This is a genomic window from Kiloniella laminariae (genome assembly GCF_027214005.1).
In the GTDB taxonomy this organism is placed as follows: Bacteria; Pseudomonadota; Alphaproteobacteria; order Kiloniellales; family Kiloniellaceae; genus Kiloniella; species Kiloniella laminariae_A.
The window spans coordinates 230,687-344,825 of sequence record NZ_JAPWGY010000002.1 but is presented as its reverse complement, the minus strand read 5'-3'; the positions used below and the strand labels follow the sequence as shown (position 1 = coordinate 344,825).

Below are 114,139 nucleotides of genomic sequence, written 5' to 3'. Positions count from 1 at the left end.
TTCACGTGAATCGTCTTCATCAAGATCTCGGGTGTAACTCGAGTTGAGGCTCCAGTATTCTGTCAACTGGCTGTTTATTCCAACCTTCACTTCTTCCCTATCTATGGTTTCATCGTTGATATTGTCATCTTTCAGGAAGACATAATCAAGATTGAGGTTGAATGCCTTCGGCCCGACTGTAACCTCGATCTCGTTTCGATTTACACTGAAGTCATCCGGATCAACTCTGAAACGGTAGAGGGCATCAAAATTATCTATAGTATATATGCCAACATGACCGACAATATCGGACAGGGGATCCCGAAGACCAGAGTTCTCTTCATAGAGAGCACTTTTTCCATTGAAACGGTAACTCTGCCCCAGGAGGAAATCAGCCTGATTACCTGAGATCGTGCTGGCTGTCCACTTGAAACCATAGCTGACGCGACTACCGGAATCGACGCGGTCTGTCCCCGCAAAGCGGTTGAGTGAAAAGAGTGATGTATCGTCGAACTCGAATTCCTGGCTGTCGTCGTTCGGTATTTCCCCCGGGTTGGATCCGTTTGGTGCAAGGATACCCTGTACAATTGGCTCAACTGTCTGGGTAAAGTTACCCCGGTAACTTGCGAAAGGGTAACGCCATTCCAAGGCTAATTGGGGGAATGCTCGTCCGGTTACCCCACTGTAATTGTTGTCACCAGGACGAACTTCAGGGCCGTCCTGGTTTACGTCATTTACCCAGTATCCATCTGTCTGGATTTGTCCGGTAAGTTTATACTGGTCTCCCCATGAGCCTGTGTATGGGAGGTCCCACCCACCAATCATAGAGAGCCGACGACTATCACGTCCTTCAGAACGCCCCAAAGCTTGCAGATTTGAGTCCAGTCGATAGGTTCCGCCACGTATACCTGGTTGGCTGACAAAGTTATATTCTGCCCGGGGGAGAACAAAAGGGTTCTCGGAATCATCTACATTACTCCTTAAACTCTGAAAGGTGTAACTGTCTATTTTTGCATAATTCCGACCTCTGAACCCTTCAACAAAAGCACTGGTTTCCAATTCAGAATCTGTGTTGAAACCGTAGACACGTCCATAGGTATCATCTGTTGCACGTTCGAGGTTGTATCCCCATCTCCAGGTTTTATCTAGATCGAAGCGTCCTTCGCTGATGATTTGTCCCCGAAATTCATCGCTGTGGACAGTATCGTTACTCCCTCGGCGGTCGGCAACCGTTGCACTTGCCTCAATAGACAAGTCGCCAGTGTTGAATTTTCGTTCATATTCCCCGGCAAGAACAATACCTTGTTTTGTCGTAGCGATAGGGGCAAAAAGAAATTCAGAAGATTCATCTATCGCCCAGTAATAAGGAATTTGCAGGGTATTGCCGAGTTGGGTAGAACTTCCATAACTTGGAAGAAGAAAACCACTCCGTCGCTTTACCGTTGGATCTGGGTGGGCGAGGTACGGGGTGTAGATGATCGGCACTCCGAATATTTCCATCCAGGCGTGATCGTATTTTATCGTTTGTGAAGTCTTGTTGTGCGTAATTTTCTTGGCTTTTAGTTGCCAGATAGGTGCGCGATCAGGATTGTCTTTGCATAGTTCACAAGGACTAAAAACGCCGTTAGTGAAAACCGAAATATTTCCACCGGTAAGTTGTCCACTACTTGCCGCAAGCCTGCTGCGATCAGTAAGAAGGACTCTGATGTCGCGGATGAAGCCTTCTTTCAGGTCCTCAGTGAGTTCGACGTGTTCTGCAAAAACAATGTCGCCGCTCGGCTCCAATAGACTGATGTTGCCTGTAGCAGTTACAACATTATTGTTTATGTTATAAGAAATTGTATCGGCAAGAACGGTTCTCTGCCCTTGTGATATTTCTACATTTCCTGCTGCTGTGACTATGCCTAAACCTTCGTCATAAATGACTTCATCTGCGCTGATTAGCGCAGGAACATTTTGTTCAATGGCATCTGTGGCCTGTGCATGCACAAGCTTGGCGCCTATTACACACGCAGAAAATGACAGTGACAGGGCGATCGCCGAAACACTGTTTTTCATAGCTCTGTTTATCCCCCCAAAAGACATCGACTTAACCGTCTTCCAGATGTAACAACATTGTAACGCCTAGCAATAAAGATACTCCTGCCGGAGACCAAGCAGCCAAAGCAATCGGAACTTTAGCGGACTGTCCCAGCGCAAAAACAAAGTTGGAAAGAAAATAAAGCATAAAACCGGTAAGTATACCGGAAAGGATCATCAGGCCAACCCGTCCACGCCTATGTTGCTGCATTGAAAAGGTTGCGGCAAGGAGAACCATTGCAATAAAGAGAAAAGGCTTGGAGAGAAGGCGATGAAATTGCAATTTGTGTTTGATTGCTGAAAATCCTGCATTTTCAAGCAAATTGATAAAATAGGGGAGTTCCCAAAAAGAAATCGACTTTGGATTAGCAAAGCTTTCTTGTACTTTCTCCATAGTCAGGTCTGTCGGAAGTTGAGCTTCTAGCAGGAAGGTTGGTTTTTCGCCGGGAAAAGAATGCCAAACTTTTTCTAAGATCCAGTTGCCATTTGCCAGCTGCGCTTTTTCAGAATCATACCTCGAGAGAAAATCGCCATCTTCAGCCAATTGGAAGATTATCACACTATTGAGTGAGAGATCGCTATTTACAGAGCCTGCATGGATAACCGAGATACCTGTTTCGTCAGATTGCCGGAGCCACAGTCCTGTTTCAGAGACTTTGAAAACAGCCTGATCACTTTTTTTGTACAGTCGCTCAAGCTCTTTGTTTTTTGCAAAGAGTGCAGAAGATATCGGGTTTATTACTGCAAAGCTCAACACACCAATCATGAGAGAGCAAAAAGCGAAGGGAAGAATGATTCCCCAGATTGATACACCAGCGGTTCTGATGATAACCAACTCATTTGCCCTGGTCATTTTCCAGAAAGTTGCCATAGCAGCAAAGAGAATCATGAAAGGCATGATTTCCTCGCTCAGTTGAGGCAGGCGAAAGAGAACAATTTTTACGATCTGTAAAAAAGGAACGGCTTTGTCCTCAAGATCATCAGATACTTCAAGCAGCGAAATCAGAAATACGACCCCCATAAGCACTGCGAAAAACCCAAAAAAACTGAAAAGGTAGTTTCTGGAAGCATAGCTGAAGAGGGTCCAAGAGATAAAAGCCGGTTTTACAGCTCTTTTTTCATGAAAAACAGTCATCCCTTTGCCTGCCCTGTCGCCTGGTCCTGTGTTTCAGTGGTCTGATCACTTGGTGTGGAGCCTGTCTCACCTGATTTCCTGAGGGGGACGGTTCTCTTGGTTTTTTGCAGTACAAAAATTGATATCATGATGACAGCAAGGGGCCAAACATAGAGCACAGGAATAAGGCTTGAATTTTTTTCAGTAATGTCTTTAAGCAAAAACATTGCCAGCATCATGACACCCATACAGCAGATGGCGACCATTATTCTGCCAAGTTGCCCTCGTCGACTGAATTCACCTGATAGAAGGCAAGCCAAGGCAATGAAAGCCATTGCCAGGGTGAAAAGAGGACTGGAAATTCGATAATGCCCGGCTGCGACAAGCTCATCAAAGTTATCCAGATCTCGCGGATTTTCTGAATCCGGAAAAAGAAGCTCCGAGAGGAAGCGTTCTCTGGGTTTGAGCCAGCGGTCGCCTTCATCCTGGCTGATGTTGGCAAATTTCAATACATATTTATCTGAATAGGCAATTGAAAGTCGGCCAGTTTCCGGATCGATTTCCTGACGGCTGGCATTCCAGAGTATGGCTCTGAAATCATCTTTCTCTTTTAACAACGCACCGGTCTCTGCAAGGTACGTAACCTGAACACCGACTACACTGCTGTCATGAACAAGCAGCCCCTTTAATTCACCTGCCGGCGTTTTCTCTTTGAAGTAAATTGTATATTCGTTGTTAAGTGTATTGAATTTTCCTTCTTTGAGAAGAACCGGGGAGAGGTTATCCCGAAAATAGTGCTGGAGTTCCCTGAATTCGCGGTAGGATGCAGGGAGGAAGTACAGGTTGATTGAAACCACACAAAGCATGGCAAGCAAACCCAGCTTGATGCCCGGACCGGCGAGTTGGAATTGTGAAAAACCTGCTGCCCGCAAGACGATCAACTCGCTGTCAGTGTTAAGCTTGTTGTAAATAAACAGCACTGAACAGAAAGTGGCGACCGGAATCACGATGACAAGAAAGTAGGGCATCAGGAGAATAACAAAATAGAAGAAGGTCGATGCCGGCAGGCCATCATTCACGATCATGTCAACAAAACGCAGGGATTGCGCCAGCCAGACAGCCACAGCAAGGGATATCGCGACAGATATCGCGAATAAAACCAGCTGCAATAACATGTAACGTGAGATAATCTGCATCAGTGTCCGAAATTCAGTCTCGCAAAATATACTGTGAAGAAATAGCCAGAACAGCCTTGCCACGTCCAGTTAAATCGTGGAACTTTTACGTTAGATCAAAGAGATTTGGGTGAGCAATTGAAAGTTTTCCGGTTTAGGTTGGCCTCAGGGTACTGACTAACGAATTTTGTTCGCTGTTTCATTAATTCATATTCAAAGAGGATAGCATGAAGTTTTCCTTCATTTCAGGAAATGTTCCCACGACAGGCGCACTGGTTGTTGCCGTTTATGAAGGCGGAGAGTTGTCCCCGACTGCCCAGGCATTGGACAAGGCCAGTGGCGGTAAGATCCTCCGGGCAATAGAGAATAGCCGCTTCAAAGGGAAATCAGGAGAACTCCTGGATATTCTGGCTCCTGCAAACATTGATAACAGCCGTATTCTCCTGGCAGGTCTTGGTAAGAAGTCGCCCCTTAAGGTGGTTGATCTTGAGAATCTGGGCGGGCGTGTTTACAAGGAACTGTCCGGCAAAGGGGAAACAGAAGTCTGTGTTGTGATTGACGGACTGACGGCCGAAGGCAAGGACGAGGCTGTCCTTGCTGCACATGTGTCTCATGGTTCCTTGCTGCGTTCCTACCGGTTTGATACGTACAAAACCAATGTCAAACCCGAGAGTATGCCATCCCTGCAATCTATGACGGTGCACTGTGCATCCCCAGAAAATGCCCAGGCGACCTTTGAGAAGCTTGAGAAAGTTGCCCAGGGTGTATTGTTTACACGTCAACTGGTGTCCGAACCGCCAAACCGTCTCTATCCGGAAAGCTTTGCAGAGCAGGCAAAGGAACTTGAAACATTGGGTGTCAAGGTCACAGTTCTGGGGGAAGCAGAAATGGCTGATCTTGGAATGAATGCCCTTCTGGCCGTTGGTATGGGATCTGCCAGGGATTCTCAGGTCGTTATTATGGAGTGGAACGGCGCACCGGAAAGCCGAGAGCAAAAACCTCTGGCCTTTGTGGGGAAAGGGGTGACTTTTGATACCGGAGGGATCTCTCTCAAGCCTGCGGCTGGCATGGAAGATATGAAATTCGACATGGGAGGTGCCGGGACGGTTTATGGTCTGATGAAAGCCCTGGCCGGAAGAAAGGCGAAGGTCAATGTTGTTGGAGCCTGCGGGCTGGCTGAAAACATGCCTTCTGGCAATGCACAGCGCCCCGGAGATATCGTAACATCCTATTCCGGAAAAACGATTGAGGTGCTAAACACAGACGCTGAAGGTCGCCTGGTACTTGCGGATGTTCTGTCTTATGTGCAGGAAAAGCACAAACCCCGGCTGATCATCGATCTGGCTACCCTTACCGGAGCCATTCTTGTTGCACTGGGCAATGATATTGCAGGTATTTTTTCCAATAACGATGATATATCCAGCAAACTTGTTTCGGCAGGCGAAGCCGTCGACGAACGTGTCTGGCGTCTGCCGCTGGCTGATTGTTATGACAAACTGATCGATAGTGATGCTGCCGATATGAAGAATATCGGGGGCAGATTCGCTGGATCAATTACCGCAGCACAGTTCCTTCAAAGGTTTATTGAAAACGGAACACCCTGGGTTCACATCGACATTGCTGGCGTTGCCTGGTCTGCAAAAGACAAGCCAATTGCAGAAAAAGGTGCGACGGGGTTCGGCGTTCGCCTGCTTGAACGCTTTGTTGCCGATAACTACGAAGCTTGACCTATCCAGAAGAGCGAACAGCACAGCTGTTCGCTCTTCCAAGAGATGACGTACATTATGGCTGACATTAGGTTCTATCATCTGACCAGGACGCCCCTGGAATCTGCATTGCCGAAGATGCTGGAGAAGGTTCTGGAACGGGAACAGAGAGCTGTTGTTCTCTCCGGTGATGAAAAGCGTCTTGCTGAAATAGACCAGGCTCTCTGGAGTTACCGTCCCGACTCTTTTCTGCCTCACGGCACAAAACGAGATGGGTTACAGGGCGAGCACCCAATCTGGTTGACCGTAGAACCATCCGAAATCAAATCGGCAGATGTCATCTTCCTGATCCATGGCGCAAGTACAGATCAGTTATCTGATATAAAAGCCTCGCTCTGCGCCATCCTTTTTGATGGGAATAACAATGTTTCTGTGCAGGGGGCGCGGAGCCATTGGAAAAGCCTGAAAACAGCGGATCATGATCTGACTTACTGGCAGCAGACAGAACGGGGTGGTTGGGAGAAGAAAGCCTAACAGCAAGCTCCCCCCGCACCAATGGTACACTTATACTCTAACGAGATATTCGACAGGGTCAGTGAGACAAGAGGACCGGGATTTGCTGGTTGGAAAAGAGGCTTTTGGTAACACCACCAAAAATCATTTCCCTGATACGACTATGCCCCCATGCCCCCGCTACAATAAGTCCGATGTCTTCGCTTTGGGTTACCCCCATAATTATATCTTCAGGGAAGGGGCTTTGCTCGGTTCTTAGTTTGCAGGTAATACCGTGGCGTGAGAGATGATCAGCGATGTCTTTTTGGGAAATGCTATCTTCTTCAACTTCTCCGACAGAAAGAAGCACGACTTTCCTGGCAACTTTTAAAAGCGGTAATGCGCCACTGACAGCTCTTGCAGCTTCTGGAGAGCCGTTCCAGGCGATCAGGATATTCCCAGAGATATCATCCGGAATTTTTTTATGCGGTACGGCAAGAATAGGCAGGCCGTTTTCCATTAACAAGGAGCCAGAGAATTCAAGTTCATCAGCAAAACTACCTTTGGACTGGCTGATAATTGTGAGGTCTGTAAAGCGTGCATGGAATGCAATGATGTCTACTTCACGCCCTTCAAGCTGTCGCCATTCATGGGAAACACCCCCTTGTCCTGCTTGCTCTTCAAACGATTTTCTAAGTTTATCGGCCTGGTTTTGAATATTTTCCCGCTGAGTTTGAACCACCTCTTCGGGAAAGTAGCCTGTTATTCCGTGCGGAGCGCCATAGAGGATTGCTTCTGGCGTTTTGAGGGCATGTACTCCGATCAGGTGAACTTTATCAAGCTTTGCCGCGAGCTGAAGCGCGGCCGCCATACGTGTTGCGTTTTCCGGATGACCATCAATCTGAATCTGGATATCTCGTAGCATCTTGTTCCTCCACTGAAACGATTAGGTGGAATTCTGAAGGCGTCAGCATTTGTATCTGCAGCGATCTCTCCCTTTATACTGGGGAAAGACCTATCCATCAGCATTGATCAAGATCAATAAGCGGTAAAAACCTATAGCTGCTGTAATTTTGATGATTGGGTAAGAGTATCTTCAATGCCAGCAGGAAGATTGATATAGATCAGGCCACTGCCATACATTCCCCTGACGGCATTTCGATCAGCAAAAATAATTTCCTCGCGACGAAACTTCGGCAGCTCGGTTTTTTCTAGCGTGGCACACATTTCTTTATGGCGATCATCCTTCAACAGGGGATACCAAAGTATAATGACGGCCTCTGCCCATTTGTCATGCAACGCCAAAATGAAGTCAGCAGCAGCGTTATATTCGCTTTTGATTTCGTAACTTGGATCGATAAGAACGAGTCCCCGTTGGTTCTCTGGTGGAGAAAGTGCCAGAACCCCCTTGTATCCATCCTGATGATGTAGATGAATGTTTCGAGCACGCATATTTGATTTCAGGGCGAAAAATTCTCCGGGGTGGAGTTCCATTAAATGTAGATGATCATTTGGTCTGAGCAGGCAATGGGCGATTTCAGGCGATCCAGGGTAATAGTCAGTTCCAAATTTTTTCTTGGTTTCTCTAATTGTATGAAAATAAGGGTGTTTTTTGGGCCATTGCCCCTTTTCCAATACCTTGAGAATACCTTCTCTTGCTTCCCCGGTTTTTTCGGCTTCGGGAGCGGTTAAATCATAAACTCCTCTTCCGGCGTGGGTTTCCATGTAATGAAGTGCTTTGCCTTTTCCTGCCAGCTTGGACAGAACTATGGACAGGGCTGCATGTTTATGAACATCAGCGATACAACCCGCATGGTACAGGTGTTGGTATGATAACATTTGATGCAGTTTTCCTGTCAGTTTGGCTGGTGAGTCGAGTATCTTTAAATAATATTTACTGATTCTTCTAATTCATCTTGGATAGTTTGGTTAGTGAAATTTCTATTATTTCTATTGCCTGAAATAAAATTTCAATTTTAGGAAGAAAAATGAGGTTGATGTGATCTTGATTTAAAATATTAAAGATTTTTTATAGCATTGGAGCTACTATTGTAATGTCCTTAATTGAGCGGTTGCTTCTTATAGTTGATCATATATTTGGGTTTGTTGTAATGGGTAGTGTTGTTTTCATGGTTGAATGAGATGCCTGTCCATTGTTTTTACTTTTTGAGCCTTGCTCAAGGAGCTGGTTTTGAACTTGTTCAATCTTCTGATCTGTTTGTGTAGAGAAATCAACCCTCGATTTTTTAAGAGGCTGGTTCTGTCTCTGATACTATTTTTTTCAGGTGAAGAAGTACTTTACGCATCAGATTTGAAGTTACGCATCGGTTATAATGATAATGCATCATTTCCATATTTTCTGGGAAACAGTTCTTTACCGTTTGACCCTCCGGGTATCTCAGTTGAAATAATCAGTATCGTTGCATCCGAACTTGGAGTGGATGTTGAGTTTGTTCGGTTGCCCGGAAGACGGGTTCTGCATGAACTGAAAGCAAACAGGCTAGATGCAGCGTTTATTTTTTCATTTAAACCGGAGCGTCAGGAATTTGGTGTCTTTCCCATGCGCGGAGGACAACCTGATTCCCAAAAAAGGTTAGCCGTGTTGTCTTATGTTCTTTATCGTCTTAAAGGGACAGCGTTAGATTGGAATGGTCATTCTTTCTCGAATTTGAACGGGGCGCTTGGAGCAAACGCGGGATATTCCATTGTAGCTGATTTGAGGAAAAAAGGTGTCGTTGTTGTCGAGGCAAAAACGACGGAAACCAATTTCCTCAATCTGGAGAATACCCGTATTGTAGGGGTTGCTGATCAGGAGGTCGTTGCTGACAGTTATCTGGCGACGAACAACATCAATACAATTGAGAAGGTTGAAGTACCCTTGGCGACGAAAGACTATTTTCTGATCTTCAGCCATCAATTCGTTGATGACTATCCTGATCTCGCCGAAAAATTCTGGGAGAGGATTGCCGAAAAAAGGGATGAACTGACAGAACAGCTCATCCCCAAATATGTTGCGGCGGTACCAGAAGCATCACTTAGTAATTAACAGGGAGACTACTCAACCTGGATTTCTAGTTGGCTGCTTCGTATTTTTCCTGCGCGGTCAGCCATTCTTCTTCGGCTTTGGAAAGTTCCTTGTCGATCTTGCCGATCTCTCTGGTAAGTTCTAGTTGTCGAACATTACTGTTTTCATAGATCGCTGGATCTGCAAGTTCAATTTCAAGTTTTTCTTTCTTTGCCTGAAGTTTTTCCACTTTTTGCTCGGCCATTCGCACAGCTTTTTTAAGATCTCCCCCAGCTGCTCTTGCTTCGGCTGCAGCCCGGCGTTTGTCTTTTTTACTTATATTTTTTGAACGCTGCGCATCAGCTGTCTCAGTCGTATCATCATTCTTGATACGTGTTTTCTGACGTTCCTGTCGGCGTTGCTCAATCAAAAGTTTTTTGTAATCTTCCAGATCACCATCATAGGATTTGACGGTGCCATCACCAACAAGCCAGAAACGATCTGCGGTAAGCTCAATGAGGTGTGGATCATGGGAAACCAGGACGATTGCCCCTTCAAAACTGTTCATGGCCTGAACCAAAGCTTCGCGTGAGTCGACATCCAGGTGGTTGGTCGGTTCATCCATCAGAAGAATATGTGGTGCATCACGGGTGGTCAGAGCAAACAACAACCGTGCCTTTTCACCACCGGAAAGCGCGCCTACTTTGGTGGAAACATGGTTGACACCAAAGCCAAAGCGTCCAAGCTGCGCCCGTACTTTTGACTCTGGCGTGCCGGTTTTCATTAAGCGTGCCATCAAAGTGTATGGTGTTGCTTCAAGATCCAGTTCTTCTGCCTGATCCTGGGCAAAGTAGCCGATTTTTAGTTTGGAGGACTTATAAAAAAGCCCTTCTTGTGCCTCCAGACGGCCAGCCAAGAGCTTGACGAGAGTGGATTTCCCGTTGCCGTTGGCTCCGAGCAGGGCAATCCGGTCTTCCATGTCCAGGCGCAGATTGAGATTTTTGAGAATAGCTTTGCCTGGTTCGTACCCAATGCTGACCTGATCAAGGTTGATCAAGGGGGGTGCGAGTTCCTTTGGGGACGGGAAGTCAAAGGCAAGAGTACTGTCTTCGGCAACCGCAGCAATGGGTTCCATGCGTTCCAGCATTTTAACACGGGACTGTGCCTGTTTGGCTTTTGAAGCTTTTGCCTTAAAGCGATCAATAAAGCTCTGGATATGTTTACGCTGTTCTTGCTGCTTGGCATGCTGAGCGGCTTGATGGTCAAGCCTTTCCCTGCGAATTTGCTCAAACTGGTCATAGTTCCCTGTATAGGAAACCAACTGCTGATTCTCGAGATGGATAATCTTGTTGGCAACATTATTGAGCAGTGAACGATCATGCGAGACAAGTAACAGAGTGCCAGGGTAGCTTTTGAGGTAACTCTCAAGCCAGATGGTTGCTTCCAGATCCAGATGGTTGGTTGGCTCATCCAGTAACAGAAAGTCAGGTTCGGCAAACAACAGGCTTGCCAAAGCGACACGCATACGCCATCCCCCCGACAAAGAAGAGCAGGGCTGTTGCTGGGCTTCTTCGTTAAATCCCAGGCCGGCAAGAATTCGGGCTGCCCGGCTGGGGGCTGTATCAGCATCGATATCAACAAGACGTTCGTGTATCTCTACAATCCGGGTGGGATCGGTTGCGCTTTCGGCTTCTTTTAACAAAGAGGCTCTTTCGTGATCTGTTGCCAGAACAGTATCAATCAGACTTGTGTCCCCCGAGGGAGCTTCCTGGGCAACTTTTCCAACTCTTGTGTTGTTTGGAAAATTGATTTCGCCAGGTTCTGAATGGATTTCGCCAGAGATAATTCTCAACAGCGTTGTCTTGCCTGTTCCGTTACGGCCAATAAAACCGACGTTGTCGCCTTTGTGAACAGTAGCAGAGGCGGAATCAAAGATCGGGCGGCCGACAATACGATAGGAAAGATTATTAATATGCAACATGGGGACAGGACATCACAGCAGCTTAAGGGGGCGCAAAGGGGTTTCTTTAGGGGATATTCGGTAAATTGGCAACGTGGGAAATTGCATTTCTCAATAAGCAGAGGTACTCTCCGGCTGTCAGATACGAAGGAAACAGAGTGAGTAAATGAAAAGAATAGCTTTCTGTGATTATTATAGGGAAGCTGCTCGTACGCTATTTCAGCAAACGGGAAGGACAATCTTTGTTGGCGCATTCGGACTGATGGTTACGGCTTGCCTGTTTGAAGAAGACTCATCAGTTCCTCGGCTTACCGAAGATGGCTTTGGTGCAATCGATCAGACTACAAAGTTTGAGCTGGGGCATCTGGAGCGTGAAAATCCCGATCTGCGCTTTGTCGAGATGTCGTTTGAGGAAGAGGGCGGCTTCGTGACGGTTATCGAAGGCTACCGTCAGGATAAACTGCTGATTGAGCTTTTTCCGGATTCTTCTGGTCAAAGAGTTGGTTACCTGCACGCGCTTTCCGCTTTGATCAGGGGGCCAGACGGAGAGCGCATAGGGGAGGGATTCCCCGATGAGGATTTTTCGACCTGTATTCCTGGTGAAGAACAGTTCAGCGGGATGGTAATCTGCCGCCATAAGAAGAATACCCGTCTTTCACATCTCTATGAAATTCCGGGACATGATGGGCCTGACGGTGTCTTGCCCCCAGAAGAGTTTACAGATGAAGCCCAGTTGCTCCTGATTGTCTGGCGGGCAGACGAGGGGTAGTTTTGAAGTGTTTTTGCTGAATTTCACTCTGGCAGTTCAGCGACATGAGAAAACAAACACCCAGTGTCATTTAAATAGAGTTGCCCCGGGTCTGGTCTGGCTGTATAAGGCCGCCAACGAATTCCATCTTTTTTGACTATTGTTTAGTAGGAGGCCTGACATGGCTCTTGAACGTACTTTCTCCATCATCAAGCCAGATGCCACAAAGCGTAATCTGACTGGTAAAATCATTGCCAAGTTTGAAGAAGCCGGTCTGCGGATTGTTGCTTCCAAGCGCATTCACATGACACGTGCACAGGCTGAAGGTTTCTATGGGGTGCACAAAGAGCGTCCCTTCTTTGGCGAGCTGGTCGACTTCATGATTTCCGAGCCTGTTGTGGTTCAGGTTCTCGAAGGCGAAAATGCAGTTGCCAAGAACCGTGAAGTTATGGGCGCAACTAACCCGGCAGAAGCAGCTGAAGGTACAATCCGGAAAGAATTCGCGCTTTCTATCGGCGAAAATTCCGTACACGGTTCAGATGCACCGGAAACAGCTGCTGAAGAAATCAAATTCTTCTTCACCGATGCGGAAATCGTTGGCTAACAAGTCACTCACTGACTTGTATTAATTGAAAAGAGGGGGCATTCGCCTCCTCTTTTTTTGTTTGGAAAGGAGCGATGAGTGCCAACGCCAGGCGCTTTCACAATTGTTATGGGACAATGCTTTTTTGAAGCTTTTCCCCTTGGAGCGCCGGATTTATCATTGGCATTATCCAATTAACGGGCGCATTCTTATCACACAGAAATCTCTGTTTCACATACCTGCCTGTATGGCCGATTTCAATTTGTCGGCGAGCTGGTTCATTTAATAGATTCATGATGGGTTTTATATGCTTGATAACATCCGATCGCTTTTTGATATGCCTTCTGAAGTGGCCTATCTCAATTGTGCTGGCCAGTCACCGCAGCTCGAAATTTCCAGATCTGCCGGGATCAATGGTATCGGCATTAAATCCAACCCCTGGAAGCTTGACCCGGAAGTCTGGCATCAGGCGTCAGATCGCTTGCGGGAACTTTTTTCCAACCTGATAGGGGCAACCGGGAGCGATATTGCCATCATTCCCTCCACCTCCTATGGCGTTGCTACTGCTGCAAGCAATCTTCCGCTTGGTAAAGGCCAGAATATTGTTGTTCTGGAAGCGCAATTTCCTTCGAATGTTTATGCCTGGGAGAAAATGGCTGCAGATCGAGGGGCGGAATTATCCGTTGTGAAACGGCCAGATAACTATGACTGGACATCGGCAGTTGTTGCGCAGATTTCTGAAACAACAGCTATAGCCGCCTTGCCTCCCTGTCACTGGACAGATGGCAGCCTTCTTGATCTTGTTGCCATCGGTGAACGCTGTCGTGAAGTTGGTGCGGCACTGGTGGTTGATGCGACCCAGATAGTTGGCGCGATGCCGTTGGATGTAAAAGCGATCAAACCTGATTTTCTTGTTTGTTCCGCCTATAAGTGGCTTCTTTGCCCCTATAGTATGGCATTTCTTTATGTTGATCCCAAGTGGCAGTCAGGTCGGGCTCTTGAGCACAGCCAGTTTAATCATAAACCGCGCGACCCTGTGACAGGGATCGTGAGCCCGCAGGAGGGGGCGGCGCGCTTTGACATGGGGGAGCGCAACAATTTTGTCTCTCTTTCTATGGCGGTGGCGGCGATGATACAGGTCGTTTCCTGGGGGCCAGAAAAAGTTCAGGCTGCGTTACGCCCATTGACGGATCTTGCCGCGCGCAATGCAGAGGAACGTGGTTGGGCTGTTCCGCCTGCGAACAGTCGAACGGGACATATTATCGGGATTACTTTTCCGAAAAAACTGCCTGAAAAAATAGGTGAGAAGCTTGCCCGGAAAAATGTTTATGTCGGAGAGCGGGGCGGCGGGCTGAGAATTTCACCCTATCTCTATAACACGTCAGACGATATCGAGGCCTTTTTTAAGGCGATGGATCATCTGCTTTGATCTCCGGCTTCTATATGAAAACACAAAAGGAGGCTGAAAAGCCTCCTTTTGTGTTCAGGTATCCGGGAAGGACCTAAACCAGTGTCGCTGCCATAAGAGCGAGAATGGCCATGATAATGACGACAGAAACGGCGGAATATTTTGTAAAGCTGTTCCATCCGCGTTCGCGGTCGCGCGTGAGTTCTTCGTTAGTCATGGTAATGAATTCCTCTAACCCATGATCGTTGATACCTTTGGCCTTGGCCAATTACTCGCAGGGACTTTACTGGGGAGAAGGTGTTTTTTCAAGCTTTTCCGGGGAGAGGCTTTGTCTGGACCGTTTTGTTGCTGTCTAGATGGCAAAGCTTCACCTGTTTTTCCTGAAGAGGGCCTGCAGGTAAAGTTCGTGCAGTCAGAATTCTTTTCAAAATCCGGGTTTTCTGAATAGGATCTTATAAGGTTCCATTCTTTGTCGAGAAACCAGAGTTCGAGGTGATCCAGGCCATGCGCGCAGCTTTTTATGAGAAATTCAATGGGGATATCAGGGTTGGTGATCTGCCTGATCCGCAAGTTTCGGCTGGCGGGGTGGTGATCGAAGTCAAGGCGAATGGTGTCTGCCGCAGTGACTGGCATGGCTGGGTGGGGCATGACAATGCGATACAGACTTTCCCCCATGTGCCGGGCCATGAGTGTTCGGGGACGATTGTCGAGGTTGGCCAGAATGTTACCCGCTGGCGCAAAGGGGACGAGGTGATCGTGCCATTCAGCTGTGGTTGTGGAGCCTGCCCAAGTTGTCAGCTGGGCAATGAGCATATCTGCGATAATGACTTCCAGCCGGGTTTTACTGCCTGGGGGGCTTTTGCCCAGTATCTGGCGGTGGACTATGCCGATGTCAATCTGGTGCGCTTGCCTGAACAACTGAACCACGTAGTCGCTGCCAGCCTGGGCTGCAGGTTTATGACAGCTTTTCGTGGCGTGGTGAACCGGGGTGGTGTCGCGCCGGAACAGTGGGTTGCGATCCATGGCTGTGGTGGCGTTGGCTTAAGTGCTGTGATGATTGCCAAGGCTTTTGGGGCGCGTGTTGTCGCTGTGGATATCAATAGCGCTAGCCTGCACCAGGCCCGGGAACTGGGGGCGGACCATATCGTGAATGCCACTGAAGCGGAAAGTGTCATCGCCGCGATTATCGAGATAACCGCGGGAGGTGCCGGGATATCCATCGATGCGCTTGGATCGCCGGTCACGGCTTATAATTCTATTGCCTGCCTTGCCAAACGGGGACGACATGTCCAGATCGGCCTGGCCGCAGGAGATCACAAGGACATGAAAATCCCGATGAACCTGGTGATTGGCCGGGAGCTGGATATTTATGGCAGTCATGGCATGCAGGGTCATAAATACGGCCAGATGCTGGAGATGGTGATCAAAGGCCAACTGCAACCGGAGAAGCTTATCGATCGGACAGTGTCACTGGAAGATGGCGCACAGATCCTGATGGATATGTCGCATAGATCCCCACAGGGCGTTGTGGTGATTGATAGATTCTGATGGGATGAAAATCCAGAAAACAGCCCAAATGAATTGTCTTCTGGATAAAACCTACGGATTGCTGATCAGCAGTGTTTCCGGGGGTGTTGCCGGGAGCGTAAAGACATCTCCCTTGATTGAGGCTTCACCAGAGGCAATAAGGCGCAGGCATTCCGGATAGAGGCGGTGTTCGGCCAGAAGGACACGCTGTGCGAGGGAGCTTTCGGTATCGCCCGGCAGCACAGGCACAGCAGCTTGACCGACAATCGGGCCACTGTCCATTTCATGGCGGACGAAGTGCACGGTGCAACCGTGGAGTTTACAGCCTTCATCCAGCGCACGTTGGTGGGTATCAAGGCCCGGAAACAGCGGCAGGAGGGCAGGGTGGATATTGATCATTCGGTTGTGCCAGTGCTCGACAAATTCCTGGGTCACAAGGCGCATAAAACCTGCGAGGCAGACGAACTCAACCCCGGCAGCCTCCAGCGCAGAGGTAACCGCCCGGTCAAAGCTTTGGCGGCCTTGAAAATCCCGGTGGTTGATTGTGGCAGTGGGAACTCCGGCATTTTCTGCCCGCTCTAAACCGGCAGCACCGGGAACGTTGGAGAGAACAAGCACAATTTCTGCGGGGAAGGCAGAATCAGACGCTGCATCGAGCAACGCCTGAAGATTACTGCCCCGCCCGGAAATCAGAACGCCAACCTTTAAGCGGGCCACGTTTCTGCGAGCCTTTCGATCTGAACGGATTGCTGACCTTTTGAACGTGTCTCGATCGTGCCAAGAGAAACCACTGTTTCACCTTCTGCTTCGAGAATGCCTGTCACGGCTTCTACCTTGTCTGGGGCAACGACCACCGCCATGCCAATCCCGCAGTTGAAGGTACGCATCATTTCCAGAGGCGCAATGTTGCCTTCCTGGGCAAGCCACTGGAAAACCTTTGGCACAGGCCAGTTGATACCATTGATGGTCACCCCCAGACCCTCGGGGAGAACACGTGGAAGGTTTTCGATAAAACCTCCTCCGGTGATATGTGCCAGAGCCTTGACGCCGTCACCCTTGGTACCGAAGGCCCGGATGGCTGCGAGGCAGCTTTTGACATAGATTTTTGTCGGAACAAGAAGGGCTTCGCCCAAAGTTGCATCAGGCTGAAAGGGTGCCGTATCACTGTAAGCCAGACCGGAGCGTTCCACGATCTTTCTGATCAGGGAATAGCCATTGGAATGGGGGCCGCTGGAAGCGAGGCCGAGAACGACATCGCCATTTTTTACCAGATCACCGGTGAGGGCTTCGCCGCGTTCAACCGCGCCGACGGAAAATCCTGCGAGGTCGTAATCGTCGTTACTGTACATCCCCGGCATTTCAGCGGTTTCGCCGCCAATCAGCGCGCAGGAGGACTGGACACAACCCTCGGCAATACCGGCGATGATATCACGGCCCGCGGCGACGGACAGTTTGCCCGTGGCGTAATAGTCGAGGAAAAACAGGGGTTCTCCGCCTTGTACAACCAGGTCGTTGACACACATGGCAACCAGGTCGATGCCGACGGTATCGTGTTTGTTGGCGTCGATTGCGACTTTCAACTTGGTGCCGACACCATCATTACAGGCGATGAGCAAGGGGTCGGTAAATCCTGCTGCACGGGGGTCAAAGAAAGCGCCAAATCCGCCAAGACCAGACATGGTGCCGGGGCGATTCGTGGATTTCGCCAAGGGTTTAATGGCCTCGACCAGAGCATTTCCGGCGTCAATATCAACACCGGCATCCTTGTAGCTCAATGATCCCGGCTTATTAGGGACGGTACTTATGGCATCCTCCTGTAACTTCGAGTATTAATGTACTCAAGTGTCTGAACCTGATAGTAATCCCGATCATACAGGGCTTTCGGGTCCCGAGCCTTTAAAAGGGCATGGTTCGGGATTAGTATCAGGTCCGGACGTCATCTGGCGCAGTTGCGACAGGCTTCATAAATTGGGAAGATACTTTATCCGGGATGGTTTGCAATGCGGTTTCGCCGCTTTTTCTACACAGTAGGTATTCTAGTTTCATTTTTCGTCCTCACCAGCGGGCTTTTTGCTGGAGCAGCCCAGGCTGTTCCAGAGGTCTATACTGTCCGGAACATAACTGTTGATGCCACCGCCAAATCCGCTAGCGATGCCAAGGCTGAGGCTTTAAGTCAGGGTTATGAAAAGGCTTTTCAGATTTTAGTGGAGCGTCTGGTTCCTCAATCTGATCTTGGCAAGGTGCCGCGGTTAAGCTCGAAAGATGCCCTTGGGTATGTGCTGGATATCTCCCTGAGTGAAGAGCGTTCTTCTGCAGTCAGATATATCGCAAAAATGACAGTGCGGTTTAAAGAATCGCAGACTCGGACACTTTTGCGCAATACCGGGGCGGCTTTGGCCGAGACAATCAGCAAGCCTGTTCTGGTGTTGCCAATCCAGAACAGGGGTGGAGAATCCCTCTTGTGGGGGGACAGGAACGACTGGCGCTTGGCCTGGTCAGGGCTGGAGGACTCAAACGGGTTGGTGCCTTTGACGCTTCCGCTGGGGGATCTGGAAGATATTTCCTTCGTTGATGCCAAGGGAGCTCTGAAGGGGCAGCCTGGTCTGTGGGAACTGTCTGCACGCTATGGAAGCAGTGATGTCTTTATTTCTGTTGCGGATCTGTCCGAGGATGGAAACAGCGCCAAGGTATCTGCTGTAAGGGTTGGACAATTTGGCGAAGGACGAACCTATCGTCTTGATGTCAAACGTTCTGAAAATGAGACGACCGGGCAGATGCTTCAAAGAGCAGCTCAATCGCTGGATCGTATGTTGCAACAGGACTGGAAGCAGGAAAACCTGCTGCAGTTCGGTGTTGAACGCTGGATACTGGTCCAGATTCCCATCGATGGTCTTCAGGACTGGGTACTGATCAATAATCGCCTGCAGGATATCCCCGCGATCAATCGCATGAATACCCGAACACTAAAACGCGATATGGTTAATCTGGATGTCTATTTTGTGGGGGATGAACGACAGCTGACACTGGCGCTGGCCCAAAAGGATCTCGCCTTGTTGCTTAACGCCCAGAGCTTGTGGGAACTTCGCTTGCTCAATAAACCTGCTTCAAGCCAGACGCTTTCCTTGCCGGGGCCGGGGACATCAGTGCCTGCACAAAATGAAGCTGTTATCGATGAAATTGTTGTGCCGGATTCGGAAATCAACCTGGAAAATGCCCAGTAGCTGTAGCAATCTGGTGCTATAGAAATCAGGGATATTCTGACAATAAAAGACCTTGTTGTGATCTGAAAATGTGATCTGAGGTTGCTTCGAGGGGGAAGAAATGACTGCTGGAAAACAAATACGGTTCTGGGTGATCGGACTGATTATCTTTTTGATATCAGTGTATTTCCTGCGTTCAGTTCTTCTGCCTTTCGTTGCCGGGATGGCCGTGGCCTATTTTCTTGATCCTCTGTGCGACCGTCTTGAAAAGGTGGGGTTATCCCGGACGTTGGCAACGGTTGTCGTCACCTTTACATTTCTTATGGTGGTTTTTCTTGCCCTGGTTCTTCTGGTACCGGTCATCGTGGGGCAAATTGCTGACCTTCTGCATAGTCTGCCAGGTTTGCTGGAAGCGGCGAGGGGACAGCTTGACAAGTTTCTGTTGATCATTGAAGCCAGAGTTGACCCCGTAAATATGGCCAAGCTTGAGGCTATTTTTGGTGATGGCCTGAAATCCAGCGCCAAGTGGCTTTCCAGCCTGGCAGCAGGGCTGCTTGATGGCGGTGTGGCCTTTGCCAACCTGATGTCTCTTCTGGTGATTACGCCTGTCGTCACGTTTTACCTGTTGCGGGACTGGGACCGGATCGTTGACCAGATTGACGGGTATCTTCCGCGAGCAAATCTGGAGGTTATTCGCAAGCTGGCTGGGCAGGTGGATACAACTCTGGCCGGGTTTATCCGTGGGCAGGGCACGGTGTGTCTCATTCTGGGGATCTTCTATGCCCTTGGTCTGAGCTTGTCCGGGTTGAAGTTTGGACTGGTGTTGGGGATGATTGCAGGGCTTCTGTCTTTTATTCCTTTTGTGGGGGCCGGTATCGGGCTGGTTCTTTCGGTCGGGCTGGCCTTTTTCCAGTTTGACAGCTGGACGCCGGTCATCATTGTCGCTGTTGTCTTTTTTGCCGGACAATTTCTTGAAGGGAATGTCCTTACGCCGAAACTTGTTGGCGAAAAGGTTGGTCTGCATCCGGTCTGGGTCATTTTTGGGCTGCTGGCTGGCGGGGCGTTGTTCGGGTTTGTGGGTATTCTCCTGGCGGTTCCAGTAGCCGCGGTTATCGGTGTTGGTGTCCGTTTTGCCCTCAGTCAGTATATGGACAGCACGTATTATTATGGTATCAATCGTCCCGCGGCGATACCGAATGAGACCTCGGACAAGTCCGAAACATCAGAGAACGCCTGATACCCTGTAACAAAAACCGAAGATTCTGTTCGTAATGGATAGTTCACAACTGCCCCTTGACCTTGGTCACCGTCCTGCATTGGGGCGAGAGGATTTCCTTATTGCACCTTGCAATGAGCTGGCTGTTGCGTGGATTGACCGCTGGCCGGACTGGCCAGGACATACCCTTGGTTTCTACGGGCCATCTGGCTGTGGTAAAACGCATCTTGCCCAGGTGTGGCGCGCAGATAGCGCAGCGGTCCTTGTCACGGCAGAGGGACTCGCTGAAATGGATGCCGATGTTCTTTTGGCGGGGCAACGCAACTGTGTTGTTGATGATATTGTACCTGCCCTGACAAAATCGTCCGAATTACAGCGTCGTCTATTCCATCTTTATAATTATGTCAGAGAAGAGAAGGGCTATCTGCTCTTTACCGGGCAGGAAGCACCAGCGCGTTGGGCCGTAGATCTGCCCGATCTGGCATCGCGGCTTGCGGCCGTTCCTGCTTTTGCCTTGGGGTTACCGGATGATTTTCTGTTTGAAGCTTTGCTGGTAAAGCTTTTCTATGATCGCCAGTTGACGATCAGCAAGGAAGTTCTCAGATTTTTGGTGCTGCGGCTTGATCGTTCATTCGAAGCTGCTCGACAGATTGTCTCGACGCTGGATCAGGCGTCGCTGGCCTCCCAACGGGAAATTACCATTCCATTTATCCGCGGTGTTTTGGAAAAGGAAACCCGGGCATGATTCTTGTTGATGTAATCGGCAGGATCTCTTGTATTAACAAGGATGAATTACTCACCAGGATAGGAAAGCTGGTCTAGCCGGGTATTATCTTTCAGAACATCTTTCCATTCCCTTGCCGTACTTGTGAGCCTGGCCAGAGTGGCTGGAGAAAGGCCCCGGTAAAGTCGGTTGCGGGTTTCGGTATTTAAGCCAGACTGGTCTGTTGCCTTGATAAGAAAATCACTCAATCCCGGATTATGTCCCACAAGCAGGACGGAATTGATGTCTTCCGGCAGAGAATGCAATATTTTGAAAATTTTTGCAGCCGGAGCAAGATAGAGCTGAGCATCTGTCTGAATGGGGAGTTCCGGCATAAGGGCCTCCCGGGCGAGAATCGCCGTTTCTTTGGCACGGTTTGCTGTCGAGGTCAAAATCAGCGCGGGAAGGTCATTGTGTGCCTGGAGGTGATGTCCCAGCCACCCAGCCTCAGTTTCGCCTTTTCGGGTGAGTTCCCGGTCAATGTCTTCCTGTCCCCGTAGAGCAGAACGGGTTGAAGCATGGCGGGCAATAAAAATCTTTTTCATTTTTTCATCATATCAGTGGCAAGATTATTAAGTTTCTAGTCTTCTGTGAAGCATACTCTATACTGTACTGCTAACCCGCAACCTGCAGAGTTTGATATATTGCAGTTGCGATCTGATTAAACATCAAGCGGAGAAATTAATGCCCGTCAAGGTTGCTCAGGAAACATCTAAAGAGAATACCGCAGAAAACAAGAACTGTGTTCTGTCGATTGCGGCAGATTCTCCCAAACGCTTCATAAATCGCGAACTTTCCTGGATAGCCTTTAACGAACGGGTTTTGCAGGAGGCAAGTAACCCTTCGCATCCTCTCCTCGAACGGTTGCGTTTTTTGTCAATTTCTTCTGGCAACCTTGATGAGTTTTATATGGTTCGCGTTGCTGGCCTTCTGGGCCAGGTACAGGCGAATGTAAATACCCACAGCCAGGATGGTCTGACCCCACAGCGCCAGTTGAAAGCGATTGATGAGCGGGCAGCAAAGCTGATGCATAGGCAGCAGGAAATCTGGTCGGCTCTCAGCAGGGAATTGCGCGGCGCAAATTTTGATCTGGTAAAAACCACAGAGCTTGATGCCGCTGATTTACACTGGCTGGATAAATATTTTCAAGATCAAGTCTTCCCGATATTGACCCCGATTGCCATCGATCCGGCTCACCCTTTCCCCTTTATTCCCAATCTGGGATTTTGCATGGTCCTGGAGCTGGAAGACGAGGAAGAAGATAAATTTATCAATGGTCTGATCCCGATGCCCTCACAGCTGGACCGATTCGTTCGTCTGCCGGGAGATCACCATCGCTTTATCCGGTTAGAGCAAATTATCCGTCTGCATCTTTCCTATCTCTTTCCAGGATTTGAGGTGAAGAGCGTCGGGCATTTTCGTTTGTTACGTGATAGCGATATTGAAGTAGAGGAAGAAGCCGAAGATCTTGTGCGGGTTTTTGAAAGTGCTTTGAAACGCCGCAGGAGAGGGAGTTGTATTCGCCTTTCGATTGATGCGGCGATGTCAAAGAACCTGAGATCTTTTGTGACCCGGGAACTGGATGTCGATCGGGACAGGGTGTTTGTTCTAAAGGGCCTGCTGGGTCTGGTAGATACCAAGCGACTGATTGTCAAAGATCGACCGGATCTGGTGTTCCCGCCCTATACCCCGCGTTTTCCTGAACGTATCCGCGAGTTTGGTGGGGATTGTTTTGCCGCGATTCGAGAGAAAGATCTGCTGGTTCATCATCCCTACGAAAGTTTTGATGTTGTTGTCCAGTTCGTCCGACAGGCTGCCAGCGATCCTGCTGTTGTATCAATCAAACAGACGCTTTATCGGACGAGTGAGGATTCCCCAATCGTCAAGGCACTGATCGAAGCAGCGGAAAGAGGCAAGTCGGTTACAGCACTGGTTGAGCTGAAGGCGCGCTTTGATGAGGAAAGAAATATTCGCTGGGCCCGAAACATGGAACGGGCCGGAGTGCAGGTCATCTATGGTTTTATTCAGCTGAAAACCCATGCAAAGCTGTCACTGGTGGTGCGGCGAGAAGGTAAAAACCTGCGTTCCTATGTGCATTATGGAACGGGCAACTATCATCCGATTACTGCAAAGATCTATACTGATCTTTCTTTTTTCAGTTGTGATCCGGCACTGTGCCGGGATACTGCGAAACTGTTCAATTTTATTACCGGCTACGCCAAACCTCGACCGATGGAAAAAGTGGTCTATGCTCCCCTTACTTTCCGGGAAAGGCTGTTGAGCTATATTGACCGGGAAACTGAGCTGGCGAAGGAAGGAAAGCCGGCTACGATCTGGGCAAAAATGAATGCTTTGGTTGATCGTCAGGTTATTGATCACCTCTATCTGGCATCACAGGCAGGCGTTTCTATCGAGCTTGTTGTTCGGGGTATTTGTTGTCTGCGCCCGGGTGTGCCCGGTTTGTCCGAAAATATTCGGGTGAAAAGTGTCGTAGGCCGGTTTCTTGAGCATGGACGGATTGTTGTCTTTGGCGATGGGCATGAAGTTCCGTCGCGGGAAAACAAGGTTTTCATTTCTTCAGCTGACTGGATGCCGCGCAACCTTGATCGGAGGGTTGAGAGTTTTGTTCCTATCGAGAACCCGACAGTCCATCAACAGGTTCTTGAACAGGTTATGATTGCTACCCTTAACGACAGTGCGCAATCCTGGGAACTCAAGGCGAATGGTCATTATGAAAGAGAGCCACGTGTTGAAGGTGGTTTCTCTGCTCACAATTTCTTTATGACCAATCCTTCTCTTTCGGGTAGAGGATCCGCCATCAAGGGAACAACCGAGGCACCACAATTGAAGTTACACAAATAAGACAGGCTGACCTTGTTTTTGCGTAATGTTTTCCCGGGATATTTCCGGGCGAGTTACTCGTCCGGTGGCCGGGTGAAGATACTGGGTTGTGGCAAAATTTCCATGGTATCATCAATATTGATAATGACGTCTGGAGTTTCTTGCTTTCCCGGGCGTCGCAGTTTGTAGTTTATATGATAGGTCCCGGTGGGCAGGGGGATGTTGCGGCTATAGTAAAAACTGCGCAGGCCTAACACCACGTTACTCTTGATGCTGTCGTTTCTTAGATAAGTGTCCCCATCAGGCAAACGGACCCTGAATTCTTCCAGATCGCCTTTGCGGATGCCCCAGAGGTTTACCCAGAAATAGAATTCGTTGGTTCCGGGGGGGTATTGATTGATCTCAATGTCCTTGGATTCAAGCTCTTCTATATTGGGTGAGTGGTCTGAGAAACCAGTCTTGAAAATTCCCCCGTTTTTGTAGCCGAGTTTGGCGTTGGCGTCTGCTGACCAGTAGGAACGTCCTTCAGCGGCGGCTTCACAACCCTCACTGCCCGTAAGGCCAGTGAAAGGATCAATAATCTTACCTTTGTGGGACAGGTGAAAATGCAGGTGAGGGAAGCTGGTTGACCCGGACAGGCCAACAAGACCGAGTAAAGCTCCCTGGGAAACCTCCTGTCCTGCTTTGACAATTACACTGCCTTGGCGCATGTGACCGTAATGAGTGCGCCAGCCATCTCCGTGATTTATAATGACTGTATTGTTGGGCTTTGGGGCCAGCCCGCGAGAAGAACGGATTTCATCCTGACTGAAGGCCCGATCGGGCACTCCGTCTTTGATCAGTTCGACTCTTCCCTTGGCCGCGGCAATCACCGGAAATCCTTTTCCCATCCATTCCGGAGAACTGACCCTGATATCAATTCCCTGGTGGCCGTTATAGGTCAGAATACCACAGGTATGATCCAGGGCTTCCGGACCGGGATCATAATCAAAGTAATGCTGGATAAAGCAGTCTTTGGAAGTGTCACAAACAACAGGGAAACTGATAAGGGGCGCTAACGGCACAGGCTCTTCAGCGTTAATTGCCCCGGAGTAGAAAGAGGACAAGCCGGCTAAAAAAGCGGAAACAAGCCGGAGACGATCCGGCTTCCGGTTACCCAAGATCCTCCACAACAAGCTTTCCATCCTTGATGCTCAGTGCAACGAGTCCCTGTTTCAGACGCAGGGCTTTTTCTCCAAAGACCTCACGCCGCCATCCAGAAAGTGCCGGGACATCTGCATTGTCATCGGAAGCAATCAGCTCCAGATCACTGCCGTTGGCGATCAGCTTCTGGGCCACATCATATTCGTCACAACACTGTTTCAAAAGGACTTTGAGAAGATCGACAATAGCAGCCAGGCCATTGTTGTGGGGAGGTCTCTCTTTTGGTGCCGGGCAGTCTGCTTTTGGCAACTGCATGGCGATTTCAATCGCAGAAAGTATCTCGCGACCCAGGCGTCCATCCGCCATATCGGGAGAAACCCCCCGTGTCTTCGCGAGGTCTTTTGCCGTCGTCGGCCGGTTCGAAGCAATGTCGTAGAGCTGTTCATCCTTGATGACCCGGCTACGCGGTGTGTTTCGGCGCTGGGCTTCTCTTTCCCGCCAGGCGGCGAGTTCTTTTAGAATGGCCAGATACCGGCGGTCGTTTGACCTGGTTTTCAGCCTCAGCCAGGAACGTTCAGGGTCCTGTTGATAGGTTTGGGGGTTTTCAAGAATTGCCATCTCCTCGCGCAGCCAGTGTTCACGGCCACTTTTATCTATCTGTTCCCGCAGCTTGGCATAAATATCCCGCAGATGTGTGACATCTGAAAGCGCATAGGAAATCTGTTTCGGGGTCAAGGGGCGGCGAGACCAGTCAGCAAAGCGGGCTGATTTGTCAATTTCCTGATTGATCAACTGGCGTGCCAGATTATCGTAACCGATTGAATCTCCAAATCCGCAGACCATCGCAGCAAGCTGGGTATCAAACAGCGGTTGAGGTACTTCATCCATCAAGAGATAAAAAATTTCCAGATCCTGGCGGGCAGAATGGAAAACCTTCAATACTGCGGAGTTTCTCATCAGGTCGTATAGAGGTTCCAGCTCGATGTCTGGAGCAAGAACATCAACCGCTGCAAAATGGTTTGCGTCGGCAAGTTGCACCAGACAGAGCTTCGGCCAGTAGGTCTGGTCGCGAAGAAACTCTGTGTCTACTGTTATGACTTCGGATTTTGCAAGTTCCTTGCAGAGGTCCGAAAGTTCTTGGCTGGATGTAATCAGGGTCATGCGCCCGACTATACTTGGCTGTTTCGAGCTTAGAAAGGGCAATGTTGAAAAGCTTCGATTCCAGTTTGATTTTTCTGGCCGGGAAGTTTTTACGGGTATTTATTGTCTTTTTTTATTGTACTTTATCCCAAAGGTGCGTGCCAATACCTTGACAAAAGCCGCTGTGAATGCCTTTTTCCAACGGAAATATTCAGGCTTTGCCAATGTCACCGAATCAGTTGCAAGAATCCTGTCCTGGAACAGGGGCCTTCCGGTTTTTGGGAAGGTGTACTCTGCAGCTGAAGGAAATCTTGTCGAACCCTGTTTCTGCTTTAATACCGAAGCTAATGCCAAAGGAAATATCATGCATCCTTATCGTTCCCATAACTGTGCAGAACTGCGCCTTTCAGACAAGGGCCAGCAGGTACGGCTTTCCGGTTGGGTTCACCGCAAGCGCGATCACGGACAGCTGCTTTTTGTGGATCTGCGCGACAGCTTTGGTATCACCCAGTGTGTTGTCGATGTATCCAGCCCGTTGTTCCAGGAACTGGAAGGAACACGTGTTGAGTCGGTGATTACGATTACCGGTGAGGTCGTTGCCCGAACAGCAGAGACTGTAAACCCGACATTGCCGACGGGTGAAATTGAAATCCGGGCTCAGGAGTTGACCATTCAGTCCCGGGCTGATGTTTTGCCACTGCAGGTGAATTCTGACGAAGATGCTGGTGAAGACACCCGTTTGCGCTATCGTTACCTTGACCTGCGTCGCGAGAAGATGGTCAAGAAACTGAAGCTGCGCTCGAATGTGATTGCCTCGCTGCGTCGCCGGATGATTGAACAGAATTTCCAGGAAATTCAGACTCCTATTCTTACGGCTTCAAGCCCTGAAGGGGCCCGGGACTTCCTGGTGCCAAGTCGTATCCATCCTGGCAAGTTCTATGCCCTGCCGCAGGCTCCCCAAATGTTCAAGCAGCTGTTGATGGTCGGCGGTGTTGATCGTTATTTTCAGATTGCCCCCTGTTTCCGGGATGAGGACAGCCGTGCCGACCGCTCGCCAGGCGAGTTTTATCAACTCGATTTCGAAATGAGCTATGTTACACAGGACGATGTATTTAATGCCATTGAACCTGTATTGCACGATGTGTTTGAAGAGTTTGCTGATGGACGCAAAGTAACACCTTATCCATTTGTTCGTATTCCTTATGCGGAATCAATGGCGAAATATGGATCTGACAAACCTGACCTGCGCAACCCGATTATCATCAGTGATGTGACAGAAGCTTTCCGTGGTTCCGGCTTTGGTATCTTTGCCCGTTCTGTTGAAGCAGGCTCTGTTGTTCGTGCGGTACCTGCTCCGGGGGCTGCAGCCAACCCACGTAGTTTCTTTGACAAGCTGAATGACTGGGCACGGAAAGAAGGCGCTGCGGGACTGGGGTACATTATCTTTGATAAGGATGGTGTTCCGAAAGGACCGATAGCCAAAAATCTTGATGATGAACGTTTGGCACATATCAAGGAACTGGCAGGCCTCAACAATGGTGATGCTGTTTTCTTCACCTGTGATAAAGAGCTGGCAGCTGCAAAATTTGCCGGCCAGGTCCGGATCAAGCTCGGACATGATCTCGATCTGCTCGAGAAGGATATCTTCAAGTTTTGCTGGATTGTTGACTTTCCTATGTTCGAACTGGACGAAGAAACAGGCAAGATCGATTTCAGCCACAATCCTTTCTCCATGCCCCAAGGCGGGATGGAAGCTCTGGAAGGGCAGGACCCGCTCACAATCAATGCCTATCAGTATGATATCGTCTGTAACGGTATCGAGCTTTCCTCAGGGGCCATTCGTAACCACCGTCCTGACATCATGTACAAGGCCTTTGAAGTGGCTGGCTACAGCAACAAGGATGTTGAAGAGAGCTTTGGCGGTATGCTGTCAGCATTCAAGTTTGGAGCTCCTCCACATGGTGGCTCTGCACCGGGTGTTGACCGTATGGTCATGATGCTGGCAGACGAGCCGAATATCCGTGAAGTTATTGCCTTCCCGATGAATGGCAAAGCTGAAGATCCATTGATGCAGGCACCAGCAGAGATCGATCCTGCCCGGTTGCGCGAACTGCACATCAAGCTGGATCTGCCGCTGGAAGAGAAAAAGTAATCTGTTTTCTTTTATCGGCTTCTCGATCTTGAGTTTCTGATAAAAAGAAAACCGTTTGTCTGTCAAAAATGCCCTGGCCTTTGTGTCAGGGCATTTTTGACTCGCGGGAGTTGGGGCGGGGTGCGGGATTTTCCTCCTGGAGTCGAAATTTAGAACAAATTTTAGCTTTAACCATGTTAGAGGTTGCGCTGAATTCGAAAATGACTCATGATTCTCAAATGTTTAAGTTTGTTCTGGGGGGAACAGAATGCGTCGATTTTCCGTAGCCGCAGCTCTGGCTTTTACCTTGTCAGGTTGTGCATTGCCTCCGGCAATTGGGGTTGCATCAATTGCTGTTGATGTTGCGAGTTATTTCTTTAGTGGGAAAACACTGACAGACCACGGGATATCAGCCGTGGCCCAACAGGACTGTGCCCTGATTCGCATTATGGAGGGGGATCTCTGTGACGAGTATAGCGATTTTGAAACTGCGGAAGTGACACTGGAGCCACTTTCTCCTGTGGATGAAGTTGAAATCGCCGCTGTTTCTGATTTTGAGACCTCTATTAGCTACTTTGCAGAGGATGCGCAAAAAGGCGCAGTCGATCCGGCTGTTTCCTCTTCTTATGCGCAGGATATTGAAGAGATCGGCAGTAAGACGGATCACCTTTATCAGGAGCAGATTATTTCTGATGCCTTTGCCGTTGAACTGTTCGGTGGTGCGGATTATCTTGCTGACAGAGTACAGCCGTTGAGTTTTAGCAAATAGCCATTCCATGGGATAGAGCCCTTTATCCCATGTTTTGCCCCAAAAAAAGAGCCCTGATTTAGATGTCAGGCTCTTTTTTTGGGGCGTATAAGTCTTGCTTTATCGTGTGCTCTGGTCTTTTGTAAGGGCCGTGCCCTTGTTCAGGTACATTGAACGATCTGCCATATAGAGCAAATGTGAAGATGTACTGCTTGCTGTATAGGTTTCGTGCCCCACGCTGACCGAAACAGGGATTTTATGCTGGCCCCAATCCACGATCAGGCGATTGAGCACCTTGCTTAATTTGCTGATGACGGGCACGACCTGTCCAGCGGGTGTGTTGGTCATCAACACAGCAAACTCATCGCCGCTGAGCCGGGCGATGTAATCACTTTTGCGACAGTGTTTAACAAGTGTATGGGCGGTTTTTTTCAAAACACAATCCCCGGCGAGATGGCCATAGGTGTCATTGATGGATTTAAAATAATCCATGTCACAGATGACGAGAACGCCTTGTTCTGATGTTCTTGCGGCCCGGTTAAGCGTGCGGTCTAGTTCACGTTGAAAGCCGCGACGATTCAGGAGGCCTGTCAGTTCGTCCGTGATGGAAAGGGTTTCAAGAAATCTGATCCTTTCCTGCTGCTCTGACAGCGTCTGTTCTGCAAGCGCCGCGGCTTCAAGCAGTTCCAGAATCTGCTGATCTGAAATGCGTTTGTTGCCGTTGGGGCGTGAGTAAGCAATGCGTCTGAGCCGGAACATGAGATTTTCCCTGTCCGAAGAGCGTTGAGCATTGTCGGCGTTATCGAATGCTGCTGCGTTGAGTGTCTCAAAGCTGTTGAATGCTTCTGTATAGCTCACGTTTACCACCATTGCTGTTCACGTAATATGCCTTGGGTGAAGCAAATTAGGTGCCATAACGTGAGGTGGCATTAACGATTTGTTTTATATGAAGTATTCTCTTGTGGACGGGCGCGGGAAAAACACTATTTCCAAAATCCTGCAGTGCAGGGGGCGTTAATTGCAGGGAGAGAGGCAATAATTGCACGTGACTTGCAACCTATTACTATCGTCCGTCGTGCGATCAGGGTGGGAAAAATCATAGCAACAGAAACGGAAAAATACCTGAAGGTTTTCCCTTCTGTGTTATGACAAGATACCTATGGTTAATTCCAGTTTAAAAAGTGAAGTTCTTGATGGGTACTATTCCGAGATTACCGAAGGTCTGTATTGGTGGGGGGAACTGGCTCGTTATTCCCCTGATGGTGCTTGCCGGAGGCATGGGGCTTATAACAACAGCAGAGGCAAGTAGTCGGCTGCAATCTGCTTTTCTGCCGCACAAAGCAGTTTATGACCTGAGGCTGCACTCCTCGGAACAGGGGCAGGTCAGTAACATGAACGGATTTATCCGTTATGACTGGAGTGGCGATTGCAAGGGGTGGCTAACCAAAAATGAACTGGAGATGCGCGTTGGTTATGCCGACGGCGGGGTTCATGAATTTGCGCTGGGCTTCAGCACCTGGGAGTCACGTGACGGTACAGTCTTGCGTTTTGCTGTCCATGAAACAGGCGCGGATGCTGTTCAACACAGTGTTGTCGGCAAGGCTAGCCGCCAGGGGGAAGGTGAGGGGCTGAAGGTTGAGTTGTCCCAACCGGAAATCTCTCAGATGGAAGTTGGTTCTGCAATCTTTCCCACTGAATTTCTGTCCGAGATTATTTCAGCTGCCAGGGAGGGGCAAAGCAGCCTCTTCCTTCCTGTCTTTGATGGAACAGGTGATCTTGAGGTCTTTAATGTTTCCGTTGCGATTGTACCTGCAGAAGATCGGGGCGTTCGTGCTCCGGAACTTTCGGACAGCCGTTCCTGGCGTGTGTTTCTAGCGTATTACGAACAGCTGGAAGACACGCCACTGCCCATCCAGGAACAGTCCCTGTTGCTGTATGAAAACGGTGTTGTAACTGAAATCCTGCTGGATTTCGGAGAATTTAGTGTGTCAGGCGAGATGATCAGGTTTGAAGAAATTCCGACACCGGTCTGTGAGTGATGGTGCGTAAAATCAATCATCTGTCTGACTCTGGCTTGGGTGACGGCTTCTTGAAAGAGCGGCCTTTGATAATGCTTTCTTGTCCAAGCTTGTTTCTGACAGCATCAAGAGCCTTTTCAATCTTTTTCCGCTTTTCTTTTTCTGGATCAAGCAGGTCGGGAGGATCGGCAAATTCGGCCGAAACCAGATCACTGCCGCCAACGCCGAGGAGCCGGAATTTCTGACCGTTACAGAGTTCTTTGAGAAGTGGCAGGGTGGTCTGGTACAGCTCTTCCGCAAGTTGGGTCGGGCTGAAACATTTACGGCTGCGGGAGATTTGCCTGAAGTCCGAGGTCTTGAGTTTCAGGTTGATCGTCGAGGCTGCATAGTTCTTTTTTTTCATACTGGCAGAAACATTCTCACAAAGAGACCAGAGAATATCGGCAAGGGTTTGAAAATCGCCGAGGTCGTCATTGAAGGTTGTTTCATTCGATATACTTTTTGTCGGGGAAGAAGCTGTTACACTTCGACCGTCTTCCCCGCGGGCGAAATGGAAAAGACGTTTGCCGATCAGGCCATATTTCAAAACCAGCTCTTCTTCGGTAAGGGGAAGAAGATCCTTGATTTGCCGCAGACCATCCCTGAGGAGCTGTTGCTCAAGACTTTTTCCGACACCCCAGATCATGCGAACGGGCTGTTCGTGTAGAAATTCCCGGGTGTTACTTCTTCCCAGCACAGAAAAACCCCGTGGCTTGTCGAGATCGGAAGCAATCTTCGCCATGGATTTGTTGTAGCTCAGGCCGATTGAAGCCGAAATACCTATCTGCGTTTCGATATTTTTTGCCAGTTTGACCAGTGTAATCGCTGCATATTGTCCGTGCAGTTTCTCTGTCCCCGAGAGATCAAGAAAAGCCTCGTCAATCGAGAGCGGTTCTACAAGCGGGGTAAGGTCTTGCATCATCGCCCGCACCTTGAGGCCCGTTTCGCGGTATTTCGATAGATCGGGACGGATTACAATGGCCTTGGGACAGGCTTTTAGGGCCTTGTACATCGGCATTGCCGAGCGAACACCATAAAGGCGCGCAAGATAACAGGCCGTGGAGACAACACCCCGTTTTCCTCCCCCTATGATAAGGGGTTTGTCGCGCAGTTCCGGGTTGTCCCGTTTTTCAACGCTGGCAAAAAAAGCATCGCAATCCAGATGTGCGAGGGTGAGCTCTGCGAGTTCTGAATGAATAATCAGACGCGGAGAGTTGCAGCGGGAACAGCGTTTGGGGCGGTGTTCCTTGGCAGGGGTTTCATCAAGCCAATAATAACAGTCTCGGCAAAGAACAGGCATCCAGAATCATTCTCGATAATGTTCTCTTTTTATATCCTTTTTGTTCTTGTATTGGCAAGCCGCTGTAATGAAAGTCGTGAAGGGAATCCCGGCTGGAAAATTAACAGTCCAGGATGGGATAAATGGCTTAAATCACGTATTTAAGTCCTTAAAAAACGTTAGAAAAAAATACCTTTTTATTAAAAAGCAAATTATTTGCGTTACCTTATGTTAACTAAAGTTGAGTACTTTGGTATTCAAGGGTATTGTCAAATCTAATATCTGTAATAATCATCACACGGGTGATTTGGTTTTGTGCATCGTTTTCAGGCGATGTGCAATTTGGAGGCATCGTCGGGACTCATCTATGCAGGACAGCACAGCAAAAACGGTACTCGTTGTTGAAGACAACGAACTCAACATGAAGCTTTTCCATGATTTGCTGGAGGCGCAGGGGTATAACATCCTGCAATCCAAAGATGGTATGGAGGCACTTTCAATCGCTCGGACACATAAACCTGACCTCATTCTTATGGATATCCAGTTACCCGAGGTTTCCGGACTTGAAGTCACGAAATGGCTGAAAGAAGATGATAACTTACGGGCAATTCCGGTAATTGCCGTAACGGCGTTTGCAATGAAAGGTGATGAAGAAAAAATCAGGGAAGGCGGGTGTGAAGCCTATATTCCCAAGCCGATTTCAGTTACCAAATTTTTGGAGACTGTTGAGCGTTTCCTGAGATAGATCTGTAATCGATTAGTGAAAGAGTACGATATTCATGGCGGCAAGGATTCTGGTCGTAGACGACATACCTGCTAACGTAAGGCTTCTTGAAGCCAAGTTGATGGCAGAGTATTTCGAAGTTATCACTGCTTCTGATGGCCAGTCAGCCCTAGATATAGCCGCCAAGGAAATGCCCGATATCATCCTTCTGGATGTGATGATGCCTGGAATGGACGGATATGAAGTCTGCAGGCGCCTGAAGAACGACCCCAAGATGCGTCATATTCCGATTGTCATGGTCACGGCTTTGAGTGAAGTCAGTGACCGGGTGAGAGGTTTGGAGGTCGGGGCAGACGACTTTCTGACCAAGCCCTTGAATGATGTCGCCCTCTTTGCCCGTGTCCGCTCTCTTGTTCGCCTGAAAATGATGACAGATGAATTGCGGGTTCGTCAGGAAGCTTCGTCCCGCTTTGCTTCTCTGTCCGGTGCAGATACTGACGATGAAGCTGCAATTGCAAATGCAAATATCCTTCTGGCCGAAACAAACGATTTAACCGCAAGCAAGATTATGAACTTCCTGCGCGAGCTGGATCATAATGTTGATCATGCGAGAAAACCTTCTGAAGTGATCGATCTTGGGAAGGAAAACAGCTATGACCTCTTCATCGTTGCCCTTGATCTCGGTGGAGAAGACGGGTTGCGGCTTTGCTCCCAGCTGAGAGCCCATGAAGAAACCCGGCATGTTCCTATCTTGCTTGTTCTTGAAGAGGAAAACCTTTCCCAGCTTGCCAAAGGCCTGGATATCGGTGTTACAGATTATCTGGTCAAACCGATTGACCCGAACGAGCTGCGCGCCCGCTGCAAAACACAGATCAAGCGCCGCCGGTATCATGATCGTTTGACTGATATACTCAAAAAGAGTGTTGCTCTGGCCTATACTGACCCCTTAACGGGGGTCTTCAATCGTCGCTATATGAACGCCCACCTTGATCGTGCTGTCATGGAAATTGCCGAGACAGCCAAGCCGGTTTCGGCGTTGATGTTTGATATTGATCATTTCAAGAACGTAAATGACACCTATGGGCATGCCAGTGGAGATGAAGTGCTCAAGGTGCTGGCCCGACGTGTTACGGATGCGATCAGAGACTTTGATATGCTGGCCCGTTATGGTGGGGAAGAGTTTGTTGTTGTCATGCCGAGTGCGACAACAGAACAGGCCTTTACGGTGGCGGAACGTATCCGGATGAGGATTGGGGAGACACCGATTGAAATACCGGGTTCTTCAACGCCGCTGACAATTACGGTCTCGGTAGGTGTGGCGACGACCTCGGATCCGATGGAGATGGCGGACAGTTTGCTAAATAGGGCTGATACGGCTTTGTATGAGGCGAAGTCTCTGGGCCGGAACTGTGTATGTGTCGAGCATTCTGGACCGACAGTAAGCGGGCTTACAAACACCCCTTGAAGAGAGGCGGCTCTTAATAATAATCCGAAACAGATTACCCGTGATCGGTTGCCTGACGGGACCAGACTGGGCGTGTTTTTGAAACAACATTTAGCGCAAACAAAAAAGGCTGCCGTAAGGCAGCCTTTTTTGTGAACTGAAATTCAGTTTTATTTCATTTTCGCTTCTTTGAAAACTACGTGCTTGCGTGCGACTGGGTCGTACTTACGCAGCTCGAGTTTTTCAGTAAGCGTGCGCGGGTTTTTCTTGGCAACATAGAAGTAACCAGTGTCCGCGGTGCTTACCATGCGAATCAGTTGTGTAGCCGGTTTAGCCATTGCGAAAATCCTTATCGCGCTAACAGTGAATATTACAGGGCCGAAACATAACGTTTTGAGCCTTTGAGTCAAGCCCAGAAACATCTTTTTATCTGCTTATTGTATCGTCTCTGGCAACTGGGCACTTTCTTCGACGCTCTCGTCGGCAATTTCCCTTGTTTTTCCATGTTCTAGCTCACCTTTGGCCAGAGACAGAAGTGCGGGTGTCATGAGCAGCATTTCTGCAACATCTTCTTCCAATTCAGATGGCTGGGCACTTTGCGGGCAGATTGCTTTGAGTTTTTCGAGAGCATCTTCGTCTTCTGGTAAGAGGGATACGGTACGAGTTTCACTCGAAATCGGGAGTGTGCCTGATTTCAGCTGGGCAATGACGTCATCTACCGTTTTGACACTGGAGTTCGTTGTACAGATATCAGGAATGATGCCTCTTCCCTGAATAGCATAACCGGATGGCGCGTGAAAACGGGCCCAGGTAATGGCAATTTCGGAGCGATTGGGGAGTTCGAAAACCTTCTGCACGGTTCCCTTACCAAAGGAATTGCTTCCGATGACAATGGCACGCTCGGAGTCTTGAAGGGCCGCGGCGAGGATTTCCGAGGAGGAGGCCGAATAGGCATTGACCAGAACGATGACTGGCAAGCCCTGGGCAAAATCGGTGCTGTGTGCATCGTTATATTGATGGCTGTCCGGGTGCCGTCCTCTGGTAGAGACGATGGTGCCATTGGGAATGAAGAGATCGGCCGCTGAAATAGCTTCGCTCAATAATCCGCCGCCGTTATTGCGAAGATCAAGTATGTATCCCTTGAGATCTTTGCCCATTTCTTTCTGGGCTTTACGAACCTTGCTACGCAGACTGGTTGTTGTTGATTTGTTGAAACCGGAAATCTGGATATATGCGATGTTATCATGGGGGATATAGGTGATTGTCTGGATAACAATACGTTTCCGGGTAACCTCGAATATCAGCTGTTGTTGCTTGACGGCTGATTCGGTTTCTTTACGAAGAACAGTCAAGCTGACGCGCGAGTTCTCTGGCCCTTTGAGCAGGTGGGTGATGCTGTCTTCTGACAGCTTTCGAATATCGCTGTGATTGACTGCAATGATGATGTCACCAGCTTTAAGGCCTACAGATTCTGCAGGGGTGTTTTCCATCACTGAAATTATGTGAGCGCCCTGTTCTTCCTTTACATAGCGGATGCCCAGTCCGCCAAATCCGTTTCGACTGTCACGATTGTTTGTGGCCTGTTCGGGAGCAGAGTAGCGCGAAAACCGATCAAGTTCCCCTACAACGCCATCAAACACCGCGAGATAAATCTGCTCGCCGGTAGCTTGCTGGAAGTCAGGAGACTGTTGTTTTACAGACTCGATTGCGGATGCCGTCAGTAAGGCCCAGGAGCGGCTGTTGAGGTCATCAGGATAACTGTAGCGCGAGAGAGGCACGCCGTCATAGCTGACAGTCAGCGCATTGCCACTATCAAGGATTTCGACATCGGGGTCTATGGTTGAGAGGTTGTCCAGACCAGCCAGGGCCAGTCGGGATACATCAATTTCATCGATATAGTATTCCGTTACATAATCGAAACCTTGGGAAAACAGGGCTGTAGCCGTTTTCTTGTCGTAGACCTGATTTGATGAATGATAGGGAGCGCTACAGGCTGCTGTCAGAAAGATCAGAGCCAGACAGGAGATCCGGCTGCGCAGAGACAAAGGCCTTGTTAAATTACGCAAGCTGAAAAACGAGCAAAAGGGCATCAACCCTGTCTCCTACCGTTGTCTGTCGAGAGTCTTAAGGGATTTCAGTGCTTAGCATAAAAGAAATATAGTTAAAATCAAAGCTTATCCACTGTCTGATCAGATGGATAAGCTTTCTGGCCGGAAAAGAGGGAGGGGACAGCGAAGTTAATCTGCCCGGCGATTCCTCGAACGCTTTTTTGATGTGCCAGGTTTTTTAAAGCCCGGTTTTCCCGAAGCCTTGTTCCGAGGAGAGCGTGGGGATCGTTTTCTGTTATCTGCCGTTCCAGAAACCGAGCCTTCATCATCACCATCTTCAATCAGTCGGAAAGCAATTCCACCGGAAACGGGATCTGATTCTGTGACCCGGACCATAACCTTGTTTCCTAGATGGTATTCTCGTCCCCATCGGCGTCCTGTCAGGATGTGTTCTTTTTCATTGTGGATGTAATAATCATCCGGAAGCTGGCGCATGGGGACCAGTCCGTCTGCCCCTGTGTCATCCAAGGTAATGAAAAGACCTGCTTTGGTAACACCGTTGATCTTGCCGGGGAAAATTTTCCCGATTTTATGAGAGAAAAACGAGGCGGTAAAGCGGTTGATGGTGTCTCTTTCTGCTGCAGCAGAACGGCGTTCTGTTGCAGAGATGTGTACGGCAATATCGTTGAATCTGCTTTCTTCTGTGTCGGAAAGGCCATCATTACCCAGCCCAAGTCCCCTGATCAGTGCGCGGTGCACCATCAGATCGGAATATCGTCTGATGGGAGAGGTAAAGTGTGCATAGCGGGTCAGGGCAAGGCCAAAATGACCAAGATTTTCCGGATCGTAGCGGGCCTGGCTTTGAGCACGAAGAATAAGCTCGTTGACCAGCTTTGCTTCGGGAAGATCCTTGGTACGTTCAAGGACTCTTGTCAGGACTTTGGGCGTGATGACCTGGCCCTTGGCAAAGGATACTCCCATACCGTGCAGGCTGTCGGCCAGCCCCTCAATCCGGGCCGGATCCGGTGATTCATGTACGCGGTACATACAGGGCTGGCGGCGTTGTTCAAGTTCGATCGCAGCAGCAACATTCGCCATGATCATGAACTCTTCGATCAGTTTATGGCTTTCCAGCCTTTCGCGCTTGATGATCTCGGTGACTTCGCCTGCATCATCCATGCGGACCTGGAATTCCGGTATGTCCAGTTCCAGCGTTCCTCTGGCGTGCCGTGCCTTAAGCAGAGCCTGATAAGCTCCTTCCAGAGGTTTCAACACTGTCGGAAGCAAAGGTTGGGTTATGTTGTCAGGCCGCCCATCCAGAGCCTCCTGTACCTGTTCATAGGTCAGGCGGGCCCGCGAACGCATCAAGCCGCGAACGAATTTATGTTTGACCAATTCTCCAGTACTATCAAGCCAGAGATGTACAGCCATACAGGGACGGTCTTCGTCGGGGTTGAGAGAACACCAGCCATTGGACAGCTCTTCCGGAAGCATCGGGACCACCCGGTCCGCGAAATAGGTCGAGTTGCCCCGGTTCTGGGCTTCGTCGTCGAGAGGGCTGCCGGGATGGACGTAATGGGCGACATCGGCAATTGCGACAAGAACACGCCAGCCTTCTCCATCATCCAGAGCCTCAGCCCAGACGGCGTCATCAAAATCCCGTGCATCCGCCCCATCAATCGTGACCAGGGGAATATCACGAAGATCGGTACGCTTGCCAAGTACAGCTGCCTTAGCTGCCCTGGCTTCTTCGACAGCTTCAGACGAGAAGTTATTGGGAATGCCGCGTTCGTAGATGGCAACAAGACTGAGTGCACGCGGATTATTAATGCCACCCAGGCGTTCTACCACCTGGACTTCCTTTAAGCCTTTGCGGGAGCGGCCTTTTCTGATTTCACAAAGAACCAGCTCTCCATGTGTCGCTTCTTTTGCGTATTCCGGATTAAGGATAAAATCGCTTTTGGCTTTTTTGTCGACAGGCCGGACAAAGCCACCTTCTTCCGTGATCTGATAAATTCCCAAAATTTTCAGGGCAGCTGTTTCCAGTTTGCGGATCGGAATTGCCTGATAGCTGTTGTTGTCCAGCCGCTTGAGCTTGCCGAGGATTCGATCCCCGACCGAGAGGTCAAATTTGCTTTTGCGTTCGGGGATTATATAGATACTGGGAGGGGCATGTTCCTCCTCCCAGGAGGCAGGAACTGCAACCAGTTCGCCATCGTTGTCAATACGGGTAATCTCGACCACCAGAACGGGGGGAAGCCTCCCATCAAGGTTATTTTTTTTCTGACGGGCTTCCCGACCAAAATGGCCATCACTTTTCAGCTCTTTTAATAGAGCCTTGAGCGGTATCTTGTCTTCACCCCGCAGGTTGAAAGCACGCGCGATCTCCCGTTTGCCGACTGCACCGGGAGATTGCTGGATAAAATCGAGTACCGCTTCCTTGGTTGGAAAGGGCGGGGTTGTTCTATTTGATGTCACGCCCTGATCCTAACGATTGTTATGCGTCTGTTTCAACTTTCGCAGCCGAGGCTTTGGCCGGTGCTTTTTTAGCGGGGGCCTTCTTGGCTGCTGCCTTTTTCACAGGAGTTTTCTTGGCAGTAGCCTTCTTGGCCGCTGGTTTTTTAGCTGCAGTTTTTTTAGCTGCGGGTTTCTTTGCAGCTGTTTTTTTCGCGGCCGGCTTTTTTGTGCCTTTCTTTTCCATCTGCCTGATCAGAAGTTCTACAGCCTCTTCCATGGTGAGGCTGTCAACTTCCTTGTCTTTTGGCAGGGAGGCGTTGACTTTGTTCCATTTTACATAAGGTCCGTAACGGCCGGAATGAATGGTCACATCCGTGCTGTCATCGGGATGAGAGCCGATGGTCCGCAAAGCTGCTGCCGCGCCCCGTTTGGGAGCTTCCGCAATCAAGGAAACAGCGCGATTGAGGCCAATGGTCAGAACATCGTCATCCTTGGCGATAGACTTGAAGACGGATCCATGTTTGACGTAAGGGCCAAAACGGCCAATCCCGGCGATGATCATCGCCCCGTCTTCCGGATGTGGACCGATATCCCGGGGCAGGGAAAGCAGACTTTGCGCCTGGTCAAAAGTTACATCACTGATGGCAATCCCTTTGGGAATGGATACGCGTTTAGGTTTGGTTTTCTCGACGGCTTCGCCCAGTTGGACGTAAACGCCATAAGGGCCTTTGCGCAAGGTCACCGCCAGCCCGGTTGCCGGGTCTGTGCCCAGCTCCTTGGGCTGAGAAAGGTCGTCCGGTCCTCCTTCGCCATCTGGCAGGGTAAGGGGGCGGGTATAGCGACATTCCGGATAGTTGGAACAACCGATAAACCCGCCGGTTTTTCCAAGCTTGATCCCGAGGCGACCGGATTCACAGGTCGGGCATTCCCGCGGATGTTTGGCTTCGGGATCTTCGGGGGTCGGGAAGAAGTGGTCACTCAGGTCGGCATCAAGGGCTTCAATCACTTCGGTGATGGTCAGGCCCTTGGTTTCGGAAACGGATGCATGGAACGCATCCCAGAAGCCACGGAGGACGTTTTTCCATTCAGCGGACCCGGCGGAGATGTCATCCAGCTGGGTTTCAAGATCTGCAGTGAAGTTGAATTCGACATATTTACTGAAGAAATTGCGCAGGAACGTCGTAACTATTCTGCCGCGATCTTCGGGCAGGAAACGTTTCTTGTCGATGACCACATAGTTGCGATCCTGGAGAACCTGGATAACCGATGCGTAAGTCGATGGCCGGCCAATTCCAAGCTCTTCCATCTTTTTGACCAGACTGGCTTCGGAATAACGTGGTGGGGGCTGGGTGAAGTGTTGTTCCTTGAGGATCTCCTGACGTTCTGGACGATCACCTTCCGTCAGTTTGGGCAGACGGCGATCATCGTCCTGCTCGTCTTTGGAGTCATCCTTGTCTTCCTGATAGAGTTTGAGGAAACCATCAAAACGAAGGACTGAGCCGTTCGCACGCAACGTGGCTTTACCCAAGGCGACGTCAATGTCCACAGCCACCTGATCCAGTACGGCGCTTTCCATCTGGCTGGCCATAGTCCGGTTCCAGATCAGCTCATAAAGTTTCTGGCTTTCATCGTTGAGATACCGGGCTGCGTCTCTGGGCAGGAGGGAAAAATTGGTTGGGCGAACCGCTTCGTGGGCTTCCTGTGCATTTTTTGCTTTGCTTTTGTACTCGCGGGCGTTGGCAGGCAGATAGTCTTTGCCGAACTGCTTTGCAATCAGCTCCCGACTGGCCGTAATGGCCTCGGCAGAGAGACTTACGCCGTCGGTACGCATATAGGTGATCAGACCGACTGTTTCGCCACCAAGATCGACACCTTCGTAGAGCTTCTGGGCAATCTGCATCGTCCGGGTCGCTGTAAAGCCCAGTTTGCGGGAAGCTTCCTGTTGCAGGGTCGATGTGGTGAATGGAGGTTGCGGATTACGTCTGGCCTGCTTGCGTTCCACGGTTTTGATGGTAAAGCTTGGCGCTTCTTCCAGCGTTTGCGCAGCATCACTGGCTGACTGCGCATTGCCAAGGTCAAACTTGTCGAGCTTCTTTCCATCCAGGTGGGTCAGGCGGGCAGAAAACTTTTGTCCGTCCGGGGTCGCGAGCCTGGCTTCGACACTCCAGTACTCCTGCGGTTTAAAGATTTCGATTTCTGACTCACGATCACAGATCAGGCGCAGAGCTACGGATTGTACGCGCCCGGCCGAGCGGCTGCCGGGAAGTTTGCGCCAGAGAACCGGTGAGAGGGTGAAGCCAAAGAGATAATCCAGCGCGCGGCGGGCGAGATAGGCTTCTACCAGCTCCATATTCAGTTCGCGAGGCTGCGCAAAAGCTGCCTGGATAGCGGTTTTTGTCACTTCGTTGAAGACAACACGGGAGACCTGTTTGCCGTTTAGTTTTTTGCGCTTTTGCAACTCTTCGGCAATATGCCAGGAAATGGCCTCTCCCTCGCGGTCGGGGTCGGTTGCCAGAATAAGCTGATCGGCCCCTTTGAGCGCCTGGATAATATCTTTCAGGCGTTTTTCAGAATTGCTGTCGACCTCCCATGACATCGCAAAATCTTCGTCCGGGGCGACAGACCCATCCTTGGCTGGGAGGTCGCGCACATGGCCGTAACTGGCGAGAACCTGATAGTCCTCTCCGAGGTACTTGTTAATGGTTTTGGCCTTGGCGGGAGATTCTACGACAACAATGTTCATGGCTTCAGGTGTTACCTACATTAATTTTTTATAATACCGTCAACAGTCTGCTGACGTAAGGTATCTGCTGTTCGAATGGCTGGATTATCCGAAAGCAAAAAATACTCATGAAATCAGGGCGACCCGGTTTCCGGGTTGCCATTCAACCAGCCCTGCCAGCTCAAACTCAAGCAAGATACTGTTCAACTCTGCGGGTGACAATCGGCTCTGCCGGAGCAGATCGTCAACACATACCGCGCTAGGACCTAACAATTCTTTTACATAAAGTCGAGCATCATCGTCAGCAGAGGACAGATTTTTCTTTTCTGCGGCAAGAGCAGGCAGTTCCCCTGACGTGGATTTTGTCAGCGGCTCCGGGATAATACGGGGCAGAAAAATTTCCTGTGCTGCTGGCGGTATTCGAGAGATGTCTGGCGGGTCGAATGGTCTTTCCAGTGCCTCTATAACATCCAGGGCGGTTTCAACCAGGGTGGCACCTTGTTTGATCAGCTGGTTTCCGCCTTTGCTGCGGGGGTCAAGCGGACTTCCGGGAACAGCAAGTGTTTCGCGTCCCTGTTCCTGGGACAACCGGGCCGTGATCATCGAGCCGGATTTAAGAGACGCTTCGATCACAACAACACCACGGCTTATCCCGGAGACAATACGATTGCGGCGGGGAAAGTGTCTGGCCTGCGGTTCACTGCCGAGAGGCATTTCTGAAACCATGACGCCTTGATCACGAATGGCCTGATAAAGTTTCATGTTCTCGCGTGGATAGATAATATCAAGGCCGCCAGCAACAGCGGCGATGGTTCCTGTTTCAAGTGCCCCTTCATGGGCGGCTGTATCTATTCCCTTGGCCATGCCTGAAGCAATCAGAAAACCCGAGCGTCCCAGTTCTCTTGCCAGATCCTGAGCAATGTTCCGGCCATTGGCTGAAGCGTTGCGGGCGCCAACTATGGCGACGGTTCGTTTTTTTAAATAGGCAAGGTTACCGACGACCTGTAGCAGAGGGGGGGCATCGTCTATGTGTGCCAGAAGGGGGGGATAGTGTTCCTCGCCGCGTGCAATCAGCTGAGCACCAAACTTCTCTAATGCCCTGAGTTCTTTTTCAGCCTCTTTTTTGGGGAAAATATGGATCTTGCTCTTCCCGGAGCTGGTGAGGGAAGGAAGGGCTCCAAGAGCATTGCGGGCCGAGCCGTAATACTGAAGCAGCTTGTAAAAGGTGATCGGGCCAACATTCGAAGAGCGAATGAGCTGCAGCCATTCAATTTTTTCTTCTAGTGTTGACGGGGGTGTAACACCGTATGACATGCTCATCATTTGGGAGGTAATGCACAGATTAGTCAAGTCCTGCACAAGAGTGGCCACATTTCACTCTGGGGTATACCTCTGTAAAACGGGGTTATTTTTTTCCGATACGGGGTTCCTGGCCCTTGAGAAGTCGGGAAATATTCTGATGGTGCCTTGCCCATACAATGAGGGCCAGAAGCGCCGTCAATTCTACCATCTGAAGGTCACCGTGCAAGAACCAGACTGCTATGGGGGTGGCAAGCATGGCAAGCAGGGCAGCAAGGGACGAGATCCTGAAAAGCAGAGCCGTGACGAGCCAGGTCAGACAGGCGACAAGACCGACCTGCCAGGAAAGAGCAAGAACAACACCGAGTGTTGTGGCTACTCCTTTGCCTCCCTTGAATTTCAGCCAAACCGGAAAGAGATGTCCCAGAACAGAACCAAGAGCGGCGATCAATGCCAGATCCGGGCCCCAGAGGGCGGCAAGGAGAACGGCGAGAGCGCCCTTGCCGCTGTCACAAATCAGGGTCGCCAGTGCCAGCCCCTTGCGACCAGTGCGAAGGACATTGGTTGCACCAATGTTGCCCGAACCTATTTTGCGAATGTCACCAAGCCCAAAAAGCCGGGTAATTACCAGCCCGAAAGGCACCGACCCGAGTAAATAACTGCCGAAAAAAGCGGCAATCAGATAGGGGGCGGCATGACTCCAGGAAATGGGATCAGGCATGAGTAGGGTTCCTTAAGGCTGTATCGGCTCTTGTTGTCAGTTCTGATCTGTTGCACGGTCATAGATTGTCCGGCCATCCACAACAGTACGCAGGACTTTCCCCTGGGCCGGAAAACCGGTGAAAGGTGAGTTCTTGGATTTGCTGCGGAATTTCTCCGGGTCGATAAAAAACGGACTGTCAGGATTGAAGATAACCAGGTCTGCTGGACTGCCAACGGCAAGTGTCCCTGCTGCAATCCCCAGAATTTTTGCAGGCTTGCAAGTGACAAGAGCCAGTGTTTCCAAAAGGCTTAAGGCTTTTTTGTGATAGAGCTGCAAGGCCAGAGGGAAGAGTGTTTCCAGACCGACGATACCAAATTCAGCCTGCGCAAAGGGCAGGCGCTTTGAGTCCTGGTCATGCGGGCTGTGGTCGCTGGCAATGGCATCAATCGTTCCATCCGCAAGTCCGGCAAAAACCGCTTCACGGTCCGACTCAGAGCGCAGAGGGGGCGAGACCTTGGCAAAGGTGCGGTAATCAAGCACCGAATTCTCATTCAGGCAGAAATAATGAGGGGCCGTATCACAGGTGACAGAAAGGCCACGTTTTTTTGCCTGACGGATAACGTCGATGGCACCCGCTGTGGAAATGTGTGCGGCGTGATAGCGCCCTCCGGTCATTTCTACCAGACGGATATCGCGTTCGACCATGATGATCTCGGCATGGACGGGAATGCCAGACAAACCCATACGGGTGGCAATCTCGCCCCCATTCATCACCCCGCCCGCAAGTGTCGGTTCTTCCGGGTGCTGGACAATCAGGGCATTAAAGGTTTTTGCATAGCTCAGGGCCCGGCGCATGGTCTGGGCATTGGCGAGGGCTTTTGTGCTGTCGGTAAAGGCAACGGCCCCAAATTCTGTCAGCAGGCCAAACTCGGTCAGTTCTTTGCCTTCAAGATTTCGGGTAATCGCGCCGTAAGGATAAACCTTGACCATCTTGGCTTCACGGGCACGGCGGGCAACGTATTCCACGGCGGCGACATCATCAAGAACCGAGGAGGAATCTGGCAAGGCGGCGATGGAGGTGATACCACCGGCTGCAGCCGCCTGTCCGGCCGTGACAATCGTTTCCTTGTGCTCTTCACCCGGCTCACGCAGGTGTACGCGCATATCCAGCAATCCGGGGGCCAGGCATTGACCATGACAATCAATAACCTCTATTCCCGACGGGACCCCACCCTTGAAAAGCTGCGGGCCGAGGTCGGCGATTTTTTCGCCTTCGCTTAAAAGTGCGCCTTTGACGTCCAGACCTGTCGAGGGATCAAGTAAACGGGCATTGATAAACGCGCGCTTTGTATCTCTGTCCTGTTTGCTCATGCTGCGGGCTCCTCGTTGAGGGTGCCCTGAGTCAGGGCATGCAGGCAGGCCATACGTACGGCAACCCCCATTTCCACCTGGGTTCTGATCAGGGAGCGATCAAGATCATCCGCCAGCTCACTATCAATTTCCACGCCGCGGTTCATGGGGCCGGGATGCATCACAAGCGCATCAGGTTTGGCCATAGCGAGTTTTTCCTGGTCGAGGCCAAAATAGCGGAAGTATTCCCGGATGGAAGGAACAAAACTTCCCTGCATCCGTTCGAGCTGCAGGCGGAGCATCATGACGATATCGCAGCCCTCAAGTCCTTCCTTCATGTTGTGGAAGGTCTCGACGCCCATACGTTCGACGGCGGCTGGCAACAGGGTTGGCGGGGCAATCAGGCGGACTTCTGCGCCCATGGTGTTGAGCAGGTGAATGTTGGAGCGGGCAACCCGGCTGTGGGCAATGTCCCCGCAAATCGCAACGCGAAGCCCATAGAGGTCGCCTTTGCGTCGGCGGATGGTCAGGGCATCCAGAAGGGCCTGGGTCGGATGTTCATGGCTGCCATCGCCAGCATTGATAACCGAGCCATTGACCTTTTCTGACAGCAGCTTGACCGCGCCGGAATCTGAATGGCGCACAACCATGACATCGGGATGCATGGCATTGAGCGTCATGGCGGTATCAATCAGGGTCTCGCCTTTTTTGATCGAGCTGGAGGCAACCAGCATGTTGATCACATCAGCCCCCAGACGTTTGGCGGCAAGCTCAAAAGACGTCAGGGTTCTGGTAGAATTCTCGAAAAAGAGATTAATCACCGTACGACCACTGAGAAGATCGGTGGTTTTTTTTACGGCGCGGTTCTGGTCAACGTAGCCATCGGCCAGGTTAAGCAGATAGGAAATCTGATCAGCTCTCAGGCCCTCTATACCTAGCAGGTGCCCGTGACCATTGAGGCCAGCAGCGATCGTTTCAGCATATGTCGTCATTAAAGCGGCAATATGTCATTGATGATGCTTTGATGCAATCTGTCTAATGGGATTCGCTCTGATCTTTGTAATATTACAAGCTTCGGTTTTATCAGGACAGTTGCTTGCGTTTATACGGTATTGTTTTTCCTTAATGCAGAGAGTTGTTCTCCGCCCAACTGAAGCAGCTCTTCGAGAACCTCCTCTGTATGTTCACCCATACAGGGTGGGGCCTGGCGGTAATCGACGGGAGTTCGCGAGAATTTCATCGGGCTGCCGATAAGGTCAACGGAGCCGCTCGCTGCCTCGGGATGGGGCATGGAGATCTTCATCTCGCGGGCTGTGGTTTGTGGATGATCAAAAGTCCCCTTCATATCGTTGACAGGACCACAGGGCACACCAAGTGGCGGTAGGTTCTTGATCCAGTCGGCAGAGGAGCGGGTTTTGGTGACTTCGCCGATGAGCGGGTAGAGGTCATCCCGGTTTCTGATGCGGTTCTGGTTGGTGCTGAAACGATTATCCTCGATCAGTTCAGGGCAGCCTGCAAAGTCGCAAAATTTGCGATATTGTCCGTCATTGCCGATGGCCAGGATAAAATGGCCATCGCTGGAAGGGACAACGTTATAGGGAACAATATTGGGGTGACCGTTGCCCAGACGTGGCGGGAGTTCGCCTGAAGTCAGGTAATAGAGCCCCTGATTGGCGAGCCAGGCGATCTGGGTATCAAAAAGGGATACATCAATATACTGGCCTTCGCCTGATTTGCTGCCACCGGTCATGTTCCTGTGATGCAGGGCGGCGAGAATAGCGTTGCTGGCGTACATGCCACACATAAGGTCAACAATAGCGACACCGACCTTCATGGGCTGGCCTTCCGGCTCGCCCGTCAGGCTCATAATGCCGCCCATGCCCTGAATCAGAAAATCATAGCCTGCCTGCGGTGCATAGGGGCCAGTCTGTCCAAATCCTGTGATCGAACAGTAGATCAGCTGTGGAAACTCATCCTTGAGGTTTTCATAAGACAGGCCATATTTTGCCAGACCACCGACTTTGAAATTTTCCACCAGGATGTCGCATTGGCTGATCAGCTGTCTTGCAAGCTTTTGCCCTTCCGGCTGGGAAATGTCGAGGCTGACTGACCGCTTGTTGCGGTTTGCGGAAAGATAATAGGCACTCTCACTGGTATCTTGTCCGGCTTTGTTTTTCACAAACGGCGGTCCCCATTTACGGGTGTCATCACCCTCGCCGGGTCGCTCTACCTTGATAACATCTGCCCCCATGTCACCAAGCATCTGGGTACAGCTTGGCCCGGCCATAATGCGGGAAAGGTCAAAAACACGAAGGCCGGAAAGAGGTCCGCTGGAACTGGTCATACGTTATCCTGTCATGTTCTTGGTAGAGAGCCGCGGGTGATCAAATCTGGGGTGAATCTATACATTGGCAAGTGTAGTAAATAGCAAGGGGATCATGCAATGGGAGCTGAGATATTATCCCCATTTTGTGCTCCCGCCTTTTTTGCCGCCCGCACCAACAATCTGACGGTGAGGAGGGTGTGGGCTTACCGACTGTACGGGACAATATAATGTCATCCAGTTATTAAATCAGGACTTTTTGAACTTGATTATTTTTTTGTGAGATGGATTATCATTCTCATATTATAGTCAGGGTTGGAATGTATGAACAAGCAGCGTCGATTTATTGTTTATGGTCTCTATGGACAAATAGCAGCTGCAATCAGCCTGACAATCGCCCTGACACTCGGCATTCTCTGGTTTGCTGCTGACAGACAGGATGAGGTGATTTCAGACAATTATTCTGCTCTGATTGAACATTATTTACAGCAGGACCTTGATGAACTGGTCTACCTGACAAATGAGAACAGTTACAGTGACCAGACATTTCATCAGATTCTTAATCCTGCAGATCTCGGGTGGGCGGAAGAACATTTAGGCTCTTCCTTTGCTGATAAAAGCGAGTTGAGCGGGGTCTTGTTACTGGGGCAGGAGCTTGAAACCCTCTACCTTTATGAGGCTCGAGGGAGGGCGTTGGAAGATCTGGTCAATGAAGTCCTGGCACCCGAGTTGTTAAAGGAAGTGTCGTTCCTGGTTTCAAGGGTCGAGAAACGTGGGCCGGAAACGGCTACAGCGGGTAGTTTTTTTGTATGGCAGGAAAAGCTGTTTTCCCTGTCTCTGGGACGCATACATCCAGACAGTTATGAACCAGATTTATCCTCTGAGCATATCTCAAAAGGTTATCTGCTGCTTATCCGGGAGATTGATTTTAACCGGATCAATGCTTTGACACGGTTTCTTGGGTTAAGTCAGCTACAGTTTTCCTCTCCTGCTGCTGAAGTCGAACCGATAAACGGGTTCGAAGTAAAAAGCCGCTCGGGGAAACCTGTCGGCACTCTTGACTGGCAGCAGGAATTAACCGGTAGCAAGCTTTTCGAAGAAAGTGCTTTCTGGATCATTACCGTGCTTGCGGCTGTTGCTTTGCTGTTATGGCTGATTGTCAAACGTGGCCATCGGGTGATCAGCCTTTTGTCTGATGACAGCTCTGTCCGGGCGGTCAAGCAGGAGAAGCTGGAACGACAGGCCCAGGCTCTCAAGCTCCTTGTACAGGAAAGTTTGAAAGAAAGCAGCGATGGCGAGGCAATGCTCAGGTTGACCACAGTTGTCCTCTGTAAAGCTCTTCAGGCTTCTCATGCCAGTATCTGGCTCAGGTCGGAAAGCGGAGAGGAGATGGTCTGCCACAATCGTTATCTGCTGGACCCAGGAGAATATAGCCCGCCGTCAGTCCATATGAAGGAGGCTGGTTGTGAACAGCTTTTCCAAACTCTTTTGGAAGAACGGGTCGTTATGGCGAGTTCTTTTTCCCGACGGGGTCTGGGAGGGAAGCTGACAGATATGGCGGTTGGAACTGTTGAAGGTATCAATTCCCTCGATGCGGGTATTTTCCAGCAGGATCGTTTGAAAGGTGTTCTCAGTATCGAACGAAAGAGTCTGTCCGAGCAGTGGCCGGTTGAAGAGATTTCCTTTGTTGAATCTGTATCCAGTCTTTTATCGCTTATGTTTGAGCGCGGAGAACGGCGACTGGTTGAAAAGGATCTGATCCGGGCAAAGGATGAAGCTGTGGCAGCCAATCGGGCGAAGTCAGAATTTCTGGCAAATATGAGCCATGAGTTGAGGACGCCATTGAATGCGATTATCGGGTTCTCGGATATAATTCGTAAAGAGTTGGGAGGAGAGATTTCCCCACCCAAATACAGAGACTATGCGGAAGATATACATGAAAGCGGCAGCCATTTGTTAAGTCTGATCTCAGATATTCTCGATATATCGAAGATCGAGGCGCGCAGTTATCATATTTCCCCTGAGGTTACTGATTTAAACGAAGTTCTCAGGTCAGTAATAAAGTTGCTGTCAGAGCGGGCGAGTGAATGTGATATCAGTCTTCTCTATCAGTCAGAATTTCAAATTCTGCCGGTGCTGGCTGATCCCCGCGCTCTCAAACAGGTTCTGATCAATCTGCTTTCGAATGCTATCAAATTTTCCCCTGCAGCCAGTAGTGTCCGGTTATACAGCGAAGGCAATGGCGACGAGGAAGTGCGGGTTGTGATCAAGGATTCAGGTGTCGGGATAGCAGAGGAGCATCTGGAGAAAATCGGCCAGGTTTTCTATCAGGGTGACAGTTCTATCAGCAAAAGTTACGGGGGGTCCGGGTTGGGGCTTTATATTTCCAAAAATCTGACCGCGCTCCATGGCGGCAGACTGGAAATTGAAAGTCAGATCGGCAAGGGGACCAGGGTTTCTCTATATTGGCCTGGTGTGCCTAATCATGAGGCAGGTATACCAGAAACAAATACTATGGAGACAGGGGGGCAAACCATACTGGCACCCTCTCTGTCTTCGACAATGATACCGCAGGTTGATCTCACGTAAAGTTGCAAGACAGGTCTCAATCAGAAGTTCAGGCAGTTTTATTTCGGACCCATAAAGTACCAGATAATGAGGCCGAGGAGAGGAAGCAGCAGGACCAGAGCGATCCAGAGTACCTTAACGCCGGTTGAAGCCGTACTCTGGAAAATTTTTACAATAGCCCAAATATCAGCGATGAGTACGAGGAGACCAAAGACTCCTCCGGTTTCTATACCTGGCATGGTGTTTCCTGACGTTGTGTGTGGTGTCGTTGGACAGAGGGTAAGACTATCCTAAAGAATGACGCCCTGACATTCGTATGATTACGGATCATTTATTTTCCACAGGGGAGTTTTTCTCGTGAGGAAAAGATGTTCTGGCGGAGGTCGAGGAATAATCGGCCGGTTTCATTCTAGGGATGGTGAGAGATCTGTTCCCTGGGGCCGACAAAATACCAAAAAACAAAACCCAGAAGCGGGAGAAGGACGACGGTGGCAATCCAGAGAGTTTTGACAGTTCTGCCTTCCTCGCTATAGAGGATCTTGGCAATAGCCCATAGCGAGGCCGCAAGGGTGATTGCCCCTATGATACTGGCGGTTTCCAGGCTGAACATAAATCTTTCCCTTGGTATTGTCGAACCGTTAATCTTGGAACGGCAGGTTCAAATTAACTCATTAGGGACAAGATACACGGATCGCGGGAATGTAAACATTCGTATTAATACGGATTTTCTGCAGAAATATGAAAAGTGTTGAGGAATTATATCCTTTTTGGGCATAGGGAGCCCCGATCAACCCCGATCAATACGGAGTGGGAGAACCAGAGCAGATCAGCGATCAGATCTTCTTTGAAGAGCATCCAGGGCGCCCTGGAGGATATAGGCTGCTGCGGCTTTATCGACTACTTCCGAACGACGTTTTCGGGTCATATCTGCCTCACCGATCAGGAACCGTTCGACAGCGGATGTGGACAGGCGCTCATCCCAAAAGACGATCGGTATGGTGAATCCTGCTATTTTGTGCAGATTTTCTGCAAGTGTTCGAACGGATTGGCAGCGGGGACCTTCTGTACCATCCATATTGACCGGTAAGCCCATAACAAGAGCCCCAATATTTCTTTCTTCACAGATCTCTTTCAATTTAGCTGCATCAGCTTTGAATTTGCTGCGAAGAATTGTGCCGATAGGTGAGGCGACTTTGTAATCCCGATCAGAGACAGCCATGCCAATTGTCTTGCTTCCCGGATCGAGACCAAGCAGGCGATGGTTGCTGTCTAGAAGTTCAGGCAAGTCATAAAGATCGATATCTTGCAACTTTTACTCACAGTGCAGGTTGTCAGAGGCTATGTTAGCCGGAAAGCCAGAGGATAAAGTAGTGTAGCGAAATTTAAAAATCCACATACCCTTTGCCACATACCCTTTGTATGAAGCCAGGGCAATAAAAGGTTTGTGGGCTGGCTGCCACGCGACAGTCTGTCATCTGGGCAAAGACTGTCGGATAAGAGATAGAAGGAGCGGGTGGTAAAATTACGGTTTGTCGGGCTGGCCCGTGATCTGTTCTCTGCAACGGGTTGTGATGGACGCTGATTTGGTAAGATAAGGGGAAAAGTATGTTTGGTGGTTTTGGTGAGCTTGTGGCGGCTTTCGCCATTTTTCTGTGCCTGCATTCCATTCCCCCGATGCGCCCGGTAAAGCAGCGTCTGATCAGTCTGTTTGGCAAACGTGGATATTATCTCGGGTATTCGCTGTTATCGTTACTGGTGATTGTCTGGTTATTACAGACTGTCTGGAGTGCGCCTTACGTTGAACTCTGGCCTTATGAATTCTGGGCTGCCCGGGCCACAGCTTATTTAATGCTTCCAGCTTCTGTATTGTTTTTTGCCGGTTTTTTACGACCGAACCCGGTCTCGATTGGCCCTGCAGGGGGGTATCGCGCGGATCGGGCCGGTTTTGTCGGGATTGTCCGTCATCCGGCATTGTGGGGCTTTGCTCTCTGGTCGGGCGCTCATCTTCTGGTAAACGGGGATCTTGCCGCGGTGATGTTTTTTGGTGGTCTGCTGCTGCTCTCACTGGGAGGGATGTTTATTGTTGACCGAAGAAAGAAAAAATTGCTTGGAGAAACTGCCTGGCGGACATTAACCGAGAATACCTCCAACCTGCCATTTTGGGGATTGTTTAAAGGGGGGAATTGTCGATTTGTATGGATGGATGTTTGGGCCGTTATTACAGGATCTGGGTTTTATCTGCTGGTCATATGGTTGCATCCTTTTGTGGTGGGTGTTTCTCCTCTTTCCGGATTTTTTGAATAATTTGCGGTCTTTTAGATAATTTTAAAATTCATTGGTTGCGATAGGTCTTTGATATTCTCGCCATGGGTGGTATTTTTCTTTGGTAGCCACACAGGACAGAGACTCAGGTCTCTTGGGTGAGAGATGATGCTTGAAGAATGTAAGGTTGGTCCGATCGAACGCTTGCGGCTGAAAGCAAAATATGGCGATCTCCGCGAGGCCTATTCCATTAATGAGGATTTTACTGTGATATTGCTCCAACAGGAGGATGGCATTAGTTTTGTGACCAGATTCTCTCACCCCGATGGTACCCAGTATTACAAGTTGTCCGATGAGGAACTGGTGTCTTTTCACGAAATGATTACGCACTATCTCTACTGCAGAAAAATCTAGCCTGGTCCGAGTGCCATTCAGAACAAGCACAGGCTATCCGTTTTGGCCTTTTCAGTTTTGAGGTTGGCAACTGTTGTTCCCATAAGACGAGGGATATTTTTCAATAGAGATATTTACCCGAGAATTTTTTCTGGTAAATATCTTCGGCAGAGATCAAAGGTCTGCGGGGGGATAATCCACCTGTCACGGGGAAAATTTCAGACAGTTCAGCTGCTGTGCGATTGTGTCTTCTTGCCCTGAGAGAGGGGGAATGCAATTCTTCCCCCGAGAATGATGATGTCGGTGAGAATCGCATATTTTGATGCAGGTTCTTAACTGCTTTTGTCTATTCTTGATCTTTCGTTCAACACCTCTTTGACATAGGCCCTTCATCTGTATGCTACAAACTGAGAATACCGGAGACCGCGAAGAAGAGAAGCTCGGGTTCCGCCGCATTCTGTTAATGGCTTTTGGCTGTTTTTGTGTTCTGTTAGGGGTAATCGGTCTGATCTTGCCTCTTTTGCCGACCACGCCGTTCCTGCTGGTGGCTCTCTGGGCTTTCTCTCTTTCCTCCAAGCGCTTTCATAACTGGCTGTATTCTCACCGTTTTCTCGGGCCACTGGTTCAGAATTGGGATCGTTACCGTATGATTCCGCGAAAGGCCAAGCTTCTGGCGATCGGCATGATGACAGCAAGCTTTCTTCTGGTGGCCTATAAGGGGCTGGTGCCGCTGTGGGGGCTGGCTTTGATCGGTGTTTGTTTCCTGTTGATCGCCTGCTTTATACTTTCCTGTCCCAGTGACAAGCCAGGGAAAGGCGATCTTGATCCTGTCGAGTGAGGCTACAGCCTTCAATCGTAATAAATTGTGCCTGTTATCGCTGCTTTCTTCTCGGAAGGAAGTGCTGGGCCTCCATCTTTTGGGGACAGCAAACCGATTGCTTTTTTATCCAAGTTACTAAAACAGCCGATAATCATTTAAAATGCGCAAAAATGCGTGTGCTGGGCGTTGCAGCACAGGCAGGCCGATGCTACTTTCCGCACGAATTTATTTAACGAGACTTTCGATATCCACAAAAGATTGGAACCGAGCATGTCTGTCGACAAAAAAACGGTAGCGAAAATTGCCAAGCTGGCACGTATCCGGGTTGATGAAGCGCAGCAAGAAGCCCTTTCCGGGGAATTGAATCAGATCCTGGGCTGGGTTGAACAGCTTTCAGAGCTGGACACATCCGGTGTTGAGCCAATGACCTCAGTCGTTGAAATGACCCAGCCTCTGCGAGAAGACGTTGTTAATGACGGGGGCTATGTGGATCGGGTAACAAAAAATGCCCCTGAATCTGCCCATGGGTTCTACGCTGTTCCAAAGGTGGTTGAATAATGAGCAACCTGACACATCTGACTATCGCTGATGCCCTGGCTGGTATGGAAAAGGGCGACTTCACAGCTCGCGAGTTGACTGAAGCCCACGTTAAAGCCGTGGAAGAGACACGTGGACTGAACGCCTATATCGTTGAAACTCCTGAAATCGCCCTCAAGCAGGCCGATGCGTCTGACAAACGTCGGGCATCTGGTGAAGCCGGCGTGATGGAGGGGATTCCGATCGCGATGAAGGATCTTTTCTGTACAGAAGGGACCCAGACCACAGCTGCCTCACATATTCTCGAGGGTTTTGTCCCGACCTATGAATCGACCGTATCCGGCAATCTCTGGAATGCCGGGGCAGTGATGTTGGGCAAGAGCAACCTTGACCAGTTCGCCATGGGATCTGCGAATATTACGTCCCACTTCGGCAATGTGATCAACCCCTGGCAGCGGGAAGGCAGTTCAGCCGAGCTGACACCTGGTGGTTCTTCCGGTGGGTCTGCGGCAACGGTTGCTGCACGCGCTGCGATGGCGGCGACGGGCACTGACACCGGTGGTTCCATCCGCCAGCCCGCAGCCTTTTCCGGGATTGTTGGTCTCAAGCCGACTTATGGCCGGTGCTCCCGCTGGGGGGTGATTGCCTTCGCCTCTTCGCTTGATCAGGCTGGTCCCATGACCCGTTCTGTACGCGATGCCGCGATTATGCTTGAAGCGATGGCTGGGTACGACGCCAAGGATTCCACATCTGTGAACCTGCCGGTTCCCCGCTATCAGGACGCATTGACAGGTGATATTCGTGGCTTGAAAGTTGGTATCCCAAGAGAATACCGCATTGACGGAACGCCTGTGGAAATCGAAAAGGCCTGGGAACAGGGGATCGAATGGCTGAGAGCCGCTGGTGCAGAGCCTGTAGAAATCAGCTTGCCGCATACGAAGTATGCCTTGCCGACCTATTACATCATTGCGCCGGCAGAATGTTCTTCGAACCTCGCCCGTTATGACGGTGTGCGTTATGGCCAGCGGGTCGAAGGCCGGAGCCTTGATGACATGTATGAAAATACCCGCGCAGCCGGTTTCGGGGATGAGGTCAAACGCCGTATCCTGATCGGGACCTATGTTCTGTCCGCCGGATATTATGATGCCTATTACAACAAAGCCCGTCAGGTTCGCACCCTGATCGCCAATGATTTCAAAAAAGCCTATGAAAGCGTCGATGTGATCCTGACACCTACGGCCCCAAGCCCGGCGTTTGGTATTGGCGAGAAAATGGACGATCCGATTGCCATGTATCTCAATGACGTCTTCACAGTTCCGGCAAGTCTGGCTGGTTTGCCCGGCATTTCCATTCCTTCGGGGCTTTCCAGTGAAGGCACTCCTCTGGGGCTGCAGCTTTTGGGCCGTGCTTTTGACGAAGAAACTCTGCTGCGTGTTGCAGGTGTTATGGAACAGGCCGCCGGGTTCTCGGCTTTGCCGCAGTTGATCGCTGGAGGTAAGTAAGATGAGCTATCGGATTAAAGGAAATACCGGCGAGTGGGAAGTGGTTATCGGGCTGGAAGTTCATGCCCAGGTCATTTCCAACTCCAAACTCTTTTCCGGTGCGGCAACGGCTTTTGGCGCCGAGCCAAACCACCAGGTGTCCCTGGTTGATGCTGCCATGCCGGGCATGTTGCCTGTCCTGAACAAGGAAGTGGTTGCCCAGGGTGTCCGTACGGGGCTTGGTCTGCGTGCAAAAATCAACATGAAGTCGGTTTTTGAACGCAAGAACTATTTCTATGCTGATCTGCCGCAGGGATATCAGATTTCCCAGTTTCTGGAACCAATTGTTGGTGAAGGGATTATTACACTGGATCTGGACGGAGGGGAGACCCGCGATGTCGGGATCGAGCGTATGCATCTGGAACAGGATGCTGGAAAATCGATCCATGACCAGCATCCGACCCAGTCTTATATTGACCTGAACCGTTCAGGTGTTGCCTTGATGGAAATCGTGTCACGCCCGGATCTGCGGTCGCCTGAAGAGGCCGGTGCCTATCTGCGCAAGTTGCGGTCGATCCTTCGTTATCTTGGAACCTGTGACGGCAATATGGACGAAGGCTCCATGCGTGCGGATGTAAACGTTTCTGTACGGAAACCCGGTGAAGAGCTGGGCACCCGTACCGAGACCAAAAACGTCAACTCGATCCGCTTTGTTCAACAGTCAATTGAATTTGAAGCCAAGCGTCAGATCAAACTGATTGAAGACGGAGAAAAGATCGTTCAGGAGACGCGCCTGTTTGATCCAAGTACTGGAACAACCCGGTCGATGCGGAGCAAAGAAGAAGCGCATGATTATCGCTATTTCCCTGATCCGGATCTGCTGCCACTGGTTCTTGATCCCGCCTGGGTCGAGGAAATCAAAAAAACCATTCCCGAGTTGCCGGATGAAAAGAAAGCCCGGTTTATCAAGGATTTTGGTCTTTCCGCCTATGATGCCGGTATTCTGGTTGCTGATCGGGATCGGGCAGCTTTTTATGAAGCTGTTGCCGAGGGACGCGATGCCAAGCTGGCTGCGAACTGGGTGATGGGCGACTATTTTGGTGCCTTGAACAAAAGTGGGTTGTCCCTTGATGCAAGCCCGGTAACGGCGCAACAGCTTGGTGGGCTGATCGGTCTGATTTCCGACGATACGATTTCCGGTCGTACGGCCAAGGAAGTTTTTGAAGCGATGTGGGAAAGCGGTAAAGACGCTGATGTCATCGTTGAGGAAAAAGGCTTGAAACAGATCTCTGATACCAGTGCGATTGAAGCGGCGATTGACGAGATTATTGCCAATAACCCGGGACAGGTTGAAGGCTACAAAGGTGGCAATGAAAGACTGATCGGCTGGTTTGTCGGACAGACCATGAAAGCCACAGGTGGTAAAGCCAATCCGGGAATGGTTAACGCACTGCTGAAAAAGAAATTGGCTGAATAGGTAACCAATAGCCGGTTATTAGAAAAGGGAGCCCTGGGCTCCCTTTTTTGTGTCTCCCCGGTTTGTAATCTGCTGTCGAATGACAGGAATTCCGGGGGACAGGCGTAAGACAAGTAACTGTCTTCAGAAGAGGGGCGAGATGGTGCCGATGATATGGGTAACCGCCTTGTTTTCATCTAAAAGAGGGCAATCCAGTGATTCGAACCTGGTATATTTCCTGTTCTGACAGTGAAGGTTTCCAAGGTTCTTTATACAGACCGGGTTTCTCATTATTCCCTGATAGTAGTGAGCGAGCCGTAGCTCCTCGATTTCTTTTGTCGTCGTCGAGGGGCCATCTGTCGTTATTATTCGTCCGACCTCGTCTCTGAAAATAGAATTCGCATTTTCACCATGTACCCTGAATTGAAAAGAATTCTCGTCCAGGCACTTTATGAGGAATATGTCGGGGGCGATTGAAATGTGATCAAGAATATCAAAATCTGTTTTTCTGGGCATCTCGGGAGCAAAAGACAACCACCATCTGAGCAACAGTTTATTGCACGCGCCAACGAGCAGATCCTCGTTGGAAACGGGGTAGTATTCTACGACTTCGTACTGGTTTTGTTGCACGTTTCTGCTTCTTCTGTCGCGAAGATCAAGGGAACGAGTCTTGCGTTCCGGGTGCCAGTTTAGGAGGGAGGCGTTATTATTTGCTTAAAGTTATCTTCTGTTGCTGTCTAAAAGAGAGGAATTCTAAGATATAATTAAATCAGGGAAGATGTTACCGGGGAAACCTGTAGCACTGCTTTGAGTGTCGCCTGGTCAAGAAAAAACAGTTGTCCAATCATTTGTGTCGGTCATGCCACGAATTTTAGCCTTGCTCGAAGGAAAGGCACCTGCGAACCCGTTTGAGTTGATAAAGGTATATTATTGAATAACAGTTTTTGATCAAATCTGGAAAAGAGATTTTCAAGCAGACTGTTCCCCCCTAAGATCCTGACAACAATCGACCTTGAGGACAGGACATCATGGGAAAGAAGAACAAAGCCGAGACGATTCTGGCACAAGCGGGGCATTATCTGGACAAGGCAACAGGTTCTGTGGTTCCCCCGATACAACCGTCCACAACCTTTGCCCGGGATGAGCAGGGGGCGCTTTATGATGCCAACCGGATCTATGCCCGCGATCAGAGCGTGAATGCCGAGATGGTCGAGGCCGTGATCTGTGAATTGGAAAGCGGTGAAGCCTGCAAACTTTTTGCCTCTGGTATGGCCGCCGCGACAGCTTTGGTCCAGACCCTTCGTCCGGGCGAGCGGATCGTTGCACCAAAGGTGATGTACTGGTCGCTTCGCGCTTGGCTGATTTCTTTTTGTCAGGATTGGGGTATCGAGCTTGCTTTCTATGATCCCTGTGATGAGGTGGATATGGCGCAGGTGGTGCATGCTTCACCGACGCATCTTCTCTGGGTCGAAACGCCTGCCAACCCAACCTGGGAGGTTGTGGATATTGCCAAGGCAGCAGAACTCGCGCATTCAGTGGGGGCGCAACTGGTTACTGATTCCACTGTTTCCACCCCGCTGTTGACCCGCCCGCTTGAGCTGGGGGCTGATTATGTCTTTCATTCGGCAACGAAGTATCTGAACGGTCACAGCGATGTTGTGGCAGGGGCTGTGATCACGGCAAAACAGGATACACGTTGGGAACGTCTGTGCAAGATACGGGCGCAACAGGGCGGAATTCTTGGCCCGTTCGAGAGCTGGCTATTGCTGCGGGGAATGCGGACAATGCATATCCGGGTTGAGCGTGCCTGTTATAACGCGATGGAAATTGCCCGGCATTTCGCCGATTACCCGGGGGTGCTGGAGGTGCTTTACCCTGGTCTGGTTTCCCATCCCAATCACGAAACCGCAGTGAAGCAGATGTCCGGTGGTTTTGGCGGGATGTTGTCGATCCGTTTTGATGGTGGAAGAGAGCAGACTGCGCAAATTATGGGGCGGCTCAAGCGCTTTGTCCGGGCGACATCTCTGGGAGGTGTTGAAAGCCTGGTTGAACACAGGGCGCTGGTTGAAGGAGAAGGCAGTCCTGTTCCTGATGACCTTTTGCGGTTCTCAATCGGTATTGAAGCGGTACAGGATTTGATTGAGGATCTGGAGCAGGCAATCAAAGGCTGATTTATATGGGGCCTGTTTTGCAGATTTTTTCAGCAAATCCGGCCTCATAAATTTAGATGTTGGACGTCTTTTTACCTAGTTGCTTGGACCGAGGATATTCCGGATTACCCGATGAAAAATCCGACAGCCGGTCTCGATCAATTCATCCGGGAAATCAAAATCGGGATTGTGAAGTTGGGGCTGGGAAAGACCTGATCCCAGGGTGAACATGGCGCTTTTGCAAATCTGACCGAACTGGCCAAAATCTTCTGACCAGCGCATGGGGGATGTCATGGGGTGATGCTTGATTTCTTCGGCCTCAAAGACTTGCAGGAGTTGTTCACTGGCATCCGGGTCATTGGTAGAAGCAGCAAAGATGTCGTCATACCCAAAGGCTGTTTCGAGTTGGTGATCTTTGCTAATCTGTTCTATCAGATGTCGTGACTTTTCTTGCAACAGCTGCATGATCTGGTCGGTTTCGCTGCGCAGGGTCACCATGAGCTTGGCAAAACCCGGGGCAATGCCGAAAGCTTCTTCGCCAAGCCGGGCATGGACTATGGTAACCAATGCGAATTCGCCCTTAAAGTCGTGATCCTGTGGCAAAAGCGTAAAGGCTTTTATCAAGTCACACATGGCCAAGGCAGGGCTTTGTCCGTCTTCGGGATTGGAAGCATGTGATGTTTTTCCGGTCAGGGTGATCCAGAGACCCTGTGACGCGCAGTTAAAAGGTCCGGATTTCAGACCAACGTGATGAAGGGGCATACCGGGCAGGTTGTGCAGAGCGAAAGCATAATCCGGCTTGAGCGCTGCAAAGGCCGGATCTTCGATGACTGCTTTTGCGCCGGCACCGGTTTCCTCGGCAGGTTGGAAAAGGAGAATGACCCGTCCTATGGCTGGCCGGCTGCGTTGGAGCAAAGCAGCAAGCCCTGCAACCATGGTCATGTGTCCATCATGGCCGCAAAGATGGCCTTTCCCTGCTATTGTTGACCTGTAGGGAGCTGTGTTCAACTCTTCAATCGGCAGGGCATCAAGTTCACAACGGATCAGAACGCCGGGGCCGGGAACCTTGCCTTTATAGACGGCTGCTACACCATAACCACCCAGATTGCGGTGAAGCTCGTCCGGGGCATGATTTTCCAGAAATGTGGCTATACGGTCACTGGTTGCTTGTTCGTGACCGGAGATCTCCGGGTGACGATGGAGGTCTTGCCGCAGTGTGACCAGTTGGGTGTGAGTCTCGTTATCCAGCAGCATGATGCAATTCTCTCTGGTGAAAAGAGGCCGCTACAGGGGTCAAGCGCCAACCAGCGTTTCATTGTCCTGCAGTATCTGAAAAATCTCGGGAAGTGAGCGGACGATAATATCCTGAACGTAATCGTTGCTGATTTTGTCGGCCCGGGCGACCACCTTGTCAATCTTTTCGGCTGCGCCAGCTAATGCTTTTGGATCTTTCAGTGATAAAAGTGCTTTAAGCTCCTCTGGTGTCAGGTGCTTAAAGGCATCGGCGCTGTTTTCATGCTCCTGAAGCTTGGAGAGAGCTCTGCTCAACAGGTCAAAGTCCTCGATACTATAGAGAGCGTTGATCTCTGCTGTGGTGAATTCCTGCGTGAAAACAGTCGCCAGCTGAACAACAAGATCCCGCCGGGTTTTGTTGATTTCCCGGCTGAGCACGGCGGTGAGTTTATCAAGCGTTTCATCAGACAGGCGTTCCGTTGAAAACTTGTATTCTTTCCTATAGTCGTCCATGGACTGGGCCAGGGCCGTGTCGATAAAGGCGGGGGTAATAATGCGTTCAATCAGGACAAGAGATTTTTCGTATTTGTTTTGATGGATTGTTTTGCCCGTCTGGGCGCAGCCCGAAACCGCAAAGAGCAGAAACATAAAAGCGAGCAGGCGTACTAACATATTTCTTTTCCGAAGCTGTTCAGTCCCTTGTCTTTGAGAGAATCTTACCCAATCAGACAGCGCATGGGAAGGACAAGCTTTGGTAGCAAAGCCTGATCAGCGTGACCTTGCTTTGTTGAAGTGATAAGAGGTTCTTCAAGAAATACAGTCAGAAGATGTAAACAGTTCTGGGAGAGCTGTTTGTTTGCTTATCTCCCCAACAGGCAGGGTAAAGGGATTTTCGATGCGTTTTTTATATGTAATAGCACTGTTTTTGGTCTTGGCTGGGTGTAAAACCACTGAAGAAAATCATCAGGTGACCAGTGGAAAAAACCTGAAAAATGAAACTGCCACGGGTGAGGCCTCAAGGCTTGTGGTGGAAGTGACGAAACCAGGCTTTACCAGCTTCTCTCCAGAAACCTTGCAGTCACTCAAGGACGACGGGGCGCTTTTTTACGAGGAAGGGCAAGCTATTCCCTATCAGATCTGCAAGATCAAGGTTCAGGATAATGAGGAACTCATTTCCAGGATTTCCCTGTTACGCAGTGAGATAGAGATGCATAGCCAGTTGACCCGGCATCGCAATGCTATTGAAAACCTTGAAAAGCGTCTGGAGAGGATCACACAGGAGGAAATTTCTACGGCCTGCGCCTGTAATACACGGGAAAAATGGGCGGAAATTGATCCCGAGGTGCGCCGTATCATGAGTAGGATGAGCCAGGGGATCGAGATTACAGGGAACGAACTGCTCACCTTTAAAAATGAGGGGCAAATCAAGGGATCATTGCAGTGCCTCTTGAAGTCGTTTGGCCTCTATCAGGAGTTCCAGAGACTGTTTAATCTCAAGGGGTAGGCGATTGTTGGAATGTCGCTTGTTTCTGAAGGGGATGGGTATCGGTTTTGTGGCGGGGCTTATAGAGGGACCATCGGGTCTGTGATTCAACGTTCCGGCGCCTTATCGATTCTCTGAATCTGGCTGAAACTATTCGGCAGGGGCTGTAAAAAAAACCTGTTGGACGAATACCAGAAAACAGGGCGGTTTCTGTGTTGTTGGGAGACGGGTAAATTTTTTTTATTTTTTTACCCTTTACAGGTATCCCAGAAAACCTTAGTAATTCCGCCGTTCGCACATTGCGGAGAGTTGGCCGAGTGGCTGAAGGCGCTCCCCTGCTAAGGGAGTATACCCTAATCCGGTATCGAGGGTTCGAATCCCTCACTCTCCGCCACTTCCCCCTTGCGACGAAAATAATTTAAAACAAAGCGTATAACTGTGCTGGCAAGCTTTGCCGCATACGTTTTTGTCTGCTGTTGATCACTTTCCACTGACAGAAAGTATTCAGAGCAAGCAACTCTCTGACCGGGCAATGTTCTGGATGGTTTTCTTGATGAAAATCGAGAAAAATTCATAGGGGCACGAAATTTTCTCTGATAGGTTGTTGGTAATAGAGGCAACGGCTTGTGCAACTCAAGTTCGGGTCTTTGCTCTGCTGTTCATCAATAAAGAGATCCTTTGTGAGGATCGTTGAATTCTGCACTCCTTTCTACTTTGCCGTCCATCCGGCTTTCAATCTGAGCTTTCCTGATAAATATCTACCAAGGTTATTGCCGATCATGAAAAAATCGTTTCTGGTTCCTCTCGTTGCTTTTCTTTTGAGCTCTTGTGTTACTCAAAACTCCGGCCAGAACACATCTGTCTCAAAGCTCTCATGCGATGGGCTGATAGCCAGTGGAAGTCGCCTTGAGAGCGACATCAGCAAGTTGAATAAAGCGGTGCGTTGTGCTCCATCAGAACTCAAGGATGGTACTCAGGCGGCAGTACTTAAAGCCTCGGGAAAGATGAAGCCATCATTCTCGCCGGATGATTTGACCCCTTATGCGCATAGGCTCAGTGTTACAATCGGCAAACTGGAGGCTCCATCATCAGTATTTAGCGCCAACATTTCTGAAATGGCTCAAGGTTATGCAGAAGAATTTGGCGGGAAAGTATTATCGGTTGGGGAGAAAATCTCACATCCATCGGGCTATTTGGAGTCTGCAACGCTGCTTGCTATCGAACGTTCAGCACATAATATTCAGATTGCCTGTGTGGTTGCCATCCGCACAAAAGATAACCAAGGCTTTCTGACCATCTGCCGCGATGCCGGGTTAGAAGGAGATACTGTGGCTGCTGATGCGGTAATTCAGGAAATAATCCGTTTGGATGTCCCCGCAATCCGTTTGTGACGTGTAACCTGACATATGCCTTGATTGATGATCCCCATAGCGGCTTGCTGAACTTTTCCCGAAGCTGTTAGCCTTGTAAACCTGTTGGTCGGATATGTAACCGTGTCATCGGGAGGGAGCAGTGATGCAACAATTAAAGGAGCTTCTGGCTGTTGGTGATCGCAAGGGGATCGGGCGGGCGGGCGAAGTCGCGTCGCTGATCCGTGATGATCCCAATTTGCTGGGGGATCTGCTGGACAACCTGTCGGCTGGTGGCCCGGTCGTACGTTCCCATGCAGCGCATGCGCTGATGCAGATTGGTCTTGAACGTCCTGACCTGTTACAGCCCTATACAAGACGGCTATGTTCTGAAATCTCCGGGTTGGATCAATGGGAAATACAGGAACAGCTTATGAAAATCTTTCCCCTGCTGCATTGGACAGCCGGGGAGAAAAAGACCGTTTTGCAGCTGGTGAGAGACAATTTGATACATAAAAGTGCCATTGTCCGAGCCTGTGCCTTGCAGGCGCTGTATGATTTTGCCCTTGCAGATGCGGACCTGTTGCCGGAAGCCAAAAGGCTTTTGCAGGAGGCGGAAGGCAGCGGCGCAAAATCCTCTCAGGCACGGGCGCGCAAGCTTTTGGCGAAGCTTTGAATAATTGTTTTATCTTTTCTGCATCAATCCTTCCTTTTGGGAAGGAAAACAGGTCGCGTGTGGGGCTCCACCTACAAGTACTATCGACAAATCACTGCTTTCGCGATAAGGAACCGGGATGAACACAGATGACATACTCGAAATTTTCCTTGTAAGCGTTCCTGGCCTGGAAACTGTCCTTTGCGAAGAGGCAACAGAGAAGGGCTTCCGTGAACCTGTTGTGGTCAGCGGTGGTGTGACAATAGCAGGCGACTGGCGTGATGTCTGGCGTGCCAACCTTGAGATCAGGGGCGCCAGCAGGATCCTTGTGCGTATGGGGGCTTTCAGGGCTTTGCATCTGGCGCAGCTGGACAAACGCGCCCGCAAGTTCCCCTGGGCAGATACCTTGCGTCCGGATGTACCGTTGCGGGTCGAAGTTTCTTGCAAGGCATCCCGGATTTATCACAAGGGTGCAGCGGCCCAACGAATTGAACGGGCGATTGCCGAGGAATTTGGCGCCTCAATTTCTGCCGAAGCCGAAGTGTCGATCAAGGTGCGCATCCATGATGATCTCTGCACCATCAGTGTTGATAGCTCGGGAGAAGCCCTGCACAAGCGTGATCACAAGGTTGCTGTGAGCAAGGCGCCGATGCGCGAGACAATGGCATCGCTTTTCCTGCGTCAGTGTGGATATACAGGTAATGAGCCTGTTGTCGATCCCATGTGCGGGTCCGGTACTTTTGTGATTGAGGCTGCGGAAATTGCGTCAGGTCTCAATCCTGGACGAACCCGAAACTTTGCCTTTGAAAAGCTGGTGGGTTTTGATCCCGCAGCCTGGGAAAAGCTCAAGGGAAAAGAGAGCAGCCCGGCCCCGGACTTCCGCTTTTATGGCAGTGACCGCGATCCCGGTGCTGTCCGTATGAGCCGCGAAAACGCCAAGCGTGCAGGAGTTGAGGATTTTACCGGGTTCCAGGAGCTATCGATCAACGATGTTTCTCCGCCGGAAGGTCCGGCAGGTCTGGTGATTATCAATCCACCCTATGGCACACGCATTGGTGAGGTGAAAAGCCTGAAGCCCCTGTATCAGGCCCTGGGTCAGGTGCTCAAATCCCGGTTTTCCGGCTGGCGGGTCGGCTTGATTACGAGCGCAGATCCCCTGGCGAAATCGACGGGACTGCCCTTCAGCTTTACCAGCGGTCCGGTGTCTCATGGCGGGATCAATATCAAGCTTTATACGACTGATCCACTTGCTTGAGGCAAGGTTGATACGCCTTGCCTCTAGAGAATAAAACTCTGTAAATCAGTTGTTTGCGGAGCTTGGCTTTGCGACTTGTCCCCGGAAGGGGGGCCTTAATCCTTGCCGTGTAACATCTTGAGCTTATGACCGACCTTGACGATGGCGGCGATGGCCGGGATCAGCTCTGCGCCCAGTTCTGTCAGAGAATATTCGACCGAAGGGGGAGACGTCGGTTTGACTTCGCGCAAGACCACTCCCTTGGCTTCGAGATCTCGTAACCTGGTGGTCAGGATCTTGGCTGAAATGCCGGGCATATCAACCCGAAGCTCGCTAAAGCGGCGTGGGCCTGCAGAGAGATACCAGATCAGGTTTGGGGTCCAGGCACCACCCAGCACAGACATACACTCGGTCAAAGGGCATTGTTCCGGGGGAAGCTTGCTTTGGTTTTTACGAATTTTCAGTGCCATCTATTTATTCCGTTTACTTTCACCGAGTTACCGAATGGAAACTACATAGTTAGGTAACATAATGTTCTGTGATTTACAAAGGTAACTTCAGTTCTTAGGTATGCTTCATCAGCAACGCATGGTTCGAATAATTCGAATAATCAATCATTGAACTGAAGGTGACACAAGATGAAGCTCTATTACAAACCCGGTGCCTGCTCCCTGGCTTCTCATATCGTTTTGCACGAACTGGGGGGAGACTTTGAAATCGAAAAAGTGGACACTGGGACACAGAAAACGGCAAGTGGTGAAGATTTTTCTCAAGTTAACCCAAAAGGTTATGTTCCTGCTCTTAAACTGACAGATGGCCAGGTGTTGAGCGAAGGGGCTGCAATTTTGCAATATCTTGCCGATCAGAAACCCGAATTGGGTCTTGCCCCGGCAGCAGGCACGATCGAACGCGCCCGTTTGCAGGAACACCTGAACTATGTGGCTTCTGAACTTCACAAGTCTTTTGGTCCTTTCTTTTCAGGTGTAACCCTTGAAGGCGAAGCACGACAGAAAGCCGAAGAAAATGTCGCCAAGAAGATGGCGTATATCGAAACTCTTCTGTCCGATGGCCGGGAATACTTGCTTGGCAGCAAATTTAGTGTCGCCGATGCCTATCTCTTTGTTGTGTCGAACTGGTCCAGTTTTGTTGGTATCAAGCTTGATAAAGTTCCTTTTCTGGCCGCCTTTGTCACCCGGGTTGCCGGGCGGGAAAAAACCCAGGCAGCTCTGAAAGCCGAAGGCCTGCTGGGCTAGGCCATCCACAGGGTGGTTTTCGGAACAGTTATTTTCTGTAAACCGCCCTGGGTTGTCTTCTCCGGTTCATTTCTCGAGATTGCTTTAAAAAGGAATTTTCATGACTTCGCTTTATCTGGCGGTCGAAAAGACCCTCGGCCTGTATTTTGATGGACTTTATCATTCCGATACTGGCCTGCTCAAACAGGTGTTTCACCCAGACGCCCGGTATGTCTGTGCCAGTGAGGCAGATCTTCTTCAGCTTGATATGGAGAGTTATTTTCCAATTGTTGCTGCGAGGCCGTCTCCGGCGAGCAGGAATGAACCTCGCCAGGACAAGGTTGTCTCGATTGCCTTTGCCGGAAACAAGACGGCCTTTGCCACCGTGAATTGTGCGATTGGGGAAAAGTTTTTCACCGATTTCCTTACCCTGATTTATCACGATGATCGCTGGCAGATTATTGCCAAAGTCTTCCATTACGAACTGAAATCTGCCAATTGAGGAGCAGGATATGCCTTATGTGAACATCAAAATTACCAATGAAGGTGCTACCAAGGCACAAAAAGCCGAATTGATTAAAGGTGTAACCGAATTATTGCAAAGAGTGCTGGACAAAAATCCGGCAACAACCTTTGTCGTAATTGACGAAGTTGAAATGGAGCATTGGGGCGTTGGCGGCCTGCCGGTTGAGCAATACCGGAAGCAAATTTCGGGTAACTGATTTATTAAATATAGAGGCTCTCAGGAGCTTCAAGGCCTTCTGCGGACTTGATCCAGATCATGTTTGCGGGAGGCTTTCTGCTGTATATTCCCTGAAAATGCCCCGTTATAACCAATTTCAGGAGGGTCGCCGGGATGGGTTATGACCGGTTGCAGCAAAACAGGACAAACCGTCACGGTTCAGTCCAGCATGGCAAGAGCAGCAAATCTCAGGAGACCAAGGATCTGGGGATCAAGTCTCCCTTTCTTGAATTGGCTGCGGAAAAAAAAGAGCTTCTGTTACCACTGAGCCGGATAGAGAACTATCTCGCAGGAGAAACAATTGTCGAATATGGTGAGCCAGCCGAGAATTTTTTCCTGATCGAAGAGGGGTTTGTCCGCTTGTTGCTTGCCTCAGCCTGTGGCGGGAAAAGCTCGACGATTGATGTTGTCGGGCCAGGGGGGGCTTTCGGAGAGGCCGCCGCGACCAATACAGGGCGTTATGAGTTTACCTGCGTTGCTCTGGATGATGTGGAACTGCGGGTGATTCCGGGGGAAGTCTTACGCAAAATTCTGTCGGAAGACCCGGAACTGGTATTCCGGATGATGGGACGTCTGTCGGTGAACATGCATTCTCTGATGAGCCAGATTGCCGATTTGAAAATGCGGACCACGGCTGAACGTCTGGCCATGTTTTTGATCGAACTTGCCGGTCAGGTCGAGGGGGCTGCGAAAATCGTTTTACCCTATGACAAGCGGATTGTGGCTGAAAAACTGGGAATGACACCGGAAACCCTGTCGAGGACTTTTGCAAAGCTGCGTAAAATCGGTATCAAAACCGGAGCCGGGAACCAGATAGAGGTCGACGATATGGAAAAGCTGGTTGACTATTGTGGCTATCCGGTTGGTATCGGGCCTCTCGATCTTGGGGGGGTGTGAATGCGGCATCAACCGATCGGACAAAAAGAACTTCAAATCCTATCCCGGGTGGTGATTTTTTCACAGTTACCGGGAAAACTGCTTGCCGAGCTTTTTGACAAACTTTCTGTTTCGGTTTTTGACGAAAGTACAATCCTGTTTTTGGCCGGAGATGAGGCGGATGGTTTTTTTGTTGTGCTTGAGGGGGAGGTCCACCTCAGTGCACTGACCGCAGAAGGAGCCCAGAGCCTGGTTCGCATTGTCGAACGGGAAGAGAGCTTTGCCGAAGCTGCCATGCTCGGTTTGGGGAAATTCCCGATTAATGCTACGGCACAACCCGGAACGGTTATAGCCAAGGTTCCCAAAAAAACATTTGAAGAAAAAATCATTCCCGATACGGAAGCTTCCCTTCACCTTCTAAGTGCCTTAATTCAGCGGCAGCAGTATCTTATTCGGGAAATCAAGGTATTGAAAAGCCTGTCTCCCTGCCAACGTGTGGCGTCCTATCTGCTGGCAATTTTTGAAAGTCAGGAATGGAAAGGGCATGGAGCCCTGCCGCGCTGTAAGCAGGTTATTGCCGGGCATATCGGTATTGATCCGGCGAGTTTTTCCAGAGCCTTACGCAGGCTGGAAGACGCAGGTATTGTCTGCGAAGGACACGAGGTGTTGATCAAGGACCCGGAAAAATTGCGCCGGTATTGTGCTGATTTTGGCTATCTCTCTGATCAGGAGAAAATCCTTATGTCTGCTTGATCAGGCTCAAGGAGAATAAACAATATCTCCCCTAAAGAGAGGAAGGCCCAACATCAGGGCAAGGTAATGATCAGGGGGAATGATGGGATCTCAGGAGAAACATCAAGAAAATATCTGTGAGTTTTCAGTGGAAAGCCTGTTGGCAGAGGGGCGTATTCCTCTGGACGAGGTTGTCGATGCCCTGTTTGGAGAAAATCCTCATTCTTCGGTTTTGCTGGCTTCTGCTTTTGATCCCTTGCCATTACGGCAAAAATTAACCGAATTGGGTTGTCAGATCATTCGGGTCGACACAGGACGGCAGGGCTGGCTGTTTTGTATCAAGCCTGGAAAATTCAAGGATAACGCATCGGAAGAAAAAGGAGCAGGCGGGAAACCTGATTTCTATTTCACTGATGGCCTATTACACATGGATGTCCGGAGAATTGACCCTCCAGACGATTTTCTTGCGATCTTGCGGTTTATCGACAGTTCGGAGCTGGACGATACACTCTGTATCATTCTTTCGTCACTTCCCGGTCGCTTTCTACCGCTTCTGAAGGAAAGGGGCTGGAGTAGCGAGATTATATCTGAAGAGGAAGAACAGATCGTTCTGGCGCTTGAGAAAGGGGTTTCCTGAGCATTCTGCGCGAAGAGTTTTTGTTCAGAAGTCCGGTGATCAGGGGGACGAGCTCTGGCATATCACCTATTGCCTCCATCAGATGCAGGGATCGCTGATCTGCTGCAGCTGTCTTGTAGAGTGCATCAGGAACATCGACTTTCATGTGAATTCCACCGCCGGCCAGAAAAGGCAGGGCGATGACATTTTTACGTTTTGTCAGTTTAGCCCAGTCAGCAAGACGGGGTGTGTTCTCGATAAAGGCCGGGATAACTTCTAGATCAGGATTTAAGCGTTGAAGCTGTTGGGCCATGGCATCAGCGGGTTCTGAAAAGGTCTGGGCACGCAAGGCACCATGCCCGATGACAATAACGGCTGTATCAATGGCGTCGAGCTGACAGGCTTCCAGCTGTTCCCAGATTTTTCTGTGCATCAGTTCTGTCAATCCGGGAAGTTCGAAGATTGGTGGCAGCCTTTTTATTATATGGTTTTTCTGCCATTCGTTCAGACAACCGGGCAAGCGCTCTCGCAGAAATATTCCATCTGCATAAAGGTTCGGGAAAACAGTTACCTCTCCAACAAATATTTTTTCTGGCCCATCACTCAAGCGTGGGGATCGGACAAGGTAACGACAGTCAACAGTCCAGTCTGGCAGCTGTTCAGCCAGCTTTTCTGCTAAACGACAGGTCGGTTCATTCTCGCTTTTGATGTGCCGATTGCCGTGCGCAATAAGTAACAGGGTTTTGCTTTGTGACATTTCTGTTTCTTCCTGACTGATGCGGCCTGTTTGCAGTTTGCCGTCTGTACCTTGCAACCCTCTTTGAGGTCCTGCGCGAGAGCTGCAACACGATTTTAAGAGAAGGCATTCGGTGAAGGGTATGACGCTGGTCAAGTGACTATCTGAGGGGGCTTTCATGGAAAAGGTTGGGGAATTTTCTCATTGACCATCGTCAAAGCAGGGGGGGGCAGGCTCGTGTGATGTTGCTTCCAACACGTCAGGAGTCCCCAGCAGTGACAAAGATAATGACTGGTCGGGGGAGTGAGGTGTGTTGGATAAAATCGACCCGCTTTGGAGGGTGAGTCATGTACAGAAAATTTTTACTGAACACAGTTACACCAATGCTTGTTGGGGTGGGACTGGTTCTGGGGGGCGGAGCAGCCTGGGCTGAATCCGGCCATACACCCGATGGTTCAAACTATGAACCTTCACTTGAATCCATGCCGCTGGATGGGGAAGCACCCGGCGTCAAACCTGGTGTTCCGACCATGACCGAGGAGGAGTTTGCCGCCAGCCGCAAGATCTTCTTTGAACGCTGCGCCGGTTGCCACGGTGTGTTGCGCAACGGTGCCACCGGTCCGGCACTGACCACGGACAGAACACGTGAGCTGGGAATAGATCACCTTAGGGATTTCATTAATTATGGTTCTCCTGCAGGTATGCCGAACTGGGGAACTTCAGGTGACCTGAGTGAAGCTGAAGTGGACATGATGGCGCGTTATGTCATGCAGGACCCGCCACAACCGCCCGAATGGGGCATGAGCAGCATGAAGGAGACCTGGAAGGTTATTGTTCCGGTCGCCGAACGCCCAACCAAAAAGATGAACGATATTGATATCGACAATCTTTTCTCGGTAACCTTGCGTGATACCGGTGAGATTGCCCTGATTGATGGCAAGAGCTATGAGATCACAGCAGTTATTGAAACGGGTTATGCCGTCCATATCTCTCGTGTTTCTGCCTCTGGTCGCTATCTCTTTGTCATTGGCCGTGATGCCAGGGTTGATATGATCGACCTCTGGATGGAAAAACCGGGCAAGGTTGCGACAATCAAGGTCGGTCTTGAAGCGCGCTCGGTTGAAACCTCCAAGATGAAAGGTTGGGAAGACAAATACGCGATCGCGGGTGCTTACTGGCCACCACAGTATGTCATCATGGATGGGGAAACACTTGAGCCTCTGAAAATTGAATCAACACGCGGCACGACCTACGACGAGCAGGAATATCATCCGGAACCTCGTGTGGCGTCGATTGTTGGATCCCACTACAATCCGGAGTTCGTGGTCAACGTGAAGGAAACCGGAAAAATTCTTCTGGTGAACTACGAAAACCTCGACGCCCTTCAGGTAACCACAATCGAAGCCGAACGCTTCCTGCATGATGGTGGTCTTGATTCTACTGGCCGTTACTTCCTGGTCGCTGCCAACGCCCGGGACCGGGTTGCGGTTGTCGATACCAAAGAGCGAAAGCTGGCCGGGCTGGTTGATGTTGGCGTGAAGCCACATCCAGGACGTGGTGCCAACTTTGTTCATCCTGAATATGGCCCTGTCTGGGCAACCAGTCATCTTGGGGATGAAACTGTGGCGCTAATCGGAACAGACCCTGAAGGTCATCCGGATAATGCCTGGAAGAAGGTCGAGAGCCTGGAAGGTCCAGGTGGTGGATCGCTCTTTATCAAGACACATCCCAAGTCGAGCAATCTTTGGGTTGATACGCCTTTGAACTCTGAGGCCGAGCTTTATCAGTCTGTCGCTGTGTTTGATATCAAAAACCTCGACAAGGGGTTTGAGACACTACCGATTGCTGAATGGGCAGATCTTGGTGATGAGGGCGCCCAGCGTGTGGTTCAGGGCGAATACAACCAGGCTGGAACCGAGATCTGGTTCTCGGTCTGGAATGGCAAGGAACAGAATTCCGCAATTGTTGTCGTTGATGACAAAACCCGGAAACTGAAGAAAGTCATCAAGGACCCGCGCCTGATTACACCAACAGGCAAGTTCAACGTCTTTAACACCAGAGAAGACGTCTACTAGAGGCTCTCCTCAGAGAACCTTCTGTTCGATTACAGCAGCGCTGGTGGGGTGGCCAGGGAAACAAATCCTTCCAGCGCTGTATCGAACCGACGTCATGCGGCTTATGTCGCGGTTATCCGACTATTGGAGGATTGATATTATGGAAGCAGCCGGACCTGTATATCTGGTTGGCGCGGGACCGGGAGACCCCGAACTTCTGACAGTCAAGGCCTTACGCCTTATTCAAGAAGCTGATGTGGTGGTCTATGACCGCCTTGTCTCGGACGCTATTCTCGGACTGGTTCCCAGCAAAACCAGGAAACTGTATGTTGGCAAGGAAAGTGGGCATCACAGTCTGACCCAGGACCGTATTAATGAGGTTCTGCTCAATGCCGCCGGACTTTATCGTTCGGTTGTGCGCCTTAAGGGAGGAGATCCCTATATTTTTGGTCGCGGTGGTGAAGAGGCTCTCTTTCTCAAAGAGCATGGTATCTCTGTTGAGGTTGTCCCCGGAATTACTTCCGCAGCAGCCAGTAGTGCCACAACGGGTATTCCCTTGACCCACAGAGGGTTGGCGACAGGGGTTCGTTTTGTAACGGGGCATTTGCGGGAAGATCATAAACTTGACCTCGACTGGGACAGCCTTGCAAACGAGGATACGACTCTCGTTATCTATATGGGACTATCCGCGCTTGCGGTTATTGCGCGGCGCCTGATTGCTGCAGGTTTGCCGGCCGATACGCCTGTTCTCGCGATTGAAAAGGCTACCACGCCGAATGAACGAAAAATCATTGCGCCCCTAAACCGGATCTCACGGGCGGTTCGCGATGAAAAGTTTAAACCTCCTACTTTGATTATTATCGGAAAAGTGGTCTCCCTGGCCGACCAGAAGGAAAAGGTAGGATTTCTGCCTGAGCTTTTGGCGTCAGCGGGGGCAGGTTATGCATGAAGTTCTTCGTCTAATTGTTGCTGTTGGTCTGATCTGGGCAGCCGCTTTCCCTGTACATGCAGCGGATAAAGCGGAAGAAACAGTCGAGATCGATTTACTGCGCCTGTTGCATCAGGATTGTGGCTCCTGCCATGGCATGACCCTGAAAGGGGGGCTGGGGCCAGCCCTGTTATCTGACAGTCTGGCTGCTTATGAGGATGAGGATCTCTTCAGTATCATCCGGGATGGGCGGGAAGAAACGGCGATGCCCCCTTGGCGAGACATCCTTTCTGATAATCAAATCAATGAACTGATCGGGATTTTGCGCGGAAAAACAGCCGCTGCAGATCCGGGAGAAAATAAATGAGATTCGGAACTATACATAAAGTCCGGCAGGCGATCATTCTTTCAATGACGCTGGGGCTTGCTGCCTGTAGTGCAAGTGGTGCTGGGCAGAGCCTGCGCGGGACAGGTGATCTTGGGGTTGTGATTGCGCGTGCCACTGGTGAGCTTGCGGTTATTGACACAACCAACCGTGCGTTTCTTTCCAAAGTGTCTGGTCTGGGAGATCTTAGCCACGCCTCTGTGGTTTATAGTCGGGATGAACGTTATGCCTATGTCTTTGGCAGAGATGGCGGGTTGACCAAGGTTGATATCCTGGCTGCAAAAATAGTGAAGCGGGTCATCCAATCTGGGAACTCTATCGGAGGGGCAATCTCGCAGGATGGCACTCTGGTCGCGGTTGCCAATTATGAACCGGGCGGGGTGAAAGTTTTTGATGCCAGAACACTGGAGCTTATCGTCGATATTCCAGCTGTTCCTGAAGGTGGGGGGGCACGCTCGAAAGTCATTGGTCTGGTTGATGCTCCTGGTAACAGGTTTGTCTTCAGTCTTTGGGATCATGATGAAATCTGGGTTGCCGATATGGCGGATCCCCGGAAACCGGAAATTCAGAAATTTCAAAATGTTGGACGCAATCCCTACGATGCACTGATAACGCCGGATGGACGGTATTATATCGCAGGTCTGTTTGGAGAAGACGGGATGGCACTGCTGGATCTGTGGCATCCAGAGCAGGGAGTGCAACGTATTCTCGGGAGCTATGGCAAGGGTGAAGATGATAAGCGCCCGGTCTATAAAATGCCCCATCTGGAAGGGTGGGCTATTGCCGACGACCTTGCGTTTGTTCCAGCCGTCGGCAGACACGAGGTGCTGGTCATCGATATGACAAGTTGGAGAGAAATCCAGCGTATTCCAGTCGCCGGGCAACCGGTATTTGTCATGGCCCGTCCGGACGGACGTCAGGTCTGGGTCAACTTTGCTTTTCCCGACTATCACCAGCTGCAGGTGATCAGTAGCGAGAGCCGAGAAGTCATAAAGACACTGCCTGCTGGCAAGGGCGTTTTGCATATGGAATTCCACCCAAGGGGGGAAATAGTCTGGGTTTCCGTGCGGGATGAAAACAAAATCATAGCCTATAACACAGAGACTTTTGACAAGCTTGAAGAGCTGGCTCTGGAGAGCCCCAGCGGTATCTTCCTGAGTGCCCGTGCGCACAAACCCGGCCTGTGAGGAACGTACGATGATTGATCAATTAAATGATCTCGAGGTTCGCCTGCTGAACAACTGGCAGCGTAACTTCCCGGTTTCATCCCGACCTTATGCTGAAATTGCTGCACGTGAAGGAGCAAGTGAAGAAGAGGTTATCAATGGCTTTGCCCGTCTTGCCGAACGCCGGGTGTTGTCCCGTATCGGAGCAACTTACTGTACCGGGCGGGCTGGTGCTTCCGTTCTTGCAGCGGTCGCTGTTGAGCCGGAACAACTGGAAAAGGTAGCGGTTCAGATTAACAGCTTTGCCGGGGTGAATCATAATTACGAACGCAGTAACGCGCTCAACCTTTGGTTTGTGGCGACTGCAGCAGATACAGAAACGCTCGACAGAACTCTTGAAGCGATCGAAAGAAAGATCGAACACGAGGTTCTGATCATGCCAATGGTTGAGGCTTACCGTCTTGATCTGGGGTTCAGGGTGACATGATGCTGGACAAATTTGAAAAAAATCTGATCGCGCGCCTCAAAACCGGACTGGCTCATACAGCTCGTCCCTATCACGAACTGGCAGGCGGGCTTGGCTGTGATGAAGAGAAGGTCATGGCAACAATCAAGAAGCTGAAGGACGAGGGAGTGATTTCGCGGTTCGGGGCAATTCTGCACCATCGCGAGCTGGGGTATAAGGCCAATGCCATGTGTGTGTTTGACCTCCCTGATGCCCATGTTGGTGATTTCGGGCGACAGATTACAGCCTATCCTTTTGTGACACTCTGTTATCAACGCAAACGAGCGCTGCCCCGCTGGCCCTATAATCTCTATTGCATGATTCACGGCAAGGACCGGGATATTGTCTTGCGTCAGTATACTCAACTGGTCAGTGACCTGTCGCTTGAGGAGGTCGCCAAACAAATTCTGTTTAGCGACCGGCGGTTCAAGCAGACGGCAGGAAACTATGGCACAGCAGGAGGGAGCGATGACTGACAATTTGGTTTTCGCGGATCTGGATGCAACAGATCGGGCCCTGATTAATGGGTTACAGGGCGGTTTTCCTGTTTGTGAGCGGCCTTTTGCAGAAATCGGAGGCTGGTTCGGTCTTTCCGAGTGTGAAGTAATCTCGCGCATATCCCGTTTGTGTCACGACGGGACAGCTTCCCGTTTTGGCCCGCTTTACAACACCGAGGCCATGGGGGGCGGGGTGACACTCGCGGCGATGTGGGTGCCGGAAGATAATTTCGATGATGTTGCCAGACTGGTTAACAGCTACCCGGAAGTCGCCCACAATTACGAACGCACGCATGTTCTCAACATGTGGTTTGTGGTTCTGACCGAGAACCCGGGGCGTGTTGCAGAAGTTCTGCAAGAGATCGAGAAGAATACGGGGTTGAGAGTCTATGACATGCCCAAAGAAGAGGAGTTCTTCCTTGAGTTAAAACTTGAGGCCCTGGCGGAGGAAGTGACATGAAACAGGAACCTCCCGCTGTTTTTCTTGATAATCTCGACCGGGATCTGATTGCCCTGACCCAGAAGGGATTGCCACTGGTGTCGCGTCCTTACCATTATCTGGCTGAAAAACTGGGGCTCTCAGGCGAGCAGGTCATGTTGAGGATCAAAGCCTTGCAGGGCAAAGGAGTTATCCGGCGCATCGGTTTGATACCCAATCATTATCGTCTGGGATATTGCGCGAATGGCATGACAGTCTGGGATGTTCCAGATGAGCAGACATCCCTTCTTGGCCCTAGGATAGGTGCGCTGTCGTTTGTCAGCCACTGTTACCGACGGCCCCGATACTTGCCGGAATGGCCTTATAACCTCTTTGCCATGGTCCATGCCCGATCCAGAGCCGAAGTGGAAGAACTGGCACAGGAAATTTCCGATATTCTGGGAGAGCACAACCGGGGTCATAAAATTCTCTATAGCACCCGGATTTTGAAAAAAACCGGTCTGAGGCTGGCAGGAGATTTGTCCAAGCCAGACGAGGGAAAAAGGGAGAACAAGGATGCTTAGAATAAGCCAGTATATGCGCGCAGCTTTTGCCCCTGAGACAAAACCCCAGAGAGTCAGTCCGGCGGCCAGAGCCGACGGTCCCGTCGTCATCTGGAATCTCCTGCGCCGCTGTAACCTGAAATGTCGACACTGTTATGCCTTCGCCGCTGATTTTGATTTTCCGGGAGAACTTTCCACCCCTGAAATCATGGACGTAATGGATGACCTGAAAAGCTATGGTGTCCCGGTTCTGATCCTGTCTGGTGGTGAACCCATGATGCATCCTGATATTTTACCAATCCTGTCTCGCGCCAAGTCCATGGGGTTTTATGTCACGCTTTCGACCAATGGCACGACCCTGACGCCGGAAGACGTTGAGGTTCTGGCCGAACAAAAGGTCGATTATATCGGGATCAGCCTCGACGGTCTGAAAGAGCGTCATGATTACGTCCGCCGTGAAGAGGGCAGTTTTGACAAGGCTCTGCGAGGTATCCGTTTGTGTCGGGATGCTGGCCTGCCTGTTGGCGCCCGTTTTACCCTGACCAAGGATAATGCAGAAGATCTTCCCGGTTTGCTGGATCTTGTGAAGGAAGAGAACATCGACAAGTTCTATCTTTCGCACCTGAACTATGCCGGACGGGGAATTGGCAACCGCCGTGATGACGTCATGCTGGAGACAACCCGCAAGGCTGTTGAGCTGGTGTTTGAAAGCTGTGCAGAAGATATTCGAAACGGAATCAAGCGGGATTATGTCTCTGGTAACAATGATGCCGATGGTGTGTTTCTGAAGATGTGGCTGGAAAAACATCATCTCGCGGATATCGGGCAAGAGCGGATGGACAAGGTCATCGCGATGCTGGAACGCTGGGGAGGGAACTCGACCGGCGTAAAGGTGGCCAATATTGACAATATGGGGGATGTGCATCCGGACAGTATGTGGTGGGGTCACACGATAGGGTCAGTAAAGAAACGGCCTTTTTCAGAGATATGGAATGATCCGCAGGATCCTGTTATGGACGGCCTGCGGCAGAAACCGCGGCCTGTCACGGGGCGTTGTGGTGAATGCAAGTTCATCGCGATCTGTGGCGGCAATACGCGGACCCGTGCGCTTCAGGCCTGTGATGACCCCTGGGCTTCTGATCCCGGCTGTTATCTGAGCGACGCTGAAATAGGTATTTTTAAATCAGATTCTCCCGACAGTTCTGACGCAAAGGTGGAGGCGGCACAATGAACAGTCTGACCAAATTTGTATTGCTTACAGCCGTTGGGATTGCAGGTGCGGTTGCTTCGCACATGGTGCAGGCGCAGGAACCTATTCCTGCAGGCGAGGTGAAGGAAGGGGCCGCGCTTTATGCAACACATTGCGCTGCCTGCCATAACGGAGATCGTTTTGGCGGAATTGGCCCGGCGCTATTACCGGAATCCATCGCCAAGTTACGGGGTGAGGCCTTGACAACCGTCATTGCCAAGGGGCGTCCAGCCAGCCAGATGCCTGCCTTTGCCGGGGAATTAAATGAAGAGCAGATTGGGCAACTGTCCGCATATTTGAGGTCGGAGCCGGCTGTACAGCCTGTCTGGGGAGAGGACGAAATCAAGGCGACCTATACTCTGCTGGTTGATCCGATGAGCTTGCCAAACAAGCCTGTGTTTGCCGGAGATCCGCTCAATCTCTTTACTGTCGTAGAAGCAGGTGACCATCACGTTACCATTCTTGATGGCGACAAAATGGAGCCGCTGACCCGGTTTGAAAGTCGTTTTGCCTTGCATGGCGGGGCAAAGTATTCCCCGGACGGACGGTTTGTGTATCTGGCTTCCCGTGACGGCTGGGTAACCCTGTATGATCTTTACAGCCTACAGAAAGTGGCCGAAGTTCGGGTTGGGCTTAACACCCGCAATGTGGCGGTTTCTGATGATGGCCGGTATGTCATGGCCGGTAACATGTTACCGCATAGTCTGGTGGTGATGGATGCGAAAGACCTGAAGCCCCTCAGGATTATTCCCGTGACAGGAGATGACGGTGCAAGCTCCCGGGTCAGCGCTGTTTATACTGCCCCCCCGCGCGGCAGTTTCATTGTCGCGCTCAAGGATATGCCCGAGGTTTGGGAAATTCCCTACAGCAAGCCTAAGAAGCCGATTTATCCCGGATTTGTTCACAACTATGAAGCGGGGATGGTTGAGGCGCTGGGCGTCCAGGATCGGGCTTTTGCCTTGCGCCGGATCAGGCTTGAAGATCATCTTGATGATTTCTTCTTTGATCAGGATTACCGCCATCTGATCGGCGCATCGCGTGACGGCCAAAGTGGACAGGTGGTGAACCTCAATGTCGGGCGCAAAATCGCCGATGTTGCCCTGGATGGCATGCCGCATCTGGGATCAGGGATAACCTTTGACTGGCAGGACCGATCTGTCCTGGCGACGCCTCATCTTATGGAAGGAAAAATTTCTGTTATCGACATGCAGGACTGGTCAACCATCAAGGTGCTGGAGACCATGGGGCCCGGATTTTTCATGCGCAGCCATGAAAACAGTCCCTATGCCTGGGCTGATGTGTTCTTTGGTCCAAACAGGGATGTTGTACATATCATTGATAAATCCACGCTGGAAATCGTCAAGACGTTAAAGCCGGAACCGGGCAAGGTTGCAGCCCATGTCGAGTTCGATCGTTCTGGCCGATATGCCTTGTTGAGCATTTGGGATGATGAGGGCGCGGTCATTGTCTATGACGCAAAAACCCTTGAGGAAATAAAACGTCTTCCCATGTCCAAGCCGGTTGGAAAATACAACGTTTATAACAAGATCACCTATTCAGCCGGTACCAGTCACTAGAGATAATACTGCATCGGTTATCCCATCCTGTTGCGATCACAATCCCTGGTCTCGTGATCGGACGGGTAAGGCGGGGAGCCTCCCGGGTTCCCCGCCTTTATCTTTATTATGGGGAAGGCAGTGTTTTTCCTGCAGATAGATTTAAAGGGATAATCTTTCCCGTTGACGGGATTTCCTGCGAAACAGGTCGGTCAGGGATCTGCTGGAAACGCCAAAGGTCTCCCTGATTTCCTCGCGCGACATGCCCTTGTTGTATGACGATACAACCAGTGCACGTCTGATCCGTTCGGAAACTCCCCAGGGGGAGGGAATTTCCAGATACCCGCTGCTGTCAGAAAGATGCATGATCTGGTTATAGAGCTGTTCGGTCACTGGAAAACCAAACTTGTCAGCAAGATCTTTCCAGTCATTCCGGATATAGAGCTTTCGTCCGCCATTTTCATAAATGAATTCCAGTGTGATCTTGAAACTGACCTGTTCAATCAGTTCTGAGACAAGCCAGGGGAGAGCCGCGAGAATTTGCCCCCTGTTTTCATTAAAAAGATCTTCCAGTGTTTTGAATGCTTGGTCGTCATAAATCGGTATACCCTTGAATATTTGACGTTTCATATCGGTATCCTTGTCCCTGTTGCCGATTTAGACGTCTTAATGCATCTCTTACTAAAGCATAAGTGGAATGATTCCCGTTATGGGTGTGTATTAATTTTCAGTATGTCCTTAAGCGAGCAATGGTGCTCTGTGTTTTGAAGACTTAGGAGACTGATATGGATTATACACTGACCCTTAATGTTGCCCCGACAGATCTGGAAGTTATCAATGGTGCCCAGCAGAAAATTGCCCTGGCTAAACCAGTTGGTAATTCAAAGGTTGATGTGATCTGGCTGGCCTTTGATCCTTTTGAAAGCAATACCATTCAATGGTCAGAGGAATACTGGCTCTATGCCAGTACTGCTGCGGTGGGTAAGTCCGGTGAAAAAATCACCAAGTTGTCAGAGGTTCAACCCGGACCTGCGATGAACGGTTCAATCTATCCCTTCAGTAACAACGCGACTTTTGGAACCCCGGTGAAAAGCCCGGATGTGGCGACGGATACTTTCGCAGCCGTGAACAACATGTCCTATGAAAAGTATCCTGCGCTGACTTTTGGTTTGTCACAGTCCGCTCAGGTTAACCAGGAAATTCAGGACCGGAAACCCCTGTCGGCCAGTTCTGTCCTCGCGACACAGTCCATCCAGATCACTCCCTTTACCCATGTCTATATCTGGCTTGAGGGGCATTTCGAGAGCTCGACCATCATTACCGACATCACAGGGCTCAAATCCGTTGCCAAGTTCGGCGGTGGAACCAATGAAATCGCCATGACCTATGACGGGAAAAGCGGTTCTTTCCATCAATAGACAAACAGAAAAAGTTTGCTGCTATCTTTAATCATCCTTACGTGTTGGTCGGCAGGACGCTGCGGCGGTGTATCCCCCTGCCTGCCCCGGGCTTGCCGGCCGACACGTGCCAAGAAGGGAACAGTTTTATGATGACCAGAAATATCTATTCGGCTTTTTGCTCTCTTGTCCTTGTCGCAGGTGCGTTGATGACCATTCCTGCTACAGCCTCGGCGCAGGTTGCTTGTGACGAGAACCAACCCGAGAGAGTGGCTGTCAATGTACCGAATACCAATCCTCAGCAAGTGGTTGAGATCAACCGGAAACACATATTCTGTGGCGAGGTGCGTAATAATAGGGCCAAAGGTTTTCACTCCCGGCCTGGCGGGTTGAATCCTGTAACAGTCAACACCGACGATGCGGATGTTGCTCAGCACCGGGTTCTCGTGAATGGCATTGAAGTGCCAAGCGGGCTTTATAACCTGCGTGATTTTGAGATTACAGATAACGGGGTAACGGCAGTCAAGGCGATTTCGACGATGTATCCTGATCATTGCAGTTATAATGATGTACTTACGGCGATCGCCTATGCTTCCAATAACCAGAACCGTCTTTCCGGCGGGACCTGTCTGACTGATCAAGGGGAGGAATTCCCGATCCAGATCTATTGGCTGAATGGCTATATCAACACAGCCTTCCCGATTGTGCAGTAAGCACGAAAGTATGACAGAAGAGGAGGGTGGGGGTGCCTGCCTTCCTTATTCTGTTATAGATATTCAGATTTCTGGGTGGCTTCTACCTGATAAAGTATTCTGGCGAAAAGAAAGAGAAACAATGTTCCAGTGGATTACCAGGAAGTTCTGGTCCCTGTTTGGCAAGGATGACCGGGCCATGATCTTGTCTGACTATAGCCAACAGGAAAACAACCGCATTCAGAGGTTTCTGGAGGAGGATGTCCAGTTCGACCTGAAATGGGCGGAATTCTTGTGTGATCAAAGCAAAAAGGCTCTGGCGGATAAAACACATTTCTGGGAGGGAACAGCCAACGCCAGCCTTATCCGTATTCAGGCCTCCGGAGTGGTGATTGAGCCACTTCATGAGCAATATCCGGATAATATTCTTCTGCCTCACAGCATTTTTATAGCCCTGCTTGAGGGCTGGATCACTTCCCTGAAATCTGACGGGAAGTAGTGTTGTTCTGAAAAAAGGTCTCAGAGAACAAAGCGGGACTGATTATGTGGGACGATGGGGAGAATACCCGATCTGTCCTCTCGGAAATTTGTCCCTGACTTGACCGACGTCAAACCCGGGACTCTTCAAAGGGCGTATCCCTGTTGGGGATGGAGGGGTTTTCCTGCGTTGTGCAAATCTCCTCGCATCCGTCTAGCAATGGGGGAGATCCATTATGAATGAGCGCTTATCAATCAGCGCCGCCCGAAATATCTTCTATGGAGGAACGATCTTCTTTGCCGTGATCTTCATCGCACTGGTCATCAATTCGGTGAACTATGCGACGGACAGTGAAACGTCAAACGCCTCGGAACTTAACGAGAAAGTTGCCTTGGGCAAGGAAGTTTGGGAACGCAATTCCTGTATTAACTGTCACACGTTGTTTGGAGAAGGGGCGTATTTCGCACCGGAACTGGGCAATGTCTGGGTACGCCGTGGTGGTCGTGAAGATGCCGAAGGGGCCGCTGATTTTATCAAGGAATGGATGAAATCACAGCCGAGTGGCGTCGAGGGCCGTCGTCAGATGCCACAGTTCAACCTCAGCGAAGAGGAACTGGATGGTCTTGTCGAATTTTTCAAGTGGACCAGTGGGGTCAATACCCAGAACTGGCCGCCGAATGACGAAGGCTAGGCCGGAAGGAGAGGTTCCATGAAATATCAATCACAAAAAGTCGCATTATACTATTTTGTCGGTGCGCTGGTGCTGTTCCTGTCTCAGGTCTCTTTCGGGGCTCTGGCCGGGGCAGTGTATGTCTGGCCAAATCTTTTGTCAGAAACCATTCCCTTTAGTGTCATTCGCATGATCCATACCAACAGCCTGATTGTCTGGCTGTTAATGGGATTTATGGGAGCAGCCTATTACCTTATTGCAGAAGAAGCCGAGACCGAGATCTATTCTCCGTTGATTGCCAAGATCCAGTTCTGGTTGTTTCTGTTTGGCGGTGCGGCGGCAATTGTCGGTTATCTGATGGGCATACATGGTGGCCGGGAATTCCTCGAGCAGCCAACCTGGATCAAGGTCGCGATTGTTGTCGTCGCCCTGATGTTCCTGTTCAACCTGACCATGACCGTACTCAAAGGCCGTAAAACCGCGGTATCCATGGTCCTGATCGTCGGGTTGTGGGGGGTGGCGTTGCTGTTCCTCTTTGCCTTTTACAATCCGGTCAACCTGGTTCTGGACAAGATGTTCTGGTGGTTTGTTGTCCATCTGTGGGTTGAAGGTGTCTGGGAACTGGTGATGGCTTCCATCCTTGCCTTCCTGATGATCAAACTGACCGGAGTGGACCGTGAAGTCGTGGAAAAATGGCTGTATCTGATCGTCAGTCTGGCGCTCTTTACCGGCCTTCTTGGCACAGGACACCATTACTACTGGATCGGTACGCCGGGATACTGGCAGTGGATCGGTTCTGTCTTCTCTACTCTTGAGGTAGCTCCTTTCTTTGCCATGGTTCTCTTTACCTTCTACATGGTCTGGAAAGGTGGTCGTAATCACCCGAACAAGGCAGCCTTGCTCTGGTGTCTGGGATGTTCCGTCTTTGCGTTCTTTGGCGCTGGTGTCTGGGGCTTCCTGCATACGCTGTCCAATGTGAACTACTACTCTCACGGTACGCAGATCACAGCGGCGCATGGTCACCTGGCTTTCTATGGTGCCTATGTCATGGTCAATATTGCGATCATGACCTATGCGATGCCTAAACTGCTGGGTCGGGAACCCTATCGTCAGATGCTCAATATGTGGGGCTTCTGGGTGACATCATCCGGTGTTGCTTTCATGACCTTTACATTGACCTTTGCCGGAACCATTCAGGCACATGTGCAGCGGTTTATTGGTGAGTCCTATATGGATGTTCAGGATCAGCTTGGTTTCTTCTACATCCTGCGTCTGGGATCAGGTCTTGTGGTGGTTATCGGGGCTTTCATGATTGTCTACTCCCTGTTTGTACCAGGACGTGATGCCCGTCGGGTCAGTCCTTCTGCCCATACTCGGGCCGCCGAATAGGCCTGGTCTGATGTTCTATGCCGGGGCTCTGAGCCAGAGCCCCGGTTATTCCCGGGTCAATCAGCCGGGGCTTTGAGAATTTTTCCTTTTATAATTGAATAGCGCGTGAGTGTTATGGCCCAATCCATTTCTGAAAATGTTACACGTTTAGGGGATACCCCAGACAACGCACCTTATTATGAACCGACAGCCAATGAATGCCTGTTGTTTGAACAGGCATTCAAGAACAAGCTGCCGTTGTTGCTCAAGGGACCAACAGGTTGCGGCAAGACCCGTTTTGTAGCCCATATGGCGCACAGACTTGGTGTGCCACTGCATACCGTTTCCTGTCATGATGATCTCAGTGCCTCAGATTTGACCGGACGTTATCTGCTCAAGGGCGGAGATACTGTCTGGGTTGACGGTCCTCTGACCAAAGCAGTCCGAGAAGGGGGGATCTGCTATCTTGATGAGGTGGTCGAAGCGCGTAAGGATGTGACTGTCGTGTTGCATCCCCTGACGGATGATCGCCGGGTTTTGCCGCTGGAACGAACAGGTGAGTTGTTGCAGGCTCCGGATAACTTCATGCTGGTGGTTTCCTATAACCCGGGTTACCAGAACATGATGAAAAGCCTCAAACCCAGCACGCGCCAGCGCTTTGTTGCCGCCGAATTTGATTTCCCTGATGCGGCAACTGAAGCCCGGATTGTTGCGACAGAAAGCGGGCTGGATTTGGACCGGACCATGGGGCTGGTGCGTCTGGCAGGTAAACTGCGCGAGATGAAGGGGCAGGATCTGGAGGAAGGGGTCTCCACCCGCTTGCTGGTTTACTGCGCCACATTGATCCAGGCTGGCATGGGGTTTGATGAAGCCATTCGTCACGCGATGATCGAGCCTTTGACCGATGATCTTGATGTGAAGCAGGGACTGGAAGAAGTGGTTCGGGTCAGCTTTGGCTGAAGTTCTGCCTGCCATAAGTTAGAGAAGAAGTCAGGAGGCCCATCATGAGTATTATGGAGCTCATCGAGGTTGAGGAGTTTGTCGGGCGTCAGTGGCACAAGTTTATCGCCGGGGCGGAGAGTTATGAAAACTTTCCGGAGCAGGTTGTCGAGCTGGAAGAGGTGCGTGGCGCGCTGAGTGTTTTCTTTCGGGCGCTGGGGGGCGAAAATGCGGTAGAGATTGCGGCAGCCGGGCAGGAGAAATCCGGGCATCGTTTGTCCTTTCGCCAGAAACTTGGCATGGATGTCGAAAAAATGCAGCGGGCGACGCTGGATGGCAGGACGTTGATGTTGCCGGAAATGATCGCTTTCTTTCCCGATGTAAAAACCAACCGGGATCTCTATTTCTGGCTGGCGGCGTTTTTTACGGTGAAGGCTCCCGCGGAGCCAATCCGGGAGAGAGATCTGTTGCGACATGATCTCTGTTTTATACGCCAGTCCTGGATCACCTCACGAGAACTTCTGGAGCACCTCAAAGGTCTGGTTCCGGTTTATCTGGATCTTTCGGCATTCCTGTTACGGCTTCGCCCGCTACGGAACCAGCTGCCAGCCCAGGAGCAGGCTGTTGAAGCTGTCATTCGCTATCTTTTGGGGGAGCGATGTGATCTCCCCGTGCTGGCAGAAGAGTATCTGGCGTTTGTATTGTCTCCTGAGACGCCAGCTTTTAACGACACTGGAAAGAGCAACTTTATTGCATCGGCCAGCTACAAGCCCTTTTTACCCGTTCCCCTGTGGGGAGAGATGATTGAGGGGGCCTTCACCACGGAGGCGGCAGGCAGTGAAGCAGGAGACGGGGGCAAAAGCAAAAAAGCAGAAGACAGACGCAAGCGACGGGCGGAACGCAAAGAGCTGGATCAGACCAAGAGGAACGACGGTTTTTTTGTCAATGTCTATGACAAGCTTATGGCCGTTACAGATATCATCAACGTCAACCGCAATATCAAGGAGGATGACGAAGATTCCGCCTTGGAGACTGCAGATGATCTGGACCGGATTACCCTGACGGATCACGAAGAGAAGGCCGCGACCAAAATCAAGATTGATCTGGACCTGCCTGCGAATGAACTGGATGAAAGCCGGGTGGAAACCAAACGTGCCGTGAAGGAATGGCATTACCGTAAACAGGCCTATTTGCCAGATTATTGTGCGGTAACCATGCGTGAAGCCGATGAGGACGGCGGGGATTGGAAAATTGATACCCTGACGGCCAGGCGTATTCGGCTGGTCCGCCGGCAGTTCGAGGCTTTTCGGAACAACCGGCTGCAACTGCGGGGCCAGGCGGAAGGGAACGAGCTGGATCTGGAAGCTCTGGTTCGTGCCCGGGGGGACCTTCAGGCCAGTGGAAGTTGCTCTGATCGGTTTTATATCAACAGTCGCAAGATTGATCGCGACATAGCGGTTTCGATCCTGATGGATGTGTCGCTCTCCACTGACAGCTGGCTGGATGAGCGGCGGGTGATTGATGTGGAAAAGGAATCCCTGGCCATTCTTGCCAATGGACTTGATGCTGCCGGAGATGACCTGTCGATCCACACCTTTACTTCCCGCAAGCGGCACTATGTGCGGATTGACCGGGTCAAAGGGTTTGATGAAGCCTTAAATGATCAGGTGATGCGCCGGATATCGGCTTTGAAACCGGGGTACTATACCCGGATCGGGGCGGCGATCAGGGTGATGGCCGAGGAGCTGGAAAAGCGCCCCAACCGGCAGAAACTTTTACTGATCCTCACGGATGGGAAACCGAACGACGTGGATCATTACGAGGGGCGGTATGGCATCGAGGATGCACGCAAGGCGGTACAGGAATGCCGTCGCAAGGGCATTACGGTCTTTGGTGTGACCATTGATCAGGAGGCCAAGGACTATTTCCCGATTGTTTTTGGGCGCGGAGCCTATCATATCGTCGGGAATGTCGCCCGCTTGTCTCAGGCCTTGCCTAAAATCTATCGTCAACTGGTTAAAGAAAGCAGTTAACGTTCAGGTCTTGTTCTACTTGGTTTTCCGGATCTATTTTCGACACAAAGGTACTTTGGCCTCTTGGCGATCAACACTTCAAGGCTGATCAGTCTTGGTGTTTTTTATCGAGAGCCAAGGCGATGGCGGATTTAATAGTCCCATTTCCAGTAGACGCCGACCTTGCTTTCGGCGCTTTGGCCGGTTTCGCTTTCGACGGTGACGTTCGGGGTCAATTCTATCTGGACCTTGGCACGGGTGCTACCAGCTCCTGCACCCTGATCCACGCCGATGTAGATGTCATCATTGATATATTTGCCGACGCTGACTTCCGGAGCGCCTGTGGTTTCGTTTGTTCCGGCAGTCAGGACGTCCACGCCCAGTGAGTCACGGGCGAAATCAAGAATACCGCCCCCGGTGTCGATCTTGCCAGAGAGAGAGGCAACAGCCGTCGCCAGTTGCAGGGCCTCAACGGCGGTGAGCTTCCCGGCGGCCTTGCCAAAGAGTACTTGCGACAGGACCTCATCCTGAGGCAAGTCGTCAGGTGAGGTAATGGTGATTTTGGGATCGGAAGCCGTGCCTTCGATCTTGACGATGGCGGTGACGTTACTGGCTTCATAAATGGCGGAAAGGGAAAGCTCCGGGTTGATCACAGAACTCCCGACCAGAGAAATTTTCCCCTGCTGCAGTTTGAAATTTTTTCCAGCAAAAGAGAACTGACCGCGTACCGGACTCAGATATCCTTCTACCCGGGGGGCATCGGCCGTGCCTTTAACTTTGAACTGGCCTTCCCATTCAGAATCAAGGCCGCGGCCACGGATGAAAACACGCCTGGGCAGGGATATCAGAAGGTCCATGGCAACAGTGCTCCCGGCTTTTGGTTTATCCTTCTGGATATCGGGGGAGGCGCCGGGACGATTGACCTCGATGACATCCAGTTCGACAACGCCGGGGGCCAGAGCTTTGTCTATGTTGATGGTTACCTCGCGTGTGGTGATGTCTCCCGTAACGTTGAGGCCTGTTGTCTGTCCGGTGATATTGATGTTGCCGTCTGTTTGCAAAGTGATCTGGTCGTGGTCCAGCGCGGCAAGGTTATCAAGCTGGATGGTCAGCGCGACAACAGGGTCTGTCATGTCCTGGAGGTCAACAGTGCCTTCTGAAGACAGCGTACCGCCCTTGGGGTCCTGAGCCCGGGCTTTTAACAGCAGGCGTGTGCTATCCTGAATATCGGCGTTAAATTCAAGCTGTCTCAGGATGGTACCGAATTCAATGTTTTCATATTCTCCGTCACTCAGGCTGGCCTGGCCGTTGAGCCGGGAGTTGGCGAGAGTTCCGGAAAGCTCAGCATTTGCCTGTAATGTTCCGGTGAGGATCTGGGTATCAGAAGCCATAAACTGCCAGAGGCTATTGATGTCGCTGTTGGTGGCAAGCTTTGCCGAGACGGGTTGTTGCTCGGGAATTGTAAGGCTGAAGGGGCTAAGGGAAATAACTGCGGGCAGGTATCCGCTTGCGGTTAGCGTCGTTGCCTGATCACTGTTGATGTCGGCTGAAAAATCAACACGGTGATTGTGCAGCTTTGCCGCAAAGGTACCTGTGAACTCTGGCAGATCCTGGTTTTTATCTTTACCGAGGCTCATTCCTGATGCGCGCAGATCAAGTTTTCCCGTGCTGTTCCCTTGGCTGATGTGCAGATTTGCCTCCCCCTCCAGTGTCCCGCTTGGGTGCAGGTCAGGTACAATAATCTCAACCATGTTGAGAGGCAGGGATCTGAGGGAAAGCTGGGCCGTGGCACTTTGGTCGACGAGAAGGGCTGAGGCGGTAAGGCTTCCTTCTCCCAAGGCGAGTTCAAAGGCCTGCAGTGTTGTTGAAGAGCTGCTTTGTTCAAGTATCAGAGGCGATCGCAGTAATATTTTTCTATCGGCAAATTCGCCATTCAGTCTTGCCAGATGGAAGACTGTTGCTTTCTGTCCAAGTTTTAGATCCCCGCTCCCTTCAAGCCGAAGTCGTGGGTCTGTTGCGCCTTTGAGGTCAAAAGTGTAGTCAAGATCTGATGGTTTGCCGTTGGCATTCAGGTCGAGCTGGCTCAAAGCCATCGTATCAAAGGTGAGGCCTTTCGAGTTGATGTCAAGTGACACCTGTGAATCAGTCAGGGCTCCCAGGGACCGGGCTTTGACTTTCAGGTTTTGAATTTCAACATTTTCTTCGGTCAAAGAAAGCTGTTCTGCATCCAGATCAAGCGATGCCTGCTGTTGCCCCTGTTCAGATTCAAGAGCGATTTTCAGACTTGCTGTTCCGGAAAGCGGGCTCCCCAGAAAGCTGCTGAAAGCGGAGAGTTGGGGAAGCGTTCCGATGATCTGGCCTTTTAACGGCTGGCCCTCAAAGGGAATGGACAGTTCTCCTGAAAACTGGTTATCGCCTGAACGCATCAACAGTTTTGTCAGCTCAAGACTGCCGTATTCAGGAAGTGAGATGTCAGAGGTCAGATCAACAGCTGTTTGCGGACGGGTGAGCCGGGCCTTGAGGGCTCCTGTCGGGGTTGTACCGAGAGTGGCGATGTCGAAGGTGCTGTCGAGGGTCCCGATTGTCGTGCCATTCAAGCCCAGTTGTTCAATGACAAGGCGACCTTCAGTCGAGGGGTTGGAGAGATCACCAGCCAGCTGTGTTGTCAGCGTGGCTTTTCCGGCCATTTCTGTACCCGCGGCCCGGTTCAGTTTCGTCAGGTCGTTGATAACGGTCTTGAAATTGCCGGCGACGGTTTGAAAGTCCATTGGTAGAGTAAGGCTGCCTTCAAGTGAACCAACTGGCAGGGACAGCAGGATGTTATTGAGTTGAAGGCTGTCTTGGCCGAGAGATAATCCACTTGTGAGAGAGGGATTTTCGCCAGCCAGATATTGTAGCTCTGGCATTCTGAGGTCGAACTGGTTCAGGTCGAGAGCAACTTGTCCAGTCAGGCCGCTCTCAAGATCAGTGCTTTCCAGTTGCAGGTTGGCTTGCAGTTGCCCACCAAAATTTGAGACAGCTTCAAGACTGTCCAGTTGACTTGAAACAGTTGCTTTGGCGGTCAAGTTTTGGGTGTCGGCTTCACCGGATGCCTGAAGGGTTACATGTTTCCCGATGGCGTTGAGCTCTTCAAACTTGATGACACCGGTCGTCAGAGCATAGTCGAGGTTCATATCAAGAAGGAGTTCCTGGCCAATTACCGAGGTTACCTGATCCTGTAATCCGGTGATTTCGCTGAGGGCAACTGTTCCATTCAGGGGAATATGCTCGAGATTTTCAAAAGAAAGCCGGGAGCTGATGGTCGCAAAGATTTCTTCTATTGCTGCTGTATCAGCCAGATTGACCGTCCCCAGCTGCAAAGCCGCAGTCAAAGAAAGTGCTGAAAAGCTGCCATCTGCGGACAGATCGACTGTTGCCCGATCAAAAGAGAGGGGAGAGATCAAAGGACGAACTGACTCAATGTCGAGCAGTTCCAGTGAAAGCGCGAGATCCAGTGCTTCTTCATCAAGGTTGACTGTGCCTTCACCGGAGGTTTTCAGGAGCGAGTTGAAGAGCTGTATTTCTTTTAAAGAAATCAGACTGGTCTTCTGGTTCCAGCTGAGCTGACTTTCCAGAGTTGTCCGCTCATTTTTGAGCAAGGGCAATGAGTTGATAAAGTTTTCTGAAGGCGTGAAACCACCTTGCAGGTCAAAGGTAATGATCTCTTTTCCACCGCTCTTGAGCAGGGCATCGGCCTGTAACAGATTTTCTGCAGAGGCGAGAAACTCTCCCCGCCAATTGTCTAGCGGGCCTGCCCCCTTGAGGGAGAGGGTTATTGCCGGATAATCTGGCAGTTCAAGACTCCGCGCAAGCAAACCGCCCTGGGGTTCTGCCAGCTGTACATCAATCGCCAGGTTTTGTGTTGCAGGGATAAAATCGATTTTTGCGTCGACGCTTGCGTTGCCAGTGTCCAGCTGGACAATGCGCAATTCGCTGTGAATGGCATCCTCAAGCTGGCTGCGCAGATTCATCGACAGGGACAAACGTGCTTCCTGTCCAAGCAAAGGTTCACCAAGGTACAAGCTTGCCAATTCGACTTTGCCAAGACTGATTTCAACCGGGAGAGGGAAGATATCGGTGCTGTTGGTCTCTGATGGAGAGTCTGGCAGATCTGGTGCGCGGGCAAGATCAAGTGACTTCAGCAACAGGCTGTCGATCTGTACTCTAGCCTGTAACAGTTGCCAGGAAGACCAGCTTACCTCCAGATCCTGCAGCTCCAGCCAGGGGCCCGCTTTGTCATGCAGGATGAGCGAGGCCAGTGTGAAATCAGAGAAGAGGTTTCCTTCCAGCCTGCCGATTTCCAATCGAAGACCTTCAGCATCTGTAACACTGTCTTCAAGGAAAGATGTAAGTGTTGCCCGGCCATGATCCGTTTGCAGATAGAAGTAGAGTCCAACACAGGCTGTCAAAACAAGCAGGAAGGGGGTGATGATTACGGCGGCAGTCAATCGGCCTCTGGACAGCCTCATTTCTAAAACGCCTGTCCGATGCTGACATAGAACTGGACGGCATCATCAATATCCTTGCGACGGTTGAGTGGCACGGCGACGTCAAAACGGATCGGCCCAATAGCCGTGTAATAACGCAAGCCAACTCCGGCCCCCCATTGGAAGTTTTCCGAGAAGTCCGGTACCATGCTGTCGTAGACATTACCGCCTTCAATAAAAGGGACGAGGCCGATGTCTTCAGTTATTTTGGTTCGCGCTTCAAAGCCGACTTCAATGAGCGAGCGTCCGCCGACGGGGTCGTCACTGTCGTTCAGTGGCCCGACTGTCTGGTGTTTGTAGCCTCTGATGGAACCGCCACCCCCGGAATAGAACCTTTTCGACGCAGGGATGTCACTGGCGGTTTCCCCGGCCATCAGGCCAACTTTTCCCCGTGCAGCTAAAACCAGACGATTGTCATCGAGCACAGAATAGTAGGTTGACCCGTCAATCTCGTTGCGCAGGAAATTGGGTGTGACCTCGTTCAGGCCAAGATAAGGGACGAGTTTTGTGCTGACCCGAAAGCCTTGTGAGGGATCAAGAAGATCATCAGTTGAGTCATATCTTGCTGTCAGGGGCAAACCAGCCAATGCATAGCTCTCTTCACTTTCTGTGTCTTCTATCTGGGCAAATTCAAAGGAAAGTCCGGCACCCACTGTCCAGTTTTCCTGCCAGGGTCGATCAAGGCCAACAAAAGCGGCAACAGAGTTTTCATCAAATGCATCGGTCAGTTCTTGCTTGATGTTCAGATCCGCCGTGAGATTTTGTTCCAGCCGACCATAATGAGGTTTGACAAAGGTGACGTTGAGCTGGCGGCGGATCTCGGCGACAGTAAGGTCTGTTCTCAATTTTTCGCCATTGTCAAAGAGGTTGCGGTTTTCCCAGAAAAATTCTGTACCCGCCCCTTCACTGGTCGAGAAGCTGGCGCCGAAGCCGATAGAACGGTGATCCCGTTCGATGAAGACAAGTGTGACGGGGACGATGCCATCCCTTAGCTCGGTGTTGTCAGGAGTGGTCCGGGGTTTCAGCCGTACAACATCAAAGAGGCCCGTGCGCAAAAATTTACGCCGCAGCTTGTCGATAATTTCAGCATTGTATTGCTGTCCGCTTTGCCATTCTGCCAAACGATAAAGATGCTGAGGGTCAACTTCGGTCAATCCTTCAAAAACAAGGTCGCCCATAACCAGATAGGGGCCTTCATCAATGGTCAGTGTGACGTCCATGCTTTCAAGCTCGAAGTCGACGATCGCTTCCTGGTCAGCCAGTTTTGCTTCGGGAAAACCATTGTTGGCCAGTTGCACAATCAGTTTGTTCTGGGCATCGATGATGGCTTCGGAGCGGGCATTCATACCAATTTCAATGCCCAGAGTAGCAAGCGTGATTGTTTGTGGCAGGGCATGACCCCTGCTGGTCTTGACCTGAAAGCTTGACAGCCGGAATTGGGGGCCGGGTTCAATATTATAAGCTATGTCAATCGGTGTTTTTGACTCGTCGAGGTCAAATGCAACAGCGTTATCGTAGAAACCTTCAGAGCGCAGGACCTTGTTGAAACCTTCCTCGTCTTCTCTGGCCCGCCGCTTGAGAGCCGCGAGTGACGAGGGTGGTTTGTCCTTCAGTTGCTGAAGGCGGGAGGACAACTGGATCAGCTCGATCAGTTTTTCGTCGGGGATACCGTCGATGGAAACCTTGTATTCATAGGGCGAGGTTTCCGTCAGACTTGGGAGCTGGATAGCCTGGGCATACGAAAAGCCGACATAGAGGTTCGTAAGAAACACGCCGACTATGAGCTGCAAGGTGAAACTGGTCGTGAGATATTTCAACTGATTTTATTGATCCTGAAAAGGTCGGGCCGATAAGTTTTTGGCCGGACCAAACAAGTTTCTTTCCAGCGGGAACCACGACCTTCAACCTAGTGTTTTCCTAGGGGAAAGTCCAGAGATGCCTCTATATATTCTGTTAAGGAGCCCTTATTAAACTTCCTGCTTACTTTGGCTTGTTGCCCTAAAACAGTTCTGGGGAAAAGAGCGCTGAAGCAGGTGGTCGAGCGGGCGTTGGTTAAAAGTCACAGTCGGCTTCGAGTGGACCTGGATGGATGTAGAGTTCCATATGGCTTCGGGAAAGATCCCAGTGTGCCTGGGTAATGCTTACTGTCCGATCTTCATCGCGTTGTTCTATGGCCTCAATAAACTGGTCGTGATGTTCGCAGGAGCTTTTGAGGTTCTGTGCTGACTGGGCATCGGTCGGGCGATAAAAGGTCTGGGCAATTCGGGCATGATCAATCAACAGGCGATTCAGGCTGGGGAGCAGGTACTGGTTATTGGCCATTTCCCCCATCTGTGCATGGAATTGATTGTTATAGGTCACCATGGCTTCGGCATCTTCTGCCTTGACGGCTTCTTTGAAGGAATTCTGGATTTTTTTCAGGACAGCAATCTGTTCTGGCGTTGCGTTTTGTGCCGCGAGGCGACCAATGACGGAATAGATCATTGGGGCTGTGCGGAAAAAATCCCGCAAGGTCTTGTGGTTCATTGAGGCGACAGAAGCCCCCCGATTGCCAACAAGTCTGATATAGCCTTCACCCGCAAGTTTTTGCAGAATTTCCCGGACCGGCGTGCGGGACAAGCCAGATTCCTTGCAAATGGTGGCCTCGTCCAGATCTGATCCAGGTTCGAGCTCAAGCGTAAGAATACGGCGTTTGATAAGGTTGTACTGTACTTCTTTATTGTTCACGTGCCACCTGAAGCCAAGATTATATTGGAAAAGGAAAGTAGACCTTTTGGAGGCAACAGTACAGTATCATTATCAACAGCAGTTATGGATAATATTCACAATAAGTTTCCGATTATGATTTGGGGAAAAGCAGGGAACATTCCTTTCGCAATAATGCTTTTTGTACCTTTCCCATTGTGTTGCGGGGTAAGTCTTTATAGAACAAAACTTTTTTGGGCTGTTTGAAGCGGGCAAGCTGACCTTCAAGACTGTCCAGAACAGTTTGTTCCGTTAAAATATAACCATCATGAGGAACAACAACGGCAACAACGGCTTCGCCGAGATCCGGGTGAGGAGCAGCTATGACGGCTGATTCCCGGACACCCTCGACGGCATCGATAATCAGTTCTATTTCTTTAGGATAAACATTGTACCCACCACTGATGATCAGGTCCTTCGCTCGCCCGACGATAGAGATACGCTGATCATCCGCCAGACAGGCGATGTCACCTGTGATGAAGTACCCGTCGTCGGTAAACTCTTCGGCTGTTTTTTCTGGCATATTCCAGTAGCCCTTGAAGACATTGGGGCCTTTGATTTCCAGTACGCCTGTTTCTCCTGGGGCTGTGGTTCTTGCCAGTCGAGCAGAAACGCCCGGCAGCGGGTACCCGACTGTCCCGGCAACTCTTTCTCCTTCCAGGGGGTTGGATGTAATCATTCCGGCTTCTGTCATGCCATAACGTTCTAGAATGGTCATGCCCGTTCTTTGTCTGAAACGGGTAAAGGTGTCTTCAAGCAGAGGGGCTGAACCGGAAATGAACAGGCGCATGTTCGCGCAAGATGTTCTGGTGAAGTCATCCTGTTCCAGCAACCGGGTATAGAAAGTTGGAACCCCCATCAGAACAGTACTGTGCGGGAGAAGATCCATTACCTCGCGGACGTCGAATTTGGGAAGAAACCACATGGCTGACCCGTTCATCAAGACACAGTGGATCGCGACAAACAGACCATGTACATGAAAGATCGGCAGGGCATGGAGCAGGGTGTCCTGGGCGTTCCATCCCCAATAGCTGTGCAGGACTGCGGCATTACTGGCCAAATTTTCATGGGTAAGCATGGCACCTTTCGACCGTCCCGTCGTACCGGAGGTGTAGAGAATTGCCGCGACATCGTCTTTGGAGACATCGGCAATTCCGGTTTCAGGCGCTACAGAGTGATAATGGCTCATCAGACTGCCTGAGCCAGTCCCGTCGAGTGTCAGCAGATGGGCGACATTATGAATTGAGGCAATGGGTGCCAGCTGTTCGGCTTTGGCGGGGGCACATACCAAAAGTCCAGGTGTTGCGTCTCCGATAAAATAACCTAGTTCATCAGAGGTGTAGGCTGTGTTCAGGGGAAGATAGATTGCGCCGATCCGTAAACAGGCAAGATAGAGGATGACGGCTTCAGGTGTTTTTTCTACCTGTACAGCGACCCTGTCGGCTTTAGATATACCCAGCGAAAGGAGTGTTCCAGCCATTTGAGCTGTTTGCTGTTCCAGATCAGCGTAGGTGAGCGCTCTCCCGTTTGCCTGCAAAATAAAGGGTTTGTTTTCATCGGCGGGAAAACGGGATCTGAAGCAGGCATAAAGGTTGTTTGTCATGAGGCAAGTATTTCTTGTCTGAAGGAGGGAGCGAAAATCTCGTACAAAGCTGATAAAAATTACAGGCAGGAAGCCACCTGGTCCAACAGTTTACGTTAAAATTCATCCCAGCTTAGGTACAGCGGTTTCCAGCTATCATTGTCGATTATTTTCAAATAAATAATTGCTGCAATTTCATGCCTGTAGGATAAACTGACAGGACGATAGACAATTATCCAGTCTACACGATCAGGAATTCTGGGGCCTATGAGTAACGAGAGTATTGACTATCAGGGGATACTCGAAGAGATCCTGGAAGAGGTCCAGCCCTTTTTTGGCAAGGGCAAAAATGCAGATTACATTCCTGTACTTGCAGAGGTGCCAGGCGACAAGTTCGGGATGGCTGTCCGCACTATTGACGGGCGGGAATTCTCGATTGGGGATGCAAAGGAAAGTTTCTCGATCCAGAGTATTTCAAAGCTTTTTACCTTGATGCAGGTCCTGGGGTTTAGTGATTGTGATATCTGGAGCAGGGTTGGGCGTGAACCCTCTGGTACGGCGTTTAATTCCCTGGTTCAGCTGGAGTATGAAAAAGGTATTCCCCGCAATCCCTTTATCAATGCCGGGGCATTGGTGATCACCGATATTATCAACAGTCGCAGCGCTGATGCCTCTCGGCGTATTGATGACTATTATCGTCTTCTGTCTGGAAATCCCCAGAACAGGGTCGACGAGGTTGTGGCAACATCTGAACGCAATCACGGTTTCCGAAATGCTGCTCTGGCCAATCTGATGTGCAGCTTTGGCAATATTCACAGCCCCATTCCAGAGGTTCTGGAAGTCTATTTTCGCCAGTGCGCCCTGACGACTTCCTGTATTGATCTGGCACGGGCTGTGTTGCCACTGGCTTGTGCGGGGTATTCATCTTTCGCGGGGCAGCAAATCCTGAGCGCCCGGGAGGCCAAGCGTATCAATGCCCTGCTTCTGACCTGTGGGCTTTATGATGCAGTGGGATCTTTCGCCTATCGTGTCGGGCTTCCTGCCAAAAGCGGGGTTGGCGGAGGTATCGTCGCAGTTTTGCCCCAGCACCTAACTGTTGCAGTCTGGTCGCCAGAACTGGACAGGTACGGTAATTCACTGGTTGGTGCCCAGGCGCTGGAGCTCTTTACAACAAAAACCGGTTTATCAATTTTCTGATTTGTTTTGTATTTCGTCGTTACGATAGCAAATGTCGTTGACTTTTTTATTAGCCTTCTATTAAATATGTATATTAAATACATCTATTAGGGAAGGACTAACCCATGCCCCTGTTACACTGGTTCGCCACTGGTTTTCTCTTACCCGGAGATCTTGTGATCAAAAAACTGGATATTTCACTTGAAGAAGACGGTGGTATCTTGCGTTCCTTCGTCAATATGTGTTTTTGGGGTATTGTCGTTGGGCTGTTTGCCCTGGGAATTTACTGATTTTCTCAGAACTTTTCGTAGCTGCCTGAAAACATAGCTGAGCCGGGCTATAGCATTATAGGTCGCCTTCGAGACAGGGCTCGACGATCAGTTCAGGACTGGAGGTATGTTTCTCAATCCGGTCATTTTTCTGTTGACCACATCTTGAAATAATATCCATTCCTCTCAATATACATGAACGATCGTTCATTGAAATTGAGGGGCAATTATCACGATGAAAATGCAGAAACACTGGTACCTAGGCTTTATCGGTTTTGTCGGGCTCTATAAAATACCTTTAGTCATCAGTTTCTTTTTCAGCGAAGGCACACTATGGGACCTTGCAAGCATATTATGGCTTCTCTGGTTCTTATATTTTTTCCCCGAAGATGAGGTCGAACCCAAGATCCAGGGGGGCTAAGAAAATTTTCGCTGCTCAGATGTATCTCTAGACGATAAAGTTCGAGAGGACTTCGTTGTTGGTGATGTCCTGATACTGGATGCCGGATTTGGCGAACTTTTCCATCAGGATCTTGAAATTTTCCGGGTCTTTGGTTTCTATGCCGATGAGAATTGAACCAAAGTTCCGTGCGGATTTTTTCAGGTACTCAAAACGGGTGATGTCGTCATCCTGCCCCAAAAGAAAGAGGAAATCTTTGAGCGCGCCGGGGCGCTGGGGCATACGCAGGACAAAATATTTTTTCAAGCTGGCATATTTCAGCGCCCGTTCCTTGACTTCCGGCAAGCGCTCAAAGTCAAAGTTACCGCCTGAAGTGACACAGACAACATTCTTGCCTCTGATATCTTCGGGATCGAGATCAGCAAGCGCATCGATCGAAAGGGCACCTGCTGGTTCAAGTACAACACCTTCTATATTGAGCATCTTGACCATGGTCGCACAAAGTCTGCCTTCAGGAGAGAGCAGCACCTTTTCAACCGGAACTGATTTGAGAATGTCGTAGTTGTGTTCTCCAATCAGGGCGACAGCTGCGCCATCAACAAAATTATCGATCTTTTCCAGTTTGATCCGTTGCCCTTGATTGAGGCTTTCAGTCAGGCTCGGCGCGCCAACAGGTTCAACAAAACGGAAATCTGTCGTGGGGGAGAGGGGCAAGAGTACTTTCATGACCCCCGCGGAAAGGCCTCCACCACCAATGGGCATGATCAGAAGGTCCAGGGGTTCCCCTTCAAGCTGTTCGAGGATTTCCAACCCGACGGTGGCCTGTCCTTCGATGATATCGGGATGATCAAAGGGGGGAACCATATGGGCACTTTCGCTTTCGGCATAGCGATGAGCAGCTGCATAGGCTTCGTCGAAGATATCACCGACCAGTTTGACCTCGATATAAGAACCGCCAAAAGCGCGGGTTTTATCGATTTTTTGCTGAGGGGTTGTGGTCGGCATAAATACCGTCCCCTGCTTTTGAAAATGATTGCAGGCATAGGCGAAACCCTGGGCATGATTGCCGGCCGATGCACAGACAAATTTATCGGCATGACCGTCGGGATGGCCGAGCGCCTTGCTGAAAAAATTGAACGCGCCCCGGATTTTATAACTGCGCACCGGGGTCAGATCTTCGCGTTTGAGATAAACGTTACAGTCGTATTTGTCCGAAAGAAAACGGTTCAGTTGCAGCGGCGTTTCAGGAAAAATCGCGGCAATTTTCTGTTGGGCTTTTTTAACGGACTCATGAAACGCAGACATAAAGCGACCTTATGGAACAGCAACGGGGAACGGGCTATTCTCGAGCTATACCTGCTCGCAGGGGCAAAGTATAGACGCTTATCCTGCTTAAGTGTTTTTGTCCTGTTTGCTTTTGGCCTTGTTACCTGAGGAAATCGACGGTCTCTCGCTTCCCGTTCAGGTCCAGTTCTGCCGTAACCGGGGCTGTCGTACTGATGATTTGTCCCCGTCGGATAACAAACAGCCGGGCCGGGCGAAGGCGGATGGCTTCGATCGCATCACGCGCCTGAAGGATGACGAGGTCAGCGTAGTTGCCTTTCTCGATACCATAATCGGGAAGGTGCATAACCCTGGCAGAGTTCTCGGTCACGGCGGCAAACATGGCGCGGGTTTCCGAGACGCCCGTCATCTGACCTACATGGGTAGCCATGTGCGCGACTTCGAGCATGTCGTGACTGCCAAAGCTGTACCAGGGGTCCATCACACAGTCGTGGCCGAGGGCGACATTGATCCCCATGGTGGTCATTTCCTTGATCCGTGTCATGCCACGGCGTTTGGGATAGCTGTCGTGCCGTCCCTGCAGCGTAATGTTGATCAGGGGATTGGGGATGGCAGTGATGTCTGCCTCGCGTATCAAAGGTAACAGCTTGCTGACGTAGTAGTTGTCCATGGAGTGCATGGAGGTCAGATGCGATCCGGCAACCCGGCCCTGTAATCCAAGACGCATGGTTTCCGCGGTCAGGGTTTCAATGTGACGGGACAGGGGGTCGTCGGTTTCATCGCAGTGCATATCAACCATCAGACCGCGTTTGGCGGCAATTTCACAAAGCGCTGTGACCGAACGAGCGCCATCTTCCATGGTGCGCTCGAAATGGGGGATACCACCGACCACATCAACACCGAGATCCAGAGCCCGTTTCAGGTTTTCTGCGGCCTTGCCATAGCGGAAATACCCGTCCTGGGGAAAGGCGACCAGCTGGATATCGATCCAGGGGGCCAGCTCCTTGCGGGCTTCAAGCAATGCCTCGACCGCCAGGAGGCGATCATCGCTGGTGTCGACATGGCTACGGATGGCAAGTGTGCCACGGGCTATGGACCAGCGGGCGAGGGCATGAACACGTTTTTTTATAGCTTCGGCGGTCAGATGGGGTTTCAGCTCTCCCCAGAGCTGGATGCCTTCCAGTAGAGTACCGCTTTCATTCAGACGGGGTTGGCCAAGGCTGAGCGTTGAATCAAGATGAAAATGCGGATCGATAAAGGGCGGACTGAGCAGATGACCTACGGCATCTACAATCCGGGTTTTGCCTACTTCGATCCCCGTCGTAATGTTAGGCTCTACCGCGACGATGCGGTCTGCAGAAATGGCAATATCCATATTCTTGCGCCCGTCGGGCAGGCTGGCGTTTTTGATGAGGAGGTCAAGCATGGGAGTGTCCGCTGGCTAGAAAGGTGTTATCGGGTTATCGGTTATGTCCGTTCACCACGTCGGAAAGGTGTGAGCAGAGCCTGAGGGTAGCTGGCCCGGCGCGCCATGATCACCATGGCAACGATGCTGAGAATATAGGGCAACATCAGGAAAAACTGATAGGGGATAATGGCGCCTGCCATTTGTTGTGCCCGAACCTGCAGAGCATCCAGCCCGGCAAAAAGCAGGGCGCCAATCAGGGCTTTTCCGGGTCTCCAGGAGGCAAAAATAACCAGTGCAACACAGATCCAGCCACGACCATTGATCATGCCAAAATAGAAAGCATCAAAGGCCGACATGGTGATGAAGGCTCCACCGACGGCCATGAAAGCGCTGCCGACCATGACGGCTCCTGTGCGTATGGAGAGTACATTGATCCCCTGGGCCTCGACGGCCATGGGGTTTTCCCCGGCCATGCGCACGGCGAGACCAACAGGCGTCTTGTAGAGTACATACCAGACAGCAGGGACCAGCAGCAAAGCCAGGTAGGTCAGAGGTGTCTGAGAGAAGAGGGCCTCCCCAACAACGGGAATATCGGACAAGAGCGGGATCTCGTATGGTTGGAAGGGCACGATTTTCGGTGGTGTGGTCGCATTGGGCAAAAGCATGCGAAAGACGTAATAGCTTAGAGAGGATGCAAAGAGGGTAATGCCGATCCCGGTGACGTGCTGGGACAAGCCAAGGTAGACTGTAAAGCTGCTGTGGAGCAGGCCAAAGAGGGCCCCGACAAAGGCCGCGAAAAGCACACCACTCCAGAGATCCCCCCCCATATAGACCCACATCCAGCCACACATGGCACCCATGGTCATGATGCCTTCGATCCCGAGATTGAGCACGCCAGCCCGTTCGCAGATCAGCTCGCCCAATGTTCCAAGGATCAGGGGGCTGACAATGCGCAGTGTTGCGGCCCAGAAACCAGCGGATATCAAAATGTCGAAAATATCGAGCATGATCCTATCTCCAGCGCAGACGGTAACGGGTCAGCATGACACTGACGAGTATGGAAAGGACGGACAAGCCAACCAAGACATCGGCAATATAGGTCGGGATGTTGACGGCCCGGCTCATGGAATCAGCGCCGACATAGATCATGGAGATAAAAAGGGCAGAGAGGATCACGGCCATGGGGTGCAGTTGGGCCAGCATGGCGACAGCTATGCCGGTATAGCCAAAGCCGGGGGAAATATCGAGTGTAAGGTAGCCTTTCAATCCGGCGACCTCACTGACTCCGGCCAGTCCTGCAAAACCGCCGCTGATCAAGGCGGTTCTGATCACCGTGGCATTGACGTTGATCCCGGAAAAGCGGGCAGCAGAAGGATTGTGCCCGACGGCCCGGATTTCGTAGCCCCAAACCGTAAAGCGCATCATCGCCCAGCAAAGAACCGATCCGATCACGGCAAACAGAAGGCCAAAATGCAGGCGGCTTTTATCAACCAGTTTCGGGAAGACCCCTTCATCAATGATGGACTCGCTCTGGGGCCAGCCCATGGACATGGGATCTTTCCATGGACCTTCGAGCAGATAGCCGACAAACAACAGAATGACAAAATTCAGCAGTAGCGTGGTGACAACCTCGTCAACTTTCAGATGCGTTTTCAGCAGAACCGGCACCGCCAGCGCGGCGCCTCCGGCCAGCGCGCCAACCAGCATCAGAAAGGGGATCATCAACAGGGGCGGCAAAGTGACCAGTCCTGTGCCAAAAAAAGTTGCCGCGAGTGCCCCGCAATAAAGCTGTCCTTCACCACCAATATTGTAAAATCTTGCCCGAAAAGCGATAGCCGCAGCCAGCCCGGTGAAAATCAGCGGGATAGAGCGGGTAAAGGTTTCTGTAAGGGCAAAGCTTGAACCAAGTGCACCCTTGACCAGGAGAAGATAGGCCTCGCTGACCGAGGCACCAACCCAGAGGATAAGGATCGAACCCAGCAAGAGTGATACGGCGACGGCTGCGACAGGTGCCAAGGCGATGCGCCAGGGGGCGATGTGTTCGCGTAATTCAATCTGCATGGATCTTCGTCCCCTGATCTTGAAGAGTATCAGAAATAGATGCTTTTGCCTGTTCAATCGTCTGTTCTGAGGGAAGCTCTATATCCCCGGGATCCTGTCCGGCCATCATAAGGCCAAGCTGCCCAGCGGTGACGGATTTTGCATCAAAGCTGCGGGTCAGTTTTCCGTGGTAAATTACAGCGATGCGATCACAAAGCGAAAACAGTTCATCAAGGTCTTCGGAAATCAGCAGAATACCTGCACCGCGTTCGCGTGCTGCCAGCAACTGTCCATGTACATAGGCAATTGCCCCTTCATCCAGGCCACGTACAGGCTGGTTGGCAAGGATAAAGCCCGGGTTTGGGGAGAGCGCGCGCGCCAGAATAAGTTTTTGCATATTGCCGCCAGAGAGAAGTTTTGTCTCTGCTTCGGGACCTTCACAGCGGATATCAAATTGTTCGATCAGACGTTCTGCCCGTTTTATGCAAGCTTTCTGGTCGATGAGAAAGCCGCCGCGAGAGACAGGGGGAACACGCAGGTCCTCACTGACCAGGTTTTCCCAGAGCGTCATGTCACCCACCACGCCGCTATGGTGACGGTCTTCCGGGATACGTCCAACACCCCTGTGAACAATGTCAGCGGGCGACGCCCTGGTGACGGCCTGGCCGAGCAATTCAAACGTACCCTTTGTCGGGCTGGAGAGGCCGCTAAGCAGGTCGGCCAGTGCAGATTGCCCATTCCCGGCAACACCTGCAATCCCGATGATCTGATGCTGATGAACTGTAAGACTGATCTGGTCCAGTGTCGGGACTTCATTTCTGTTCTGGAGGGTTACCCCTTCAAGCCTGACGACAGCTTTGCCTGTTGCCATTGGGTCAAGGCTTGGGCGTTCAACTTTTCGGCCGACCATCATTTCAGCCAGACTTGAACGATCGGCATCGGCTGTTGCCACAGAGCCGACAATCTGTCCCCGACGGAGAACCGCAACCCGGTCACTGATGCGCAGGATCTCGTGTAACTTGTGGGAGATGAATATAATGGCAAAGCCTCTTTTTGTCAGGCTTTCCAGTGTGCTGAACAGGCTTTCTGCTTCTTGAGGGGTCAATACGGCTGTTGGCTCGTCAAGAATCAGGACCCGTGCATCGCGATAAAGCGCCTTGAGAATCTCAACCCGCTGGCGCTCGCCGACGGAAAGCGCTGATACAGGAGCATCTGGTGCTACCGCAAGGCCGTAGTCCAGTGACATCTGTGCCAGCTTTTTGCGGGCAGCGGTCTGTTTTTGCGACAGGGACCAGAGACTTTCGGTTCCCAGCATGATGTTTTCGAGGACGGTGAGGTTTTCAGCCAGGGTGAAATGCTGATGAACCATGCCAATGCCTGCCTTGATCGCGGCATCCGTCGATCCGGGGGGCAGGGGAGTGCCATCAACCTCGATATATCCTTCATCGGCCAAATAGTGACCGTAGAGAATATTCATCAAGGTGGTTTTGCCAGCGCCGTTTTCTCCGAGCAAGGCAAGAACTTCGCCACTTTCCAGTGACAGGGTGATGTCATTGTTGGCAATCAGAGAACCAAATCTCTTGGTAATATGATGGAAGGCCAGAAGCGCCATTTGGATCCCCGGATATTGACGGGCTCTTTGTCGAGATCATGCAGCAAAGAACCCGTTTACATGGGAAAGCAACCCGTCTCTCCGGAGCGGATACCCTTTTCAGCTCCGGAGAGACGGTTGTTCTCAGTAAGTTGATTTGGGTTCGTTGTCATCAATCTCGACAACAAAGCTGCCAGAAAGGATGTCTGCCTTGATCTCTTCGACCTTTGCTTTGGCTTCCGGGGGGATCTTGTTGTCGAACTCGTAGTAGGGAGCCAGCGATGCGCCGCCTTTTTGCATCATGGTCCATTCTTTGTAATCCGCGGCTTCGAAAGTCCCTGCCTTGACCTGTTCAATGGCGTGTCCGATGGCATTTTCCATATGCCAGAGGGCCGAGGTAACAACGACATCAGTCCCGTTTTCTTCCTTGTTCATGTCATTGACATTGCCAAAGGCGAGAATACCTTTGTCTCTGGCTGCATCAACCACCCCGGCGCGTTCGGCATAGAGGACGTCAACACCAGCCTCGATCTGGGCAAAGGCTGCTTCTTTGGCTTTGGGAGGATCGTACCAGGAGCCGATGAAGGTCACTTTGAACTGAACTTCTGGGTTAACCGAGCGGGCACCGGCCATGAACGCATTGAACAGGCGGTTGACCTCGCCGATAGGATAGCCACCGACCATGCCAATCTTGCCAGCTTTGCTCATGCTTCCGGCAATTATGCCCATGAGATAACAGGGTTCATGGATGTAGTTATCAAAGACAGAGAAGTTACTGCCATGGGCTTTGAAAGGGTCGCCCATGAGAAAGGCAACTTCGGGGTAGTCATCGGCTACCTTGCGGGCTTCCTTGCTGATGCCGAAAGCTTCGCCGACGATCAGATCAGCTTTTCCTTCTGCATATTCCCGAAGTACACGGATATAGTCAGTGTTGGAAACCTTTTCGGAAAATACATACTCGATTTCACCGGCTTCTTGGGCAGCGACCAGTGCCTGATGCAGGCGCGCGTCCCATTTTTGCTGGATAGGCTGTGTGTAAATTCCCGCGACTTTCAGAGTCTTGGCAAAACCGGGTGTCGAGCCCAAAGCCAAGGTTGTTAAACCTGCCCCGGCAAGAGCGAGTAGCGTCCGTCTTGATAAAGTTGTCATGAGATCCCTCCCTGGATTCATTGTGCGATTTAATCAGAAATACAGGATAGAAGGCTTCCACGAGCGGGGCTATCCAGCTGTTTTCCAATAATTTCATTCTTATTTGTTCGATCGGAACATTCACTGCGAAGGGAAGGTTCCGCATACGGATAGATGAAGAATAGAGTTTTAGTACGACCCTGGTTGATCCGGGTGCGTTTTTATTTAACCGCAAGAGCAATGCTAGTTTTATTTGATCAAACGGTCAAATAAAACGGAAAAATATCCTGAGAATTCTTTGGATGACCTTCAGGAGAGACAGCTACGGGAATGATATTGTTCAGAGTATTTGATATTTTTCTTTTCCTTTATGGCAAGGGTTTCTGAAGTAAAAGCCAAGAGGTTTCTTGGAAGTTTTATGGAAATTTCAGAATTGGGATCTATTCTGATCGGCTGCTCCCTGTTAAATTACGCCTTGTCATATTTTTAGTGGCGCTGATTCTGCATGGTTGGTCTGCGTCTGCAAACCAAGGGAATACTTGACCTTGGCGCTCAAGTAGTTAAAACAGGCAGTGAAATGCCGACCGCTGCCCTGGATGTGGCGCGAAACCGGATAATCGTCAGCGAGAAATTACATAAGGCGTGAGTTATGCTCGAAGCCAAGAATCTTTTTTCCTATCGCAAATATTGGGCACAACGCTTCGGCATTGCCCCGTTTCTGCCTATGTCCCGTGCCGAAATGGACGAGCTGGGCTGGGATAGCTGTGATGTTATTCTGGTGACTGGCGATGCCTATGTCGATCATCCCAGCTTTGGCATGGCCATTATTGGCCGTCTACTGGAAGCCCAGGGTTTCCGGGTTGGCATCATCGCCCAGCCTGAATGGGACAATGCCGATCCCTTCACCGTACTGGGTAAGCCAAATCTCTATTTCGGTGTGACTGGCGGGAACATGGATTCCATGGTTAACCGCTATACTGCTGATCGCAGGGTACGCCACAACGACAGCTATACACCCAATGATGAAGGGGGAAAGCGCCCCGACCGTTCGGTGATTGTCTATTCCCAACGTTGCCGCGAAGCTTACAAGGATGTACCGGTTATTATCGGTGGTATCGAAGCTTCACTGCGCCGCACAGCGCATTATGACTACTGGTCCGACAAGGTCCGCCGTTCTGTTCTGATCGACAGCAAGGCTGATCTGCTGTTCTACGGGAATGCCGAACGCGCTATCGTCGAGGTGACCCACCGTATCGCAGCCGGAGAGCACCCCAAGGATATTATGGATGTCCGGGGAACAGTTATTGTCCGCAAGGAAATGCCGGAAGGCTGGACCATTGCTGACATGTCCTCCATCGATGATGAAAATGACCTGCACCATATCCCTGATCGGGCTGAAGCCAGAAAAAAACTGCGTGAAGCTGACAAGGACAAAACGGCTGTTCGCTTGCCGTCCTATGAAGAGGTCATCGCCGACAAGGCCCTCTATGCCCAGGCATCCCGTGTTGTGCATCTGGAGAGCAATCCGGGGAACGCCCGGGCAATGGTACAGGGGCATGGTGATCGTGATATCTGGATCAACCCACCGCCCATTCCCCTGACCACACCGGAAATGGACGGGGTCTTTGATCTAACTTACGCTCGTGCCCCGCATCCTGTTTATGGCGATGCCAAGCTGGCAGCCTGGGATATGATCCGTTTTTCCGTCAACATCATGCGCGGTTGCTTTGGCGGTTGTTCTTTTTGTTCGATCACAGAACACGAAGGCCGTGTCATCCAGAGCCGTTCTGAAGAATCGATCCTCAAGGAAATCGAGGATATCAGGGATAAGGTCGACGGCTTTACCGGGCAGATTACCGACCTTGGCGGCCCGACAGCCAACATGTACCGCATGGCCTGCAAGGACGACAATATCCAGAAGGTCTGCCGCCGCCTGTCCTGTGTCTATCCGGATGTCTGCAAGAACCTTGATACCAGTCATGAGAGCCTGATCCAGCTCTATCGCAAGGGCCGGGACATCAAGGGAGTCAAGAAGATCTCGATCCAGTCTGGCCTGCGATATGACATTGCGGTCAAGAGCCCGACCTATATCAAGGAACTGGTGACCCATCATGTGGGGGGGTATCTGAAGATTGCGCCGGAACATACGGAAGAGCGTGCGCTTTCCAAAATGATGAAGCCGGGCATCGGAACCTATGAGCGTTTCAAGTCGATGTTTGATGCTGCGGCCAAAAAAGCGGGCAAGGAACTCTATCTGATACCTTACTTCATCGCGGCTCATCCCGGTTGTGAAGACGAGGATATGATGAACCTGGCGATCTGGTTGAAACAGAATGGTTTCCGCGCAGATCAGGTGCAGAATTTCATTCCTTCACCCATGGCATTGTCGACGGCAATGTATCATAGCGAACGTAACCCCTTGCGTCCGATCCGTCGCCATAGTGGCGAGGTGGTCAAGACTGCCAAGGGGCTGAAGCAGCGACGCCTGCACAAGGCTTTCCTGCGCTATCATGATCCGGAAAACTGGCCGATGCTGCGTGAAGCCCTGCGTAATCTGGGACGAGCTGATCTGATCGGACCGGGGAAAAAACATCTGGTGCCGGCACATCAGCCGCTTGGGACTGGTGATAACAAAATCGGTGAGGGACGCCGGATGGGCAAGAAGAAAGGTGAGCAGACTTTCTTTACCACCCATGCCGGAAAAGGTCGCCGTCGTCCTTTGAACAGCTTGCGGGCAAAAACCTGAACCCAGGTAATTGCGGTAAATAGCTGACGTAATTCAGGAGCCGGAGAAGGGGATTTCTGCGGCTCCTGAATGGAATGAACTGTTATTTCAACTGTTCGCGCAGGGTTTCGGTTACAACCTGATCAAAGCTGTCGGCTTTGGCGGGAGCGTTTTCCCTGGCTTTGAGTTGTTCCGCGATATAGTCGTCATGTTTTTTGATCAGCAGGGCCATTTTTTGTTCCAGCTCTGCCCTAGCTGCCAGCTTTTCTTTTAAATAATCCTGTTTTTGCGCGAGTGACAGGCCTTGCAGATCCTCTGGTAATTGCTTTTCCTCAATCTTGTCCAGCGCGACGCTGTCATTTCTGACGTCGGCAACAAGATCACCGCCACCAGTGATCACCTCCTTTTCAGCAGAACGTTTGGCATAAAATTTTGAATTCTCTACCTGAACCGCTTCGGGGGCTGCTGATTTGAGAGTCATTTTACTTCGGACTTCGGACTGTTCGCTGTCAGAACCATAGGGAATAACGGTTTCATCAATCCGTCTTTGCAAGATGATGATGTCATTGTCAAAGGGGGTTTCTATGATGGTTATCTTGCCGCCGTCCTGTGGGATGGGGATATATCTTCCATGACCACGTTGGGCAATTTCTTTCCAGATGTCGCGTGTTTCGCTATCTTCTCCGGCCTGTACGGCATTGATGATGATACCTTTCTTGTTCGCAACCTCGATGATTTCGGGGTATTGCGGCGCGTTGGCATAATCCATATGCGGAGGAGCATCGCCGACCAGAAAAATAATTCTCTGGGTGTTGCTGTCTTCGTCCCAGTCGAGTTTGCGTACTGCTGTATTGAGAGCTTCGTTAACGGCCTCTGGTGTGTCTCCGCCTCCATCAGCCTCAAAGCGGACCAGGTTGCCATAGAGCCCCTGGATATCCTTGTTCATCGGAAAAGGTTTGACCACATAATCATCGCCAATATCGCGATAGCCAATCAGGGCCATGCGAATATCTGCATCGGGATGAATGTCGACGATTGTGTTGGCAATTGACCAGATCTTGCGCTTGGCGCCATCAATCAGGTCGGCCATGGAGCCCGTGGTATCGAGCACAAAAGCAACTTCGACACGGTCTTTTGACGTGCTGTTTTCATGATTTGCTGCCATGACGATTGTGCTGCTACTCAGGATTGCTACGGATGCCATCAAGCTGGTGAAGAGGAAGCGGGGGGACTTGAACATTGCTTGAGCCTGTCTCTGTTTGAAAGTCAGGTTCAAGACTGAGCGGGTATTGTGGTCTTAAGGGGAAAGTTTTATGTCAGGAAAAAGGCCACCTAACCTGCAGGATATCCCTGTGGTTAACTGTGGCCTTTGTTCGCAGCTGGTCCTGTTTAATCGGCATTAACTGGCAGGGCCAAGGCAAAAAGCGTTGGAAACGAGGTTGTTACCTTCACCTCCTTGTTCCAGGTTGTCCTGGTGGTAATCGGCAGCAAAGCCAAAAGTGACACTGGGGTGAGCCGTTGGCGACCAGGAAACTGCCGGAATTGCAAAAGACATCTGGATTTGCTGTCCAGGTGCCAGGGATGGCACGTTGAGTACCTGATTTGTCGGGTATTTTTCGCTCCAGGGTTGGCCAAGGGGGACTGCAAAACCGAGGCTGACTGCACTGGAGGCTGCCTGAGCGGTGCCGTTGTTTCTGACAATCCAGCGCACGCTCTGGTTACCACCATTCCAGCTGCCGCAATAGCCTGTATTTGGCATGCCGCTTGACCCGCCGTAGGCAGGGAGCACAACGAGGTCAGGTATTCCCGGTCCACCAGGGGCACCAAAGATCACAGGTCCCGAAACTGTGGGTCTGGTACTGCGGTTGGATAAAGATTGTGCCTGTGGACGCAGTGTTCGTGTCGGTGTTGTTCTTGTCTGGACCTTCTGATCCAGGTTTTCACTTGGCTGTACTCTGTTTTGAAGCTTTGTTGCTGTCATTGGTTCAAGCTTTGCCTGGGGTGGGGGAAAGCGTCCACAGTAGGTCTGGCCATTTCCAAGAGGGACACAGCCTGCCAGAGCTGGTCCTGAAGTGAGGGCGATAAAGCTTGCGGTAATCAGACTGGTACCCAGCCCGGCAAGAAGTCTGTGTGTGATAACCTGTGTCATGACCCGATCTCCTGTTTGGTTGAACTGGCGGGAAACTTGGCGTTGCTGCTTCGCTTCCTTTTATCTGGTTTGTCGGAAAGAGAGCGGATAGGGTTCAAAACAATTCCAGAAAAGGTGTCAGATATATTTCTGATTGAGGGGGGAGCATGAAAGTTTGTGGTGTTGAGCTGAAGGGAAATGAAGCAATTCTGGTTTTGCTGCAGGGGCAGGAAGCGTGTTTTGAGCTTCTTGATCATGTGACCCGGAAAATCACCCTGAAAGATAGTGATTGTGCTGCAGAGGTGTCTCTTTTCAGAAAAGCGGTTGATGATTTTATGGCAAACAACAGGGTCGAAAAAATCCTGATCAAGAAACGGGCAAAAAAGGGAAAATTTGCCGGTGGTCCGGATACCTTCAAGATGGAGGCCCTTATCCAGATTATTTCTGGCCCCGAGGTGGTTCTTGTTTCGCCGCAGGCTCTTGCGACCATGGAAAAGAAACGCAGTATCAGTTTTCCAGCACCTCTGCTCAAATATCAGCAGACAGCCTTTCTGGCCGGAGTTTGGGGGCTGGTACACATCTGAAGCCGACCCGTCTGCTGTTTTTTGATGCCGGAGACTCTGGCACGGGTTTTTAAACCTTCTTTTCAGGAAAATAGCTATTGCTGCTAACCCGCTTTGCCAAAGGGATAAAATTCTCGTCAATATGAAACGATACAAAAATATGAAACGTTTCATATTGACGACCAAAAACAAATTTGTTTAGCTGGGTTCATTGCAAAAAGAAGCCGCCAAAGGCTCTGGTGCCTGAACAAGGTGGCATAACGGGAAGAGGTATCATGAAAATCTTGAAAGTAGCAGCTGCTGCTGCAATGACGTTTGCCCTGGCGACAGCCCCGGCAATGGCTGACGATAAACCTGTTGTTGGACTGGTGATGAAATCTCTGGCCAACGAGTTTTTCAAAAATATGCTTGAAGGGGCAAATGCCCATGAAGCGAAACGTGGGGATTATGTCCTCAAGGCTGTGGGTATGCAGTCAGAAGCGGATATCGAGACCCAGATCAACGCCGTTGAAAACTTTATTACCCAGGGTGTAGACGCAATTGTGATTGCCCCGGCTGATTCAAGGGCCCTTGTCCCGCCGCTGAAACGGGCAATGGAAGCCGGCATCGTTGTGATCAACTTTGACGTTGCTCTGGATGAGAAAGCCAAAGAGGAAAACGGTGTTGAACTGGCTTTTGTCGGCCCGGACAATCGGGGCGGGGCAAAGCTGGCCGGGGATGCCCTGGCCCAGAAACTTGGTAAAGGTGGCAAGGTTGTCATCATTGAAGGCAATCCCGGTGCCGACAATGCACATCAGAGAAAGATGGGTTTTGAAGATTCCATCAAGGAAGGTGGACTTGTACTGGTTGAATCCCGTACTGCCCATTGGGAAACCGAGGAAGCCAATACCGTTGCCACCAACATTCTGACAGCAAACCCCGACATCCAGGGGATTATGGCGGCGAATGATTCCATGGCAATCGGCGTGGTGAAAGCTCTGGAATCTGCCGGGCGTTCCAAGGACATTATGGTTGTCGGCTTTGACAATATTCCGGCTGTCAGCCCGATGCTGTCCGATGGTCGTCTCTTGGCAACCGTGGACCAGTTCGGTCAGGAAATGGCAGCAAATGCCATTGATATTGCCCTTGACGTTCTTGCGGGTTCACCCAAACCGCAGGGCTGGGTCAGAACCCCGGTAACGCTTGTGACCGGCGAGAAGTAATTCTTATGAGATCAGCAGGCTGGCGATAGAAACAGAACCACCTGCTGATCCATTTTTTTTCTGGTTTCAGTCAATAAGGCCCGGATTATGGATATCGTCCAGACAAGGGAAGCATCCCAGGGACAAACGGATAATCAGGAGACATTGCAGGATATCTCGCCTGATATCCTCACGGTCAGAGACCTGCACAAAAATTTTGGCGGGGTAAAAGCCCTCAAGGGGGTGAGCCTTTCTCTTCGCGCAGGAGAGGTCCATGCTCTGGTTGGCGAAAATGGTGCCGGAAAATCCACGCTGATCAAAATCCTCACAGGAGTTTTCCAGCCATCAGCAGGTGATATTTTGCTTGATGGACAGGTCTACAAACCGGCAGGCCCCCGAGATGCCAAGTTTCGGGGAATTCAGGTCGTGCATCAGGAGTTCAACCTCCTGCCTCACCTTTCTGTTGCCGAAAACATCAGCTTTGAACAGATGCCCCGGACAAGACTGGGGCTTCTCGATAAAAAAGAGATGGACCGTCGGGCCCGGGTTGCGCTGGATGCAATCGGGTTACAGGACGTGGATGTCAATGCCCGGGTCTATTCGTTAGGGATTGCGCATCGACAGCTGATCGAGATTGCCAGAGCCCTGCAGTCTGACAGCAGAATTCTGATTCTGGATGAACCAACAGCAACCTTGACCGACCGGGAAACCGACCGGCTGTTTAATATCGTTGCAGCTATCCGGGCACAGGGAGTAACGGTGGTTTTTGTTTCCCACCACCTGAACGAAGTCTTTGCCAACTGTGACCGGGTGACGGTTCTCAGAAGCGGAGAGACGATTGTTACGGAAGAAATTTCGGAAACGTCACCAGACCAGCTTGTTGCGCTCATGGTCGGGCGACGTCTTGCCAAGGAAATGGCGTTGGAAAAAACAACGACAGAACTGGGTTCTGTTGCCCTGTCGTTACAGAATTTCAGGGTTGCGAAGTCGCCATATGAAGAGGGCGTTTCTTTTGATCTGCGCTATGGTGAAATCCTGGGGATCGCAGGTCTTGTCGGCGCGGGACGTACCGAATTGCTGCGGGGGATTTTTGGTATAGATCCTGTGGCATCGGGACAGATGATGCGGGAGGGTACGCCAGTTTCTTTTGCATCCCCCCGTGAAGCCATAAAGTCGGGGATCGGTTTTGTGACCGAAGACCGTAAAGACGAAGGTCTCATTCTGGATATGGCAATCGCTGCCAACGTCGCTCTGGCAGCTCTGGAGAAAGTTTCCCAAAAAGGGCTTCTCAATCGTCTGGCGGAACTCAGTCTGGCAGACAGGCTTGGCAGTATGCTGAAACTGAAAAGTGGCGGCCTGTCTGATCGGGCGGCGAGCTTGTCCGGGGGGAACCAGCAGAAGGTTGTTATCGCGAAATGGCTGGCAAGAGATCCAAGTGTTCTGTTGCTGGATGAACCCACCCGGGGGGTGGATGTCGGGGCCAAGGCTGAGATCTATGCGATTATGCGCAGCCTGGCACAAAAGGGTGTTGCAATGCTGGTGGTTTCTTCTGAGCTGCCAGAACTGATTACGCTTTGTGATCGTATTCTTGTCTTGTCAGATCATAGGGTACAGGGCGAAATCCCGCGTGAGGCCTTTTCCGAAGAAGCTATTTTACGTCTGGCGTATCAACGCAAAGATCAGGGAATTTAAAAATGAATGTTGAAGCGACAGGGCTTGCACAGACAGCCTTTACAGGCCGAAAGAAGCTTTCTTTCAAATCGGTGTTGCGAGAGGCCGGGATTGGCTTGGCGCTGGTGGCTTTGGTGATTATCTTTTCAGTGACAACAGAGCATTTTCTTACAGCCAATAATATCACCAATATTTTGACCCAGGTAACAATCAATCTGGTTCTCGCGGTGGGGATGACTTTTGTCATTCTTATTGGAGGAATCGACCTGTCAGTCGGGTCCTTGCTGGCACTTTGCGCGGTTGTTGCAGGCAAGGCGATATCGCTGGATGTGGGCGTGCCAATGGCCATCAGTCTGGCCGTCCTGGCAGCTGTCCTGGCGGGAACAGTTTGTGGCTTGTTAAATGGTGCCATCAGCGCTTTTTGGGCATTGCCGTCCTTCATTATTACGCTCGGGATGCTCAATGTGGCCCGGGGGGCGGCCTTGCATATTTCCGACGCACGGACGATCTATTCTTTCCCTTCTGAATTCAATGCCTTTGGTTCCATGACGTTGTATGGAATTCCAGTGGTTTTCCTGGTTGCGCTGATGCTTGCGTTGTTAGCCTGGTTTGTATTGACACGAACGGTATTCGGGCGACTGCTTTATGGGCTGGGGAATAGTGAAGAAGCAGTTCGTCTGGCGGGGCACTCGGTCTTCTGGTGCAAAGTTGCGGCCTTTACCATCTGTGGCTTTACTGCGGGGATTGCGGCAATCATCTATATGGCCCGCCTGAATATTTCCAGCCCTATTGCGGGTGTCGGTTTTGAACTCAATGCTATTGCTGCCGTGATTATTGGCGGTACCAGCCTTAGTGGAGGGCGCGGGTCAGTCCTGGGTACGCTGTTGGGAGCCTTCATTATCGGGGTGCTGGCCAATGGGCTGATCC

The 114,139-nt window shown here is 50.7% G+C and carries 104 protein-coding genes and 1 tRNA gene (2 of these 105 cut by a window edge); 60 read left to right on the top strand and 45 right to left on the bottom strand.

All coding sequences use genetic code 11. From position 1 onward, the window contains the following. The 3 genes in view from O4H49_RS06300 to O4H49_RS06290 are tightly spaced (at most 31 nt apart) and all read right to left on the bottom strand, a layout consistent with a single transcriptional unit that may run on beyond the window. Positions 1–2,037 carry the 5' portion of an LPS-assembly protein LptD gene (locus tag O4H49_RS06300; protein WP_269422589.1) on the bottom strand. 150 nt of this gene lie to the left of the window's left edge, so only the first 2,037 of its 2,187 coding nucleotides appear in the window; its start codon is at positions 2,035–2,037; its stop codon lies off the left edge, out of view. Between the two features lie 31 nt (positions 2,038–2,068). After that, complete coding sequence (gene lptG, locus O4H49_RS06295) at positions 2,069–3,193, bottom strand: LPS export ABC transporter permease LptG (RefSeq protein WP_269422588.1); 1,125 nt, start codon at positions 3,191–3,193, stop codon at positions 2,069–2,071. Continuing rightward, positions 3,190–4,368, bottom strand: a complete 1,179-nt coding sequence (locus O4H49_RS06290) for an LptF/LptG family permease (RefSeq protein WP_269422587.1) — start codon at positions 4,366–4,368, stop codon at positions 3,190–3,192. The genes lptG and O4H49_RS06290 overlap by 4 nt, the downstream gene beginning before the upstream one ends. A 206-nt stretch (positions 4,369–4,574) precedes the next feature. Here O4H49_RS06290 and O4H49_RS06285 point away from each other — a divergent pair, with 206 nt between their 5' ends. Then, positions 4,575–6,074: a leucyl aminopeptidase gene (locus O4H49_RS06285; RefSeq protein ID WP_269422586.1), complete on the top strand. Its 1,500-nt coding sequence runs from the start codon at positions 4,575–4,577 to the stop codon at positions 6,072–6,074. A 57-nt stretch (positions 6,075–6,131) separates the two neighbouring features. Beyond that, a complete protein-coding gene (locus tag O4H49_RS06280) occupies positions 6,132–6,587 on the top strand; it encodes a DNA polymerase III subunit chi (RefSeq protein WP_269422585.1) in 456 nt (151 codons plus the stop codon). A gap of 58 nt (positions 6,588–6,645) precedes the next feature. On the opposite strand, the gene O4H49_RS06275 is transcribed toward O4H49_RS06280, so the two are convergent. Both O4H49_RS06275 and rlmJ read right to left on the bottom strand, forming a co-directional pair. Next, positions 6,646–7,470 carry a universal stress protein gene (locus tag O4H49_RS06275; protein ID WP_269422584.1) on the bottom strand — a complete coding sequence of 275 codons (825 nt, stop codon included), beginning with the start codon at positions 7,468–7,470 and terminating at the stop codon, positions 6,646–6,648. 131 nt (positions 7,471–7,601) lie between these two features. Further along, positions 7,602–8,384, bottom strand: a complete 783-nt coding sequence (rlmJ, locus tag O4H49_RS06270) for a 23S rRNA (adenine(2030)-N(6))-methyltransferase RlmJ (protein WP_269422583.1) — start codon at positions 8,382–8,384, stop codon at positions 7,602–7,604. Positions 8,385–8,736: 352 nt separating this feature from the next. On the opposite strand from rlmJ, the gene O4H49_RS06265 reads away from it, so the two are divergent. Then, positions 8,737–9,591 (top strand): substrate-binding periplasmic protein, encoded by an 855-nt coding sequence (locus O4H49_RS06265; protein ID WP_269422582.1) that lies wholly within the window; start codon positions 8,737–8,739, stop codon positions 9,589–9,591. Between the two features lie 25 nt (positions 9,592–9,616). Here O4H49_RS06265 and O4H49_RS06260 read toward each other — a convergent pair whose 3' ends face one another. Further along, complete coding sequence (locus O4H49_RS06260) at positions 9,617–11,530, bottom strand: ABC-F family ATP-binding cassette domain-containing protein (RefSeq protein ID WP_269422581.1); 1,914 nt, start codon at positions 11,528–11,530, stop codon at positions 9,617–9,619. A gap of 145 nt (positions 11,531–11,675) precedes the next feature. Between O4H49_RS06260 and O4H49_RS06255 the strand changes: the two genes are divergently transcribed. The 3 genes from O4H49_RS06255 to O4H49_RS06245 all read left to right on the top strand — a co-directional run bounded on the left by O4H49_RS06255 (position 11,676) and on the right by O4H49_RS06245 (position 14,269). Beyond that, positions 11,676–12,278, top strand: a complete 603-nt coding sequence (locus tag O4H49_RS06255) for a DUF1131 family protein (RefSeq protein WP_269422580.1) — start codon at positions 11,676–11,678, stop codon at positions 12,276–12,278. Positions 12,279–12,438: 160 nt separating this feature from the next. Next, positions 12,439–12,861 (top strand): nucleoside-diphosphate kinase, encoded by a 423-nt coding sequence (ndk, locus tag O4H49_RS06250; RefSeq protein ID WP_269422579.1) that lies wholly within the window; start codon positions 12,439–12,441, stop codon positions 12,859–12,861. A gap of 286 nt (positions 12,862–13,147) precedes the next feature. Beyond that, entirely contained in the window at positions 13,148–14,269 is a 1,122-nt protein-coding gene (locus O4H49_RS06245; RefSeq protein WP_269422578.1) for an aminotransferase class V-fold PLP-dependent enzyme, read from the top strand. A gap of 73 nt (positions 14,270–14,342) precedes the next feature. Here the strand turns inward: O4H49_RS06245 and O4H49_RS06240 are convergent, their stop codons facing one another. Then, positions 14,343–14,465 carry a hypothetical protein gene (locus tag O4H49_RS06240; RefSeq protein WP_269422577.1) on the bottom strand — a complete coding sequence of 41 codons (123 nt, stop codon included), beginning with the start codon at positions 14,463–14,465 and terminating at the stop codon, positions 14,343–14,345. 287 nt (positions 14,466–14,752) lie between these two features. Here O4H49_RS06240 and O4H49_RS06235 point away from each other — a divergent pair, with 287 nt between their 5' ends. Further along, a complete protein-coding gene (locus O4H49_RS06235) occupies positions 14,753–15,796 on the top strand; it encodes a zinc-dependent alcohol dehydrogenase family protein (RefSeq protein ID WP_269422576.1) in 1,044 nt (347 codons plus the stop codon). A 51-nt stretch (positions 15,797–15,847) separates the two neighbouring features. Here O4H49_RS06235 and purN read toward each other — a convergent pair whose 3' ends face one another. Continuing rightward, the gene (gene purN / locus O4H49_RS06230; RefSeq protein WP_269422575.1) at positions 15,848–16,492 is read right to left on the bottom strand and encodes a phosphoribosylglycinamide formyltransferase; all 645 of its coding nucleotides are present in this window, start codon (positions 16,490–16,492) and stop codon (positions 15,848–15,850) included. Continuing rightward, a complete protein-coding gene (gene purM / locus O4H49_RS06225; protein WP_269422574.1) occupies positions 16,480–17,550 on the bottom strand; it encodes a phosphoribosylformylglycinamidine cyclo-ligase in 1,071 nt (356 codons plus the stop codon). The genes purN and purM overlap by 13 nt, the downstream gene beginning before the upstream one ends. Before the next feature lie 225 nt (positions 17,551–17,775). Between purM and O4H49_RS06220 the strand changes: the two genes are divergently transcribed. From O4H49_RS06220 to O4H49_RS06210, 3 genes are all read left to right on the top strand, one after another. Then, on the top strand, positions 17,776–18,996 hold the full coding sequence (locus tag O4H49_RS06220) for a DUF2066 domain-containing protein (RefSeq protein ID WP_269422573.1): 1,221 nt from the start codon (positions 17,776–17,778) through the stop codon (positions 18,994–18,996). Positions 18,997–19,096: 100 nt separating this feature from the next. Next, positions 19,097–20,212, top strand: coding sequence for an AI-2E family transporter (locus O4H49_RS06215; protein WP_269422572.1), 1,116 nt, complete (start codon positions 19,097–19,099; stop codon positions 20,210–20,212). A 34-nt stretch (positions 20,213–20,246) separates the two neighbouring features. Then, positions 20,247–20,936, top strand: a complete 690-nt coding sequence (locus O4H49_RS06210) for an HdaA/DnaA family protein (protein WP_269422571.1) — start codon at positions 20,247–20,249, stop codon at positions 20,934–20,936. 47 nt (positions 20,937–20,983) lie between these two features. Here the strand turns inward: O4H49_RS06210 and O4H49_RS06205 are convergent, their stop codons facing one another. Continuing rightward, positions 20,984–21,499 carry a SixA phosphatase family protein gene (locus O4H49_RS06205; RefSeq protein WP_269422570.1) on the bottom strand — a complete coding sequence of 172 codons (516 nt, stop codon included), beginning with the start codon at positions 21,497–21,499 and terminating at the stop codon, positions 20,984–20,986. A 139-nt stretch (positions 21,500–21,638) separates the two neighbouring features. Between O4H49_RS06205 and O4H49_RS06200 the strand changes: the two genes are divergently transcribed. Then, the gene (locus O4H49_RS06200; protein ID WP_269422569.1) at positions 21,639–23,816 is read left to right on the top strand and encodes an RNA degradosome polyphosphate kinase; all 2,178 of its coding nucleotides are present in this window, start codon (positions 21,639–21,641) and stop codon (positions 23,814–23,816) included. A 53-nt stretch (positions 23,817–23,869) separates the two neighbouring features. Here O4H49_RS06200 and O4H49_RS06195 read toward each other — a convergent pair whose 3' ends face one another. The 3 genes from O4H49_RS06195 to O4H49_RS06185 all read right to left on the bottom strand — a co-directional run bounded on the left by O4H49_RS06195 (position 23,870) and on the right by O4H49_RS06185 (position 26,432). Further along, positions 23,870–24,955: a M23 family metallopeptidase gene (locus O4H49_RS06195; RefSeq protein ID WP_269422568.1), complete on the bottom strand. Its 1,086-nt coding sequence runs from the start codon at positions 24,953–24,955 to the stop codon at positions 23,870–23,872. Continuing rightward, positions 24,948–26,099: a ribonuclease D gene (rnd, locus tag O4H49_RS06190; RefSeq protein ID WP_269422567.1), complete on the bottom strand. Its 1,152-nt coding sequence runs from the start codon at positions 26,097–26,099 to the stop codon at positions 24,948–24,950. The genes O4H49_RS06195 and rnd overlap by 8 nt, the downstream gene beginning before the upstream one ends. 99 nt (positions 26,100–26,198) lie before the next feature. Beyond that, positions 26,199–26,432, bottom strand: a complete 234-nt coding sequence (locus O4H49_RS06185) for a hypothetical protein (RefSeq protein WP_269422566.1) — start codon at positions 26,430–26,432, stop codon at positions 26,199–26,201. Between the two features lie 10 nt (positions 26,433–26,442). Between O4H49_RS06185 and aspS the strand changes: the two genes are divergently transcribed. Together aspS and O4H49_RS06175 are read left to right on the top strand one after the other, a co-directional pair. After that, positions 26,443–28,230 (top strand): aspartate--tRNA ligase, encoded by a 1,788-nt coding sequence (gene aspS, locus O4H49_RS06180; protein WP_269422565.1) that lies wholly within the window; start codon positions 26,443–26,445, stop codon positions 28,228–28,230. Between the two features lie 247 nt (positions 28,231–28,477). Beyond that, positions 28,478–28,978: a hypothetical protein gene (locus tag O4H49_RS06175; RefSeq protein WP_269422564.1), complete on the top strand. Its 501-nt coding sequence runs from the start codon at positions 28,478–28,480 to the stop codon at positions 28,976–28,978. 99 nt (positions 28,979–29,077) lie between these two features. Here O4H49_RS06175 and O4H49_RS06170 read toward each other — a convergent pair whose 3' ends face one another. Beyond that, entirely contained in the window at positions 29,078–29,815 is a 738-nt protein-coding gene (locus O4H49_RS06170; protein ID WP_269422563.1) for a GGDEF domain-containing protein, read from the bottom strand. 335 nt (positions 29,816–30,150) lie between these two features. Between O4H49_RS06170 and O4H49_RS06165 the strand changes: the two genes are divergently transcribed. Further along, positions 30,151–30,996, top strand: coding sequence for an EipB family protein (locus O4H49_RS06165; protein ID WP_269422562.1), 846 nt, complete (start codon positions 30,151–30,153; stop codon positions 30,994–30,996). 16 nt (positions 30,997–31,012) lie between these two features. Here the strand turns inward: O4H49_RS06165 and O4H49_RS06160 are convergent, their stop codons facing one another. Next, a complete protein-coding gene (locus O4H49_RS06160; RefSeq protein ID WP_269422561.1) occupies positions 31,013–32,314 on the bottom strand; it encodes a DNA polymerase IV in 1,302 nt (433 codons plus the stop codon). A gap of 346 nt (positions 32,315–32,660) precedes the next feature. Here O4H49_RS06160 and O4H49_RS06155 point away from each other — a divergent pair, with 346 nt between their 5' ends. Both O4H49_RS06155 and O4H49_RS06150 read left to right on the top strand, forming a co-directional pair. Beyond that, a complete protein-coding gene (locus tag O4H49_RS06155; protein ID WP_020593543.1) occupies positions 32,661–33,038 on the top strand; it encodes a response regulator in 378 nt (125 codons plus the stop codon). Between the two features lie 34 nt (positions 33,039–33,072). Next, entirely contained in the window at positions 33,073–34,482 is a 1,410-nt protein-coding gene (locus tag O4H49_RS06150) for a PleD family two-component system response regulator (protein ID WP_269422560.1), read from the top strand. Positions 34,483–34,631: 149 nt separating this feature from the next. Here O4H49_RS06150 and rpmG read toward each other — a convergent pair whose 3' ends face one another. The 9 genes from rpmG to O4H49_RS06105 form a co-directional block, all read right to left on the bottom strand. Further along, complete coding sequence (gene rpmG / locus O4H49_RS06145) at positions 34,632–34,799, bottom strand: 50S ribosomal protein L33 (protein WP_026261645.1); 168 nt, start codon at positions 34,797–34,799, stop codon at positions 34,632–34,634. A gap of 96 nt (positions 34,800–34,895) precedes the next feature. Next, entirely contained in the window at positions 34,896–36,551 is a 1,656-nt protein-coding gene (locus tag O4H49_RS06140) for a S41 family peptidase (RefSeq protein WP_269422559.1), read from the bottom strand. 147 nt (positions 36,552–36,698) lie between these two features. Then, positions 36,699–38,987, bottom strand: coding sequence for a ribonuclease R (gene rnr / locus O4H49_RS06135; protein WP_269422558.1), 2,289 nt, complete (start codon positions 38,985–38,987; stop codon positions 36,699–36,701). 19 nt (positions 38,988–39,006) lie between these two features. Then, on the bottom strand, positions 39,007–41,709 hold the full coding sequence (gene topA / locus O4H49_RS06130; RefSeq protein WP_269422557.1) for a type I DNA topoisomerase: 2,703 nt from the start codon (positions 41,707–41,709) through the stop codon (positions 39,007–39,009). Between the two features lie 105 nt (positions 41,710–41,814). Next, positions 41,815–43,002, bottom strand: a complete 1,188-nt coding sequence (gene dprA, locus O4H49_RS06125) for a DNA-processing protein DprA (protein ID WP_331283743.1) — start codon at positions 43,000–43,002, stop codon at positions 41,815–41,817. Between the two features lie 91 nt (positions 43,003–43,093). After that, complete coding sequence (gene plsY / locus O4H49_RS06120) at positions 43,094–43,708, bottom strand: glycerol-3-phosphate 1-O-acyltransferase PlsY (protein ID WP_269422555.1); 615 nt, start codon at positions 43,706–43,708, stop codon at positions 43,094–43,096. A 36-nt stretch (positions 43,709–43,744) separates the two neighbouring features. Beyond that, positions 43,745–45,061 carry a dihydroorotase gene (locus O4H49_RS06115; protein WP_269422554.1) on the bottom strand — a complete coding sequence of 439 codons (1,317 nt, stop codon included), beginning with the start codon at positions 45,059–45,061 and terminating at the stop codon, positions 43,745–43,747. After that, positions 45,058–46,032 (bottom strand): aspartate carbamoyltransferase catalytic subunit, encoded by a 975-nt coding sequence (locus O4H49_RS06110; protein ID WP_269422553.1) that lies wholly within the window; start codon positions 46,030–46,032, stop codon positions 45,058–45,060. Before O4H49_RS06110 ends, O4H49_RS06115 begins: the two co-directional genes overlap by 4 nt. Positions 46,033–46,142: 110 nt before the next feature. Continuing rightward, entirely contained in the window at positions 46,143–47,384 is a 1,242-nt protein-coding gene (locus O4H49_RS06105) for a CaiB/BaiF CoA transferase family protein (RefSeq protein ID WP_269422552.1), read from the bottom strand. A gap of 303 nt (positions 47,385–47,687) precedes the next feature. Between O4H49_RS06105 and O4H49_RS06100 the strand changes: the two genes are divergently transcribed. Then, complete coding sequence (locus O4H49_RS06100) at positions 47,688–49,952, top strand: GAF domain-containing sensor histidine kinase (RefSeq protein WP_269422551.1); 2,265 nt, start codon at positions 47,688–47,690, stop codon at positions 49,950–49,952. A 38-nt stretch (positions 49,953–49,990) separates the two neighbouring features. Here O4H49_RS06100 and O4H49_RS06095 read toward each other — a convergent pair whose 3' ends face one another. From O4H49_RS06095 to ruvX, 3 genes are all read right to left on the bottom strand, one after another. After that, the gene (locus tag O4H49_RS06095) at positions 49,991–50,170 is read right to left on the bottom strand and encodes a PLDc N-terminal domain-containing protein (protein ID WP_269422550.1); all 180 of its coding nucleotides are present in this window, start codon (positions 50,168–50,170) and stop codon (positions 49,991–49,993) included. Between the two features lie 170 nt (positions 50,171–50,340). Continuing rightward, a complete protein-coding gene (locus tag O4H49_RS06090) occupies positions 50,341–50,541 on the bottom strand; it encodes a PLD nuclease N-terminal domain-containing protein (protein ID WP_269422549.1) in 201 nt (66 codons plus the stop codon). A gap of 216 nt (positions 50,542–50,757) precedes the next feature. Next, entirely contained in the window at positions 50,758–51,240 is a 483-nt protein-coding gene (gene ruvX, locus O4H49_RS06085; RefSeq protein ID WP_269422548.1) for a Holliday junction resolvase RuvX, read from the bottom strand. 296 nt (positions 51,241–51,536) lie between these two features. Here ruvX and O4H49_RS06080 point away from each other — a divergent pair, with 296 nt between their 5' ends. The 6 genes from O4H49_RS06080 (at position 51,537) to gatB (ending at position 56,901) form a co-directional block, all read left to right on the top strand. Then, a complete protein-coding gene (locus O4H49_RS06080) occupies positions 51,537–52,235 on the top strand; it encodes an NnrU family protein (protein WP_269422547.1) in 699 nt (232 codons plus the stop codon). A gap of 123 nt (positions 52,236–52,358) precedes the next feature. Then, complete coding sequence (locus O4H49_RS06075) at positions 52,359–52,607, top strand: hypothetical protein (RefSeq protein ID WP_269422546.1); 249 nt, start codon at positions 52,359–52,361, stop codon at positions 52,605–52,607. Positions 52,608–52,983: 376 nt separating this feature from the next. Beyond that, positions 52,984–53,424, top strand: a complete 441-nt coding sequence (locus O4H49_RS06070) for a YbaN family protein (protein WP_269422545.1) — start codon at positions 52,984–52,986, stop codon at positions 53,422–53,424. 252 nt (positions 53,425–53,676) lie between these two features. Beyond that, positions 53,677–53,964 (top strand): Asp-tRNA(Asn)/Glu-tRNA(Gln) amidotransferase subunit GatC, encoded by a 288-nt coding sequence (gene gatC, locus O4H49_RS06065; protein WP_269422544.1) that lies wholly within the window; start codon positions 53,677–53,679, stop codon positions 53,962–53,964. After that, positions 53,964–55,445: an Asp-tRNA(Asn)/Glu-tRNA(Gln) amidotransferase subunit GatA gene (gatA, locus tag O4H49_RS06060; RefSeq protein WP_269422543.1), complete on the top strand. Its 1,482-nt coding sequence runs from the start codon at positions 53,964–53,966 to the stop codon at positions 55,443–55,445. Before gatC ends, gatA begins: the two co-directional genes overlap by 1 nt. Position 55,446: 1 nt before the next feature. Next, positions 55,447–56,901, top strand: a complete 1,455-nt coding sequence (gatB, locus tag O4H49_RS06055; protein WP_269422542.1) for an Asp-tRNA(Asn)/Glu-tRNA(Gln) amidotransferase subunit GatB — start codon at positions 55,447–55,449, stop codon at positions 56,899–56,901. A 123-nt stretch (positions 56,902–57,024) separates the two neighbouring features. Here the strand turns inward: gatB and O4H49_RS06050 are convergent, their stop codons facing one another. After that, complete coding sequence (locus O4H49_RS06050) at positions 57,025–57,510, bottom strand: hypothetical protein (RefSeq protein WP_269422541.1); 486 nt, start codon at positions 57,508–57,510, stop codon at positions 57,025–57,027. Between the two features lie 398 nt (positions 57,511–57,908). On the opposite strand from O4H49_RS06050, the gene O4H49_RS06045 reads away from it, so the two are divergent. Then, positions 57,909–59,051 carry a PLP-dependent aspartate aminotransferase family protein gene (locus O4H49_RS06045; protein ID WP_331283741.1) on the top strand — a complete coding sequence of 381 codons (1,143 nt, stop codon included), beginning with the start codon at positions 57,909–57,911 and terminating at the stop codon, positions 59,049–59,051. Positions 59,052–59,126: 75 nt separating this feature from the next. Here O4H49_RS06045 and O4H49_RS06040 read toward each other — a convergent pair whose 3' ends face one another. Both O4H49_RS06040 and O4H49_RS06035 read right to left on the bottom strand, forming a co-directional pair. Then, entirely contained in the window at positions 59,127–60,284 is a 1,158-nt protein-coding gene (locus O4H49_RS06040; RefSeq protein ID WP_269422540.1) for an amidohydrolase, read from the bottom strand. A gap of 39 nt (positions 60,285–60,323) precedes the next feature. Then, a complete protein-coding gene (locus O4H49_RS06035) occupies positions 60,324–60,935 on the bottom strand; it encodes a hypothetical protein (RefSeq protein ID WP_269422539.1) in 612 nt (203 codons plus the stop codon). Between the two features lie 295 nt (positions 60,936–61,230). On the opposite strand from O4H49_RS06035, the gene O4H49_RS06030 reads away from it, so the two are divergent. The 5 genes from O4H49_RS06030 (at position 61,231) to O4H49_RS06010 (ending at position 65,005) form a co-directional block, all read left to right on the top strand. After that, positions 61,231–61,767: a hypothetical protein gene (locus tag O4H49_RS06030; protein ID WP_269422538.1), complete on the top strand. Its 537-nt coding sequence runs from the start codon at positions 61,231–61,233 to the stop codon at positions 61,765–61,767. Positions 61,768–62,049: 282 nt separating this feature from the next. Beyond that, positions 62,050–62,140 (top strand) — tRNA-Ser (locus O4H49_RS06025). Positions 62,141–62,426: 286 nt separating this feature from the next. After that, the gene (locus O4H49_RS06020; RefSeq protein ID WP_269422537.1) at positions 62,427–63,137 is read left to right on the top strand and encodes a hypothetical protein; all 711 of its coding nucleotides are present in this window, start codon (positions 62,427–62,429) and stop codon (positions 63,135–63,137) included. Positions 63,138–63,261: 124 nt separating this feature from the next. Then, positions 63,262–63,771, top strand: a complete 510-nt coding sequence (locus O4H49_RS06015; RefSeq protein WP_269422536.1) for a hypothetical protein — start codon at positions 63,262–63,264, stop codon at positions 63,769–63,771. 118 nt (positions 63,772–63,889) lie between these two features. Continuing rightward, the gene (locus O4H49_RS06010) at positions 63,890–65,005 is read left to right on the top strand and encodes a THUMP domain-containing class I SAM-dependent RNA methyltransferase (RefSeq protein WP_269422535.1); all 1,116 of its coding nucleotides are present in this window, start codon (positions 63,890–63,892) and stop codon (positions 65,003–65,005) included. Positions 65,006–65,100: 95 nt separating this feature from the next. Here O4H49_RS06010 and O4H49_RS06005 read toward each other — a convergent pair whose 3' ends face one another. Beyond that, positions 65,101–65,454, bottom strand: a complete 354-nt coding sequence (locus tag O4H49_RS06005) for a winged helix-turn-helix transcriptional regulator (protein WP_269422534.1) — start codon at positions 65,452–65,454, stop codon at positions 65,101–65,103. 168 nt (positions 65,455–65,622) lie between these two features. Between O4H49_RS06005 and gstA the strand changes: the two genes are divergently transcribed. The 6 genes from gstA (at position 65,623) to O4H49_RS05975 (ending at position 69,203) form a co-directional block, all read left to right on the top strand. Further along, positions 65,623–66,237: a glutathione transferase GstA gene (gstA, locus tag O4H49_RS06000; protein WP_269422533.1), complete on the top strand. Its 615-nt coding sequence runs from the start codon at positions 65,623–65,625 to the stop codon at positions 66,235–66,237. A 100-nt stretch (positions 66,238–66,337) separates the two neighbouring features. Continuing rightward, positions 66,338–66,718, top strand: coding sequence for a nuclear transport factor 2 family protein (locus O4H49_RS05995; protein ID WP_269422532.1), 381 nt, complete (start codon positions 66,338–66,340; stop codon positions 66,716–66,718). A 10-nt stretch (positions 66,719–66,728) separates the two neighbouring features. Next, positions 66,729–66,938: a tautomerase family protein gene (locus tag O4H49_RS05990; RefSeq protein WP_269422531.1), complete on the top strand. Its 210-nt coding sequence runs from the start codon at positions 66,729–66,731 to the stop codon at positions 66,936–66,938. A 134-nt stretch (positions 66,939–67,072) separates the two neighbouring features. Next, positions 67,073–67,855 (top strand): Crp/Fnr family transcriptional regulator, encoded by a 783-nt coding sequence (locus O4H49_RS05985; protein WP_269422530.1) that lies wholly within the window; start codon positions 67,073–67,075, stop codon positions 67,853–67,855. Beyond that, a complete protein-coding gene (locus O4H49_RS05980; protein WP_269422529.1) occupies positions 67,856–68,587 on the top strand; it encodes a Crp/Fnr family transcriptional regulator in 732 nt (243 codons plus the stop codon). A 79-nt stretch (positions 68,588–68,666) separates the two neighbouring features. Further along, positions 68,667–69,203: a hypothetical protein gene (locus tag O4H49_RS05975; protein WP_269422528.1), complete on the top strand. Its 537-nt coding sequence runs from the start codon at positions 68,667–68,669 to the stop codon at positions 69,201–69,203. Here O4H49_RS05975 and O4H49_RS05970 read toward each other — a convergent pair. Then, a complete protein-coding gene (locus O4H49_RS05970) occupies positions 69,148–69,939 on the bottom strand; it encodes a sirohydrochlorin chelatase (protein ID WP_269422527.1) in 792 nt (263 codons plus the stop codon). The genes O4H49_RS05975 and O4H49_RS05970 overlap by 56 nt on opposite strands. A 326-nt stretch (positions 69,940–70,265) precedes the next feature. Between O4H49_RS05970 and O4H49_RS05965 the strand changes: the two genes are divergently transcribed. From O4H49_RS05965 to O4H49_RS05920, 10 genes are all read left to right on the top strand, one after another. Further along, positions 70,266–71,993: a cytochrome D1 domain-containing protein gene (locus tag O4H49_RS05965; protein ID WP_419715212.1), complete on the top strand. Its 1,728-nt coding sequence runs from the start codon at positions 70,266–70,268 to the stop codon at positions 71,991–71,993. Between the two features lie 139 nt (positions 71,994–72,132). Further along, complete coding sequence (gene cobA, locus O4H49_RS05960) at positions 72,133–72,921, top strand: uroporphyrinogen-III C-methyltransferase (RefSeq protein ID WP_269422526.1); 789 nt, start codon at positions 72,133–72,135, stop codon at positions 72,919–72,921. Next, positions 72,914–73,267, top strand: coding sequence for a c-type cytochrome (locus tag O4H49_RS05955; protein WP_269422525.1), 354 nt, complete (start codon positions 72,914–72,916; stop codon positions 73,265–73,267). The genes cobA and O4H49_RS05955 overlap by 8 nt, the downstream gene beginning before the upstream one ends. Continuing rightward, positions 73,264–74,472: a cytochrome D1 domain-containing protein gene (locus O4H49_RS05950; protein WP_269422524.1), complete on the top strand. Its 1,209-nt coding sequence runs from the start codon at positions 73,264–73,266 to the stop codon at positions 74,470–74,472. Before O4H49_RS05955 ends, O4H49_RS05950 begins: the two co-directional genes overlap by 4 nt. A 10-nt stretch (positions 74,473–74,482) precedes the next feature. After that, complete coding sequence (locus O4H49_RS05945) at positions 74,483–74,938, top strand: Lrp/AsnC family transcriptional regulator (RefSeq protein WP_269422523.1); 456 nt, start codon at positions 74,483–74,485, stop codon at positions 74,936–74,938. Further along, positions 74,935–75,432: an AsnC family protein gene (locus tag O4H49_RS05940; protein ID WP_269422522.1), complete on the top strand. Its 498-nt coding sequence runs from the start codon at positions 74,935–74,937 to the stop codon at positions 75,430–75,432. The genes O4H49_RS05945 and O4H49_RS05940 overlap by 4 nt, the downstream gene beginning before the upstream one ends. Beyond that, positions 75,425–75,913, top strand: coding sequence for an Lrp/AsnC family transcriptional regulator (locus tag O4H49_RS05935; protein ID WP_269422521.1), 489 nt, complete (start codon positions 75,425–75,427; stop codon positions 75,911–75,913). Before O4H49_RS05940 ends, O4H49_RS05935 begins: the two co-directional genes overlap by 8 nt. After that, positions 75,910–76,455 carry an AsnC family transcriptional regulator gene (locus O4H49_RS05930; RefSeq protein WP_269422520.1) on the top strand — a complete coding sequence of 182 codons (546 nt, stop codon included), beginning with the start codon at positions 75,910–75,912 and terminating at the stop codon, positions 76,453–76,455. The genes O4H49_RS05935 and O4H49_RS05930 overlap by 4 nt, the downstream gene beginning before the upstream one ends. Continuing rightward, entirely contained in the window at positions 76,448–77,665 is a 1,218-nt protein-coding gene (gene nirJ / locus O4H49_RS05925) for a heme d1 biosynthesis radical SAM protein NirJ (protein WP_269422519.1), read from the top strand. Before O4H49_RS05930 ends, nirJ begins: the two co-directional genes overlap by 8 nt. Continuing rightward, positions 77,662–79,260: a cytochrome D1 domain-containing protein gene (locus O4H49_RS05920; RefSeq protein WP_269422518.1), complete on the top strand. Its 1,599-nt coding sequence runs from the start codon at positions 77,662–77,664 to the stop codon at positions 79,258–79,260. Before nirJ ends, O4H49_RS05920 begins: the two co-directional genes overlap by 4 nt. A gap of 141 nt (positions 79,261–79,401) precedes the next feature. Here the strand turns inward: O4H49_RS05920 and O4H49_RS05915 are convergent, their stop codons facing one another. Further along, positions 79,402–79,869: a hypothetical protein gene (locus O4H49_RS05915; RefSeq protein WP_269422517.1), complete on the bottom strand. Its 468-nt coding sequence runs from the start codon at positions 79,867–79,869 to the stop codon at positions 79,402–79,404. Between the two features lie 155 nt (positions 79,870–80,024). Between O4H49_RS05915 and O4H49_RS05910 the strand changes: the two genes are divergently transcribed. The 7 genes from O4H49_RS05910 (at position 80,025) to O4H49_RS05880 (ending at position 86,816) form a co-directional block, all read left to right on the top strand. Then, positions 80,025–80,657, top strand: coding sequence for a hypothetical protein (locus O4H49_RS05910; protein ID WP_269422516.1), 633 nt, complete (start codon positions 80,025–80,027; stop codon positions 80,655–80,657). A 128-nt stretch (positions 80,658–80,785) separates the two neighbouring features. Next, positions 80,786–81,349, top strand: a complete 564-nt coding sequence (locus O4H49_RS05905; protein WP_269422515.1) for an EndoU domain-containing protein — start codon at positions 80,786–80,788, stop codon at positions 81,347–81,349. 121 nt (positions 81,350–81,470) lie between these two features. After that, positions 81,471–81,827 carry a hypothetical protein gene (locus O4H49_RS05900; RefSeq protein WP_269422514.1) on the top strand — a complete coding sequence of 119 codons (357 nt, stop codon included), beginning with the start codon at positions 81,471–81,473 and terminating at the stop codon, positions 81,825–81,827. A 214-nt stretch (positions 81,828–82,041) separates the two neighbouring features. After that, positions 82,042–82,497, top strand: a complete 456-nt coding sequence (locus tag O4H49_RS05895; RefSeq protein WP_269422513.1) for a c-type cytochrome — start codon at positions 82,042–82,044, stop codon at positions 82,495–82,497. A gap of 18 nt (positions 82,498–82,515) precedes the next feature. After that, a complete protein-coding gene (locus tag O4H49_RS05890; RefSeq protein ID WP_269422512.1) occupies positions 82,516–83,865 on the top strand; it encodes a cbb3-type cytochrome c oxidase subunit I in 1,350 nt (449 codons plus the stop codon). 114 nt (positions 83,866–83,979) lie between these two features. After that, complete coding sequence (locus O4H49_RS05885; protein WP_269422511.1) at positions 83,980–84,804, top strand: CbbQ/NirQ/NorQ/GpvN family protein; 825 nt, start codon at positions 83,980–83,982, stop codon at positions 84,802–84,804. A 44-nt stretch (positions 84,805–84,848) separates the two neighbouring features. Then, positions 84,849–86,816 (top strand): nitric oxide reductase activation protein NorD, encoded by a 1,968-nt coding sequence (locus tag O4H49_RS05880; RefSeq protein ID WP_269422510.1) that lies wholly within the window; start codon positions 84,849–84,851, stop codon positions 86,814–86,816. 131 nt (positions 86,817–86,947) lie between these two features. On the opposite strand, the gene O4H49_RS05875 is transcribed toward O4H49_RS05880, so the two are convergent. From O4H49_RS05875 to O4H49_RS05860, 4 genes are all read right to left on the bottom strand, one after another. Next, entirely contained in the window at positions 86,948–91,303 is a 4,356-nt protein-coding gene (locus tag O4H49_RS05875; protein WP_269422509.1) for a translocation/assembly module TamB domain-containing protein, read from the bottom strand. A gap of 2 nt (positions 91,304–91,305) precedes the next feature. Beyond that, complete coding sequence (locus tag O4H49_RS05870) at positions 91,306–93,138, bottom strand: autotransporter assembly complex protein TamA (protein WP_269422508.1); 1,833 nt, start codon at positions 93,136–93,138, stop codon at positions 91,306–91,308. Positions 93,139–93,373: 235 nt separating this feature from the next. Then, complete coding sequence (locus O4H49_RS05865; protein ID WP_269422507.1) at positions 93,374–94,048, bottom strand: GntR family transcriptional regulator; 675 nt, start codon at positions 94,046–94,048, stop codon at positions 93,374–93,376. A 112-nt stretch (positions 94,049–94,160) separates the two neighbouring features. After that, positions 94,161–95,669, bottom strand: coding sequence for a malonate--CoA ligase (locus O4H49_RS05860; RefSeq protein ID WP_269422506.1), 1,509 nt, complete (start codon positions 95,667–95,669; stop codon positions 94,161–94,163). A gap of 246 nt (positions 95,670–95,915) precedes the next feature. Between O4H49_RS05860 and O4H49_RS05855 the strand changes: the two genes are divergently transcribed. Together O4H49_RS05855 and O4H49_RS05850 are read left to right on the top strand one after the other, a co-directional pair. Beyond that, on the top strand, positions 95,916–96,845 hold the full coding sequence (locus O4H49_RS05855; RefSeq protein ID WP_269422505.1) for a glutaminase: 930 nt from the start codon (positions 95,916–95,918) through the stop codon (positions 96,843–96,845). A gap of 104 nt (positions 96,846–96,949) precedes the next feature. Next, entirely contained in the window at positions 96,950–97,114 is a 165-nt protein-coding gene (locus tag O4H49_RS05850) for a hypothetical protein (protein WP_269422504.1), read from the top strand. A 427-nt stretch (positions 97,115–97,541) separates the two neighbouring features. Here the strand turns inward: O4H49_RS05850 and ilvA are convergent, their stop codons facing one another. The 6 genes from ilvA to O4H49_RS05820 form a co-directional block, all read right to left on the bottom strand. Continuing rightward, a complete protein-coding gene (ilvA, locus tag O4H49_RS05845) occupies positions 97,542–98,798 on the bottom strand; it encodes a threonine ammonia-lyase IlvA (RefSeq protein WP_269422503.1) in 1,257 nt (418 codons plus the stop codon). Between the two features lie 121 nt (positions 98,799–98,919). Continuing rightward, positions 98,920–100,203, bottom strand: a complete 1,284-nt coding sequence (locus tag O4H49_RS05840; protein ID WP_269422502.1) for an amidohydrolase family protein — start codon at positions 100,201–100,203, stop codon at positions 98,920–98,922. Between the two features lie 41 nt (positions 100,204–100,244). Beyond that, positions 100,245–101,192 (bottom strand): ABC transporter permease, encoded by a 948-nt coding sequence (locus tag O4H49_RS05835; RefSeq protein WP_269422501.1) that lies wholly within the window; start codon positions 101,190–101,192, stop codon positions 100,245–100,247. A 4-nt stretch (positions 101,193–101,196) separates the two neighbouring features. Continuing rightward, a complete protein-coding gene (locus tag O4H49_RS05830) occupies positions 101,197–102,246 on the bottom strand; it encodes an ABC transporter permease (protein WP_269422500.1) in 1,050 nt (349 codons plus the stop codon). After that, positions 102,236–103,837 (bottom strand): ABC transporter ATP-binding protein, encoded by a 1,602-nt coding sequence (locus tag O4H49_RS05825; RefSeq protein WP_269422499.1) that lies wholly within the window; start codon positions 103,835–103,837, stop codon positions 102,236–102,238. Before O4H49_RS05825 ends, O4H49_RS05830 begins: the two co-directional genes overlap by 11 nt. Before the next feature lie 123 nt (positions 103,838–103,960). Beyond that, a complete protein-coding gene (locus tag O4H49_RS05820) occupies positions 103,961–104,965 on the bottom strand; it encodes a BMP family protein (protein ID WP_269422498.1) in 1,005 nt (334 codons plus the stop codon). Between the two features lie 484 nt (positions 104,966–105,449). Here O4H49_RS05820 and O4H49_RS05815 point away from each other — a divergent pair, with 484 nt between their 5' ends. After that, on the top strand, positions 105,450–105,590 hold the full coding sequence (locus O4H49_RS05815; RefSeq protein ID WP_269422497.1) for a hypothetical protein: 141 nt from the start codon (positions 105,450–105,452) through the stop codon (positions 105,588–105,590). Between the two features lie 3 nt (positions 105,591–105,593). After that, on the top strand, positions 105,594–107,690 hold the full coding sequence (locus tag O4H49_RS05810; RefSeq protein ID WP_269422496.1) for a YgiQ family radical SAM protein: 2,097 nt from the start codon (positions 105,594–105,596) through the stop codon (positions 107,688–107,690). Between the two features lie 82 nt (positions 107,691–107,772). On the opposite strand, the gene O4H49_RS05805 is transcribed toward O4H49_RS05810, so the two are convergent. Then, complete coding sequence (locus tag O4H49_RS05805; protein ID WP_269422495.1) at positions 107,773–108,909, bottom strand: vWA domain-containing protein; 1,137 nt, start codon at positions 108,907–108,909, stop codon at positions 107,773–107,775. 159 nt (positions 108,910–109,068) lie between these two features. Beyond that, on the bottom strand, positions 109,069–109,818 hold the full coding sequence (locus O4H49_RS05800; RefSeq protein WP_269422494.1) for a hypothetical protein: 750 nt from the start codon (positions 109,816–109,818) through the stop codon (positions 109,069–109,071). 146 nt (positions 109,819–109,964) lie between these two features. On the opposite strand from O4H49_RS05800, the gene O4H49_RS05795 reads away from it, so the two are divergent. The 4 genes from O4H49_RS05795 to O4H49_RS05780 all read left to right on the top strand — a co-directional run. Beyond that, positions 109,965–110,381 carry a DUF3010 family protein gene (locus O4H49_RS05795; protein WP_269422493.1) on the top strand — a complete coding sequence of 139 codons (417 nt, stop codon included), beginning with the start codon at positions 109,965–109,967 and terminating at the stop codon, positions 110,379–110,381. A 254-nt stretch (positions 110,382–110,635) separates the two neighbouring features. Then, positions 110,636–111,562: a sugar ABC transporter substrate-binding protein gene (locus O4H49_RS05790; protein WP_269422492.1), complete on the top strand. Its 927-nt coding sequence runs from the start codon at positions 110,636–110,638 to the stop codon at positions 111,560–111,562. A gap of 87 nt (positions 111,563–111,649) precedes the next feature. Continuing rightward, on the top strand, positions 111,650–113,233 hold the full coding sequence (locus O4H49_RS05785) for a sugar ABC transporter ATP-binding protein (protein ID WP_269422491.1): 1,584 nt from the start codon (positions 111,650–111,652) through the stop codon (positions 113,231–113,233). Positions 113,234–113,235: 2 nt separating this feature from the next. Continuing rightward, positions 113,236–114,139 carry the 5' portion of an ABC transporter permease gene (locus O4H49_RS05780; RefSeq protein WP_269422490.1) on the top strand. The gene runs 101 nt beyond the window's last position, so the window shows 904 of its 1,005 coding nt (coding positions 1–904); it begins with the start codon at positions 113,236–113,238; the stop codon falls past the right edge of the window.

What these genes read in the sequence shown, in the direction of transcription:
- O4H49_RS06285 (WP_269422586.1), top strand. Translation starts at nt 4,575, where the DNA reads ATGAAGTTTTCCTTCATTTCAGGAAATGTTCCCACGACAGGCGCACTG.
- gstA (WP_269422533.1), top strand. Translation starts at nt 65,623, where the DNA reads ATGAAGCTCTATTACAAACCCGGTGCCTGCTCCCTGGCTTCTCATATC.
- O4H49_RS06235 (WP_269422576.1), top strand. Translation starts at nt 14,753, where the DNA reads ATGCGCGCAGCTTTTTATGAGAAATTCAATGGGGATATCAGGGTTGGT.
- O4H49_RS05995 (WP_269422532.1), top strand. Translation starts at nt 66,338, where the DNA reads ATGACTTCGCTTTATCTGGCGGTCGAAAAGACCCTCGGCCTGTATTTT.
- O4H49_RS05860 (WP_269422506.1), bottom strand. Translation starts at nt 95,669, where the DNA reads ATGACAAACAACCTTTATGCCTGCTTCAGATCCCGTTTTCCCGCCGAT.
- O4H49_RS06015 (WP_269422536.1), top strand. Translation starts at nt 63,262, where the DNA reads ATGCAACAATTAAAGGAGCTTCTGGCTGTTGGTGATCGCAAGGGGATC.
- O4H49_RS06150 (WP_269422560.1), top strand. Translation starts at nt 33,073, where the DNA reads ATGGCGGCAAGGATTCTGGTCGTAGACGACATACCTGCTAACGTAAGG.
- ndk (WP_269422579.1), top strand. Translation starts at nt 12,439, where the DNA reads ATGGCTCTTGAACGTACTTTCTCCATCATCAAGCCAGATGCCACAAAG.
- O4H49_RS06035 (WP_269422539.1), bottom strand. Translation starts at nt 60,935, where the DNA reads ATGTTAGTACGCCTGCTCGCTTTTATGTTTCTGCTCTTTGCGGTTTCG.
- O4H49_RS06155 (WP_020593543.1), top strand. Translation starts at nt 32,661, where the DNA reads ATGCAGGACAGCACAGCAAAAACGGTACTCGTTGTTGAAGACAACGAA.
- O4H49_RS05915 (WP_269422517.1), bottom strand. Translation starts at nt 79,869, where the DNA reads ATGAAACGTCAAATATTCAAGGGTATACCGATTTATGACGACCAAGCA.
- O4H49_RS06105 (WP_269422552.1), bottom strand. Translation starts at nt 47,384, where the DNA reads ATGACCAGTTCCAGCGGACCTCTTTCCGGCCTTCGTGTTTTTGACCTT.
- O4H49_RS05875 (WP_269422509.1), bottom strand. Translation starts at nt 91,303, where the DNA reads ATGAGGCTGTCCAGAGGCCGATTGACTGCCGCCGTAATCATCACCCCC.
- O4H49_RS06045 (WP_331283741.1), top strand. Translation starts at nt 57,909, where the DNA reads ATGGGAAAGAAGAACAAAGCCGAGACGATTCTGGCACAAGCGGGGCAT.
- O4H49_RS05955 (WP_269422525.1), top strand. Translation starts at nt 72,914, where the DNA reads ATGCATGAAGTTCTTCGTCTAATTGTTGCTGTTGGTCTGATCTGGGCA.
- O4H49_RS06070 (WP_269422545.1), top strand. Translation starts at nt 52,984, where the DNA reads ATGCTACAAACTGAGAATACCGGAGACCGCGAAGAAGAGAAGCTCGGG.
- O4H49_RS05800 (WP_269422494.1), bottom strand. Translation starts at nt 109,818, where the DNA reads ATGACACAGGTTATCACACACAGACTTCTTGCCGGGCTGGGTACCAGT.
- ilvA (WP_269422503.1), bottom strand. Translation starts at nt 98,798, where the DNA reads ATGTCTGCGTTTCATGAGTCCGTTAAAAAAGCCCAACAGAAAATTGCC.
- topA (WP_269422557.1), bottom strand. Translation starts at nt 41,709, where the DNA reads ATGAACATTGTTGTCGTAGAATCTCCCGCCAAGGCCAAAACCATTAAC.
- O4H49_RS05985 (WP_269422530.1), top strand. Translation starts at nt 67,073, where the DNA reads ATGGGTTATGACCGGTTGCAGCAAAACAGGACAAACCGTCACGGTTCA.
- O4H49_RS05945 (WP_269422523.1), top strand. Translation starts at nt 74,483, where the DNA reads ATGATTGATCAATTAAATGATCTCGAGGTTCGCCTGCTGAACAACTGG.
- O4H49_RS05880 (WP_269422510.1), top strand. Translation starts at nt 84,849, where the DNA reads ATGAGTATTATGGAGCTCATCGAGGTTGAGGAGTTTGTCGGGCGTCAG.
- O4H49_RS05990 (WP_269422531.1), top strand. Translation starts at nt 66,729, where the DNA reads ATGCCTTATGTGAACATCAAAATTACCAATGAAGGTGCTACCAAGGCA.
- O4H49_RS05980 (WP_269422529.1), top strand. Translation starts at nt 67,856, where the DNA reads ATGCGGCATCAACCGATCGGACAAAAAGAACTTCAAATCCTATCCCGG.
- O4H49_RS06075 (WP_269422546.1), top strand. Translation starts at nt 52,359, where the DNA reads ATGATGCTTGAAGAATGTAAGGTTGGTCCGATCGAACGCTTGCGGCTG.
- O4H49_RS05850 (WP_269422504.1), top strand. Translation starts at nt 96,950, where the DNA reads ATGCCCCTGTTACACTGGTTCGCCACTGGTTTTCTCTTACCCGGAGAT.
- O4H49_RS05975 (WP_269422528.1), top strand. Translation starts at nt 68,667, where the DNA reads ATGATGGGATCTCAGGAGAAACATCAAGAAAATATCTGTGAGTTTTCA.
- O4H49_RS05890 (WP_269422512.1), top strand. Translation starts at nt 82,516, where the DNA reads ATGAAATATCAATCACAAAAAGTCGCATTATACTATTTTGTCGGTGCG.
- plsY (WP_269422555.1), bottom strand. Translation starts at nt 43,708, where the DNA reads ATGCCTGATCCCATTTCCTGGAGTCATGCCGCCCCCTATCTGATTGCC.
- O4H49_RS05805 (WP_269422495.1), bottom strand. Translation starts at nt 108,909, where the DNA reads ATGTTCAAGTCCCCCCGCTTCCTCTTCACCAGCTTGATGGCATCCGTA.
- O4H49_RS06005 (WP_269422534.1), bottom strand. Translation starts at nt 65,454, where the DNA reads ATGGCACTGAAAATTCGTAAAAACCAAAGCAAGCTTCCCCCGGAACAA.
- O4H49_RS06165 (WP_269422562.1), top strand. Translation starts at nt 30,151, where the DNA reads ATGGGTACTATTCCGAGATTACCGAAGGTCTGTATTGGTGGGGGGAAC.
- O4H49_RS05840 (WP_269422502.1), bottom strand. Translation starts at nt 100,203, where the DNA reads ATGCTTGACCTCCTCATCAAAAACGCCAGCCTGCCCGACGGGCGCAAG.
- O4H49_RS06245 (WP_269422578.1), top strand. Translation starts at nt 13,148, where the DNA reads ATGCTTGATAACATCCGATCGCTTTTTGATATGCCTTCTGAAGTGGCC.
- O4H49_RS05855 (WP_269422505.1), top strand. Translation starts at nt 95,916, where the DNA reads ATGAGTAACGAGAGTATTGACTATCAGGGGATACTCGAAGAGATCCTG.
- O4H49_RS05940 (WP_269422522.1), top strand. Translation starts at nt 74,935, where the DNA reads ATGATGCTGGACAAATTTGAAAAAAATCTGATCGCGCGCCTCAAAACC.
- O4H49_RS06090 (WP_269422549.1), bottom strand. Translation starts at nt 50,541, where the DNA reads ATGTTCAGCCTGGAAACCGCCAGTATCATAGGGGCAATCACCCTTGCG.
- O4H49_RS06255 (WP_269422580.1), top strand. Translation starts at nt 11,676, where the DNA reads ATGAAAAGAATAGCTTTCTGTGATTATTATAGGGAAGCTGCTCGTACG.
- O4H49_RS05965 (WP_419715212.1), top strand. Translation starts at nt 70,266, where the DNA reads ATGTACAGAAAATTTTTACTGAACACAGTTACACCAATGCTTGTTGGG.
- O4H49_RS05790 (WP_269422492.1), top strand. Translation starts at nt 110,636, where the DNA reads ATGAAAATCTTGAAAGTAGCAGCTGCTGCTGCAATGACGTTTGCCCTG.
- rnd (WP_269422567.1), bottom strand. Translation starts at nt 26,099, where the DNA reads ATGACCCTGATTACATCCAGCCAAGAACTTTCGGACCTCTGCAAGGAA.
- O4H49_RS06140 (WP_269422559.1), bottom strand. Translation starts at nt 36,551, where the DNA reads ATGCCCTTTTGCTCGTTTTTCAGCTTGCGTAATTTAACAAGGCCTTTG.
- O4H49_RS06275 (WP_269422584.1), bottom strand. Translation starts at nt 7,470, where the DNA reads ATGCTACGAGATATCCAGATTCAGATTGATGGTCATCCGGAAAACGCA.
- O4H49_RS05825 (WP_269422499.1), bottom strand. Translation starts at nt 103,837, where the DNA reads ATGGCGCTTCTGGCCTTCCATCATATTACCAAGAGATTTGGTTCTCTG.
- gatC (WP_269422544.1), top strand. Translation starts at nt 53,677, where the DNA reads ATGTCTGTCGACAAAAAAACGGTAGCGAAAATTGCCAAGCTGGCACGT.
- O4H49_RS05910 (WP_269422516.1), top strand. Translation starts at nt 80,025, where the DNA reads ATGGATTATACACTGACCCTTAATGTTGCCCCGACAGATCTGGAAGTT.
- O4H49_RS06260 (WP_269422581.1), bottom strand. Translation starts at nt 11,530, where the DNA reads ATGTTGCATATTAATAATCTTTCCTATCGTATTGTCGGCCGCCCGATC.
- O4H49_RS06220 (WP_269422573.1), top strand. Translation starts at nt 17,776, where the DNA reads ATGCGGTTTCGCCGCTTTTTCTACACAGTAGGTATTCTAGTTTCATTT.
- O4H49_RS06205 (WP_269422570.1), bottom strand. Translation starts at nt 21,499, where the DNA reads ATGAAAAAGATTTTTATTGCCCGCCATGCTTCAACCCGTTCTGCTCTA.
- O4H49_RS05835 (WP_269422501.1), bottom strand. Translation starts at nt 101,192, where the DNA reads ATGCTCGATATTTTCGACATTTTGATATCCGCTGGTTTCTGGGCCGCA.
- O4H49_RS05950 (WP_269422524.1), top strand. Translation starts at nt 73,264, where the DNA reads ATGAGATTCGGAACTATACATAAAGTCCGGCAGGCGATCATTCTTTCA.
- O4H49_RS06280 (WP_269422585.1), top strand. Translation starts at nt 6,132, where the DNA reads ATGGCTGACATTAGGTTCTATCATCTGACCAGGACGCCCCTGGAATCT.
- O4H49_RS06200 (WP_269422569.1), top strand. Translation starts at nt 21,639, where the DNA reads ATGCCCGTCAAGGTTGCTCAGGAAACATCTAAAGAGAATACCGCAGAA.
- O4H49_RS06100 (WP_269422551.1), top strand. Translation starts at nt 47,688, where the DNA reads ATGAACAAGCAGCGTCGATTTATTGTTTATGGTCTCTATGGACAAATA.
- O4H49_RS05795 (WP_269422493.1), top strand. Translation starts at nt 109,965, where the DNA reads ATGAAAGTTTGTGGTGTTGAGCTGAAGGGAAATGAAGCAATTCTGGTT.
- dprA (WP_331283743.1), bottom strand. Translation starts at nt 43,002, where the DNA reads ATGTCATACGGTGTTACACCCCCGTCAACACTAGAAGAAAAAATTGAA.
- O4H49_RS05885 (WP_269422511.1), top strand. Translation starts at nt 83,980, where the DNA reads ATGGCCCAATCCATTTCTGAAAATGTTACACGTTTAGGGGATACCCCA.
- O4H49_RS05900 (WP_269422514.1), top strand. Translation starts at nt 81,471, where the DNA reads ATGTTCCAGTGGATTACCAGGAAGTTCTGGTCCCTGTTTGGCAAGGAT.
- rlmJ (WP_269422583.1), bottom strand. Translation starts at nt 8,384, where the DNA reads ATGTTATCATACCAACACCTGTACCATGCGGGTTGTATCGCTGATGTT.
- O4H49_RS06040 (WP_269422540.1), bottom strand. Translation starts at nt 60,284, where the DNA reads ATGCTGCTGGATAACGAGACTCACACCCAACTGGTCACACTGCGGCAA.
- O4H49_RS06290 (WP_269422587.1), bottom strand. Translation starts at nt 4,368, where the DNA reads ATGCAGATTATCTCACGTTACATGTTATTGCAGCTGGTTTTATTCGCG.
- O4H49_RS05970 (WP_269422527.1), bottom strand. Translation starts at nt 69,939, where the DNA reads ATGTCACAAAGCAAAACCCTGTTACTTATTGCGCACGGCAATCGGCAC.
- O4H49_RS05815 (WP_269422497.1), top strand. Translation starts at nt 105,450, where the DNA reads ATGGTTGGTCTGCGTCTGCAAACCAAGGGAATACTTGACCTTGGCGCT.
- O4H49_RS06010 (WP_269422535.1), top strand. Translation starts at nt 63,890, where the DNA reads ATGAACACAGATGACATACTCGAAATTTTCCTTGTAAGCGTTCCTGGC.
- nirJ (WP_269422519.1), top strand. Translation starts at nt 76,448, where the DNA reads ATGCTTAGAATAAGCCAGTATATGCGCGCAGCTTTTGCCCCTGAGACA.
- aspS (WP_269422565.1), top strand. Translation starts at nt 26,443, where the DNA reads ATGCATCCTTATCGTTCCCATAACTGTGCAGAACTGCGCCTTTCAGAC.
- O4H49_RS06210 (WP_269422571.1), top strand. Translation starts at nt 20,247, where the DNA reads ATGGATAGTTCACAACTGCCCCTTGACCTTGGTCACCGTCCTGCATTG.
- O4H49_RS05810 (WP_269422496.1), top strand. Translation starts at nt 105,594, where the DNA reads ATGCTCGAAGCCAAGAATCTTTTTTCCTATCGCAAATATTGGGCACAA.
- cobA (WP_269422526.1), top strand. Translation starts at nt 72,133, where the DNA reads ATGGAAGCAGCCGGACCTGTATATCTGGTTGGCGCGGGACCGGGAGAC.
- gatB (WP_269422542.1), top strand. Translation starts at nt 55,447, where the DNA reads ATGAGCTATCGGATTAAAGGAAATACCGGCGAGTGGGAAGTGGTTATC.
- O4H49_RS05785 (WP_269422491.1), top strand. Translation starts at nt 111,650, where the DNA reads ATGGATATCGTCCAGACAAGGGAAGCATCCCAGGGACAAACGGATAAT.
- O4H49_RS05830 (WP_269422500.1), bottom strand. Translation starts at nt 102,246, where the DNA reads ATGCAGATTGAATTACGCGAACACATCGCCCCCTGGCGCATCGCCTTG.
- O4H49_RS05930 (WP_269422520.1), top strand. Translation starts at nt 75,910, where the DNA reads ATGAAACAGGAACCTCCCGCTGTTTTTCTTGATAATCTCGACCGGGAT.
- O4H49_RS05935 (WP_269422521.1), top strand. Translation starts at nt 75,425, where the DNA reads ATGACTGACAATTTGGTTTTCGCGGATCTGGATGCAACAGATCGGGCC.
- O4H49_RS06160 (WP_269422561.1), bottom strand. Translation starts at nt 32,314, where the DNA reads ATGCCTGTTCTTTGCCGAGACTGTTATTATTGGCTTGATGAAACCCCT.
- O4H49_RS06095 (WP_269422550.1), bottom strand. Translation starts at nt 50,170, where the DNA reads ATGCCAGGTATAGAAACCGGAGGAGTCTTTGGTCTCCTCGTACTCATC.
- O4H49_RS06175 (WP_269422564.1), top strand. Translation starts at nt 28,478, where the DNA reads ATGCGTCGATTTTCCGTAGCCGCAGCTCTGGCTTTTACCTTGTCAGGT.
- O4H49_RS06215 (WP_269422572.1), top strand. Translation starts at nt 19,097, where the DNA reads ATGACTGCTGGAAAACAAATACGGTTCTGGGTGATCGGACTGATTATC.
- O4H49_RS06110 (WP_269422553.1), bottom strand. Translation starts at nt 46,032, where the DNA reads ATGACGACATATGCTGAAACGATCGCTGCTGGCCTCAATGGTCACGGG.
- O4H49_RS05920 (WP_269422518.1), top strand. Translation starts at nt 77,662, where the DNA reads ATGAACAGTCTGACCAAATTTGTATTGCTTACAGCCGTTGGGATTGCA.
- O4H49_RS06115 (WP_269422554.1), bottom strand. Translation starts at nt 45,061, where the DNA reads ATGAGCAAACAGGACAGAGATACAAAGCGCGCGTTTATCAATGCCCGT.
- O4H49_RS05820 (WP_269422498.1), bottom strand. Translation starts at nt 104,965, where the DNA reads ATGACAACTTTATCAAGACGGACGCTACTCGCTCTTGCCGGGGCAGGT.
- rpmG (WP_026261645.1), bottom strand. Translation starts at nt 34,799, where the DNA reads ATGGCTAAACCGGCTACACAACTGATTCGCATGGTAAGCACCGCGGAC.
- lptG (WP_269422588.1), bottom strand. Translation starts at nt 3,193, where the DNA reads ATGACTGTTTTTCATGAAAAAAGAGCTGTAAAACCGGCTTTTATCTCT.
- O4H49_RS05895 (WP_269422513.1), top strand. Translation starts at nt 82,042, where the DNA reads ATGAATGAGCGCTTATCAATCAGCGCCGCCCGAAATATCTTCTATGGA.
- gatA (WP_269422543.1), top strand. Translation starts at nt 53,964, where the DNA reads ATGAGCAACCTGACACATCTGACTATCGCTGATGCCCTGGCTGGTATG.
- O4H49_RS06240 (WP_269422577.1), bottom strand. Translation starts at nt 14,465, where the DNA reads ATGACTAACGAAGAACTCACGCGCGACCGCGAACGCGGATGGAACAGC.
- O4H49_RS06080 (WP_269422547.1), top strand. Translation starts at nt 51,537, where the DNA reads ATGTTTGGTGGTTTTGGTGAGCTTGTGGCGGCTTTCGCCATTTTTCTG.
- O4H49_RS05905 (WP_269422515.1), top strand. Translation starts at nt 80,786, where the DNA reads ATGATGACCAGAAATATCTATTCGGCTTTTTGCTCTCTTGTCCTTGTC.